The organism is Streptomyces sp. NPDC048337 (genome assembly GCF_043201175.1).
GTDB lineage: Bacteria > Actinomycetota > Actinomycetes > Streptomycetales > Streptomycetaceae > Streptomyces.
Map to the genome: position 1 here is coordinate 1,448 of NZ_JBICYR010000013.1, position 115,343 is coordinate 116,790.

Annotated in this window: 93 protein-coding genes, 2 tRNA genes and 1 pseudogene (1 of these 96 cut by a window edge); 32 read left to right on the forward strand and 64 right to left on the reverse strand. The window is 71.8% G+C overall.

The window, feature by feature from the left end; genetic code table 11:
• Window positions 1-141 precede the first annotated feature (141 nt).
• Complete coding sequence (locus ACGFYU_RS21290; RefSeq protein WP_393828858.1) at window positions 142-2,685, reverse strand: SUKH-4 family immunity protein; 2,544 nt, start codon at window positions 2,683-2,685, stop codon at window positions 142-144.
• A gap of 7 nt (window positions 2,686-2,692) precedes the next feature.
• Complete coding sequence (locus ACGFYU_RS21295) at window positions 2,693-3,676, reverse strand: SMI1/KNR4 family protein (RefSeq protein ID WP_393828859.1); 984 nt, start codon at window positions 3,674-3,676, stop codon at window positions 2,693-2,695.
• A 229-nt stretch (window positions 3,677-3,905) separates the two neighbouring features.
• Between ACGFYU_RS21295 and ACGFYU_RS21300 the strand changes: the two genes are divergently transcribed.
• Together ACGFYU_RS21300 and ACGFYU_RS21305 are read left to right on the forward strand one after the other, a co-directional pair.
• Window positions 3,906-4,490 (forward strand): YwqJ-related putative deaminase, encoded by a 585-nt coding sequence (locus tag ACGFYU_RS21300; protein ID WP_393828860.1) that lies wholly within the window; start codon window positions 3,906-3,908, stop codon window positions 4,488-4,490.
• A gap of 2 nt (window positions 4,491-4,492) precedes the next feature.
• Window positions 4,493-5,032 (forward strand): SUKH-3 domain-containing protein, encoded by a 540-nt coding sequence (locus ACGFYU_RS21305; RefSeq protein WP_393828861.1) that lies wholly within the window; start codon window positions 4,493-4,495, stop codon window positions 5,030-5,032.
• Window positions 5,033-5,221: 189 nt separating this feature from the next.
• Here ACGFYU_RS21305 and ACGFYU_RS21310 read toward each other — a convergent pair whose 3' ends face one another.
• A complete protein-coding gene (locus ACGFYU_RS21310; RefSeq protein WP_393828862.1) occupies window positions 5,222-6,487 on the reverse strand; it encodes a sensor histidine kinase in 1,266 nt (421 codons plus the stop codon).
• 132 nt (window positions 6,488-6,619) lie between these two features.
• Between ACGFYU_RS21310 and ACGFYU_RS21315 the strand changes: the two genes are divergently transcribed.
• The 6 genes from ACGFYU_RS21315 (at window position 6,620) to pth (ending at window position 11,782) form a co-directional block, all read left to right on the forward strand.
• Window positions 6,620-7,558 (forward strand): hypothetical protein, encoded by a 939-nt coding sequence (locus tag ACGFYU_RS21315; RefSeq protein ID WP_393828863.1) that lies wholly within the window; start codon window positions 6,620-6,622, stop codon window positions 7,556-7,558.
• A tRNA-Gln gene (locus tag ACGFYU_RS21320) sits at window positions 7,544-7,615 on the forward strand. The genes ACGFYU_RS21315 and ACGFYU_RS21320 overlap by 15 nt, the downstream gene beginning before the upstream one ends.
• Window positions 7,616-7,725: 110 nt before the next feature.
• Window positions 7,726-9,174 carry a bifunctional UDP-N-acetylglucosamine diphosphorylase/glucosamine-1-phosphate N-acetyltransferase GlmU gene (glmU, locus tag ACGFYU_RS21325; protein ID WP_393828864.1) on the forward strand — a complete coding sequence of 483 codons (1,449 nt, stop codon included), beginning with the start codon at window positions 7,726-7,728 and terminating at the stop codon, window positions 9,172-9,174.
• Window positions 9,175-9,308: 134 nt separating this feature from the next.
• On the forward strand, window positions 9,309-10,286 hold the full coding sequence (locus ACGFYU_RS21330; RefSeq protein WP_393828865.1) for a ribose-phosphate diphosphokinase: 978 nt from the start codon (window positions 9,309-9,311) through the stop codon (window positions 10,284-10,286).
• A gap of 197 nt (window positions 10,287-10,483) precedes the next feature.
• The gene (locus ACGFYU_RS21335; protein WP_393828866.1) at window positions 10,484-11,074 is read left to right on the forward strand and encodes a 50S ribosomal protein L25/general stress protein Ctc; all 591 of its coding nucleotides are present in this window, start codon (window positions 10,484-10,486) and stop codon (window positions 11,072-11,074) included.
• A gap of 117 nt (window positions 11,075-11,191) precedes the next feature.
• Window positions 11,192-11,782: an aminoacyl-tRNA hydrolase gene (gene pth / locus ACGFYU_RS21340; protein WP_393828867.1), complete on the forward strand. Its 591-nt coding sequence runs from the start codon at window positions 11,192-11,194 to the stop codon at window positions 11,780-11,782.
• Between the two features lie 2 nt (window positions 11,783-11,784).
• Here pth and ACGFYU_RS21345 read toward each other — a convergent pair whose 3' ends face one another.
• Window positions 11,785-12,378 carry a Uma2 family endonuclease gene (locus ACGFYU_RS21345; protein WP_393828868.1) on the reverse strand — a complete coding sequence of 198 codons (594 nt, stop codon included), beginning with the start codon at window positions 12,376-12,378 and terminating at the stop codon, window positions 11,785-11,787.
• A gap of 94 nt (window positions 12,379-12,472) precedes the next feature.
• Window positions 12,473-15,238: a phosphoenolpyruvate carboxylase gene (ppc, locus tag ACGFYU_RS21350; RefSeq protein ID WP_393828869.1), complete on the reverse strand. Its 2,766-nt coding sequence runs from the start codon at window positions 15,236-15,238 to the stop codon at window positions 12,473-12,475.
• A gap of 460 nt (window positions 15,239-15,698) precedes the next feature.
• Here ppc and ACGFYU_RS21355 point away from each other — a divergent pair, with 460 nt between their 5' ends.
• Window positions 15,699-16,679 carry an acyl-CoA desaturase gene (locus ACGFYU_RS21355; protein ID WP_393828870.1) on the forward strand — a complete coding sequence of 327 codons (981 nt, stop codon included), beginning with the start codon at window positions 15,699-15,701 and terminating at the stop codon, window positions 16,677-16,679.
• Complete coding sequence (locus ACGFYU_RS21360) at window positions 16,676-17,350, forward strand: TetR family transcriptional regulator (RefSeq protein WP_393828871.1); 675 nt, start codon at window positions 16,676-16,678, stop codon at window positions 17,348-17,350. Before ACGFYU_RS21355 ends, ACGFYU_RS21360 begins: the two co-directional genes overlap by 4 nt.
• An 88-nt stretch (window positions 17,351-17,438) precedes the next feature.
• On the opposite strand, the gene ACGFYU_RS21365 is transcribed toward ACGFYU_RS21360, so the two are convergent.
• Together ACGFYU_RS21365 and ACGFYU_RS21370 are read right to left on the reverse strand one after the other, a co-directional pair.
• Window positions 17,439-17,681 carry a hypothetical protein gene (locus ACGFYU_RS21365; RefSeq protein WP_393828872.1) on the reverse strand — a complete coding sequence of 81 codons (243 nt, stop codon included), beginning with the start codon at window positions 17,679-17,681 and terminating at the stop codon, window positions 17,439-17,441.
• Window positions 17,682-17,683: 2 nt separating this feature from the next.
• Window positions 17,684-18,550, reverse strand: coding sequence for a trans-aconitate 2-methyltransferase (locus ACGFYU_RS21370; RefSeq protein ID WP_393828873.1), 867 nt, complete (start codon window positions 18,548-18,550; stop codon window positions 17,684-17,686).
• A gap of 161 nt (window positions 18,551-18,711) precedes the next feature.
• Here ACGFYU_RS21370 and ACGFYU_RS21375 point away from each other — a divergent pair, with 161 nt between their 5' ends.
• Window positions 18,712-19,209, forward strand: a complete 498-nt coding sequence (locus ACGFYU_RS21375) for a MarR family winged helix-turn-helix transcriptional regulator (RefSeq protein WP_382648547.1) — start codon at window positions 18,712-18,714, stop codon at window positions 19,207-19,209.
• On the opposite strand, the gene ACGFYU_RS21380 is transcribed toward ACGFYU_RS21375, so the two are convergent.
• The 14 genes from ACGFYU_RS21380 to rsmI all read right to left on the reverse strand — a co-directional run bounded on the left by ACGFYU_RS21380 (window position 19,168) and on the right by rsmI (window position 35,785).
• Complete coding sequence (locus tag ACGFYU_RS21380; RefSeq protein WP_393828874.1) at window positions 19,168-19,935, reverse strand: LuxR C-terminal-related transcriptional regulator; 768 nt, start codon at window positions 19,933-19,935, stop codon at window positions 19,168-19,170. The two genes, ACGFYU_RS21375 and ACGFYU_RS21380, sit on opposite strands and share 42 nt — an antisense overlap.
• A 459-nt stretch (window positions 19,936-20,394) precedes the next feature.
• Window positions 20,395-21,363, reverse strand: coding sequence for a UDP-glucose 4-epimerase GalE (galE, locus tag ACGFYU_RS21385; RefSeq protein ID WP_393828875.1), 969 nt, complete (start codon window positions 21,361-21,363; stop codon window positions 20,395-20,397).
• A gap of 99 nt (window positions 21,364-21,462) precedes the next feature.
• Window positions 21,463-22,152, reverse strand: coding sequence for a response regulator transcription factor (locus tag ACGFYU_RS21390; RefSeq protein ID WP_393829026.1), 690 nt, complete (start codon window positions 22,150-22,152; stop codon window positions 21,463-21,465).
• 151 nt (window positions 22,153-22,303) lie between these two features.
• The gene (locus ACGFYU_RS21395; protein ID WP_393828876.1) at window positions 22,304-24,058 is read right to left on the reverse strand and encodes a PQQ-binding-like beta-propeller repeat protein; all 1,755 of its coding nucleotides are present in this window, start codon (window positions 24,056-24,058) and stop codon (window positions 22,304-22,306) included.
• A gap of 41 nt (window positions 24,059-24,099) precedes the next feature.
• On the reverse strand, window positions 24,100-25,755 hold the full coding sequence (locus ACGFYU_RS21400) for a PQQ-binding-like beta-propeller repeat protein (protein WP_393828877.1): 1,656 nt from the start codon (window positions 25,753-25,755) through the stop codon (window positions 24,100-24,102).
• Between the two features lie 143 nt (window positions 25,756-25,898).
• Complete coding sequence (locus ACGFYU_RS21405; protein ID WP_393828878.1) at window positions 25,899-27,701, reverse strand: ABC-F family ATP-binding cassette domain-containing protein; 1,803 nt, start codon at window positions 27,699-27,701, stop codon at window positions 25,899-25,901.
• A gap of 27 nt (window positions 27,702-27,728) precedes the next feature.
• Window positions 27,729-29,048: an acyltransferase gene (locus tag ACGFYU_RS21410; RefSeq protein ID WP_393828879.1), complete on the reverse strand. Its 1,320-nt coding sequence runs from the start codon at window positions 29,046-29,048 to the stop codon at window positions 27,729-27,731.
• A 328-nt stretch (window positions 29,049-29,376) separates the two neighbouring features.
• Window positions 29,377-29,730, reverse strand: coding sequence for a hypothetical protein (locus tag ACGFYU_RS21415; protein WP_393828880.1), 354 nt, complete (start codon window positions 29,728-29,730; stop codon window positions 29,377-29,379).
• A gap of 73 nt (window positions 29,731-29,803) precedes the next feature.
• On the reverse strand, window positions 29,804-30,709 hold the full coding sequence (locus ACGFYU_RS21420; protein WP_393828881.1) for a 4-(cytidine 5'-diphospho)-2-C-methyl-D-erythritol kinase: 906 nt from the start codon (window positions 30,707-30,709) through the stop codon (window positions 29,804-29,806).
• Entirely contained in the window at window positions 30,706-31,608 is a 903-nt protein-coding gene (gene rsmA / locus ACGFYU_RS21425; protein ID WP_393828882.1) for a 16S rRNA (adenine(1518)-N(6)/adenine(1519)-N(6))-dimethyltransferase RsmA, read from the reverse strand. Before rsmA ends, ACGFYU_RS21420 begins: the two co-directional genes overlap by 4 nt.
• A complete protein-coding gene (locus ACGFYU_RS21430) occupies window positions 31,605-33,182 on the reverse strand; it encodes a ubiquitin-like domain-containing protein (protein WP_393829027.1) in 1,578 nt (525 codons plus the stop codon). Before ACGFYU_RS21430 ends, rsmA begins: the two co-directional genes overlap by 4 nt.
• A gap of 174 nt (window positions 33,183-33,356) precedes the next feature.
• Complete coding sequence (locus tag ACGFYU_RS21435; protein WP_393828883.1) at window positions 33,357-34,238, reverse strand: TatD family hydrolase; 882 nt, start codon at window positions 34,236-34,238, stop codon at window positions 33,357-33,359.
• Between the two features lie 10 nt (window positions 34,239-34,248).
• Window positions 34,249-34,728 carry a hypothetical protein gene (locus tag ACGFYU_RS21440; protein WP_393828884.1) on the reverse strand — a complete coding sequence of 160 codons (480 nt, stop codon included), beginning with the start codon at window positions 34,726-34,728 and terminating at the stop codon, window positions 34,249-34,251.
• A 160-nt stretch (window positions 34,729-34,888) separates the two neighbouring features.
• A complete protein-coding gene (gene rsmI, locus ACGFYU_RS21445) occupies window positions 34,889-35,785 on the reverse strand; it encodes a 16S rRNA (cytidine(1402)-2'-O)-methyltransferase (RefSeq protein ID WP_393828885.1) in 897 nt (298 codons plus the stop codon).
• Between the two features lie 78 nt (window positions 35,786-35,863).
• Between rsmI and ACGFYU_RS21450 the strand changes: the two genes are divergently transcribed.
• Together ACGFYU_RS21450 and ACGFYU_RS21455 are read left to right on the forward strand one after the other, a co-directional pair.
• The gene (locus ACGFYU_RS21450; RefSeq protein WP_393828886.1) at window positions 35,864-37,630 is read left to right on the forward strand and encodes a dolichyl-phosphate-mannose--protein mannosyltransferase; all 1,767 of its coding nucleotides are present in this window, start codon (window positions 35,864-35,866) and stop codon (window positions 37,628-37,630) included.
• Window positions 37,631-37,825: 195 nt separating this feature from the next.
• Window positions 37,826-39,463 carry a penicillin-binding transpeptidase domain-containing protein gene (locus tag ACGFYU_RS21455; RefSeq protein WP_393828887.1) on the forward strand — a complete coding sequence of 546 codons (1,638 nt, stop codon included), beginning with the start codon at window positions 37,826-37,828 and terminating at the stop codon, window positions 39,461-39,463.
• Between the two features lie 45 nt (window positions 39,464-39,508).
• Here ACGFYU_RS21455 and ACGFYU_RS21460 read toward each other — a convergent pair whose 3' ends face one another.
• The 4 genes from ACGFYU_RS21460 to ACGFYU_RS21475 all read right to left on the reverse strand — a co-directional run bounded on the left by ACGFYU_RS21460 (window position 39,509) and on the right by ACGFYU_RS21475 (window position 43,479).
• Window positions 39,509-40,669, reverse strand: coding sequence for a serine hydrolase domain-containing protein (locus tag ACGFYU_RS21460; protein ID WP_393828888.1), 1,161 nt, complete (start codon window positions 40,667-40,669; stop codon window positions 39,509-39,511).
• 28 nt (window positions 40,670-40,697) lie between these two features.
• On the reverse strand, window positions 40,698-41,450 hold the full coding sequence (locus ACGFYU_RS21465; protein ID WP_393828889.1) for an energy-coupling factor ABC transporter ATP-binding protein: 753 nt from the start codon (window positions 41,448-41,450) through the stop codon (window positions 40,698-40,700).
• A 197-nt stretch (window positions 41,451-41,647) separates the two neighbouring features.
• A complete protein-coding gene (gene cbiQ / locus ACGFYU_RS21470) occupies window positions 41,648-42,409 on the reverse strand; it encodes a cobalt ECF transporter T component CbiQ (RefSeq protein WP_393828890.1) in 762 nt (253 codons plus the stop codon).
• Window positions 42,410-42,426: 17 nt separating this feature from the next.
• Window positions 42,427-43,479, reverse strand: coding sequence for an energy-coupling factor ABC transporter permease (locus tag ACGFYU_RS21475; RefSeq protein ID WP_393828891.1), 1,053 nt, complete (start codon window positions 43,477-43,479; stop codon window positions 42,427-42,429).
• 187 nt (window positions 43,480-43,666) lie between these two features.
• Here ACGFYU_RS21475 and ACGFYU_RS21480 point away from each other — a divergent pair, with 187 nt between their 5' ends.
• Window positions 43,667-44,089: an SsgA family sporulation/cell division regulator gene (locus ACGFYU_RS21480; protein WP_393828892.1), complete on the forward strand. Its 423-nt coding sequence runs from the start codon at window positions 43,667-43,669 to the stop codon at window positions 44,087-44,089.
• A gap of 123 nt (window positions 44,090-44,212) precedes the next feature.
• Here ACGFYU_RS21480 and ACGFYU_RS21485 read toward each other — a convergent pair whose 3' ends face one another.
• Together ACGFYU_RS21485 and ACGFYU_RS21490 are read right to left on the reverse strand one after the other, a co-directional pair.
• Window positions 44,213-46,411 carry an MMPL family transporter gene (locus ACGFYU_RS21485; RefSeq protein WP_393828893.1) on the reverse strand — a complete coding sequence of 733 codons (2,199 nt, stop codon included), beginning with the start codon at window positions 46,409-46,411 and terminating at the stop codon, window positions 44,213-44,215.
• A 119-nt stretch (window positions 46,412-46,530) separates the two neighbouring features.
• Window positions 46,531-47,121, reverse strand: a complete 591-nt coding sequence (locus ACGFYU_RS21490; protein WP_385178071.1) for a TetR/AcrR family transcriptional regulator — start codon at window positions 47,119-47,121, stop codon at window positions 46,531-46,533.
• Between the two features lie 168 nt (window positions 47,122-47,289).
• On the opposite strand from ACGFYU_RS21490, the gene ACGFYU_RS21495 reads away from it, so the two are divergent.
• Window positions 47,290-50,553, forward strand: coding sequence for a S41 family peptidase (locus tag ACGFYU_RS21495; protein ID WP_393828894.1), 3,264 nt, complete (start codon window positions 47,290-47,292; stop codon window positions 50,551-50,553).
• A gap of 63 nt (window positions 50,554-50,616) precedes the next feature.
• On the opposite strand, the gene ACGFYU_RS21500 is transcribed toward ACGFYU_RS21495, so the two are convergent.
• The 4 genes from ACGFYU_RS21500 to ACGFYU_RS21515 form a co-directional block, all read right to left on the reverse strand.
• Window positions 50,617-50,808 (reverse strand): hypothetical protein, encoded by a 192-nt coding sequence (locus ACGFYU_RS21500; protein ID WP_393828895.1) that lies wholly within the window; start codon window positions 50,806-50,808, stop codon window positions 50,617-50,619.
• 76 nt (window positions 50,809-50,884) lie between these two features.
• Complete coding sequence (locus ACGFYU_RS21505) at window positions 50,885-51,796, reverse strand: SDR family oxidoreductase (RefSeq protein WP_393828896.1); 912 nt, start codon at window positions 51,794-51,796, stop codon at window positions 50,885-50,887.
• Window positions 51,793-52,713: an alpha/beta fold hydrolase gene (locus ACGFYU_RS21510; protein ID WP_393828897.1), complete on the reverse strand. Its 921-nt coding sequence runs from the start codon at window positions 52,711-52,713 to the stop codon at window positions 51,793-51,795. Before ACGFYU_RS21510 ends, ACGFYU_RS21505 begins: the two co-directional genes overlap by 4 nt.
• A complete protein-coding gene (locus tag ACGFYU_RS21515) occupies window positions 52,710-54,386 on the reverse strand; it encodes a flavin-containing monooxygenase (protein WP_393828898.1) in 1,677 nt (558 codons plus the stop codon). Before ACGFYU_RS21515 ends, ACGFYU_RS21510 begins: the two co-directional genes overlap by 4 nt.
• Before the next feature lie 1,539 nt (window positions 54,387-55,925).
• On the opposite strand from ACGFYU_RS21515, the pseudogene ACGFYU_RS21520 reads away from it, so the two are divergent.
• Together ACGFYU_RS21520 and ACGFYU_RS21525 are read left to right on the forward strand one after the other, a co-directional pair.
• Window positions 55,926-56,165 (forward strand): annotated as a pseudogene (locus tag ACGFYU_RS21520) (zinc ribbon domain-containing protein); the annotation flags it as partial.
• Between the two features lie 444 nt (window positions 56,166-56,609).
• Window positions 56,610-57,347: a MerR family transcriptional regulator gene (locus ACGFYU_RS21525; protein ID WP_393829028.1), complete on the forward strand. Its 738-nt coding sequence runs from the start codon at window positions 56,610-56,612 to the stop codon at window positions 57,345-57,347.
• Here ACGFYU_RS21525 and ACGFYU_RS21530 read toward each other — a convergent pair.
• Window positions 57,329-58,132 (reverse strand): exodeoxyribonuclease III, encoded by an 804-nt coding sequence (locus ACGFYU_RS21530; protein WP_393828899.1) that lies wholly within the window; start codon window positions 58,130-58,132, stop codon window positions 57,329-57,331. The two genes, ACGFYU_RS21525 and ACGFYU_RS21530, sit on opposite strands and share 19 nt — an antisense overlap.
• A gap of 38 nt (window positions 58,133-58,170) precedes the next feature.
• On the opposite strand from ACGFYU_RS21530, the gene ACGFYU_RS21535 reads away from it, so the two are divergent.
• Window positions 58,171-58,662 (forward strand): GNAT family N-acetyltransferase, encoded by a 492-nt coding sequence (locus tag ACGFYU_RS21535; protein WP_393828900.1) that lies wholly within the window; start codon window positions 58,171-58,173, stop codon window positions 58,660-58,662.
• 29 nt (window positions 58,663-58,691) lie between these two features.
• Here ACGFYU_RS21535 and ACGFYU_RS21540 read toward each other — a convergent pair whose 3' ends face one another.
• On the reverse strand, window positions 58,692-59,294 hold the full coding sequence (locus tag ACGFYU_RS21540) for a TetR/AcrR family transcriptional regulator (RefSeq protein ID WP_393828901.1): 603 nt from the start codon (window positions 59,292-59,294) through the stop codon (window positions 58,692-58,694).
• 19 nt (window positions 59,295-59,313) lie between these two features.
• On the opposite strand from ACGFYU_RS21540, the gene ACGFYU_RS21545 reads away from it, so the two are divergent.
• Entirely contained in the window at window positions 59,314-59,778 is a 465-nt protein-coding gene (locus ACGFYU_RS21545) for a DUF6463 family protein (protein WP_393828902.1), read from the forward strand.
• On the opposite strand, the gene ACGFYU_RS21550 is transcribed toward ACGFYU_RS21545, so the two are convergent.
• From ACGFYU_RS21550 to ACGFYU_RS21600, 11 genes are all read right to left on the reverse strand, one after another.
• Window positions 59,775-60,470 (reverse strand): 4'-phosphopantetheinyl transferase family protein, encoded by a 696-nt coding sequence (locus ACGFYU_RS21550; RefSeq protein ID WP_393828903.1) that lies wholly within the window; start codon window positions 60,468-60,470, stop codon window positions 59,775-59,777. The genes ACGFYU_RS21545 and ACGFYU_RS21550 overlap by 4 nt on opposite strands.
• Window positions 60,463-63,636 carry an amino acid adenylation domain-containing protein gene (locus tag ACGFYU_RS21555; protein ID WP_393828904.1) on the reverse strand — a complete coding sequence of 1,058 codons (3,174 nt, stop codon included), beginning with the start codon at window positions 63,634-63,636 and terminating at the stop codon, window positions 60,463-60,465. The genes ACGFYU_RS21550 and ACGFYU_RS21555 overlap by 8 nt, the downstream gene beginning before the upstream one ends.
• A gap of 62 nt (window positions 63,637-63,698) precedes the next feature.
• Entirely contained in the window at window positions 63,699-64,523 is an 825-nt protein-coding gene (locus ACGFYU_RS21560; RefSeq protein ID WP_393828905.1) for an SDR family oxidoreductase, read from the reverse strand.
• Window positions 64,514-65,251, reverse strand: a complete 738-nt coding sequence (locus tag ACGFYU_RS21565) for a thioesterase II family protein (RefSeq protein ID WP_393828906.1) — start codon at window positions 65,249-65,251, stop codon at window positions 64,514-64,516. The genes ACGFYU_RS21560 and ACGFYU_RS21565 overlap by 10 nt, the downstream gene beginning before the upstream one ends.
• Before the next feature lies 1 nt (window position 65,252).
• Window positions 65,253-66,518: a cytochrome P450 gene (locus ACGFYU_RS21570; protein WP_393828907.1), complete on the reverse strand. Its 1,266-nt coding sequence runs from the start codon at window positions 66,516-66,518 to the stop codon at window positions 65,253-65,255.
• Window positions 66,515-67,870: an MFS transporter gene (locus ACGFYU_RS21575; protein WP_393828908.1), complete on the reverse strand. Its 1,356-nt coding sequence runs from the start codon at window positions 67,868-67,870 to the stop codon at window positions 66,515-66,517. Before ACGFYU_RS21575 ends, ACGFYU_RS21570 begins: the two co-directional genes overlap by 4 nt.
• Entirely contained in the window at window positions 67,867-71,655 is a 3,789-nt protein-coding gene (locus ACGFYU_RS21580) for a type I polyketide synthase (protein ID WP_393828909.1), read from the reverse strand. Before ACGFYU_RS21580 ends, ACGFYU_RS21575 begins: the two co-directional genes overlap by 4 nt.
• Window positions 71,655-72,872, reverse strand: a complete 1,218-nt coding sequence (locus ACGFYU_RS21585; protein ID WP_393828910.1) for a cytochrome P450 — start codon at window positions 72,870-72,872, stop codon at window positions 71,655-71,657. The genes ACGFYU_RS21580 and ACGFYU_RS21585 overlap by 1 nt, the downstream gene beginning before the upstream one ends.
• Window positions 72,872-76,339 (reverse strand): amino acid adenylation domain-containing protein, encoded by a 3,468-nt coding sequence (locus ACGFYU_RS21590; RefSeq protein WP_393828911.1) that lies wholly within the window; start codon window positions 76,337-76,339, stop codon window positions 72,872-72,874. The genes ACGFYU_RS21585 and ACGFYU_RS21590 overlap by 1 nt, the downstream gene beginning before the upstream one ends.
• Entirely contained in the window at window positions 76,336-78,030 is a 1,695-nt protein-coding gene (locus ACGFYU_RS21595) for a condensation domain-containing protein (RefSeq protein ID WP_393828912.1), read from the reverse strand. Before ACGFYU_RS21595 ends, ACGFYU_RS21590 begins: the two co-directional genes overlap by 4 nt.
• Window positions 78,031-78,164: 134 nt before the next feature.
• Window positions 78,165-78,344 (reverse strand): hypothetical protein, encoded by a 180-nt coding sequence (locus ACGFYU_RS21600; protein ID WP_393828913.1) that lies wholly within the window; start codon window positions 78,342-78,344, stop codon window positions 78,165-78,167.
• Between the two features lie 347 nt (window positions 78,345-78,691).
• Between ACGFYU_RS21600 and ACGFYU_RS21605 the strand changes: the two genes are divergently transcribed.
• The 4 genes from ACGFYU_RS21605 to ACGFYU_RS21620 all read left to right on the forward strand — a co-directional run bounded on the left by ACGFYU_RS21605 (window position 78,692) and on the right by ACGFYU_RS21620 (window position 82,976).
• Window positions 78,692-79,471, forward strand: coding sequence for a LuxR C-terminal-related transcriptional regulator (locus ACGFYU_RS21605; RefSeq protein WP_393828914.1), 780 nt, complete (start codon window positions 78,692-78,694; stop codon window positions 79,469-79,471).
• Window positions 79,472-79,863: 392 nt separating this feature from the next.
• The gene (locus ACGFYU_RS21610; protein ID WP_393828915.1) at window positions 79,864-81,165 is read left to right on the forward strand and encodes a cytochrome P450; all 1,302 of its coding nucleotides are present in this window, start codon (window positions 79,864-79,866) and stop codon (window positions 81,163-81,165) included.
• On the forward strand, window positions 81,162-81,947 hold the full coding sequence (locus ACGFYU_RS21615; RefSeq protein ID WP_393828916.1) for a thioesterase II family protein: 786 nt from the start codon (window positions 81,162-81,164) through the stop codon (window positions 81,945-81,947). Before ACGFYU_RS21610 ends, ACGFYU_RS21615 begins: the two co-directional genes overlap by 4 nt.
• A 42-nt stretch (window positions 81,948-81,989) precedes the next feature.
• Window positions 81,990-82,976, forward strand: a complete 987-nt coding sequence (locus tag ACGFYU_RS21620; protein WP_393828917.1) for an aldo/keto reductase — start codon at window positions 81,990-81,992, stop codon at window positions 82,974-82,976.
• Between the two features lie 57 nt (window positions 82,977-83,033).
• On the opposite strand, the gene ACGFYU_RS21625 is transcribed toward ACGFYU_RS21620, so the two are convergent.
• Window positions 83,034-86,912: a hypothetical protein gene (locus ACGFYU_RS21625; protein ID WP_393828918.1), complete on the reverse strand. Its 3,879-nt coding sequence runs from the start codon at window positions 86,910-86,912 to the stop codon at window positions 83,034-83,036.
• A 248-nt stretch (window positions 86,913-87,160) separates the two neighbouring features.
• On the opposite strand from ACGFYU_RS21625, the gene ACGFYU_RS21630 reads away from it, so the two are divergent.
• Complete coding sequence (locus ACGFYU_RS21630) at window positions 87,161-87,463, forward strand: putative quinol monooxygenase (protein ID WP_393828919.1); 303 nt, start codon at window positions 87,161-87,163, stop codon at window positions 87,461-87,463.
• 102 nt (window positions 87,464-87,565) lie between these two features.
• On the opposite strand, the gene ACGFYU_RS21635 is transcribed toward ACGFYU_RS21630, so the two are convergent.
• The 7 genes from ACGFYU_RS21635 to galU form a co-directional block, all read right to left on the reverse strand.
• Window positions 87,566-87,639 (reverse strand) — tRNA-Ala (locus tag ACGFYU_RS21635).
• A 78-nt stretch (window positions 87,640-87,717) separates the two neighbouring features.
• A complete protein-coding gene (locus tag ACGFYU_RS21640; protein ID WP_393828920.1) occupies window positions 87,718-88,728 on the reverse strand; it encodes a hypothetical protein in 1,011 nt (336 codons plus the stop codon).
• Window positions 88,729-88,884: 156 nt separating this feature from the next.
• On the reverse strand, window positions 88,885-89,496 hold the full coding sequence (locus ACGFYU_RS21645; RefSeq protein ID WP_393828921.1) for a GNAT family N-acetyltransferase: 612 nt from the start codon (window positions 89,494-89,496) through the stop codon (window positions 88,885-88,887).
• A gap of 17 nt (window positions 89,497-89,513) precedes the next feature.
• Window positions 89,514-90,005 carry a molybdenum cofactor biosynthesis protein B gene (locus ACGFYU_RS21650; RefSeq protein WP_393829029.1) on the reverse strand — a complete coding sequence of 164 codons (492 nt, stop codon included), beginning with the start codon at window positions 90,003-90,005 and terminating at the stop codon, window positions 89,514-89,516.
• 83 nt (window positions 90,006-90,088) lie between these two features.
• A complete protein-coding gene (gene moaC / locus ACGFYU_RS21655) occupies window positions 90,089-90,568 on the reverse strand; it encodes a cyclic pyranopterin monophosphate synthase MoaC (protein ID WP_328926112.1) in 480 nt (159 codons plus the stop codon).
• A 73-nt stretch (window positions 90,569-90,641) separates the two neighbouring features.
• Complete coding sequence (gene glp, locus ACGFYU_RS21660) at window positions 90,642-91,985, reverse strand: gephyrin-like molybdotransferase Glp (RefSeq protein WP_393828922.1); 1,344 nt, start codon at window positions 91,983-91,985, stop codon at window positions 90,642-90,644.
• Between the two features lie 4 nt (window positions 91,986-91,989).
• On the reverse strand, window positions 91,990-92,892 hold the full coding sequence (galU, locus tag ACGFYU_RS21665; protein ID WP_393828923.1) for a UTP--glucose-1-phosphate uridylyltransferase GalU: 903 nt from the start codon (window positions 92,890-92,892) through the stop codon (window positions 91,990-91,992).
• Between the two features lie 95 nt (window positions 92,893-92,987).
• Between galU and ACGFYU_RS21670 the strand changes: the two genes are divergently transcribed.
• Window positions 92,988-93,599, forward strand: a complete 612-nt coding sequence (locus tag ACGFYU_RS21670; RefSeq protein WP_393828924.1) for a 5-formyltetrahydrofolate cyclo-ligase — start codon at window positions 92,988-92,990, stop codon at window positions 93,597-93,599.
• 13 nt (window positions 93,600-93,612) lie between these two features.
• Here the strand turns inward: ACGFYU_RS21670 and ACGFYU_RS21675 are convergent, their stop codons facing one another.
• On the reverse strand, window positions 93,613-96,450 hold the full coding sequence (locus ACGFYU_RS21675) for a penicillin acylase family protein (protein WP_393828925.1): 2,838 nt from the start codon (window positions 96,448-96,450) through the stop codon (window positions 93,613-93,615).
• A gap of 260 nt (window positions 96,451-96,710) precedes the next feature.
• Here ACGFYU_RS21675 and ACGFYU_RS21680 point away from each other — a divergent pair, with 260 nt between their 5' ends.
• The 7 genes from ACGFYU_RS21680 (at window position 96,711) to mscL (ending at window position 103,204) form a co-directional block, all read left to right on the forward strand.
• Window positions 96,711-98,201 (forward strand): potassium/proton antiporter, encoded by a 1,491-nt coding sequence (locus tag ACGFYU_RS21680; protein WP_393829030.1) that lies wholly within the window; start codon window positions 96,711-96,713, stop codon window positions 98,199-98,201.
• Between the two features lie 440 nt (window positions 98,202-98,641).
• Window positions 98,642-99,964, forward strand: coding sequence for an MFS transporter (locus ACGFYU_RS21685; protein WP_393828926.1), 1,323 nt, complete (start codon window positions 98,642-98,644; stop codon window positions 99,962-99,964).
• 67 nt (window positions 99,965-100,031) lie between these two features.
• The gene (locus tag ACGFYU_RS21690) at window positions 100,032-100,352 is read left to right on the forward strand and encodes an FmdB family zinc ribbon protein (protein WP_393828927.1); all 321 of its coding nucleotides are present in this window, start codon (window positions 100,032-100,034) and stop codon (window positions 100,350-100,352) included.
• A 75-nt stretch (window positions 100,353-100,427) separates the two neighbouring features.
• Window positions 100,428-101,261: an S-methyl-5'-thioadenosine phosphorylase gene (locus tag ACGFYU_RS21695; protein ID WP_393828928.1), complete on the forward strand. Its 834-nt coding sequence runs from the start codon at window positions 100,428-100,430 to the stop codon at window positions 101,259-101,261.
• A gap of 91 nt (window positions 101,262-101,352) precedes the next feature.
• The gene (locus tag ACGFYU_RS21700) at window positions 101,353-101,907 is read left to right on the forward strand and encodes a carboxymuconolactone decarboxylase family protein (RefSeq protein ID WP_393828929.1); all 555 of its coding nucleotides are present in this window, start codon (window positions 101,353-101,355) and stop codon (window positions 101,905-101,907) included.
• 316 nt (window positions 101,908-102,223) lie between these two features.
• Window positions 102,224-102,583: a hypothetical protein gene (locus tag ACGFYU_RS21705; protein ID WP_393828930.1), complete on the forward strand. Its 360-nt coding sequence runs from the start codon at window positions 102,224-102,226 to the stop codon at window positions 102,581-102,583.
• Between the two features lie 123 nt (window positions 102,584-102,706).
• The gene (mscL, locus tag ACGFYU_RS21710) at window positions 102,707-103,204 is read left to right on the forward strand and encodes a large conductance mechanosensitive channel protein MscL (protein WP_393828931.1); all 498 of its coding nucleotides are present in this window, start codon (window positions 102,707-102,709) and stop codon (window positions 103,202-103,204) included.
• Window positions 103,205-103,235: 31 nt separating this feature from the next.
• Here mscL and ACGFYU_RS21715 read toward each other — a convergent pair whose 3' ends face one another.
• The 11 genes from ACGFYU_RS21715 to ACGFYU_RS21765 all read right to left on the reverse strand — a co-directional run.
• Window positions 103,236-103,436, reverse strand: coding sequence for a hypothetical protein (locus ACGFYU_RS21715; RefSeq protein ID WP_393828932.1), 201 nt, complete (start codon window positions 103,434-103,436; stop codon window positions 103,236-103,238).
• A gap of 37 nt (window positions 103,437-103,473) precedes the next feature.
• Window positions 103,474-104,901 carry a NarK family nitrate/nitrite MFS transporter gene (locus ACGFYU_RS21720; protein ID WP_393828933.1) on the reverse strand — a complete coding sequence of 476 codons (1,428 nt, stop codon included), beginning with the start codon at window positions 104,899-104,901 and terminating at the stop codon, window positions 103,474-103,476.
• Between the two features lie 2 nt (window positions 104,902-104,903).
• The gene (locus ACGFYU_RS21725) at window positions 104,904-105,272 is read right to left on the reverse strand and encodes a hypothetical protein (protein WP_393828934.1); all 369 of its coding nucleotides are present in this window, start codon (window positions 105,270-105,272) and stop codon (window positions 104,904-104,906) included.
• Window positions 105,269-105,916, reverse strand: a complete 648-nt coding sequence (locus tag ACGFYU_RS21730) for a ubiquinol-cytochrome c reductase iron-sulfur subunit (RefSeq protein ID WP_393828935.1) — start codon at window positions 105,914-105,916, stop codon at window positions 105,269-105,271. The genes ACGFYU_RS21725 and ACGFYU_RS21730 overlap by 4 nt, the downstream gene beginning before the upstream one ends.
• Window positions 105,913-106,569 carry a 4Fe-4S dicluster domain-containing protein gene (locus tag ACGFYU_RS21735; protein ID WP_393828936.1) on the reverse strand — a complete coding sequence of 219 codons (657 nt, stop codon included), beginning with the start codon at window positions 106,567-106,569 and terminating at the stop codon, window positions 105,913-105,915. The genes ACGFYU_RS21730 and ACGFYU_RS21735 overlap by 4 nt, the downstream gene beginning before the upstream one ends.
• A gap of 6 nt (window positions 106,570-106,575) precedes the next feature.
• A complete protein-coding gene (locus ACGFYU_RS21740) occupies window positions 106,576-108,894 on the reverse strand; it encodes a molybdopterin oxidoreductase family protein (protein ID WP_393828937.1) in 2,319 nt (772 codons plus the stop codon).
• Window positions 108,891-109,991 carry an MFS transporter gene (locus ACGFYU_RS21745; RefSeq protein WP_393828938.1) on the reverse strand — a complete coding sequence of 367 codons (1,101 nt, stop codon included), beginning with the start codon at window positions 109,989-109,991 and terminating at the stop codon, window positions 108,891-108,893. Before ACGFYU_RS21745 ends, ACGFYU_RS21740 begins: the two co-directional genes overlap by 4 nt.
• Window positions 109,992-110,058: 67 nt before the next feature.
• Entirely contained in the window at window positions 110,059-110,874 is an 816-nt protein-coding gene (pflA, locus tag ACGFYU_RS21750) for a pyruvate formate-lyase-activating protein (protein WP_393828939.1), read from the reverse strand.
• Window positions 110,875-110,970: 96 nt separating this feature from the next.
• Window positions 110,971-113,241, reverse strand: coding sequence for a formate C-acetyltransferase (gene pflB, locus ACGFYU_RS21755; RefSeq protein WP_393828940.1), 2,271 nt, complete (start codon window positions 113,239-113,241; stop codon window positions 110,971-110,973).
• A 207-nt stretch (window positions 113,242-113,448) separates the two neighbouring features.
• Window positions 113,449-114,753, reverse strand: a complete 1,305-nt coding sequence (locus ACGFYU_RS21760) for an anaerobic C4-dicarboxylate transporter family protein (protein WP_393828941.1) — start codon at window positions 114,751-114,753, stop codon at window positions 113,449-113,451.
• Between the two features lie 214 nt (window positions 114,754-114,967).
• Window positions 114,968-115,343, reverse strand: partial view of an MFS transporter gene (locus ACGFYU_RS21765; RefSeq protein ID WP_393828942.1) — the 3' end only. Its footprint extends 1,034 nt past the window's final position; 376 of the gene's 1,410 nt are visible here — the last part of the coding sequence; its start codon lies off the right edge, out of view — the gene reads right to left on this strand; the stop codon is at window positions 114,968-114,970.

Sequence of the window (115,343 nt, forward strand, 5' to 3'; positions counted from 1 at the left end):
CTATGGGGGGCAACCCTTCCGGTAACCGCCCCTGGCGGGGGCTTTCATGTCTCGGCGGCGCTTTTTCCACCACCACGGCGGACGCGCGGGGCCGAGACCCCGTTCGAGGGTCTCGGCCCGGCCACCGAACCGATCATCCGATCAGAGCAGTCCGTCCCACATCTGCTCCAGCAGCACCGACCACCAGCTCTCCGGCGAGGCCAGCGCCGCACTGTCGAGCCCCGCCAGATTCGCCTGGAAATCGACGGTCCAGCGGCCCGCCTGCTCCGGCGTCAGATGCTGGCGCAGCCGCCACATGTGACCCAGCATCGCGAGCGACCGTACGAACTGCGGCAGGCTGGAGTTCACGAACTGCGGCGGCACCGGGGCACCACCCGGACCACCCTCCACCGGCACCGCCACGATGTGCGCGGTCCCGTACTGCACGCACAGCGCCTTGCCGAAGTCGCTGCCGACGACCAGGTACGAGCCCGCGTCCGACGCCGGCTGCACCTGCCGCTGCGCGGCCAGTTCGGCCAGCGTCGGCACCGGCTGACCCGGCACGGCCTGCGCCCAGAAGAACGGCCCGAAATCGACCGGCAGACCCGACCACACCAGCGTCTGCGCCACGATCTCCGGCACACCCTGACGGGACACGGCCCGCTGGTCGAAGCGGAACACGCCCTGCGGACCGAAGGCAGCCGTCAGCTCCTGCGCGATCGCGTCCAGCGGGATCGCCGGCTGCAGCGGTACCTGCGGCAGCGGCGCGCGTACGGGCGCGGGGCGCGCCGGGCCGTCCGCCACCTGGTGCAGTTCCCCCTGATGGGTGAGCAGATGGCGCATGCCCTGCTGACGGCCCGCGTGGTCCTTGCCGTACGGGGCCACGCTGGTGATCCGCACCTGCGGCCAGGTCTCCCGGATCATCCGCGCGCAATAACCGCCGGGCAGCTCACAGGACTCCAGCTCGGTGTGCAGCTCCAGCACCTGCTGCGGCGGCACGTTCATGGCGCGCAGCTCGTGCAGGATCTGCCACTCGGGGTGCGGGGTACCGGGCGCCGAGCGGCGGATGAGCTGCTGCTCGGAGCCGTCGGGGGCCCGGTAGCGCAGCACGGCCTGGTAGCCGGGGCCGACGGTGGGCGCCCCGGTCGGGGCCGGCTGCTGCGGCGCGACCGGTCCGCCCGGCGGCGGGCCGGGAGGCGCCGGCGGCTGACCCACCACGGCCGGACCGGCCAGCATCGTGGCGGCATGGTCGAGCCCGCCACCGAGGGAACCGTGCGCACCCGGAGCACCGGGAGCCCCCGGCGGACCGGGCGGACCGGGCGGACCGGGCGGCTGCGGTACGCCGGGACCGGCGAGCATCGTGGCGGCGTGATGGGCCCCGCCGCCGGGGGCACCGGGCGGACCGGGAGGCGCCGGCGGCTGACCGGCACCGGGGGCACCGGGCGGACCGGGAGGCGCCGGCGGCTGACCGGCACCGGGGGCCCCGGGCGGACCCGGAGGCGCCGGCGGCTGACCGGCACCGGGAGCACCGGGCGGACCGGGAGGCGTGGGCGGCCCGCCCACGACGGCCGGACCGGCCAGCATCGTCGCGGCATGGGCAAGCCCACCGCCCGGAGCACCAGGGACGCCGGGAGCACCGGGGGCACCGGGGGCACCGGGCCCGCCAGGCGCACCGGGAGCACTCGGAACACCGGGCGCACCAGGGGCGCCGGGCGTACCCGGAACACCCGGCGCACCCAGGCCTCCGAGCACGCCAGGGGCACCAGGCGCACCAGGCACCCCAGGCGGACCCGGAGGCGCAGGCGCAGCCGCCGGCGGCCGGCCCGCGCCCGTCGGCCGGGAGATCTGGGCCTTGCTCGTCGGCGCATCGGCGATGTCGCCCGCGTCCGGCTCCAGCGCCGGCGTGACAGCGGTCTTCGGCAGCTGGCTGCCACCCTCCATCAGCGTGGTCTTCGCCTCGGGCGCCACACCGGACGACGGCGCGTCCTCCAGGTCCGACCCGGACAGCGGCGGCGCGAACACCGTCGCGGGCAGCGGTACGGACGCGTCGTCCGTACCGGAGTTCACGTCGGTCCCGGCCCACGGCGTGGACCCGACCGGCACCCCGTCGTTCGCCGTCGGCTCGTACGGCACCTCGCGCCGCAACGGCACCGCGTCCACCGGCCCCGGCCCGGCGTCGACCGGCTCGGGCTCCGGCGCGGAGGCGGCCACCGGCTCCGGGGCCGAAGGAACAACCGGAGCGACCGGAGCGGCAGGAACGGCCGGAGCGGCAGGCCCCACAGGAGCAGCCGGAGCCGCCGGAGCCGCAGGACCGCCCGCGCCCCCCGGAATCCCCGCCCGGTCCGCGGCCTCCTGCAGCCACTCCGGCGGGCTCAGGATGAACGACGTCTGCTCCGAGTCGATCCGCGGCGGCGGAACCGAAGCCTCCGAAGCGGCGGCCGCAGCCGCGGCCCCGTACTCCTCCTCATACCGGCGGATCACCTCACCCACCGGCAGCCCCGGCCACAGCGTCACCTCGCCACTGTCCCGCGCTATGACCAGCCGCTGCCGGCCGCCACCCGAGACGGGCCCGGCCGCCCGGTCCTCCGCCCACACCACGAACCCGAGCCCGAACTCCCGTACGCGCACCTCCCGGTGCTGGTACGCGGGCACGTCCCCGTTGATCCATTCCTCGGCGCGCTCCTGCGCCTGCGCAAACGTCACCACGGCGCGATCAACCCTCCACCAGGACCGGAACCGAACGTGCGAATCCGCCGTCCACCATCAGACCGGCCACCGTCTCCAGCTCCGGCGGATTACCCGCCAACCGCTCCAGAAAGGCATCGAAATCACCGCCGCACGGCAACAACAGCCGCTCCACGCGCTCCTGCACGGTCCAACCGTCGCGGTCGCGCGCGTCGTCGTACGGAGAGAACCACACCGAACCGATGCCCTCGCCCTTCACCTTCAGCGCGAGCAACCCGCCCTGGACGAAGGCCACGCACAGGTAGTCCTTCGTCAGGTGGTCCCGCAGACACTTGTTGACGTACACCAGGTCATTGACCGCCGCCTCCTCACGCACCGTGAAGAACGGCTGGTCCACCAGCAGACCGAGGTCCACGTCCAGCCCCGCGCCCACCGGCGCACAGCCGCCCGCGGCCTTCAGGAACGCGCGGTACGCCTCCGGCAGCCGGTAGCCGAGGTCCTCCTCGACGCCCTGCACCAGCTCCTCGGAGACCGACACCACCGTCTTCGGCAGCCCCAGATGCGCCGGGCGCACCTCCTGCAGCGGCCGCGTCCCGCGCTTCTCGTGGTCCACCGGCGCCGTCGCCAGCCCCGCGTGGTGCCGCAGCAGCGCCTTCACCTCGACCGGGACCAGCTCCATGCGCCGCGAGCCCGCCACGTGGTGCCAGGTCCAGCCGTGCGGGGTCGCCACCGGGCCGACCGTGTCCCACAGCTCGTGCCCGGCCGCCTGCATCGCCGCGTTCGCGGACACGTAGTCCGTCAGCCGCAGCTCGTCGACGCCGAAGCCCTCCGGCGGATCCGCGATCTCCACCGCCGCACGCGCGTACGCGGAGAAGTCCGGATGCCCATTGCCGTCCATCCGCACACCGTGGGGATGCCGAGCGGCCCGGACCGGGTCCGGGAAATGCACGACCTGCCCCGAGTAAGCGGCGTTGGGTGGCGCGGCATGCTGCCCGAGCCGACCTGTCGTCATGGCGGTAGCCCCCTGCTGGATCTGGCTGGTTCACCACAGCCTATGCGCTGGGGCAAGGGGCTCACCCGCGCGCTGCCGGTGCACCCGACCCATGGCCGGGAACATCCGAATTGATACGAATATGCGACCCCGCTTCCGCATGACACATGACATTTGGCAGGCTGTCCCCGCAGCACGGGGGCGTGCGCACAGCGGCGACCACCGCGGCCACGGGAGGGAAAGCGCGACCATGCAGAACACGGCAACACGCACAGAAGCGGCCGACACCACCGGCCCGACCGCCGGCCCGACCGCCGGCCCGGCCACCGAACCCGGCGGACCCGACAGCGGCCCCGGCGGCGACCCCCGCCTGCGCTGGAGCAGCACCGACGGCCGACCCGCCGTACCCGTCCTGCGCTTCCGCCGCGACGGCATCCTGCCCACCATCGCCGCCGCCCTCTCCGTACGCGGCGAAACCCTCACCGGCACCGCCGGCAAGGCAGACCAGCCGCCCGTACTCCACCCCCTGGTACAGGACTTCCTCGACACGCTCACCAGCGGCCAGCGCGAACGTTTCACCGGCCGCTGCCCCGAAGCGATCCTGCTCTCCCGCCACCTGGCCGCCGTCGAAAGCGCCCGCTCCAGACGCGCCTCCCGCAAACCCCTCTCCGCGAACGAAGCCCGCCGCTCCCTCAAGCACGCGAAGATCACCGCCCGCCGCATCCGCGAGGACGGCGACCCCCTCCACGGCAGCTACGCACCCCCCTGCCGCTCCTGCGACGCACTCCTCGCCCACTTCGGCGTACGCCCCGTCGACCTCACCCCAGCCGAGTAGCCATGACCACCTCAGCCTCAGCCTCCTACGACCGCTCCTCGGCCACCCGCTTCCCCACCGCCGTGGACTCCGCCCTGCGCACCGCCGGCTGGGAACCCGGCCGCTGGGACATCAAACAAGCCGAATACTGGGCCGACGCCCTCCGGGACCACACCACCCCCGCCGGTCACCGGCACACCGTCTTCCCCGCCGCCGTCGAGGCCTGGGCCGAATTCGGCGGCCTCACGGTCTCCGCCCCCGGCCCCGGCCGCCAGATAGCGCCCACGACCATCCGCCTCGACCCGCTCACCGGGCTCTACCTCGCCCGCACCTTCGCCGACCTGGGCCGCGCCCTGTCCACCCAGCTCTGCCCCCTCGGCATCGAGGCCGACCGGGGGCACCTCCCAGCGGTAGCTGGGGGAAGCTCCCACCTCGCCCTCGACCGCGAAGGCCGCGTCTACGGCATCGACCACACCGGCGACTGGTACCTCGGCGGGGGCCTCGACGAAGCCCTCACCCTCCTCCTGACGGGCCTCCAACCCACCCGCCTCACAACGGGCTGAGGCGCACCCGGCCCCGCCGGCGCACATCCAGCCCCGCCGGCGCTTGAGGCGCGGGGCCCGGGGCGGAGCCCCGATCCTTGAGCCGCACATGCCCACCCAGCCGGGCATATCCAGCCCCGCCGGCGCTTGAGGCGCCGGGTCCGGGGCGGAGCCCCGGCAACGGCGCCACACCGGACCCCCGCACCCGAGCTACCGCACCGGCAACACGGCCGACACCTTGAACCCACCCTCATCCGTCGGCCCCGACACGAACACCCCGCCCAGCCCCAGCACCCGCTCCCGCATCCCCACCAACCCGTTCCCCCCACTGGGCAGCCCCGGCTCGGCGGAAGACCCGTCACACGGCCCGTTCTCCACCTGCATCGCCACCTCCCCCTCCCGATGCGCGAGCCGCACCGTCACCCGCGCCCCCGGAGCGTGCTTGTGGCAATTGGTCAGCGCCTCCTGCACCACCCGGTACGCCGTCTGCTCCACCTCCGCCGCATACCCGGCCCCCTTCCCCAGCACCACCATCTCCACGGCCATCCCGGCCGCCTCGGACTGCCCGACCAACGCCTCCAGCTCGTCCAGCGAAGGCCCGTCCTCAAAACCCCCCACCAACGCCACCGGCGCCGCAACCGCGGCCGAGGCCGGAGCCGAAGCCGGCTTCTCCGCAGCAGTGGCCCGCAGCACCCCCAACATCTCCCGCAACTCCGTCAACGCCTGCCGCCCCATGTCCCCCACCAGCGCCGCGTTCTTCGCCGCCCGCGCCGGATCCTTCGCCGCCACCGCCTCCAACGCAGCCGCGTGCACCACCATCAGCGACACCCGGTGCGCCACGACGTCATGCATCTCCCGCGCGATCCGCGTCCGCTCCTCCGTACGGGCCCACTCGGCCCGCTCCTCCGCCCGGTCCGCGAGCAGCGACAACTCCCGCTCCAGCGAATCCGCCCGCTCCTGCAGGCTCTCCATCAGCCGCCGCCGGGCCCCGATGTACAGCCCGAACAGCACCGGCGGCACGGTCAGCGCCACCGCCACGAAGACGGACAGCATCAGCACGAACGTACGGCCCGCCTCCACGTCCCCGCTGGTCTGCATGTACATGACCGCGAAGGTCGCGGCCAGCGCCATCGAGGTCAGCGTGGCGGTGATCCGCCGGGGCACCTCGGAGGAGGCCAGCGTGTACAGCCCCACCACCCCGAGCAGGAAGCCCATCACGGCGGGCGTGATGCCGATCCCCACCAGCACCACGGCGATCGGCCACCGCCGCCGCAGCACGAGCACGGCCCCCACCGCGATCCCGAACAGCACCCCGAGGACGGCCGGAATCCCCGCCTCGGCGGCGAAGCCCACGCCTTCCCATCCGCACTCGACGGCGGACGCCCCACCGAGCGCGACATCCACCACGACGTCCCGCCGCCGCACCCACCCCAAGGGCGGCCCAGCGCGGCCTTCCACTTCCCCCGTACTGGTCATGCGGTCCAGCGTACGCAGGGGCCCCAGCACACGGTCGAACGAAAATCCCGAGAACCGGCAGTAATCGCACGTACGACGGAAACGTCCGCTCCCCGAGACCTGAATCCCACATTCCGGACGACAATTGGCAACATGCCCGAACCCCGACGCCGCCCCGGCGACGGCACCGGCGGCCTCCGCACGGGCGCCGCAACCTTCGAAGCCTTGCGCGAGCAGGCAGTGACCCTCCGCCGCGAGGGCCTCAGCCGCCGCCAGATCCGCGACCGCCTCGCCGTCCACAACAACGACATCCTGAACCGCCTCCTGGAGGGCGAACCGGCCCCCGAGTGGACCAAGCGCCCCAACGCGAAGGACGACCTCCGCGACCGCGCCCGCGAACTCCGCCTCCAGGGCATGACGTACGACCAGATCCAGGTCGAGCTCGGCTGCTCGAAGAGCTCGATCTCCCTCTGGGTCCGCGACCTCCCCAAGCCAGAGAGGATGCATCGACCGCCCGGCACGGACATGGTTCGCGCAAACCAGGGCCGCGCGGAGGCCTACGCCCGACGCAAGGCCGGATACGAGGCCACGCGCCGGGCGGCGCAGGAAGGAATCGGCGAACTCACCGAGCGGGAACTTTTCCTCCTCGGTATGGGCCTCTACTGGGCTGAGGGCGGAAAGACCAAACCTCATCAGCCACATCCCCAGATCACCTTCGTGAACAGCGACGCAGGCATGATCCGGGTTTTCCTCGCATGGCTACGCCTCATGGGCGTCACGGACGACCGCCTCCGGTTCACCCTCCAGATCCACGAAACCGCCAATGTCGCGGAGGCCGAGCAGTACTGGATCGACGTAGTGAGGCTCGATGCGTCCCACTTCTGCAAGACCACGCTCAAACGGCACAACCCTCGCACGAACCGGAAGAACACTGGCGACACGTATCGAGGTTGCCTTGCGGTGCGAGTCCTGAAGGGCTCCGATTTGTACCGTCGCATCGAAGGCGCCTGGTGCGGCATAGTAGGTGCCGTCGACTCGATCAACAGAGGCGAATGTCCGATTTGGTCGGCTTTGCTATCCCCTGTGGTGTAATCGGCAGCACTGGGACCTTTGGAGTCCTATGTCCGGGTTCGAGTCCTGGCAGGGGAGCACGCGAGCGCAGGGTCCCGACCACCACGGTCGGGACCCGCACTCGTTCCCGGCCCTTAACGCCCCGGTATCCTTCACGGGTCCACCACCCGAAGCCGAAGGACACACCCGTGAGCGCCAACCGCCCGGCAGCCGTCGTCGTACTCGCAGCGGGTGAAGGCACCCGCATGAAGTCGGCCACACCCAAGGTTCTGCACGAGATCTGCGGGCGCTCGCTCGTCGGTCACGTCGTCGCCGCCTCCCGTGAGCTGGACCCCGCCCACCTCGTCGTGGTCGTCGGGCACGCCCGGGAGCAGGTCACCGCGCACCTCGCCGGCATCGACGCCGGCGTCCGCACGGCCGTGCAGTACGAGCAGAACGGCACCGGGCACGCCGTCCGCATGGCCCTCCAGGAGCTCGGCGGCACCCCCGACGGCACCGTGATCGTCGTCTGCGGCGACACCCCGCTGCTGACCGGGGAGACGCTCCAGCAGCTCGCGCGGACCCACGAGGCCGACGGCAACGCCGTCACCGTGCTCACCGCCGAGGTGCCGGACTCCACCGGCTACGGCCGCATCGTCCGGGACGCGGAGACGGGCGCCGTGACGGCCATCGTCGAGCACAAGGACGCCACCGACGCCCAGCGCGCGATCCGGGAGATCAACTCCGGGGTCTTCGCCTTCGACGGCGCCCTGCTCGCCGACGCGCTCGGCAAGGTCCGTACGGACAACAGCCAGGGCGAGGAGTACCTCACCGACGTGCTGGGGATCCTGCGCGAGGCCGGGCACCGCGTCGGCGCCTCGGTCGGCGCCGACCACCGCCAGATCCTCGGCATCAACAACCGGGTGCAGCTCGCCGAGGCCCGCGCCCTGCTGAACGCGCGCCTGCTGGAGCGGGCCATGCTCGCGGGCGTGACGGTCGTGGACCCGGCCAGTACGTTCGTGGACGTGACGGTCACCTTCGGGCAGGACGCGCTGATCCACCCGGGGACGCAGCTCCTGGGCGCCACCCACGTCGCGGAGGGCGCCGAGGTCGGCCCGAACACGCGGCTGAAGGACACCACGGTGGGCGCGGGCGCCCGTGTGGACAACACGGTGGCGGACGGTGCGGTCGTGGGCGCGCAGGCGAGCGTGGGGCCGTTCGCGTACCTGCGTCCGGGTACGAACCTCGGCGTGAAGGCGAAGGCCGGCACGTACGTGGAGATGAAGAACGCGACGATCGGCGAGGGCACGAAGGTGCCGCACCTGTCCTATGTGGGTGACGCGACGATCGGCGAGTACAGCAACATCGGCGCCGCCAGCGTCTTCGTGAACTACGACGGCGAGCACAAGCACCACACCACGGTCGGCTCGCACTGTAAGACGGGGTCGGACAACATGTTTGTGGCACCCGTCACCATCGGGGACGGTGCCTACACGGCCGCCGGGTCCGTGATCACGAAGGACGTACCGCCCGGTGCGCTGGCCGTGGCCCGTGGCCAGCAGCGGAATATCGAGGGTTGGGTGGCTCGCAAGCGTCCGGGAAGCGCGTCCGCGACGGCGGCTCAGTCGGCGGTCCAGGTGGACTCCGACGGCCGTTGAGGTGAACTGACCGGAAACGGGTACGTCTGGGACGGCGTACCGTGATAGGTGCACGCAATTCGGCTGGCTCACCGTGTGCGGGACGGACGCACATGGGGGCGAGCAGCTTTCAACACGTCTGAGGAGACAGTGCTGTGACCGGGATCAAGACGACCGGCGAGAAGAAGCTGATGCTCTTCTCCGGCCGCGCCCACCCCGAGCTGGCCGAGGAGGTCGCGCACCAGCTGGGCGTCGGCCTCGTGCCGACCAAGGCTTTCGACTTCGCGAACGGTGAGATCTACGTCCGCTTCCAGGAGTCGGCGCGTGGCGCGGACTGCTTCCTGATCCAGAGCCACACGGCTCCGATCAACAAGTGGATCATGGAGCAGCTGATCATGATCGACGCGCTGAAGCGCGCGTCGGCCCGCTCCATCACCGTGATCGTCCCGTCCTACGGGTATGCCCGTCAGGACAAGAAGCACAAGGGCCGCGAGCCGATCTCGGCGCGTCTGGTCGCCGATCTGCTGAAGACCTCGGGTGCGGACCGCATCCTCACGGTCGATCTGCACACGGACCAGATCCAGGGCTTCTTCGACGGTCCGGTGGACCACCTGTCGGCGCTGAACGTCCTCGCGGACTACGTGGGCGCCAAGGTGGACCGTTCGAAGCTGACGATCGTGTCCCCGGACGCCGGCCGTGTGCGTGTGGCCGACCGCTGGTGCGACCGCCTGGACGCGCCCCTCGCCATCGTGCACAAGCGCCGTGACAAGGACGTCGCGAACCAGGTGACCGTCCACGAGGTCGTGGGTGAGGTCAAGGGCCGCGTGTGTGTCCTGGTGGACGACATGATCGACACGGGTGGCACGATCTGCGCCGCTGCGGACGCGCTGTTCGCGCACGGCGCGGAGGACGTCATCGTGACGGCCACGCACGGCATCCTGTCGGGCCCGGCGGCGGACCGGCTGAAGAACTCCAAGGTCAGCGAGTTCGTGTTCACGAACACCCTGCCGGACCCGTCGGACCTGGAGCTCGACAAGATCACGGTGCTGTCGATCGCCCCGATGATCGCGCGCGCGGTGCGCGAGGTCTTCGAGGACGGGTCGGTCACCAGCCTGTTCGAAGAGCAGCAGTAACAGCAGTAACAGCAGTAACAAGGGCCACAGAAGATCCTTTTGAAGGGCGGCCTCCCCGCCGGGTAGACTCATGAAGTTGCTCGGCGAGGGAGGCCGCACTTTTGTGTGCGGGGCTCCGTTATCGACGCGCTCTTCGTAGCAGGCCGTTTCGGCCGGGTGACTGTGTCCATTTTTCCGTCACCCCACGAGGAGTGAGCATGTCCGAGGTCAAGCTTTCCGCCACCCTGCGCGACACCTTCGGCAAGGGCTCTGCCCGCCAGGCCCGTCGCGACGCCCTGACCCCCGGTGTCATCTACGGTCACGGCACCGCCCCGAAGCACGTCAACGTCGAGGCCCACGGTCTGATGATGGCGCTGAAGACCCCGAACGTCCTGCTGTCCCTGGACATCGCGGGCGACGGCACCGAGCTCGTTCTGCCGAAGGCCATCCAGCGTCACCCGCTGAAGCGCACGATCTCCCACGTCGACTTCCTGATCGTCAAGAAGGGCGAGAAGGTCACGGTCGAGGTTCCGGTCGTGACCGAGGGCGAGCTGGCCGCCGGTGGCAACCTGCTGGAGACCCTGCTGGCGACCGTCTCCGTCGAGGCCGAGGCCACCCACCTGCCGACCGAGATCACCGTGTCGATCGAGGGCCTGGAGGCCGGTGCCACGGTGCACGCCTCCGACCTGGTCCTGCCGGCCGGTGCCACGCTGGCCGTCGACGGTGAGACCGCCGTCCTGCAGGTCGTCGCCCCGCAGGCCGAGGAGCCGGCCGCCGAGGCCGCCGAGGCCGAGGGCGAAGAGGCCTGAGCCTCGCCCCACCCCCTCAGCAGTTGCTGACCGACCGCCGTCCGGCTCCACTGGAGCGGGACGGCGGTCGTCTTTCTTTCCAGGCTTTCCAGGCTTCCAGGCCTTAAGGAGCATTTGATGTCGGACGACGCGGCGCCCTGGCTGATCGTCGGTCTCGGGAATCCGGGAGCGGAGTACGCGGGCAACCGCCACAACATCGGTTTCATGGTGGCCGACCTGCTGGCGGAGCGGATCGGCGGGAAGTTCAAGGCGCACAAGGCGCGGGCGCAAGTGGTCGAGGGCCGTATCGGTCCGCCGGGTCCGGCGAACCGGCGTGTGGTGATCGCGAAGCCGATGTCGTTCATGAACCTGTCGGGCGGCCCGGTGACGGCTCTGCGGGACTTCTACAAGGTGCCACTGGAGCGGATCGTGGCGGTCCACGACGAGCTGGACATCGATTACCCGACGCTGCGGCTGAAGCTGGGCGGCGGGGACAACGGGCACAACGGTCTGAAGTCGATGACGAAGTCGATGGGTGCGGACTACCACCGGGTGCGGTGTGGGATCGGGCGGCCCCCGGGTCGGATGCAGGTCGCGGACTTCGTGCTGAAGGACTTCTCGTCGACGGAGCGCAAGGAGCTGGACTGGTTCGTGGACCGGGCGGCGGATGCGGTGGAGTGCCTGATCCAGGAGGGCCTGGAGCGGGCGCAGTCGGCCTACAACTCGTAGGGCTAAGGCATGTCCGCGAAGTCGACGTCGACCGGGAACGGCCGGTCGGCCGTGAACGGCTTCTTGTGGATCCCCTGGCATACGTACACGCGGGTGTGCGGGTCGAGTTCATACAGGTACACCACGGGCTCGACCTCCTCGTCGCCCTCGTCCTTGACCAGCCAGTAGCTGGGGATGCCCGCGGCGGCGTACTTGCGGAGCTTGGCGTCGGTGTCCCGGGCCTCGGACTCGGGTGAGACCACCTCGACGGCGAGCAGGATGTCGGCGGCGTAGAAGTGCGTCTGCCTGGGGTTGGTGAGTGCTTCACTTCGCAGCACGGAGATGTCGGGCTCGGGGCCGTTCCTCTTGTCGAGCACCACGGTCATCTCGCGTGCGACCTTGAGGTGGGCCGGCGCGCTCTGCCGCAGGCAGTTCACCAGGTGGTCGATCAGCGCGGAGTGGATGTAGCGCTGCGGACTCACGAAGACCAGGCTCCCGTCGATCAGCTCTGTGTGTCGCGGGAGGTCCGGCAAGGTCAGCAGGTCGTCCACGGTGTACCCGTCCAGCGGGGGACGCGTCCAGTCGTGGAGGGACTCAGCGGTCATGGTTGCTCCCATGGACGACAGTCTTGGTCCTGGGAACCCACCGTAGCGCCGGATATCCGTGTCCGTCATCACAAAGGGTGACGGACACGGATACCGGGGCTCCGTGTCAGCCGGTGTTGCGCAGGCCCGCGGCGACGCCGTTGACGGTGAGCAGCAGGGCGCGGGAGAGCAGCGGGTCCGGCTCTTCGCCGCGGGCGGCGGCGGCGCGCTGGCGGGCGAGGAGGGAGACCTGGAGGTAGGAGATGGGGTCCAGGTAGGCGTCGCGGACGGCGAAGGTCTGCTGGAGCACCGGCTGGGAGTCGAGGAGCTTCTCGCCTCCGGTGATGCGCAGGACTTCGGCGACGGTGAGCTCGTGCTCGGCCTCGATGCGGGTGAAGACGTGCTTGAGGTGGTCGGGGACGAGGGTGTCGACGTAGTGGCGGGCGATCCGCAGGTCGGTCTTGGCCAGGGTCATCTCGACGTTGGACAGGAAGTTGCGGAAGAAGTGCCAGCGTTCGCCCATCTCGGCGAGGACGTCCTCCTGGCCGGCTTCGCGCAGGGCCTTGAGGCCGGAGCCGACGCCGTACCAGCCGGGGACGATCTGGCGGGACTGGGTCCAGCCGAAGACCCACGGGATGGCGCGCAGGCCGTCGAGGCCGGCGCCGGAGTCGGGGCGGCGGGAGGGGCGGGAGCCCAGGTGGAGGTCGGCGAGCTGGTCGACGGGGGTGGCGGCGAAGAAGTAGGCGGGCAGGTCGGGGTCCTCGACGAGCGCGCGGTAGGCGGAGTGCGCGGCGTCGGAGACGGTCTCCATGGCCGTGTCCCAGCGGGTGAGGGCGTCCGGGGACTGGCGGGGGGCGGTGTGCAGGGCGGAGGCCTGCAGGGTGGCCGCGACGGTCAGTTCGAGGTTCTCGCGGGCCAGGGAGGGGACGAGGTACTTGTCGGAGATGACCTCGCCCTGCTCGGTGACCTTGATCTCGCCTTCGAGGGTGCCCCAGGGCTGGGCGAGGATCGCGTCGTGGGAGGGGCCGCCGCCGCGGCCGACGGTGCCGCCGCGGCCGTGGAAGAGGCGCAGGCGGACGCCGTAGCGGTGGGCTACGTCGCGCAGGCGGCGCTGGGCGCGGTGGATCTCCCACTGGCTGGTGGTGATGCCGCCGAACTTGGAGGAGTCGGAGTAGCCGAGCATGACCTCCTGGACGTCGCCGCGCAGGGAGACGAGGCGTCGGTAGGAGGGGTCGGCCAGCATCTCGTCGAGGATGACGTCGGCGGCGCGGAGCTCGTCGGTGGTTTCCAGGAGCGGGACGATGCCGATCTTGGCCCATCCGGCGTGGAGGTCGATGAGGCCGGCCTCGCGGGCGAGGACGGCGGCGGCGAAGACGTCGTCGGCGCCCTGGCACATCGAGATGATGTAGGACTCGATGACCTCCGGGCCGAACTTCTCGAAGGCGTCCTTGATGGCGAGGAAGACGCCGAGGGTCTTCTGGCCGGCGGCGTCGAGGGGGGCCGGGGTGGGGGCGAGGGGGCGGCGCGAGCGGAGCTCCTTGGCGAGGAGCTTGCCGCGGTAGTCGCGCGGCATGTCGGCGTAGCGCCAGGATTCCTCGCCGAGCCGGTCGAAGAGCTGGCCCAGAGCGTGGTGGTGGGCGTCGGCGTGCTCGCGTACGTCCATGGTGGCGAGCTGGAGGCCGAAGGCGGCGAGGGTGCGGATGGTGCGGTCCATGCGGCCGTCGGCGAAGAGGGCGCCGCGGTGTTCGCGCAGGGAGGTCTGGACGAGGGTGAGGTCGGTGAGGAGTTCGGCGGTGCCGAGGTAGTCGCGGCCTTCCTCGTGGGGGGTGCCCTTGGCGAGGCGCTCGCGGGTGTTGAGGAGCTTCTGGCGGATGCAGGTGGCCTTGAGGCGGTACGGCTCCTCGGCGTTCAGCCGCTTGTAGCGGGGGCTGATCTCGGGGAGGCGTTCGAGGTCGGCCTGGAGGGAGGCGAGGAGTTCCTCGGTGGCTCCGGTGTAGCGGATGGAGTTCGAGAGCAGGCCGCGCAGGAAGTCGATCAGTTCGAGGGCGTCGGTGATGCCGTGCTCGTGCTGGAGGATCAGGACGTCGCGGGTGACTTCGGGGGTGACGTTGGGGTTGCCGTCGCGGTCGCCGCCGATCCAGGTGCCGAAGGTGAGGGGGCGGGTGCCGGCGGGCAGTTCGACTCCGACGCGCTGGAGTTCGGCGGCGAGGTCCTCGAGGACGTCACCGACGGCGCCGGCGTGCAGCTCGTCGAGGTAGTAGATGGCGTTGCGGGCCTCGTCGGCGGGCTCGGGGCGGACCACGCGGAGCTCGTCGGTCTGCCAGACGAGGTCGATGTTCTCGGCGAGCCGCAGGTCGTGGCGGCGGCGGTCGCCGGCGCCGGTGACGGGCTCCTCCAGCAGGGCGGCGATGCGGCGCAGCTTGTTGAGGACGCTGCGGCGGGCCGCCTCGGTGGGGTGGGCGGTGAAGACGGGGCGGACGTTGAGGTTCTTGACCGTCTCGCGCAGGTGCTCGGGGTCGGCGTCCTTGAGCATGTCGGCGGTGCGGGCGAGGAGCCCGCCCTCGGCGGCGCGGTGGGCGCGCAGTTCCTTGCCGCGGTGCACCTGCTCGGTGACGTTGGCGAGGTGGAAGTAGGTGGAGAAGGCGCGCACCAGCTTGGCGGCGGTCTCCAGGTCGGTGTCGCCGAGCAGCGCGGCGGCGGCTTCGCCGTCGGTGCGGGTGAGGGCGCGGACGCGTTCGACGAGGTCGAGGAGGTCCTGGCCTTCCTGGCGTACGAGGGTCTCCCCGAGGAGGTCGCCGAGTCGGCGGATGTCCGCGCGCAGCTCCGCGTTGGCGGTGGCGGCCGGGGTGACGGGGGTGGCCTGGGCCTGGGCGGCCTGGTCAGCACTGCTCACAGGTGCGGCTCCTTGCAGTGTTCGAGCGCCTACTGGGCTGGGGGCGTCCCGGCGGCGCGCACCGTGGGGCTCCTGATGCCCCTGATGCGCAGCTCGGGCTGCCCGTGCGGACCGCGCTGTCCGACGGGACCCAGGATAGGTGTCCGGGGCGTGTGCCTGGGCAAATGTCTCATCAGGCGGCTCATCGGGAGCCCATCGGGGGTTCACCGGGCGGTGCGTCCGGGGGTCAGCGGGCGGCTCGTCCGGGCCCGCGGGGCGGCTCGTCCGGGGTTCTTCCAGGATGAGTCCGGGGCGTGCGCGGCACAGGGCACGCCTCCGCGCCCGCCCCGGCCGCGCTCCTGTTGCCGCGGGCTCCGCCTTTGCCATACTTACGATGCCGTAGGTTACGGGTCCGTAGGGTCCGTGATCAGGGCGGCACCTGCAAATTTCTCACCCCCTTCTCACCCCCCAGGGGACCCTCATGACCACCAGTCCCGATCTGATCGAGGGCTCTTCCGCACCCTCCGATACGCCCACGCCGTCCGCGACGCTGGGCGGCGAGAACAAGCGGTCGATCGAGCAGATCGCCCTTCTGCTGTTCATCACCGTTCCCTTCCTGGCGCTGCTGGCGGCGATTCCGCTGGCCTGGGGCTGGGGGGTGAGCTGGCTGGATCTCGGCCTGATGGTGTTCATGTACTTCCTGGCGTGCCACGGGATCACCATCGGCTTCCACCGCTACTTCACGCACGGTTCGTTCAAGGCGAAGCGGCCGCTGCGGATCGTTCTCGCCGTGATGGGGTCGATGGCGGTGGAGGGGCCGCTGGTGCGCTGGGTGGCGGACCACCGCAAGCACCACAAGTACTCGGACCACGAGGGTGACCCGCATTCGCCGTGGCGTTTCGGCGAGACGGTGCCGGCGCTGATGAAGGGCCTGTGGTGGGCGCACATCGGCTGGCTCTTCGACGAGGAGCAGACCGATCAGCAGAAGTACGCGCCCGACCTGATCAAGGACCCGGCGATCCGCCGCATCTCGCGCGACTTCATCTACTGGACGATGGTGTCGCTGGCGATCCCGCCGCTGGTGGGCGGTCTGGTGACGATGTCCTGGTGGGGCGCGTTCACGGCGTTCTTCTGGGGCTCGCTGGTGCGGGTCGCGCTGCTGCACCACGTGACGTGGTCGATCAACTCGATCTGCCACGCGGTGGGCAAGCGGCCGTTCAAGTCCAGGGACCGCTCGGGCAACGTGTGGTGGCTGGCGGTGCTGTCCTGCGGGGAGTCCTGGCACAACCTGCACCACGCCGATCCGACCTCGGCCCGGCACGGGGTGCTGCGCGGCCAGGTCGATTCCAGTGCGCGGCTGATCCGCTGGTTCGAGCAGCTGGGGTGGGCCACGGACGTGCGCTGGCCGTCGGCCTCGCGCATCGACGCCCGCCGCAGGGAAAACGAGTCGAACGCGGCATGATGGGGGGCGTGGCGATCGACGGCGGTACTTCCAGCAGCGACAAGCCCAGGCGCGGCCGCCGGGTGAGGATGACGGGCGCGGAGCGGCGCCAGCAACTGCTGGACATCGGCCGGACCCTGTTCGCGGAGAAGGGCTTCGAGGGCACGTCGGTGGAGGAGATCGCGGCGAAGGCCGGGGTGTCCAAGCCGGTGGTGTACGAGCACTTCGGCGGCAAGGAGGGTCTGTACGCGGTCGTCGTGGACCGGGAGATGCGCCAGCTGCTGGACGGGGTCACGGGCGCGCTGACGGCCGGGCATCCGCGGGAGCTGCTGGAGCAGGCGGCGTTCGCGCTGCTGGACTACATCGAGTCGTACACGGACGGTTTCCGGATCCTGGTACGGGATTCTCCGGTCGCGCAGTCGACGGGCACCTTCGCCTCGCTGATCAGCGATATCGCCACGCAGGTCGAGGACATCCTGGGCCTGGAGTTCAAGGCGCGGGGCTTCGACCCGAAGCTGGCGCCGCTGTACGCGCAGGCGCTGGTGGGGATGGTGGCGCTGACCGGGCAGTGGTGGCTGGACGTGCGCAAGCCGAAGAAGGCGGAGGTCGCCGCGCATCTGGTGAACCTGGCCTGGCACGGGCTGGACGGGCTGGAGTCGAAGCCGCAGCTGGTGGGCCGCCGCAAGAGCTGAACGCCGCGCGGCGTGCGCGGGTGTACGACGGCGCCCCGTCACCGTTGATCCGGTGACGGGGCGCCGTCGTGTCGCTCCGTGGGGCGGGTTACGGCCGGGTGGGCTCCTGGAACCAGAGGGCCTTGGCCCCGTGTTCCTCCAGTCTGCTGGCGTGGGCCGCGATGCCGGTGACCCGCAGTCCCGGGTGGGCTTTGCGGACGGGCCGGGGCTCTGCCCCGGACTTCGTCCGGGGGGACCCCCACCTCACGCCGAGGTGCGGCCGCACCGGGCCGGCGGCGAACCGGCAGCCCCCGCGGGCGGCGAGTTGGACGTGGTCGACGGCGGTCAGCACGGTCAGGCCTCCTTGCGGGCGACGGCGAAGATCCGGCGGAAGGGGAAGACGGTGCCGCGGGGCCCGGGCGGGTAGGCCGCGCGCAGCCGGTCGCGGTATTCGGCGAGGAAGGCGTCCACGGCGTCCCGGTCGTCGCCCAGGGCGGTGAGGACGGGCCGCAGTGCGGTGCCCTTGACCCAGTCGAGCACGGGGTCGGGGCCGTGCAGCAGCTGGTGGTAGGTGGTCTCCCAGACGTCGACGGCGCAGCCGAGTTCGGTGAACCGGGCGAGGTATTCGCCGGGTTCGAGGTGGTGGATGTAGCGGGCGCCGTGGCCGGCGAGGCGGGACCGCCAGCGCGGGGTGTCGCATTGCAGGGCGAGCAGGGCGTGGCTGGGGGCGCTGAAGTTGCCGGGGATCTGGAAGGCGAAGGTGCCGCCGGGGCGCAGGCCGTTGATCCAGGCGGGGAAGGAGGCCGGGTGGCTGGGGACCCACTGGAGGGCGGCGTTGGAGACGATCAGGTCGTAGGGCTCCTCGGGGAGCCAGCCGGCGAGGTCCGCGTGGCGGAATTCGAGGATGCCGCCTCCGTTGGTGGGGCCCGCGTACTCGTCGTCGGCGCGGTGCAGCATCTCCGGGGAGAGGTCGAAGCCGGTGATGCGGGCCGCGGGCCAGCGTCCGGCGAGGAGGGCGGTGACGTTGCCGGGGCCGCAGCCGAGGTCGGCGATGCGGCCGGGGCGGGTGGGCAGTTCGGGTATGCGGGTCAGGAGGTCGAGGAAGGGGCGTGTGCGGTGTCCGGCGTGCCGGAGGTACTGCTGGGGGTCCCAGGTGGGGGCGGAGGGGTCGGAGAGGACACCGGCCGTGGGGATCCTGGCCGGGGCGGTATCGGAATGCATGTTCGAGCCTCCCTGCTGGCGGGGCTGTCGGAAGCGGAACCTGTCTCGGCCCCCTCCATGCCCCATGGTCGCGCACTTTATATCTCGACGTCAAGATACTCGTGATCAAGAGACTTGACATGAAGAGACTTCACATCGACAGACCCCTTACACTGATCGGCATGGAGGACGAGGTCGACCGACTGGTAGCGGCATGGCGGCGGGAGCGCCCTGACCTCGACGTGGAACCGCTCGAGGTGCTGAGCCGCGTCAGCAGGCTCGCGCGCCACCTCGACCGCGCGCGCAGGCTCGCCTTCTCCGAGCACGGCCTGGAGCCCTGGGAGTTCGACGTGCTGACCTCCCTGCGCCGCGCCGGCGCGCCCTACCAGCTCTCCCCCGGCCAGCTGTTGACCCAGACCCTGGTCACCTCCGGGACCATGACCAACCGCATCGACCGGCTCGCCAAGAAGGGCCTCGTCGAACGGCTGCCGGACCCCAGCGACCGCCGGGGGGTCCTGGTGCGGCTGACCCCCGAGGGCAGGGACCGCGCCGACCAGGCCCTCGCCGGGCTGCTGGCCCAGGAGCGGGCGATCCTCGCCCAGCTCTCGCGCAGCGAGCGCGGCGATCTCGCCGGGCTGCTACGCCAGTTGACCGCTCCGTTCGACAACATCCCCGGCTAGCTCCGCGGGCCGTACGCCGGCCCGCCGGGCCAGCGCCACCGCCGCCAGGGTCGAGTGCACCCCGAGCTTGCCCAGCACGTTCTGCATGTGGGTGCGGACGGTGTGCGGGGACAGGAACAGCCGCGCCGCCACGTCCTTGCGGCCCAGCCCCGCGACCATGCAGCGCAGCACTTCGTGCTCGCGCGGGGTGAGCGACTCGACGAGCCGTTCACTGTCCGTACGGTGCTTGCGCGCGGCGGTCAGTTCACGGAGCACTCCGGTGAGCAGCGCGGGCGGAAGGTGGGTCTCCTCGCGCAGGACGCCGCGTATGACGGCGAGCAGCCGCGACAGCGAGCAGTCCTTCGCCACCCAGCCCGAGGCTCCCGCCTGGAGCGCGAGGGCCGCGCGGCGGGGATCGTCGCGCTCGGCGAGGACGACCGCGCGGACCCCGGGGTGGGCGAGGCGCACCCCGGCCACCAGCGCGATCCCGTCCGAGGTGGGCGCCGGCGGCCCGGACCCCGATTCCCGCTGGGCGGGCACGGCCCCGGCCGGCCCGCCGAGATCGGCGTCGACCAGCACGACGTCGAAGCGGCGGCCCTCGGCCACCGCGCGTTCGAGGCAGCGCAGCGCGGCGGGACCACTGCCGGCCGCGGACACGTCCACGTCCGGCTCGGCCGCGAGCGCGGCTGCGAGAGATTCGGCGAAGATGCGGTGATCGTCGACCACGAGAACCCGGATACGAACCACAAAACCCCCAAGGGTCGGGGAACGGACGACTGCGGGTACGGCGCCCGGACCGGGTGATCCGCAGCCGCCGCGGCCGCCGCCGTGACATCTCTGCACTACCCCGGACCGGACGTCGTACCCGACTTGTCTCGACCCCTGAATCAACACCGGCCCCCACCGGTGTCACGCATCAGCGTAGGGCCGGGGGCGGCTCGCGGTTGGCCGAATAGCAGAAGTTTTCCCGCCTATTTTCCGGCGCGGAGGTTGCGAACGGCCTTTGTGGTGGCTTGATTTCGACTGTTCCGAAGGTCCGGATGGCGGCTTCCGGACGGGCGCGTGCCACGGGCAGTTGCACGGGGTGCATTTCACCCGGCGTGTGCACGCCGGGCGCCCGCGCACAGCGCCCGGACCCCGCGTACGGCACAAAAGCGCACGCCCCCCGCACCGGAAGGCGCGAGGGGCGGGCGGGAAACGGGTGGTTCAGGAGGCGGTGGAGGTGTGCGTCCGTGCGAAGTTCCACGCGTCCTGGATGATCCCGGTGAGGTCCGAGCGGCTCGGGGTCCATCCGAGGCGCTCGTGGGCCGTCCGCGCGGAGGCGACCAGGGTCGCCGGGTCGCCGGCCCGGCGCGGGGCGACGACCTCGGGGATCTCGTGGCCGGTCACCTTGCGGACCGTCTCGACGACCTCGCGGACCGAGAACCCGCTGCCGTTGCCCAGGTTGCAGATCAGGTGCCCCCCGGCGGTGGCGGCCTCCAGCGCGGCCAGGTGGGCCTCCGCCAGGTCGGCGACGTGGATGTAGTCGCGTACGCAGGTGCCGTCGGCGGTCGGGTAGTCCTCGCCGAACACCGAGATCGACTCCCGTTCGCCCAGCGCGACCTGGAGGACCAGCGGGATCAGGTGGGTCTCGGGAGCGTGCCGCTCGCCGTACTGCCCGTACGCGCCGGCCACGTTGAAGTAGCGCAGGGACACCGCGGCCAGGCCGTGCGCCACGCACTCCCCCGCGATCATGTGGTCCACGGCCAGCTTCGAGGCCCCGTACGGGTTGGTCGGCGCGGTCACCGAGGCCTCGGTCAGCAGCCCCTCCGCCGGCTCGCCGTAGGTGGCGGCGGTGGAGGAGAACACCAGCTTGCCCACGCCCGCCCCGCGCATGGCGGCCAGCAGGGCGAGGGTGCCGCCGACGTTGTTCTCCCAGTACTTGCCCGGGTTCACCACGGACTCGCCGACCTGCGAGGAGGCCGCGAAGTGCAGCACCGCGTCGTAGGAGGAGTCCAGGTACCGGGCGGCGTCCTGGATCCGGCCCTCGATGAAGGAGGCTCCCGCCGGGATGCCCTCGCGGAAGCCGGTGCTGAGGTCGTCGAGGACGGTCACCTCGTGGCCGGCCTCCAGCAGGTGCGCCGCGACCACGCTGCCGACGTATCCGGCGCCACCGGTTACAAGGTACTTGCTCACTCGACTACTGCCTCTCCAGGGGAACGTGCGCGGGTGCACGCGGGTGCTAGGAGACTGGCTTACCGGATTCGGCGGCTCCGGGGAAATCCGGACCCGGAATCAGGCCTCCTCCGCCGCCCCCCGCACCGGGACCGCCCGGTCCAGCAGGCCGGTACGGGCGGCCAGCGCGGCCGCCTCCAGCCGCGAGCCCACGCCCAGCTTCATCAGCACCCGCTGCACGTGGGTACGGGCGGTGCTCGGCGCGATCTCCATGCCCGCGGCGATGAGCCGGGTGTCCTCGCCCTCGGCGACCCGGACCAGCACCTCCACCTCGCGCGGGGTGAGGAGCCGCAGCAGCCTGCTGCCCTCGTCGTCGGGCTGGGCGGCGGGGTTCAGGAGCTCCGCGAAGGCCCCCTGCAGCAGTTGCGGAGAGATCGCCGCCTCCCCCGCACGCGCCTTCGCCAGGGCCCGCTCCACGCCCTCGATGCGCTCGTCGTGGCGTACGTACCCCGAGGCGCCGGCGGCGAAGGCGGCCGCGATCCCGCGCGGACTGGGCACCGGGCCGAGGACCACGACGGCTATCTGCGGGCGCTCCCGCTTGATGCGGACGACCGGTTCGAAGACCCCCGGATCGGCGGGCGCGGCCGTGCCGAGCAGGCAGACCTCCGGGGCGCGGCTGATGACCAGTTCGGCGGCGCCCCCGGCCGGGGCGGCGGCGGCGAGCACCCGGTGCCCGCGCAGTTTCAGGGCAGAGGCGAGCGCCTCGGCCAGCAGCCGGTGCTCGTCGACCACCACGACCCGTACGCCCATTGAGGCACCCACCCCCGACCCTTCTGACCCGGCAAGCTACACGCTTGTTCGACGGTGCGCGGGGGTTCCGCGCAGAAGCCCCCGGAAGGAATGACCTTCCGGGGGCTTCTGCCTCTGCTTCTGCTGCTGCTTGCGCTGCTGCTGCTTCCGCTCAGCTCGCGGTGAACGAGACGAAGAGGTACTCCGGGTCGCTCTTGTCCGAGTACGGCTTCTTCACCGTCGTACGGGAGATGAAGAGCTTGCCGTTGTGGTAGCGGTATTCGGAGTACTCGGGTGAGAAGCCGCCGGTCTCGACGGCCCGGCTCGCCTTGTCCGACGGGTTCTGCATGAGGAGGGTCTCCTTCATGGTCTTGCCGTCGATGCTGACGATCTGGCCGCCCTTGTCGTACGGGGGCTCCTTGTAGGCGATGATGTTCGACCCGTCCATGCGCAGCGGGGTGAGCTGGTAGCTCTCGCCCGCGTCGGCGCGGTCGGTGGTCTGCTTGCCGGTCTCCAGGTCGAAGGAGAGCAGCTCGTTGGTGCGGCCGGTGCCGGTCTGGCCCTGGTGCTCGTAGGACGGCAGGTAGAGCTTGCCGTCGCCGACGACCATGCCCGTGCACTTCTCGACCTCGGTGGCCGCGCACTTGCCGGCGAAGTTCCCGGAGGCGAGGGAGATGCGTGCCTTCAGCTCGCCCTTGGGGTCGACGACGAAGAGGTCGCTGACGCCGGTGGCGTTCTTGGCGGTCTTGCCGACGTCCGCGGCGACGACCAGGGGCTTGGTGGAGACGATGCCCGCGTACTCGATGCCCGCGGCGAGCTTGTACGAGGCCGTGGGCGCGCCGGTGGCCGGGTCCAGGATCTGGGCGTGGACGGTCTGGTTGGGGTTGCGCCCGCACTTGCGGATGACGGCGAGGGCCTCGCCGCCCGCGTAGCCGGTGTCGTAGCAGCCTTCGCCGTCGGTCTTGGGCGTCCACAGGGACTTGCCGTCGGCGAGGTTCCAGGCGGCTCCGCCCGAGGTGCCGCCGGCGGCGACGGTCTGGCCGCTGAGGGTCACCTCGTAGTAGGCGGCGGGCTTGTCACCGGTGGTGGCGCCCTTGGCGTTGCCGGACCAGACGAGCTTGCCCGTGTTGAGGTCGATGACGCCGACCTCGGTGCACTGCACGTACTTGTTCTCGGCCGTGGGCATGGAGGCCTTGAACAGGACTGCCGTCTTGTTGTCGCTGATGTGCTTGGTCGCGCCGCAGAGCTCGCCCGGGAAGGGGATCTCCCACTTCTTGCCGCCGTCGACGAGGTTGTAGCCGACGACCTTCGCCACGTCGGACTTGACGTAGGTGGAGTCGGTGAGCCAGGAGCCGGCGACCACGGTGACCTCGGCCGGCTGCGGGCTGGGGAGGTTGAACAGGGTCTTCGACTTGGGGTTGGCGGGCGGCTTCTCGCTGCCGGGCGTGCCGGCCTGGGGCTTGTCGCCGTCGGGGCCGGCGCTGGGGCCGCCGTCCGCGGTGTTCTTCTGGCCGCTGCCGCCGTCGCCCGAGGTGTACCAGAGGCCGCCGCCGACGATGAGGACGATGGCCAGGAGGGCCGCGCCGACGATCAGCAGCTGGTTGCGCTTGTCGTTGTTGCCGCCCCCGCCGGACCCTGCCGGGGGCTGCGGCGCGTACATGGGGGTGGTGGACGGCCCGAACGGCGGCTGGGTGCCGGGCTGTTGCGGGTAGCCGTAGCCCGGTCCGGCCGCGGGTGCGGGCTGCGGGTAGCCGTACGCGGGCTGCGCCGCGGGCGCGGCCGGTACGGTCGGGGGCTGCTGCGGGGGTGCCGGGGGGCCGGCCGGGGGCGCCGGGGGGCCCGGTGGGGCGAACCCGCCCGGCGGAGGATCCTGGGGCGCTCCGAAGCCGCCGGACGGCGGCTGGCTGGGGGGCGGCGGGGTACTCATGCGTTGCTACTGCCTCTCGCTGGGCGGCTCGGTGGACGCGTTCAGTTGCCGAAGACCATCAGGAGCTTCTCGTCCTTGCCCTTGGCCAGCAGGCGGGAGGCGGAGATGAAGAACCGTCCGTCCACGTAGTCGACCTTCGGGGTGGTGAAGGAGCTCTCGACCGGGGCGGCCGGGCCCGACGGGTTGCGCAGGAGCGCGGTGGGGGCGCCGCCGCCGGCGGGGATCGAGAGGATCTCGCCGCCCTTGTCGTACTCCGCCTTGCGGTAGGCGATCAGCTGGCCGTTCGCGGCCTTGAGCGGCATGAGGGTGCGCTTGGCGCCGGCGGGGCTGCGCCACTTGGCCTTGCCGCTGGCCAGGTCGAAGGCGACGATCTCGTTGCCCTTCTCGTCCCGCGCAGTGGGCAGGTAGAGGGTGCCCGCGTCGACGACGGCCGAGGAACAGGTGGAGAGGGAGCGGAAGATGCCGGTGTCCCCGCAGCCTTCGGGGAACTTGCCTTCGGCGCTGAGGGTGGCGGTCTGCTTCCCGTCGGCTCCGATGACCACGACGGAGCGCTCCTTGGCGGCCTCGTTGCCGAGGTCGACGACGAGCGGGTCCACGGAGTAGATGCTGGTGACCTTGAAGCCCTTGGGGGCCCGGAAGGTCCAGCCCTTCTTGCCGGTGACGGGGTCGGTGCCCTGGATCTCGGCGGTCTTGTCCTCGTCCAGGCAGGTGGCGAGGGCGACCATCTTGCCGTTGCCGGTGGTGTAGGAGTCGGGCTTGCAGCCTTCGGCCTGGGTGCTGGCGAAGAGCTTGTCGCCGTTGCTGACCTTGAAGGCGCTGGCGGTGCCGCTGCGGCTGATGGCGACGGTGTCGCCGGTGATGGAGACGGTGGGGCTGGTGAACATGTCGAAGAGCTGCTCCTTGGGCACCTCCTTCGACCACACCTCCTTGCCCGTCTTGAGGTCGACCACGCGCATCTGGGTGCAGGAGGCGGTGTCGGACTCGCCGTCCTTGTACATGACGACGGTCTTGCCGTCGGCGGTGGCCTGCGGGGTGACGGCGCAGATCACGGCGGGGAAGGCGAGGGTCCACTTCTCCTTGCCGTCGGTGGCCGCGTAGCCGGTGAGGTTCTTCCACACGCTCTTGACGACGGTGTCGCCGACGACCCACTGGCCCTCGGACTCCACGCCCATGCCGGGGCCGTCGATCTTGGCGGTCTTGAGCCAGAGGACCTTGCTCTCGCCCTGCTTGCGGCCCGCGTTGAGATCGGCCTCCTGGCCGCCGTTGCCGCTGCCGTCGCCCTTGTCCACGGAAGGGGAGCCGGAGGGGGTGGCGTCGGTGGGGCCCTGCGCCACGGGCTGCTCGGGGTCCTTGTCGTCGCCGCCGCGGAAGGCGAAGTACCCGGCGGTGCCGACGACGAGGACGGCGGCGACCGCGGCGGCGATCAGCAGGGTCGTCTTCTTCTTCGGCGACGGCGCGCCCGGCAGGCCGGGGCCCTGGGGCGGCGGCGGGTAACCGTACGCGGGGAGCTGCTGCGGGACGGTGGGCGGCTGCGGGGGCTGCGCGGGCTGCTGGGCGTACGGGTTCGCGCCTTGCGGCGGGTATCCTCCCCCAGCTACCGCTGGGTGGTGCCCCCATCCGGGCTGCGGCGGGCCGGGGAGGTGTCCGTAACCGGAAGGTGTCGGCGGCTGGTTCGGCGGCTGGGGCGGCTCGGTCATCAGCGCGTACCTTCGGTCAGGGGTCGTGGAGGATGACCTTTCTATCACTGACGCACGCCGTGCGCCGGGGCCGGTCCGCCCCTGTTCCCAAGGGAGGACCGGCCCGTGACGCCGTCGTTATCCGGCCAGTTGGCGGTCGGAGGCTAGGCCTCCTCGGCCAGCTCCAGCCAGCGCATCTCCAAATCGTCCCGCTCGGCGAGGAGTTCCCGCAGCTCGGCGTCGAGCTTGGCCACCTTGTCGTAGTCGGTGGAGTTCTCGGCGATCTGCGCGTGCAGGTTGCCCTCGCGGTCGGAGATCTTGTTGAGCTGGCGCTCGATCTTCTGGAGCTCCTTCTTCGCGGCGCGGGCGTCTCCGGAGGAGGTGGACTTCGGCGCGGCCGCGGCCGGGGCGGGCGCCGGGGCGGCGGCCTCGATCATCCGCTGGCGGCGCTCCAGGTACTCGTCCAGGCCGCGCGGCAGCATCCGCAGGCTCGCGTCGCCGAGCAGGGCCATCACCGTGTCGGTGGTGCGCTCGATGAAGAACCGGTCGTGGGAGATCACGATCATCGAGCCGGGCCAGCCGTCGAGGAGGTCCTCCAGCTGGGTCAGGGTCTCGATGTCGAGGTCGTTGGTGGGCTCGTCGAGGAAGAGGACGTTCGGCTCGTCCATCAGCAGGCGCAGGATCTGCAGCCGGCGCCGCTCACCGCCGGAGAGGTCGCCGACCGGCGTCCACTGCTTCTCCTTGGTGAAGCCGAACTGCTCGCACAGCTGGCCCGCCGTCATCTCGCGGCCCTTGCCGAGGTCGACGCGGTCGCGGACGCGCTGCACGGCCTCCAGGACGCGCAGGGACGGGTCGAGTTCGCCGACCTCCTGCGAGAGGTAGGCGAGCCGGACGGTCTTGCCGACGGTGACCTGGCCGGCGGCGGGCTGGGACTCGCCCTGGGTGCGGGCGGCCTCGGCCAGCGCGCGCAGCAGGGAGGTCTTGCCGGCGCCGTTGACGCCGACGAGGCCGATGCGGTCGCCGGGGCCCAGGTGCCAGGTGAGGTGCTTGAGCAGCACCTTGGGGCCGGCGTGGACGCTGACGTCTTCCAGGTCGAAGACGGTCTTGCCGAGGCGGGCGTTGGCGAAGCGCATCAGCTCGGACTTGTCGCGCGGCGGCGGCACGTCGGCGATGAGCTCGTTGGCGGCTTCGATGCGGTAGCGGGGCTTGGAGGTCCGGGCGGGGGCGCCGCGGCGCAGCCAGGCCAGCTCCTTGCGCATCAGGTTCTGCCGCTTCTGCTCCTCGGTGGCGGCGATGCGCTCGCGCTCGGCGCGGGCGAAGACGTAGTCGCTGTAGCCGCCTTCGTACTCGTGGACGTCACCGCGCTGGACGTCCCACATACGGGTGCAGACCTGGTCGAGGAACCAGCGGTCGTGGGTGACGCAGACGAGCGCGGATCGGCGCTCCTGGAGGTGGCCGGCCAGCCAGGCGATGCCCTCGACGTCGAGGTGGTTGGTGGGCTCGTCGAGGACGAGGAGGTCCTGGTCGGCGATGAGCAGCTTGGCGAGCGCGATGCGGCGGCGCTCGCCGCCGGAGAGCGGGCCGATGACGGTGTCGAGGCCCTGGCCGAAGCCGGGGAGGTCGAGGCCGCCGAAGAGGCCGGTCAGGACGTCGCGGATCTTGGCGTTGCCGGCCCACTCGTGGTCGGCCATGTCGCGGATGATCTCGTGACGGATGGTGGCCGCGGGATCGAGGGAGTCGTGCTGGGTGAGGACACCCATGCGCAGGCCGCCCGACTGGGTGACGCGCCCGGTGTCGGGGTCCTCCAGCTTGGCCAGCATCCGGATCAGGGTGGTCTTGCCGTCGCCGTTGCGGCCGACGACACCGATCCGGTCCCCCTCGGATACGCCGAGGGAGATGCCGTCGAGCAGGGTACGTGTGCCGTACACCTTGCTGACTGCCTCGACATTGACCAGATTGACGGCCATCAGACGCGCTCCAGGGAAGGTTAGGGATCAGCCCCTCAGCCTAACCCTCCGGGCCGGGCCGGACCGTTCCACCAGGAGCCAGCCGGTCAGTGCCATGCCGATGGCGAGGGGTGCGGTGACCGGGAGGGCGATCAGGGTGGCGCTGTGGCCGTCGAGGAGGCCGCCGAGCCCGGTCATGGACAGGCCGAGGATGCCGAGCAGGCAGAGGGTGATGCCGAGGGCGGCGCGGGGACCGCTGCCGGGGGCCGTGGAGGCCGCGGCCGGGGCCTCGAAGCGGCGGAAGGCCGCGACGAGCAGGGCGGTCAGGGCCCCGGCCAGCAGGATCCGTACGGGAACCTGCGCCCACCAGGCCGCGGTGGCGGGGGCCGGGAGGTCCAGGCCGAGGGCGAGCTGGGCCCCGTACACGGCGAGCATGGCGGTGAGGTGCCAGAGGAAGGCGGTCATGGCGATCCCGTTGGCGGCGACGACACCGCGCCAGACGCGGGGGCGGGCCAGCCAGGCGGTGGCCGGGCGGGCCAGGAGCTGCACGACACCGACGAGCCACAGACCGTGGCAGAGCAGGGCCAGGGTGGGCGGGGCCATGTTGGAGACCTTCTCGCCCGGCATCCCGACCATGGAGAGCGGGTACGGGCCGTACGCCACCAGCAGCGCCGCCCCGGCCAGACCCGCGGCCGCGAGGAGGGCGGGGCGGCGGATCCGGCCGTCGGCACGCAGGAAGCCGAGCTGGTGGACCGCGAGCCAGACGAGGGCAAAGTTCAGGAACTCCACGTACGGCACGCCGAGCGCGAAGCGCAGCACGTCCACGACGGCGGCCGCGCCGAACAGCCCGGCGAAGGCCGCCCAGCCGTGGCGTTCGTGGAGCTTCAGCAGCGGTGGGGTGAAGGCCACCATGGCGAGGTAGATCCCGATGAACCACAGCGGCTGCGTGACCATCCGCAGCGCCGCCCCGCTCAGCACGCCGTCGCCGCGCCCGGCGAGCTGCACGCCCAGTGCGAGGGCGGCCCAGACGAGGACGAAGACGAGCGTGGGCCGCAGCAGCCGCTGGAGCCGGGCCCGCAGGAAGGCGGCGTAGACGGGCCCGTCGTCGCGGCGGACCAGGGAGCGGTAGGACAGCGCGTGCGAGAACCCGCCGACGAAGAAGAAGACCGGCATGATCTGCAGCCCCCAGGTGAGCACCTGGAGCGGGGGCACGAGCGCGAGCAGGTTCCCTATGCCGTCGCCGCTGACGGCGGCCATCAGCCAGTGCCCGGCGATGACGGTGCCGAGCGAGGCGACGCGGAGCAGGTCGATGTACCGGTCCCGTTGCGCGGGCGTTGCGGCGGCCATTGCCTTGGCGGTCTGTCCCATGCCCTTACGCTCGCGCGGCGCACCTTGACGGGACAGGGCGCGGATACTCAACTCCCGCCTGAGTACGTCTCAGCCGAGCCAGACCACCCGCACGACGGAGATCTCCCGGAGCCGCTCAGGCGCGAGGAACATCAGGAGCCCACGGCCACCGAAGATATTGAGGGCCCCAGACCACCGCCCTCCGAGGGGCCGCGGCCCACGTCGGCGGCGTCCCGGCCGAGGGTGGCCAACTGGTCAGCGAGCCGTTCCACCTCGGCAACGAACTAAGGGGGCAGGTCTCCGACCACATGCTCTGCATCCGGGTTGTAGTGCCAGGTCCAGGCATCGCTCACGCGGCAACCTCGCGACGCGCGGCGGCCAGGATCTGCTGGATCTCCGCCACCGCCACGTCCAGCACAGCGCGGTCCGAGGCTGTGTCGGCGATCGTCTCCAGCTCATGCATCCGCCTTGCACGGGCGGGGATGCGCTGGATTGCAACGAACTCGCCCCACCACTGCAGAAATGTCCGCAAGGGCGCGATGGTGCTTTGTGCGGCGCTCTGCTCTGCAGCCTGGTCCAGATCCTGCCCGAAGGCCGGCAGATAGGCCGGGGCGATCTGGGCCACAGCGACCCGCAAGGCCGCCGGCGTCAGGGCCGGCATCGGAATCAAAGGGGTGGTGCCGGGCACCGCCTGCTCCGTCATCAAGCGCCTCCCGCGCGGATCAGGTGACCTCAGCCTAGCCTCCGACGGACCGGCTGGTCGGGCGTTGAGCGCGTCAGGCGAGAACCGTGGCTCCGGGGGCGGGGGAGGACGCCACGCGGGTGGCTCGGCACGTGCCCGAGGATTCAAGGGCCGCCGCGACCTTCGACGCCGATTCCGGGTCGCGGACCAGGAAGGCCGTCGTGGGGCCGGAGCCCGAGACCAGGGCGGCCAGCGCACCGGCGTCCGTGCCCGCGGCCAGGGTGGCGGCCAGGGACGGGCGCAGGGACAGGGCCGCCGGCTGGAGGTCGTTGGCCAGGACGGGGGCCAGCGCGTCCGGGTCGCCCGAGGCCAGGGCCGCGAGCAGGGCCGGCGAGGCCTCCGGCTCCGGGACGCGCGTACCGGCCGTGAGGCGGTCGAACTCCCGGAAGACGGCCGGGGTCGACAGCCCGCCGTCGGCCACCGCGAACACCCAGTGGAACGCCCCGGCCTCCACCGGGGTCAGCAGCTCGCCGCGCCCGGTACCGAGCGCGGCGCCGCCGACGAGGCTGAAGGGGACGTCGCTGCCCAGCTCCGCGCAGATGTCGAGCAGTTCGCCGCGCGGGGTGTCCAGGCCCCACAGCGCGTCGCAGGCCAGCAGGGCGGCGGCCCCGTCCGCGCTGCCGCCCGCCATGCCGCCCGCGACCGGGATGTTCTTCGCGATGTGGAGGTGGACGGCGGGGTCGATGCCGGCCCGCGCCGCGAGGACCTCGGCGGCGCGCGCCGCGAGGTTGGTGCGGTCCAGGGGCACCTGGTCGGCGTCCGGGCCCGCGCAGGTCACCTTCAGTTCATCGGCCGCGGTGGCCGTGACCTCGTCGAAGAGGGAGACGGCGAGGAAGACGTTGGCGAGGTCGTGGAAGCCGTCGGGGCGGGCCGCGCCCACCGCCAGCTGCACGTTGACCTTCGCGGGGACCCGTACGGTCACGGTCGTGCGCTCGCTCACAGTGCGGGCCTCTCCGCCTCGGGCTTGTGCTCGGCGATCGCGGCGAACTCCTCCACCGTCAGCGACTCGCCGCGCGCCTGCGGGGAGATGCCCGCGGCGACGAGCGCCGCCTCGGCGCCCGCCGGCGATCCTGCCCAGCCGGACAGCGCGGCGCGCAGCGTCTTGCGGCGCTGGGCGAAGGCGGCGTCGACGACCGCGAAGACCTCTGCCTTCGAGGCGGTGGTCTTGATCGGCTCGGTCCGCCGGACCAGCGAGACGAGGCCGGAGTCGACGTTCGGCGCGGGCCAGAAGACCTTGCGGCCGATGGCCCCGGCACGCTTGACGTGCGCGTACCAGCTGGCCTTGACCGAGGGGACCCCGTACACCTTGTTGCCCGGCTCGGCGGCGAGCCGGTCGGCGACCTCCGCCTGCACCATCACCAGGGTCCGCTCGATGGTCGGAAAGCGGTCGAGCATGGTCAGCAGGACGGGCACGGCCACGTTGTACGGGAGGTTGGCGACGAGCGCCGTCGGCGCGGGGCCGGGCAGCTCGGTGACCAGCATCGCGTCGGAGTGGACCAGCGCGAAGCGGTCCTTCTTCTCGGGCATCCGCGCCTCGATGGTGGCGGGCAGCGCCGCGGCGAGGATGTCGTCGATCTCGACGGCGGTGACCCGGTCCGCGGCCTCCAGCAGGGCGAGCGTCAGCGAGCCCAGGCCCGGCCCGACCTCGACGACGACGTCGTCCGGGCGCACCTCGGCGGTGCGCACGATGCGGCGCACCGTGTTGGCGTCGATGACGAAGTTCTGGCCCTTCTGCTTCGTCGGGCGTACGCCGAGGGCGGCGGCCAGCTCCCGGATGTCGGCCGGGCCGAGGAGGGCGTCAGAAGGGTTCTCGTTGGGCTGCTGCTCTGCGGTGCTCACCGGTAAAGCCTACGGCCGCAGTGGGGCCACGGACTCGCCCCCCGCTGCACGTAGAGCTTCTTCGCCCGGTACGTCTGTTCCGTGCCCGGGGCGTCCTGGGGGCGGCCGCTGCCGCCGAGGGCCTGCCAGGTGCGGACGTCGAACTGGTAGAGGCCGCCGTACGTGCCCGAGGCGTCGGTGGCGCCGGGGCGGCCGCCGGACTCGCAGTGGGCGAGTGCGCCCCAGTCGAGGCCGTCGGCGCCGGCCACGGAGGCCGGCAGTGGCTTCGTGCCGACCTTGACGAGCTGGGTGACGGGTTCGCGGACGATCTCCTCCGCGATCCGGCGGGGCTTCTGGCGGACGCCGTTGACGGTGCGGAGGCCGTAGGTGACCCTGCGCGCGCCGGGGCGGCCCGCGCGCTCGACGACCTCGGTGCCGGCGAAGAGGGTGGCGTCCTCGGCCTTCTCGGTCTCGTAGGGGATGCGTTCCTCGCGGACCTCGCGGGTGCCGGTGATGCGGAGCACGGTGACGGTCTGGCCGTCGCGGGGGAAGGAGGCGGGCGGTACGGAGGTGGTGTCCTGGCCGTGGAGGGTGATGCCGGCCTGGTCGAGGGCTTCCTGGACGGTGGCGGCGTTGGTGCGGATGGTGCGTTCGCGGCCGTCGGCCATGAAGGTGACGCTGCGTTCGGTGCGGACGCTGAGGGCGAGGCCGGTGCGGGGGACGGGGGCGGTGCGGGGGGCGGAGAGGTAGGCGCCCTCGGCGCGGATGCCGAACTGGCGCAGGGCGCCCTCGACGGTGCGGGCGGTGGTCCACACCTCGCGGCGGCGGCCATCGAGGGTCAGGTGGAGGGGGCGGCCGTAGCGGACGACGATCTCCTCGCCGTCGTCGAGGGGTTCGCCGGGGGCGGGGGCGACGAGGTCGTGCGGCCCGATGCCGAGGCCTTCGGCGGCCAGCAGTTCACCGATGTCGTCGGAGAAGGTGTGGAGGTTCCTCGGGACGCCGTCGACGGTGAGGCGTACGGACTTGTCGGCGGCGACGAAGGCGGTGGTGCCGCCGGCGAGGAAGGCGACGACGAGGGCCTGCGGCACGATCCGCCGCCAGTTCCCTGCCGGGGGCTCGGCGGTGGTGGTGCCCCGGGCCCGACGGCCCGGCCCCGCGGCGGGCCCCGCCGGGGGCCCTGCGGGCGGCTCGACGGTGGTCGTGCCGCCCCGGGCCCGACGGCCCGACCCCGACCCCGACCCCGGGGCGGGCGCCCGGCGACGGCCCGGGCCCGGCGCCGCGGGCGCCTCCGGTGCGGACAGCGACCCGGCGGGCTCGGGCGCGGGTGGCATGGTGCGGCCGCGGGAGCGGCGTGCCGCGCGGCGGCCGCCGCCGCGCGGGGAGGGGACCCCCGGGCCGGGTGCCGACGGGAGGGGTCCTGCCCCCGGATCATCGCCGGCCGGCCGGGGCAACGACTCCGCGCCCCCGGCCGCGGGGGGCCAAGGTGACGGGTCCCGGTCGCGTGCGGTGGGCTGCCAGGGCTCGGGGTCCGGGGCCCCGGATGCGGGGGGCCAGGGGGACGGGGGCGGGGGTTGTGTGGCGGCCGGCCAGGCCATGGGCTCGTACGACCCCGGGACGGGACCGCCATGGCGGTGACTGCCCTGCGTATCGCTCACGACGCTCGCTCCACTGGTGGTCCGGACCCGCTGGTTCGGGCAGGGCACCATAGCGGAGGAGTCGTCACACTCCAAAGCTGGACGATTACACAGCGTGTCGAGCGACGGTCGGGCTCAGTACGCGAAGGCGCGCGCCGTGTTCGTCGCCAGGGCGGTGGCCATCGCGTCCTCGTCGATGTCGCGGACCGCCGCCATCGCCCGTACCGTCAGCGGAATGAGGTACGGCGCGTTGGGCCGTCCGCGGTACGGCGCCGGGGTCAGGTACGGGGCGTCGGTCTCCACGAGGACGAGTTCGAGCGGGGCGACCGCCAGGGCCTCGCGCAGCGGCGCCGCGTTCTTGAAGGTGACCGTTCCGGCGAAGGACATGTAGTACCCGGCGGCGGCGCACTCCCGGGCCATGTCCGCGTCGCCGGAGTAGCAATGGAAGACGGTCCGGTCCGGGGCGCCCTCCTCCCGCAGGATGCGCAGCACATCGGCGTGGGCGTCGCGGTCGTGGATGACCAGGGCCTTGCCCTGCCGCTTGGCGATCTCGATGTGGGCGCGGAAGGAACGCTCCTGCGCCGCCATGCCCTCCGGTCCGGTGCGGAAGTAGTCGAGCCCGGTCTCGCCGACCGCCTTGACGTGGTCGAGGGCGGCCAGGGCCTCGATCTCGGCGAGGGCGTCGTCGAGGGCCGCGTCCCCGCCGCCGGCCCGCGCGCCCTGCCGGGACCAGCCGTCCGGGTCCCCGTGGACGATGCGGGGGGCCTCGTTCGGGTGCAGGGCCACGGCCGCGTGGACGTTCTCGTAAGCGGCGGCGGTCTCGGCGGCCCACCGGGAGCCCTTCACGTCGCAGCCGACCTGGACGACCGTGGTCACGCCCACCGAGGCGGCCTTGGCCAGGCCCTCCTCGACGGTGCCGGACTGCATGTCCAGGTGGGTGTGCGAATCCGCCACCGCCACCCGAAGGGGTTCGGGCAGCGGCGGCAGTTCGTCCTTGGAGGCGGAGGAGGTGCTCATACGGCCGATCTTATGACCGGCGGAAGAACCCCAGCAGTCGGGAGAGCCAGCCCCGGCGGTCCTCGTCGGCGTCGATGGCCACGGGTCCGGGGGCGTCGTGCAGCCGGGGCGCCTTGCGCGGCTTGGGGGCGCGGGGGACGTCCGCCCCGGCGGGCACCGGTCCGGCGATCCCGGGCGCGATGCGGTGGTGGTAGAGGCGGTCGATCGTGCCGAGCACCGAGGAGACCTGGCCGGCCCGCATGATGCGTACGACGTGGCCGCCGCAGTTCAGGCAGGTGGGGTTGGACAGCGGGGAGGGCACCCGCTCGCCCTTCACCGTGTACATGATGAACGGCTCACCCTTGCCGTCGACGTGGTGTTCTATCGCGTACTCCTGCTCCCAGGCGTACCCGCACCTCATGCACGCGAAGGAGTACGCCTCGTGCACGGTCTCCACGGCGGCGGCGACCGGCCCGGCGACGGGTACCGGGGTGTCTGCGATCTCACTCATGCCAGCTCCTCTTGTTCCACTGGTGCCATTGCCAGTGGACGCCTCTTCGGGCGGGAGCGCATCAGGCCCTGTCCAGTAATGGACGGCCTTTGGCCGAGTCATGCCCAAAGGGGCCGGTGCGCGGTCTGAGCTTTGCTTTTCAGGTTAGCTCTTTACCGACTTACGGCACCTTTTGTGCCGCATTCTTTGCCGCGACGACCGCGTCGAAGACCTCGCGCTTGGGTACCCCGGCCTCGGCGGCGACCGCCGCGATGGCCTCCTTGCGCCGCTCCCCCGCCTCCTCGCGCACCCGTACGCGGCGCACGAGCTCCTCGTCGTCCACATCGCCGGGGGCGGCCGCCGGGGCGCCCTCCACCACGATGGTGATCTCCCCGCGCACGCCCTCGGCGGCCCAGGCGGCCAGCGCGCCGAGCCCGCCGCGCTTGACCTCCTCGTACGTCTTGGTCAGCTCGCGGCACACGGCGGCCCGCCGCTCGGGGCCGAAGACCTCGGCCATCGCGGCCAGGGTGTCGTCGAGCCGGTGCGGGGCCTCGAAGTAGACGAGGGTGCGCCGCTCGCCCTCGACCTCGCGCAGCCGGCCGAGCCGCTCGCCCGCCTTGCGCGGCAGGAAACCCTCGAAGCAGAAGCGGTCCACCGGCAGCCCGGACAGGGCGAGCGCGGTGAGCACCGCGGAGGGGCCGGGGACGGCGGTGACCCGGATGTCCTTCTCCACCGCGGCGGCGACCAGCCGGTAGCCGGGGTCGGAGACGGAGGGCATGCCCGCGTCGGTCACCAGCAGCACCCGCGCCCCGCCGGCCAGGGCCTCGACGAGTTCGGGGGTGCGGGCGGACTCGTTGCCCTCGAAGTACGACAGGACGCGCCCGGTGGTGTGCACGCCGAGCCCCTGGGTCAGCCGGCGCAGCCGCCGGGTGTCCTCGGCGGCGATCACATCGGCCCGCTCCAGCTCGGCCGCGAGCCGCGGCGGGGCGTCCGCGAGGTCGCCGATGGGGGTGCCGGCGAGCACCAGGACGCCGGCCGGGGAGGAGGTCTCGATACCGCGGGGCTGGTCAGTTGTCACCCGCCCATCCTCTCAGTTGGCCGCCCGGACGCTCCCCGCCGCTGGGGCTCTCACAGATCCTTTCCCTACGATGTGCCGGTGACCAGTACCGCGACGCCGCCGCCCAGCCCCGCGGGGGCCCCGTCCGCCCCGCCGGCGGGACGCGAAGAAGAGCCGTCCACCTGGCTGCGCCGGCTGCGCGCCTTCGGCTACGTGCCGGGCGCCGCGGCGCCGCGCGCGGACGTCCGCACCCGCCTGGTGCCCCCGTACGCCAAGCCCTCTCCACAGCTGTGGATGACCTTCGGTCTGCCGCAGCGGGCGTGGGGGACCTGGGAGCGGATCCTGTCGTGGGCGGGGCCGCTGCTGGTGGCGCTGGTCGCCGGGGTGCTGCGGTTCGTGCACCTGGGCAGCCCGAAGGCGGTGATATTCGACGAGACGTACTACGCCAAGGACGCCTGGGCCACGATCAAGCAGGGCTACGAGGCGAGCTGGCCGAAGGACATCGACAAATCGATCCTCGCCAATCCGGACGGGGTCTCCCTCCCACTGGACCCGGGCTACGTCGTGCACCCACCCGTCGGCAAGTGGGTGATCGGGCTCGGCGAGTGGATGTTCGGCTTCACGCCCTTCGGCTGGCGGTTCATGACCGCCCTGCTCGGCACCCTGTCGGTGCTGATGCTGTGCCGGATCGGGCGCCGCCTGTTCCGCTCGACCTTCCTGGGCTGCCTGGCGGGCGCGCTGCTCGCGGTGGACGGCCTGCACCTGGTGATGAGCCGCACCGCGCTGCTGGACCTGGTGCTGATGTTCTTCGTGCTGGCCGCCTTCGGGGCGCTGCTCATCGACCGGGACAGGGCCCGGGCCCGGCTCGCGGACGCGCTTCCGGTGGACGAGGAGGGCCGCACCAAGCCCGACGCGAAGATCGCCGAGACGCTGCGGCTGGGCTGGCGCCCGTACCGGCTCCTGGCCGGGGTCTGCCTGGGCCTGGCCGCCGGGACGAAGTGGAACGGCTTCATCGCCCTGGCCTTCTTCGGCGTCCTGATGGTGATGTGGGACACCGCCGCGCGGCGCACCGCGGGCGCGGGCTCCCCGCACATGGCGATGATGCGCCGCGACAACTGGCCCGGCTTCCTGTCCCTCGTGCCGGTCGCGATCCTCACGTACGTGGCCTCCTGGTCGGGGTGGATCTTCAGCCCGGACAACGGCAAGGGCGGCTACCTGCGCGACTGGGCGGCCAAGAACGACCAGGACAGCGCGCTGTCGCTCCTGCCGGAGTGGGTGCGCAGCCTGTGGCACTACGAGACCGAGGTCTACAAGTTCCACGTGGGCCTGACCTCGGGGCACACCTACGAGTCCAACCCGTGGAGCTGGCTGGTCCTGGGCCGGCCGGTCTCCTACTTCTACGAGTCCCCCGAGCCCGGCACCGACGGCTGCCCGGCGACCGAGGCGGGCAAGTGCGCCCGCGAGGTGCTGGCCCTGGGCACCCCGTTGCTGTGGTGGGCGGGCTGCTTCGCGCTGCTGTACGTGCTGTGGCGGTGGTTCTTCCGGCGCGACTGGCGGGCGGGCGCCATCGCGTGCGCGCTGGGCGCGGGCCTGCTGCCCTGGTTCAACTACCAGGAGCGGACCATCTTCTACTTCTACGCGGTGGTCTTCGTCCCGTACCTGTGCCTGGCGGTGGCGATGATGATCGGCGCATTGCTGGGCCCGGCCGGGTCGAGCGAGCGCAGGCGTGCGCTGGGGGCGATCGGGGCGGGGGTGCTGGTCCTGCTGATCGTGTGGAACTTCATCTATTTCTGGCCGATCTACACGGGCCAGACCCTGCCGATGGACTCGTGGCGTGGCCGGATGTGGCTGGACACCTGGGTGTAGCGAGGCGGTCGGACGCCATGGCCGGAGGGCCTTCCCGCGTGCGGGAGGGCCCTTCTGTCGTATTCCGCTCCTTTTCGGCCATCGAGGTTCCGGTCCGGTAACAAGCACGGTCCGTGGCCATGTCACGACGTAAGGTCTACACCTGAGGTTCTTTGAACATGTTCAGAGAACAGTGGTTCCGGGGGAAGGACGTCAGTGAACGGGGCAGCGAAGGGCGCCATCGTCGGCGGGGTATTCCTGGCGATGGTCGGCGGGGCCGGATACGGGGTGTACGCCCTGGTCGGGGACGGCGGGGACGGCAAGGGCGGGGGCAGGCCCGACGGCTCCGCCTCCGCGCAGGCGGAGAAGGGCAGCGGGCCCGTCACCGAGAAGGAGACGGCCGCGACCGCCAAGGCCTTCCTGGCCGCGTGGGCGGCCGGGGACGCGCGGGCGGCCGCCGACCTGACGAACAACGCGGCGGCGGCACAGACCGCGGTGGGCGATTTCACGGCCAAGGCCCACGTGTCCAAGGCCGTGATCACCCCCGGCACGCCGAACGGCACCACCGTGCCGTACAAGGTCGAGGCGGAGATCACCTACGAGGGCGTCACCAAGCCGCTCGCCTACGACTCCCAGCTGACCGTGGTGCGCGGCCTGACCAGCGGGAAGCCGCTGGTCGACTGGCAGGAGTCGGTCCTGCACCCGCAGCTCCAGAGGGGCGAGACGCTGCGCGCGGGCGCCCCCGCGAGCCCGCCGGTCAAGGCGGTGGACCGAAACGGCCAGGAGCTGAGCGCGGAGAAGTACCCCTCGCTGGGGCCGGTCCTCGACGAGCTGCGCGCGGCGTACGGCGGCAAGGCGGGCGGCAAACCGGGCGCCGAGGTGTGGATCGAACCGGCCGCCGGGCCCAAGCGGACGCTGCTGACGCTGGTGGAGGGCGAGCCGAGCACGCTGAAGACGTATCTGGACGCGGGCGTGCAGGCGGCCGCCGAGCAGGCGGTCGCCAAGCACCCCGAGGCCTCGGTGGTCGCCGTCCAGACGGGCAACGGGCACATCCTGGCCGTCGCCAACCACCGCAAGGACGGCTTCAACGCGGCGATGAGGGGCGCCCGGGCGCCCGGCTCCACGCTGAAGATCGTGACGGCGGCGATGCTGATGGACCGGGGGCTGGTCTCGGCCGACAAGCCGGCGGAGTGCACGAAGGAAGCGGTCTGGGGCGGCCGCACCTTCCACAACCTGAAGAACTTCGAGGCGCCGGGCGCGACTTTCGCGACCGCCTTCGCCAGGTCCTGCAACACCGCCTTCATCAAGCCGATCGACGAGGTCAAGGACGACGCCGCCCTGTCGAAGGAGGCCACGCAGGTCTTCGGCATCGGCCTGGACTGGAAGACGGGCGTCAAGTCCGTCGACGGCAGGGTCCCGACGGCGACGGGCGCGGAGGAGGCCGCCGGTTACATCGGGCAGGGCCAGATCACCATGAACCCGCTGAACGTCGCGTCCATCACGGCGACGGCGCGCACGGGCGTGTTCCGCCAGCCGCTGCTGGTCTCCCCGGACCTCGACGGCCGTACGATCGCGACCGCGCAGCGGCGGATGAAGTCCTCGGTGCAGTCTCAGCTGGTGTCGATGATGCGGCTGACGGCGAGCAGCGGGACGGCCCAGCAGACGATGGCCGCCGTCGGCGGCTCCGACAAGGGGGCGAAGACCGGATCCGCGGAGGTGGACGGCTCGGGCAGCCCGGACAGCTGGTTCACCGGCTTCAGCGGGGACGTGGCCGCGGCGGCGATGGTCGAGGGCGGCGGCCACGGCTCGGACGCCGCCGGCCCGATCGTGGCCCAGGTACTCAACGCGGGCTGATTCGCGGCCCGCCGCTGCCGGGGCGCCGCGGCGAAGTACGTACCGCTAGGCCAGCGCGGCGCGAAGGGCCCGTACCAGGGCCTGGGCTCGGGGGTCGGCCGTGACCGACTTGGCGTGGGCGTTGGTGACGTAGCCGAAGCCGATGCCCGACTCGGGGTCCGCGAAGGCCAGGGAGCCGCCGCGGCCGGGGTGGCCGAAGGAGGCCGGGGAGAGCAGCGGGGAGGCCGGGCCGTGCAGCATGTAGCCGGGGCCGAAGCGGGTGTTGACCACCAGGACGCGGTCGGGGCCCGAGGAGAGCTCCCGCGCGGCCAGCGCCGTCGTCTCGGGCGTGAAGATCCGGGCGCCGTCCTCCACCACCCCGATGGTGGCCGCGTAGAAGCGGGCCAGGGCGCGCGCCGTGCCGATTCCGGCCGAGCCGGGGAGTTCGGCGGCCTGGTAGACGGGGTCGTTCTCGTCCGGCTGGGGGTCGATGGCCGCGAAGGCGCGACGGGTGAGTGAGCCGGGGTCGGCGTAGGCCTCGGAGACGTTGCGCCGCGGCCGCGTCTTGAGCATGCCCGCGCTCTCCGGCGGGTCGACCGGGGCCACCCGGCCCACCCGGTGCGCCTCGCCCTCCGGCAGGCCGATCCAGAAGTCGAGGCCCAGCGGCTCGGCTATCTCCTCGGCCAGGATCGAGCCGACGGTGCGCCCGGTGGCGCGGAGCACCAGCTCGGACACCAGCCAGCTGAAGGTCTGCGCGTGGTAGCCGTGCTCGGTGCCCGGCTCCCAGAAGGCCCGCTGCGCGGCGACCGCGCGCGCTCCGCTGACCCCGTCCGCGGCTTCGGCCACGGTCAGCCCGCGGTCCAGCGCGGGGACGCCGGCCCGGTGGGAGAGGAGGTGGCGGACCAGGGTCCGGTCCTTGCCGCCCGCCTTGAACTCCGGCCAGTACGAGCCCACCGGAGCGTCCAGGTCCAGCAGTCCGCGCTGGTGCAGCAGCAGCGGTACGGCGGCGGCCACGCCCTTGGTCGCGGAGCGGACGATCTGCGCGGTGTCCTCGGCCCAGGGTTCGGTGCCGTTGGCGTCCTTGGTGCCGCCCCACAGGTCGACGACCTTGTGCCCGTCCCGGTAGACGGCGACGGCCGCGCCCCGGTCCCCGAGCACCTCGAAATTGCGTACGAACGCGTCTCTGACGGGCTCGAAGCCCTCCGCCACCACACCCTGAATGTTCACGTCGACCCCAACAACCGACGGCGGGCCCTTATGCCACGGCCACCGAACGGGGGTCGAAGCCGAAGGGGAGCTCCAGGCGGTGGGCCCGCATCAGGGGCTCGTCGCACAGCAGGTCCTGGGTGCGGCCGTCCGCCGCGATGACGCCCTCGCTGAGGATGACGGAGCGCGGGCACAGCTCCAGCGCGTACGGGAGGTCGTGGGTCACCATCAGCACCGTCACGTCGAGCGAGCGCAGGATGTCGGCGAGCTCGCGCCGCGAGGCCGGGTCGAGGTTCGAGGAGGGCTCGTCGAGGACGAGGATCTCGGGCCGCATCGCCAGGACGGTGGCGACGGCCACCCGGCGGCGCTGCCCGAAGGAGAGGTGGTGCGGCGGGCGGTCGGCGAACCCGGCCATCCCGACCTGCTCCAGGGCCTCCCGGACCCGTTCCTCCAGCTCCGCGCCGCGCATCCCGGCCGCGGCCGGTCCGAAGGCCACGTCCTCCCGGACGGTCGGCATGAAGAGCTGGTCGTCGGGGTCCTGGAAGACGATGCCGACCCGGCGGCGGATCTCGGCGAGGTTGCGCTTCTCGACGGGCAGCCCGGCCACGGCCACCGAGCCGACCCCGCCGGTCAGGATGCCGTTGAGGTGCAGGACGAGGGTGGTCTTGCCGGCGCCGTTGGGCCCGAGCAGGGCGACCCGCTCGCCGCGCCCGACGGTCAGGTCCACCCCGAAGAGGGCTTGGTGGCCGTCGGGGTAGGCGTAGGCGAGGCCGGAAACCTCGAGTGAGGGATCAGGGTTCACTTGGACCTCCGGTTACAGGATCCGATAGGGTTCACTACAGACAGTGCGTAGCGAGAACCAAGCACGCACGTCCCCTTTCGCATTGCTGTTGTCCGGGCTGGTTTCAACCCGGCTGGTGCTGATCGTGGAAGACCTGACGGGCCGCCGGTCCACCAGGCAGCGTGAGCCAGGAATCCCTCCCTCGGGAAGGGGAGGACTCAAAGGGTCCATCCCATCAAACAGACGGCGAGCGCCGTCACCGGGAGTGCGGCCGCGTACGCCCACTGGGCGCGCGTGGCCACGACGTCGTCGATCACCGGCATCGAGCCGGTGTAGCCGCGGCTGACCATCGCGAGGTAGACCCGCTCGCCGCGCTCGTAGGAGCGGATGAAGAGGGCGCCGGCCGTCTTGGCCAGGACACCCCAGTGCCGGATGCCGCGGGCCTCGAACCCGCGGGAGCGGCGGGCGATGGACATCCGGCGCAGCTCGCCGCTGATCACGTCCCCGTAGCGGATCATGAAGGAGGCGATCTGTACGAGGAGCGGTGGCAGCTTGAGGCGCTGGAGGCCCAGCAGCAGGGCCCGCAGTTCGGTGGTCGAGGCGAGCAGGAGGGAGGCGGCGACGCCGAGCGTGCCCTTGGCCAGGACGTTCCAGGCGCCCCACAGACCGGAGACGCTGAGCGACATCCCGAGGACCTCCACCCGCTCGCCCTCCGCCACGAAGGGCATGAGGACGGCGAAGGCGACGAACGGGACCTCGATCAGCAGTCGGCGCAGCAGGAAGCCCGCCGGTACGCGGGCCACGGCCGTGGCGACCGCGAGGAGGACCGCGTACAGCCCGAAGGCCCACACCGCCTCGCGCGGTGTGGACACGACGATCACGACGAAGGCGAAGGCCGCGGCGAGCTTGCAGTGCGGGGGCAGTGCGTGCACGGGCGAGTGCCCGTGCCGGTAGAGCTTGTGGGCGTGGCCCGCTCCCATCCCGGATCCTCTGGCTCTCAGACCGTCGACGGCACGGTCGCGGCCGGCTCGTCGGTACGGCGGCGGCGCACGGTCCAGAAGATGCCGGAGCCGACGGCGACGGTCGCGCCGACGCCGATGACGCCGGCGAGGCCGCCGGAGAGGCGGGCGTCGTCGACGTCCTTGACGCTGTAGTCGGCGAGCGGGGAGCCGGCGGCCGCGTGCTCCTCGACCTTCTGGTCGATGCCCTGGTCGGCGGCGACCTTCTCCAGGCCGTCGGGGCTGGCGGAGGCGTAGAAGGAGACGAATCCGGCGAGGACCAGGGCGGTGACCAGCCCGGTGGCCCACACCTTGCGGGTGGAGCGGGCGGCGACGGGGGCCGGCGCGGCGGCCGCGGCCGGGGCGTCGACGAGCTCGCCCGCCACGCGCAGCTTCAGCGGAGCGGCGAGCCCGCGCGCCCCGTGCACCAGGTCGGGCCGTACGGCGATCACGGCGCCCACGGTCGCGGCGGTGATGGCGGCCTCGCCGATGCCGATGAGCACGTGCACGCCGACCATGGCGGTGAACACCTTGCCGATGGGCACGTCGGTGGTGCCGCCGATGGCGTAGATGCCGGTGAAGGCGGTGGCCGCGGCGGGCACCGAGAGAAGCGCTCCGGCGAAGGCGGCGACGGTCACGGAGCGTCGGGTGGGCGGCAGCACCTTGAGCAGCCCGCGGAAGATCGCGTAGGCGACGACGACGGTGACGACGCCCATGACGCTGATGTTCACGCCGAGGGCGGTGAGCCCGCCGTCGGCGAAGAGGATGCCCTGCATGAGCAGGACGACGGACACGCACAGCACGCCGGTGTAGGGGCCGACGAGTATGGCGGCGAGGGCGCCGCCCAGCAGGTGTCCGCTGGTGCCTGCGGCGACGGGGAAGTTGAGCATCTGCACGGCGAAGATGAAGGCGGCGACGAGGCCGGCGAGCGGGGCGGTGCGCTCGTCGAGCTCCCGGCGGGCGCCGCGGAGGCTGACGGCGACCGCGGCGGCGGCCGCCACTCCGGCGGCCACCGAGACGGGTGCGTTGACGAATCCGTCGGGCACATGCATGGAGGGGCTCCGCTTCCGATGACGCAGTCTTTAACCGTTCAAGAATAGGGCCTAATTGCGAACTGTTGGCAAGAGCGGCTGGGTGACAAATAGAACCTCGCGGATCCGTCGGAATGTGCGAGTCTGGACGGACAAACGGACTCAAAGACTCCGATTTCCGAACGACCGGATTTTGAGGAGCAGGTCGATGTCAGCACCCGCCGAGAATCCCGCAGCGACCATGACCGCGACCGTCGTCGAGGAGCGGGTGCGCGCCCGCGTGATCACGGACGATCCCCTCTACCGGGCGATCCCCGTCGCCCTGCGCTTCGCCCCCGCCGAGCCGCTGGCCGTACGGATCGTCTTCCCGGCGGACGTCACCCCCGAAGGCACCGACAACGAGTGGGTCTTCCCCCGGGCCCTGCTGGAGGCGGGGCTGCTGGCCCCGACGGGGACCGGGGACGTACGCGTCTGGCCCTGCGGCCGCGTGCAGGCGGTCGTCGAGTTCCACTCCCCCGAGGGCGTCGCCGTGATCCAGTTCGACATCGCTGCCCTGCGGCGCTTCCTGCGCCGTACGCACTCCCCCAGCCTCCGGCCTGGAGGTGCCCCCACCGCCACCCGACAGGCGTAACGGGCTCCCCCAGCTACCGCTGGGAGGTACCCCGAGGCCCCGTACCTGAGGTTCAGGTACGGGGCCTGGGCGTACCTCCCAGCGGTAGCTGGGGGAGCCGTTTCGCGTGCGTACGGAGCCGGGTCAGGCGTTGACCAGCTCGCGGTCCTTGTCCGGGTCCTCCGGGGAATCCGCTGCGTCCTTGAGGTGCCGACGCAGGCTCTCACCCTCCACGTCCACGTTCGGCAGCAGCCGGTCCAGCCACTTCGGCAGCCACCAGGCCTTGTGCCCGAGCAGGGCGAGCACCGCCGGGACGATGGCCATCCGGACCACGAAGGCGTCGAAGAAGACGGCGACGGCCAGACCGAAGCCGATCATCTTGACCATCTGCTCGCTGGCCCCGATGAAGCCGGAGAACACCGCGATCATGATGACGGCGGCGGCCACGACCACCCGGGCGCTGTATTGGAAGCCGGTCACCACGGCCTGGCCGGGGCGCTCGCCGTGGACGTACGCCTCGCGCATGCGGGTCACGAGGAAGACCTCGTAGTCCATGGCCAGGCCGAAGACGACACCCACCATGAAGATCGGCATCATCGACATGATCGGGCCGGTCTGCTCCACGCCGAAGAGCGAGCCGAGCCAGCCCCACTGGAAGACCGCGACGACGGCGCCGAGGGCGGCGACGACCGAGAGAAGGAAGCCGAGGGCCGCCTTGAGCGGGACCAGGATCGAGCGGAACACCAGCATCAGCAGCAGGAAGGCGAGGCCGACGACGAGTGCCAGGTAGGGCAGCAGCGCGTCGTTCATCTTCTGCGAGAAGTCGATGTTCATCGCGGTGGCGCCGGTGACGAGGACGTCGTCGCCGCTGCCGTCACGGATCTCGTGGACCAGGTCCTCGGTCTGCGTGGAGGACGGCCGGTCCTTCGGGATGACCGTGATGATCGACGCGTCGCCCTCCTTGTTGGGGGTCGGCGGGGTGACCGCCGCGACGCCCTCCAGGCCCTTGATCCGCTCGACGGTGGAGTCGGCGAGCGCCTTGTCCCCGTCCACGACCACCATCAGCGGGCCGTTGAAGCCCGGGCCGAAGCCCTCGGACAGCAGGTCGTACGCCTGGCGCTGGGTGGTGGAGACCGGCTGGGCGCCGTCGTCCGGCAGGCCCATCTCCAGCTTGCTCGCCGGGACGGCGATGACGCCGAGGCCGATCACACCCGCCAGCAGCACCATGACCGGGCGGCGCAGGACGAAGCGGGCCCAGCGGGTGCCGCCGTTGGCCTTCTTCTCCAGGGCGGGCTTGCCCTTGCCGAACAGCTTGCTCTTCTGCCCGGCAGGCAGGACCTTCTTGCCCGCGAAGCCCAGGATGGCGGGGACCAGCGTCAGGGCGACCAGGACCGCGATGACCACGGTGCCCGCGGCCGCGAAGCCCATCTTGCTGAGCATGGGGATGTTGACGACGGCCAGGCCCACCAGGGCGATGACCACGGTCAGACCGGCGAACACGACGGCGGAGCCGGCGGTTCCGACGGCCCGGCCCGCGGCCTCGTCCCGCTCGCGGCCCTCGGCGAGCTCCGCGCGGTAGCGGGAGACGATGAAGAGGGCGTAGTCGATGCCGACCGCGAGGCCGATCATCATCGCGAGGGTGGAGGTGGTGGAGCCGAGGTCCAGCACGTTGGCGAGCGCGGTGATGGTGGAGATGCCGATGCCCACGCCGATCAGCGCGGTCAGCAGCGGCAGGCCGGCCGCGATCAGCGAGCCGAAGGTGATGACCAGGACGATGCCGGCGATCACGATGCCGATGATCTCGCCGGAGCCCGTCTCGGGGGCCGCCATCAGGGCGTCGCCGCCGATCTGGACGTTCAGGCCCGCAGCCTTGGCCTCCTTGCCGGAGTCCTTGAGCGCGTCACGGGTCGCGTCGGTCAGCTCCATGCCGCTGACCTTGTACTTGGTGCTGATGTAGGCGGTGGAGCCGTCCTGGCTCACGGCCTGCGCCTGGTACGGGTCGGCGACCGAGGAGACCTGGTCCTTGCCGGGGCCTGACTTCAGTCCCTCGACGATCTTCTCGACCTCGGCCTTGGGGCCGGGGTCGGTGACCTTGGCGCCCGCCGGGGCCTGGATGACGATCCGGGCGGTGGCGCCATCGGCGGACATGCCGGGGAAGCGCTGTTCCAGCAGGTCGAAGGCCTTCTGGGCCTCCGTGCCGGGTATCGAGAAGGAGCCGGAGGAGGGTGCGCCGGCCGTCGACGCGCCGAAGCCGGCGGCGAACAGCAGCGCCACCCATATGAGGGCGACGAAGCGGCGGCGCCGGAAGGCGCCGCGGCCGAGCCGGTAGAGGAAGGTAGCCACGTCGGTGGTTCTCCCGTTCAGGTCGTGGGATGGAAGGGCAGGAAGAGCCGGCCCGACGACGAGAGCGGCGTGTCAGGAGCAGCGAGAACAGCAGGAGCGATCCGTGGGGACGGGGAAGATCAGACGCCCAGGGCGGGGAAGACCACGGCGTCGATGAAGTCACCGAGGAAGGTCCGGTCCACCGGACGGTCCTCGATCAGCGGGAGCGCGATGAACGCCCCGATGAGCATGTGCGGTACGAAATCCAGCGCCGGGCAGTCCGGGCGGATCTCGCCCCGGTCCACCGCACGCTGGAGCATCACCTGGAGGCCGGTGATCTCGGGGTCGACCAGCAGGTCCCGCAGGGCCTTGTGGAGCTCCGGGCTCTCGTGCACGGCATGGGCCAGACCCCGCATCAGTGCGGTGTCCTTGGCCATCTGCGCGTCGTCGGAGTGCTCCACCATGCGCGCGAAGTCGCCGCGCAGGCTGCCCGTGTCGATCTCCCGCAGCGAGACGGGCTGCGTACATCGAAGGGCCTTCGCGACCAGCTCCGGCTTGCTCCCCCACTGGCGGTAGAGGGTGGCCTTGCTGGACTTCGTACGGGCGGCGACCGCGTCCATGGTCAGCGCCTCGTAGCCGACCTCGCGGAGCAGGTCGAGGACCGCCCCGTGGAGTTCGGCCTCCCGCTCGGGGGTGATCCGGCTGCGCCGAGCCGACATCGCCTCGGTCATCTCCGCGCCTCCCATCCGAACGGGCCTCTTATCGAAACGGATCTGTTCCGTACACGTAGACCATACCTCCGAGACAAGCGAAACGAAACCGTTCCGTTTCGCTTACGGGAGTGGCGTGGATCACCTGTACGAGTTGCCAGGCCCCCTCCGCGCGGAAAGCATTGGGGGGTGAGTCACGACGTCGCGTACCTCCGGTTCCCGCACCTGCACGACGACCTGCTGTGCTTCGCCACCGAGGACGACCTCTGGGTCGCCCCGCTGGTCCCCGAGGGCCAAACCCCCGGCCGGGCCTGGCGGATCACCGTCGACCGGACCCGGGTCGGGCACCCCCGCTTCTCCCCCGACGGCCGGCACATCGCCTTCACCACCTGGCGCAGCCTCGATCCCGAGATCCACCTCGCCCCCGTGGACGGCGGCCCGGCCCGCCGGCTCAGCCACTGGGGCTCCACCGACACCCGGGTCTGCGGCTGGGACCCGGACGGCAACATCCTGGCGGTCTCCTCGCACGGACAGCCGTTCTCGTACTACTCCTGGGCCTACAAGCTGCCCACGGACGGCAGTCCCGGCGGTCGCCTCCCCTGGGGACCGGTCTCCGACATCCAGGTCGCCGACATCGACGGCGAACACCGCACCCTGCTGCTCACCGGCAAACCCCCGCACGAGCCGGCCGCCTGGAAGCGCTACCGCGGCGGCGCCACCGGCCGGCTCTGGCTGCACGGCGAGCGGCTGCTGAAGGACGTGGAGGGTCACCTCGACGCCCCGATGTTCGTGGACGGGCGCATCGCCTTCCTCTCCGACCACGAGGGCATCGGCAACCTCTACTCCTGCCTGCCCGACGGCAGCGACCTGCGCCGCCACACCGACCACGAGGAGTTCTACGCCCGGCACGCCTCCAGCGACGGCTCCCGGATCGTCTACCAGTGCGCCGGGGACATCTGGCTCGTCGAGTCCCTGGCTCCCGGAGCCGTCCCGCGCAAGCTCCCGGTCCGCCTCGGCGGCCCGCGCGCAGGGCGCCGTACGTACCAGGTCCCGGCCGCCAGCCACGTCGACTCGCTCTCCGTGGACACCACCGGGCGGGCCAGCGCGGTCGTCGTGCGCGGCAGCCTGTACTGGCTGACCCACCGCGACGGGCCGGCCCGCACCATCGCCGACACCCCCGGCGTACGGGTGCGGCTGCCCGAGATGCTCGGCTCCGGCGGCCAGGTCGCCTACGTCACGGACGCCGAGGGCGAGGACGCCATCGAGATCGCCTACCTCCCGCGTGCCTCCGGGGAACGGGAGCCGCGCCGGCTGGCCTCCGGTGAGCTGGGACGCGTACTGGAACTGCTGTCGGATCCGGACGGCGAGCGGCTCGCCATCGCCTCCCACGACGGGCGCCTGCTGCTCATCGACGCGACCGAGGACTCCAACGGAGAGGTGACCGAGCTGATCCGGTCCATCAACGGGCCGGTGACCGACCTGGCGTTCTCACCCGACGGGTCCTGGCTGACCTGGTCCCACCCGGGTATCGGGCGCTCGCTGCGGCAGATCAAGATGGCCCGGATCTCCGGACCGGGCGCGCGCACCATCGTGGACGTCACCAACGGCCGCTTCGAGGACGAGAACCCCGTCTTCACCCGGGACGGACGCTACCTCGCCTTCCTGTCCTGGCGCGGTTTCGACCCCGTCTACGACGTGCACACCGGCGACCTGTCCTTCCCGCTGGGCTGCCGCCCCTACCTGGTGCCGCTGTCCTCTGCCACCCCCTCGCCCTTCGCGCTGTCCGCCGAGGGGCGGCCGGCGGCGGGCGGACTCGACCCGGTGGAAGGGGAGTCGGGCGACGGCGACGGCGCGGTGACGGTGGAGGTGGAGGGGCTGGAGAGCCGGGTCACGCCGTTCCCCGTGACCGCCTCCAAGTACTCGGCCCTGTACCCGGTGCACGGCGGCGGGCTGGTCTGGCTGCGCTGGCCGATCTCCGGCGCGCTCGGCGAGACCTTCGCCAACCCGGCCGACATCAGCGGCAAGCCGACGCTGGAGCACTTCGACCTCACCAAGGCCCGCAAGACCGAACTGGCCTCCGGACTGGACTGGTTCGCGGTCAGCGGCGACGGCACCCGCCTCGTCATCAACGACGACGGGGACCTGCGGGCGGTCCCGGCGACCGAGTCCGGCGACAGCGACTCGACCGTCTACCTGGACCTGCGGCGCATCCTGCACGAGGTGGACCCGGCGGCCGAGTGGCGCCAGGCCTACGAGGAGGCCGGGCGGCTCATCCGCGCGTACTTCTGGGAGCCGAAGATGTGCGGCATCGACTGGGACGGGGTGCTGCGCCAGTACCGCTCCCTGGTCGAACGGGTCGCCTCCCCCGACGAGTTCGCCGACCTGCTGCGCGAGGTCCTCGGCGAACTGGGCACCTCGCACGCCTACGTCTCCCCCGCGCGCCGCAACGAAGGCCCCCCGCACTACCAGCGGGCGATCGGACTGCTCGGCGCCAACCTCGTGCCCAGGGACGAGGGATGGGTGGTCAAACGGATCCTGCCCGGCGAGTCCTCGGACTCCAAGGCCCGCTCCCCGCTCGCCGGCACCGGCATCCGGGAGGGCGCGGTGCTCACCCACGTGGACGGGCGCCCCGTGGACCCGGTGGCCGGCCCGTACCCGCTGCTCGCGGCGGCCGGGGGCACCACGGTGGAGCTGACCTTCCGGCCCGCGGAGGGCGAGGGCCGCGCCCGGCGGGTCGCGATCGTGCCGCTGATCGACGAGCGGCCGCTGCGCTACCAGGACTGGGTGTCCAAGCGGCGCGAGGTGGTCCGGGAGGTCAGCGGCGGCCGCTGCGGCTACCTCCACATCCCCGACATGGGCGGCTCTGGCTGGGCGCAGTTCAACCGCGACCTGCGGATGGAGATGTCCCGGCCCGCGCTGATCGTGGACGTACGCGGCAACGCGGGCGGGCACATCAGCGAGCTGGTGGTGGAGAAGCTGACCCGCTCGATCCTCGGCTGGGACCTGACGCGCGACGCGCAGCCGGTCTCGTACGCCTCGAACGCGCCCCGGGGTCCGATCGTCGCGCTGGCCGACGAGGCGACCTCCTCCGACGGGGACATGATCACGGCGGCCTTCAAGCTGCTGGGGCTCGGCCCGGTGGTCGGCCAGCGGACCTGGGGCGGGGTGGTCGGCATGACCGGCCGGCACACCCTGGGCGACGGCACGGTGATCACGGTGCCGATGAACGCCGCCTGGTTCCCGGAGTACGGGTGGTCGGTGGAGAACCACGGCGTGGAGCCGGACCTGGAGATCCAGCGCAGCCCGCTCGACTGGGCGGAGGGGCGCCACGCCCAGCTGGACGACGCCGTGTACCTGGCGCTGGAACTGCTGGAACAGGACCCGGCCGCGGTGCCGCCCGGCTACACGGACGTACCGGACCGGCGCCGTCCGAAGCTGCCGCCGCGGCAGTAGGCGGGCATGCGCGAGGGGCGCGACCGTCCGGACGGTCGCGCCCCTCGGGGCGGCTGGGGGCCGCTAGAAGTTGTCGTCGACGTCGTCCCACGACTGGCGCGCCGTGTCCGGCTTCTGCGGGCTCGGGCTCTTGGCCTTCTTCTCCTTCAGCTGCCGGGCGCGCTCGGACGCCTCGCCCTTGGCACCCTGCGCGGCCTGCTGCGCCTTGTCCTTGAGCTCGTTGGCCTTGTCCTGGAACTGGTCCTTGATACCCATGCTGTTCACTCCATGAGGGGTGTTGGTGGTTGGGCCTCGACCAGACTTGCACGGGCGGACAAAGCTCGCATTTCGATCAGTGACTTCCCCCAGCTACCGCTGGGGGTGCCCCCAGTGTGCGCTCCTTCTCGTCGGCGGCCCCGCCCGCCCCCACAAGACCCTTGGAAACACCGGACAGTCGCGGTTCGAACCGCTTCATCTCCCGCTGTCCGACGGTCGCGATGATCCCGGGCAGGTAACCGCGCGCGCCCTGCATCCCCCGCAGCCACCACTGCGCGTACACGTGCGCCGAGCGCCGCTCGATGCCCGCCACGATCCGGTCGACGGCCGGCCCCAGCGGGTAGGTGCGGTTCGAGGGCCACGGCAGCCGCTGGCGCAGCTCCCGCATGACCTCGTCCTGGTCGGCGCCGCGCACCATGTCGGTGTCGGTCCAGGAGAGGTAGCCGACGCCGACCTTGACGCCCTTGTAGCCGACCTCGGCGCGCAGGCAGTGGGCGAAGGCCTCGACGCCGGACTTGGAGGCGCAGTACGCGGTCATCATCGGCGCCGGGGTGATCGCGGCGAGCGAGGCGATCTGGAGGAAGTAGCCGCGGCTCTCCATCAGGACGGGGAGGAAGGCGCGGGCGGTGACGGCGCCGCCGATGAGGTTGACCTCGATCACCCGGCGCCAGGCGTCGGGGTCGGAGTCGACGAAGGGCCCGCCGGCGGCCACGCCCGCGTTGGCGACGACGATGTCGACCTTGCCGAAGTGCTGCTTGACCTCCTGCGCGACGCGGGCCATGGCCTCGTGGTCGGTGACGTCGGCGTACCAGTGGCCGCTGTCGGTGTGCAGCCGCTCGGAGACCTCCTTGAGGGCCTCCGGCTCCAGGCCGACGAGCGCGATCTTCGCGCCGCGCGCGGCGAGTTTGCGGGCGAGCAGCTCGCCGACCCCGCGGGCGGCGCCGGTGACGACGGCGACCTGGCCTTCCAGACTGCTGCGAGCGCTCACGACGTCTTCTCCTTCTGGTCGAGGTACAGCATGGTCAGCTCGCGCACGGCCTTGGTCACGGCCTCCGGGGCCTCGATCGGCGTCATGTGCCCCATGCCGGTGAGCTCGGTGAGCCCCACGCAGTTGGGGAGCGCGGCCGCGAGCCCCCGGGCGTGCACGACGGGCGTGAGCCGGTCGTCCTTGCCGCCGATGACGGCGGTGGGCACGGTCAGCCGGGCCACGTCGGCGTCCAGGTCCAGCCCGGCCAGCACCTGGGACCAGGCGTGCCGTACGCCCGTGGGGCAGGCGTGCACGATACGGGCGCAGGCCTCGACCTTGTCGGGCGCGGAGCCGGGCCCCATGGTGGCGTACTTCAGGACTTTCCTGGCGACGGGCGTGACCGGCCCGAGCGGGGCGCGGGAGCCGAGGACCGCGCCGGTGATACGGGTCCGCGCGCGGCCGGGGCGCAGCGGCAGCACCTGCGCCTCCGCGACCAGCCGGGCGCTGCCGGTGCTGCACAGCAGCGCGGCGGCGGCGTGCTCGGCGAACTCCGGCCGGCCGGAGGCCGCCATGATCGTCATGCCGCCCATGGAGTGCCCGGCGACGACCGCCCGCTCCGCGGGGGCGAGCGCGGCGCCGAGGACGGCCACGAGGTCGTCGGCGAGGGCGGTCGTACTGTGCGCGGGGCCGGCGGGGCTGCGGCCGTGCCCGCGCTGGTCGTAGGCGATGACCCGGTGGTCCTTGGCCAGGTCCCGTATCTGGGCCGCCCAGAAGGCGGTGGAACAGGTCCACCCGTGCGCCAGCACGACGGCCGGCGCCCCGTCCTCGCCGTGCACCTCGACGTGCAGCCGCGCACCGTCGGCGGAAACGGCCACGAACTCCCGCCGCGGGACGGGCGGCGCGTACCGCCCCTCGGTCACGTGCGCCACGCGACTCATGCGGCGCCCTCCGACCGAGCCTGCGCCTGCGCCTCGGCTTGCGCCTGCGCCTTCCGGGCCTTGGCCTGCACCTGCGCAGCGGGCCGCGCCACTCCAGCCTCGCCGGCGTTCGAGGCGCGGGGGTCCGGGGGCAGCGCCCCCCGCAACGGCGCCGCGCCGGACCCCACGACGGCCGGGACCCGCTCGCGGCTCGGCACCCGTACGACCTCGTACTCGGCAAGGTCCACGGTCCGCGTCTCCCGGCGGAACTCCCCCGTGGTCCCCGGCCAGACGGTCGTGTTGCGCCCCTGCGCGTCCAGGTACCAGCTCGTGCAGCCCCCCGTGTTCCACACGGTCCGCTCCATCCGGGCCTGCACCTGCCGGTTCCACTGGTTGACGGCGGAAGGCCGCGCTGCCAGCGCGACCTTCCCGCCCAACATCCCCAACTGCCGCAGATAGTCCGCCATGTAGTTCAGCTGCGACTCGACCATCAGGATCATCGAGCTGTTCCCGAGCCCGGTGTTCGGACCGATGATCGTCATCCAGTTGGGGAAACCGGCGGCGGTGGCCCCGCGCAGCGCCTGCATCCCGTCCTTCCACGCGTCCGCGAGCGTCTTGCCCTCCGCGCCCACCACCCGGTCGGCGATCGGCATGTCCGTGACGTGGAAACCGGTGCCGAAGATGATCGCGTCGACCTCCGTCTCCGTCCCGTCGGCGGCGACCAGCACCGAGCCCCGGATCTCCTTCAGCCCGGAGGCGACCAGATCCACATTCGGCCGGGCCAGGGCCGGGTAGTACTCGCTCGACAGCAGGATCCGCTTGCAGCCGATCCGGTACGAGGGCGTCAGCTTGGCCCGCAGCGCCGGGTCCTTGATGGAGCGCGCCATGTTGGCCTTGGCCAGGGACTCGATCAGCCCGAGCTGGTTCGGCCGCTTGCAGAAGGCGCTGACCTGGAGCTCCCGGATCCCCCACAGCATCCCGCGCCGCGCCGCCTGGGTGAAGGGCAGCTGGCGGTGCAGCCACCGCTCGACGGAGCTGATCGCCCGGTCGGAGCGCGGCAGGACCCACGGCGGGGTCCGCTGGAAGAGCGCCAGGCGCTCCACCTCGGGGGCGATGGAGGGCACGATCTGGATGGCGGAGGCGCCGGTGCCGATCATGGCGACGCGCTTGCCGCGCAGGTCGTAGGCGTGGTCCCAGCGCGCGGAGTGGAAGACCTTGCCGGGGAACCCGGACAGCCCCGGGACCTCCGGCATCTTCGGGTCGGACAGCGGCCCGGTAGCCGACACCACCACATCGGCGGTCAGCTCGCCGGAGGAGGTCTCGATCTCCCAGCGCAGCCCGTCCGCGTCCCAGCGCATCATCCGGACCTCGGAGTCGAGCCGGATGTGGCGGCGCAGCCCGAAGGTGTCGGCGACGTGCTCCAGGTAGGCACGGATGGCCGGCTGGCCCGAGAAGGTCCGGGGCCAGTCGGGATTGGGCGCGAACGAGAACGAATACAGGTGCGAGGGAACGTCGCACGCGCATCCCGGATAGCTGTTGTCGCGCCAGGTCCCGCCGACCGCGTCGGCACGCTCCAGCACGACGAAGTCCGTGATCCCCTCGCGCCGCAGCCGCACGGCCGCGCCGAGCCCGCCGAACCCGGACCCGATCACCGCCACACGTACGTGCTCGCGCCGTGTGTCACTGCCACCCATGCCCGCCGCCTTCCGCCTCAGACCCAGATAAACACTGCCAGCAATCACTGGCACAATCGGGAGGGTAGAGCAGCCCCGTACTCATGGGTAGGGGTCGCGCCCGGAAAGTTACTGCCGGACGCACCATAGGCTCACGCAGCTCCAACGTGTTCGCCTGGCGGGTCGTCCTGAAGTGCCTCCTGCGCAGACACCACATGCTCATTCGTGGATCGAATAGGTGACCTTTTACGCGCGGTGTCGTTGATCGGATGACACCACTGACAGCGGAGGTGAGCGTTGAGTCGCAAGGTGTCGCTAGCCGTGGGCCAGACCACCCGGACTGCTTGTGCCCGCGGTCTGTTGCGGAGCGGGGTGGACGAGAAGACCGGTGAGCTGCTGGCGGTCTCCGTGCTGGCGGAGCGGGTCGGTTGGTGTGCCGATCTGGTGGCCACCATGGTCGCCGAGCTGCTGGTCGAGCGCTGGAACGCCGCCCATGTGGGTGTGCTGGCCTCCGGGGAGGACCGCGGGGGCAGGAAGCTGCCGTCGAACGCGTGGATGGCTCTGCGTCGTCTTGGCTGGAGCGTCGCGCCGCCGGACGATATTCGGGTCAATGACCGGATCGTTCGCATGGCGCAGGAGCAGGCCGGACGCTTGCTGCGGTCTGCGATCTGGCGCGCAGACCTGACCGTCGGGGTGCTCGCGTCCTGGCCTGCTGATCCCGGCAGGCGCACGCCCGGGGAGTGGGACTCGGTGCGTGCGGCGGTGCCGGGCGGACAGCACCTTGCGTCCAGCGTCATCAACTCCCGCACTCGGCAGATCGCCGCGTTCGCCAAGAAACACGACCGGATGCCCGCCGATCTGTTCGAGATGGAGGCCGCGCCCAGAGCCGCGCGGCTACTGCTGCTGTCGGCGTGCGACGGGCAGCAGACCACCATCGAACGTCAAGAGACCGAGCCGGGCCGTGCACTGTTGCGTTTGCAGCTCCCCACCCGGGCCGACCCGCGGTCATACCGGGATTGGACGTGGGTGACCTGCCTCATCGCACTGCCTCCGACGGTCCCGGCGGGCGCGGTGTTGCACCTGCCCAGCCTCCGCCCGCACCAGGGCCGCGTCCGCGCCGATCTCGCCTACACCCACCCGGTGCCAAAGACGACCCCCAGCGGGCACACGGTCGCGCTCGGGGTGGACTGGGGCCTGAACACCCTGCTCAGCGCGGGCGGGGCCCGGCTGCACGACGACGGGCGGATCACCGCCCTCGGGTCCGGAGGCATGTTCAGGACGGCCGGGGTTCTCGCCAAGCAGCACCGGCTGCGACGGCAGGGCGAATATTTGCACGCCAAGGCGGTCCGCTACCAGCGGCTCACGGCCGGAGACGAACAGCATGCCTTGGCCGCCAAGCACACGATCCTGAGTGACGAGATCGGTTACGTGTCCGCGCGCCGGTCGAACCTCAATGACGCATTGGCCCAGGCCGCCGCCAGGTGGGCAGTCGATCAGGCCATCGCCGCGGGGGCGAGCGTCATCTTTGTCGAGGACCTCCGCTCGATGGAAGCCCGCGGTATGGGCCGCACCGTCAACAGCCGGCTCTCCCAGCAGGTACGCGGGCAGATCGTGGAGCGGATGCGGCATGTTGCCGCGGAGACGGGTATCGCCGTCGTCACCGTCCCGGCACGCAACACCTCCAGACACTGTCCGCGGTGCCTCACCCCGCTACGGCACCGCAAAGCCCCCGACCGGCCCACCACACCAGGCTGGAAATGGGCCATCTGCCCCACCTGCCCCTGGCAAGGCGACCGCGATCAGGGCGCCTGGCAGCGCATCGCAGCACGCGGCCTGGCCCACCAGACGAAGACCGTCGCCGACCGAGCCACTGGCGCAATGGCCATCCGTACGGTTGTGGACACACTCGAAGCGGGCGCGGTCGTCACACCGACCGCGCCGAAGACCAGCCGGGACCGGTCCAAGACCGGACCCACCCGGCACAAGTCAACACGTCCGACGCCCAGGCGACGCCGGACACCCTCCCCTGCCAGGCCCTTAAGCCGGGTGGGAAAGCGTCCGGAGGGACACGCTCACACGGACCGGAGTCGACTGCCCCGCGCAGCTCACCGGCACCAGGGCGTGACGACGATCAGCACGCCCACCACCAGCCGACACCGGCCACGAGGAACAGCACTGGGCGCGGGTTTCCACCTGCACGCCCACGCTTCTCCTCCACAGTGGGAAATCCCATCGCCGGAAACAATGCTCCGACACGGGACCACTAAGCTGATCAGAGACGCTGCGTCTGTGGCGAAGGAAGAGACGGAAGAAGCGAAGGCAGTGCGCGAGTACCGCACGGAGGAACTGGCCGAGGCAGCCGGCATCCCGGTCCGCACCCTGCGCTTCTACCGCGAGCGCAAACTGCTCCCGCCGCCGCGCCGCGAGGGCCGCATCGCCTGGTACGACGACCACCACCTGGCCCGGCTGCGCACCATCGCCGCCCTGCTGGAGCGCGGCCACACCCTCGGCGGCATCGCGGAGCTGACCGCCGCCTTCGAGAGCGGCCGCGACGTGAGCCAGCTCGGCGAGCTCCTGGGCATCGGCTGCTCCGAGGAGACCCCCGTACGACTGACGCCGGAAGCCCTGGCCGACTACTTCGAGGGCGAGGTCACCCCGGAGAACCTGGCGGCCGCGCTCGACCTCGGCTACCTCGCGGTCGACGGCGACACGATCGTCCACGTCAGCCGCCGCCTCCTGGACGTCTCCTCGGCGCTGGTGCGCGAGGGCGTTCCGCTCGCGGCCGTCCTGGAGACGGGCCTGCGCGTCCGCGAGCACGCGGACGCGATGGCGGCCCTCTTCACCGAGCTGATATCGACCCACATCTCGCCGGACGCCCTCCCGCGCCTGCGCCCGCTGGCGAAGAGCGTGGTCGAGGCCGAGCTGACCATGGCGATGGACCGCCTGCTGGCCGCGTCCCCCGCTCAGGAACCCAGCTCGTAGACGACGGTCACGGGCGCGTGGTCGGACCAGCGCTCGGGGTGCGTCTCGGCCCGCTCGACGAACGCCTTCACGGCCTTCGCGGCCAGCCCCGGGGTCGCCACCTGGAGGTCGATCCGCCAGCCGGCGTCGTTGTCGAAGGCCCGCCCGCGGTAGGACCACCAGGAGTACGGCCCCTCGGTGTCGGGGTGCAGCGCGCGCACGACATCGACGTACCCGGCGTCGGCGTACACACTCCCGAGCCACTCCCGCTCCTCGGGCAGGAAGCCGGCGTTCTTCCGGTTGGTCTTCCAGTTCTTGAGGTCGGCTTCCCGGTGGCAGATGTTCCAGTCACCGCAGACCACGACCTCGCGCCCGTCGGCGGCGGCCCGCACCTTCAGCTCCTGGAGGTAGGTGAGGAACTCCCCCATGAACCGGTACTTCTCGTCCTGCTTCTCGGTCCCGGCCTCGCCGGAGGGCAGGTAGAGGCTGGCGACGGTCACCCCGGGCAGGTCGATCTCGATGTACCGCCCGCTCGTGTCGAACTCGTCACTCCCGAATCCGACCCGCACCCGCTCGGGCTCCCGCCGCGTGTACAGCGCGACCCCGGCCCGGCCCTTGGCGGCGGCCGGCGCGAACACGGTGTGCCAGCCCTCGGGACTCCGCGCCTCTGCCGGAATCTGCCCCTCCTCGGCCCGCACCTCCTGCAGGCAGACGACGTCGGCGTCGGATCCGGCGAGCCACTCCACGAAGCCCTTCTTGGCGGCGGCGCGGATCCCATTCACATTCACGGAGGTCACGGTGAGCATCCCAGCACCATAGCCGGACGGTTCCGTAAGCTAATCGGATGTCTCACGGTATAAACCTCCGCCCCGTGCCGTACGACCACCCGGACGCGGTCAAGCTCAACGATCAGGTCCAGCTGGAGTACCAGGCGCGGTACGACGGTGAGGGGGACGTCACCTTCCTGGACCCCGACATGTTCGCCCCGCCGCGGGGCCTGTATCTGCTGGCGTACGACGCCGCGGACTCCCCGGTCGCGAGTGGCGGCTGGCGCAGCCAGGAGGAGAACGAAGAGGGCTACTCGGACGGCGACGCCGAGCTGAAGCGCATGTACGTGATCCCGGAGGCCCGCGGCCTGGGCCTGGCCCGCCGGATCCTGGCGGCCCTGGAATCGGACGCCCGCGAGGCCGGCCGCACCCGGATGGTCCTCGAAACGGGCGACCAGCAGCCGGAGGCGATCGCCCTCTACCTGTCCTCGGGCTACACGATGTCGGCCAAGTTCGGCCACTACCGCTTCTACGACTCCAGCCGCTGCATGGCCAAGCCGCTCCGCTAGCGCGGGCCGGCGCACCCCGCCCGGCAGGGTCAGTGGTCGTCGTGGGCCCATTCCGCGATCCCCGCCAGCACCATCGCGGCGATCCGCGGCGCGAGGGCCGGGCCGGGGGGCTGGGCCAGGAGGAACACCCAGGCGAAGACGGTGCCGAGTACGGCCGCGTGGACCATTGCCGGGTCCGGCAGCGCGGTCAGTTCGCCGCGCGCGAGGGCCCGCTCCAGGAGCGCCGTCACCTGGGCGCGCTCGCCGGCGATGAAGGTGTCCTGGAAGCGCGCGGCGATGTCGGGCTGCTGCTTCAGATCGGCGAGCAGGCCGGGGGTCGCGGCGAGGACGACGGGGTCGGAGAAGATCCCGAGGACGAGCCGGGCGAGGGCGGTGAGGTCCCCGAGGAGCGTTCCGGTGTCGGCCAGCGGCTGCGGCTGCCTCCCGTGCACGAGCGCGGAGAAGACCAGTTCGCCGCGGGAGGCGTGGCGGCGGTAGATGGCCGCCTTGCCCACGCGTGCCTTGGCGGCCACGGCGTCCATGGTCAGCGCGGCGTACCCCACCTCGGGCACCAACTCGCGTACCGCGTCACGGATCGCGTCGTCGACGCGGCTGTCCCGCGGGCGGCCGGGGGGTTGCTTGGAAGGCTCCATTGACCCATCATACGGAACTATGAGTATCGGAACTCGTAGTGCCGTAAATGCTCCTGCCCACGTCGACGGCGCCCCCGGCCCCGACCGCGCACGCACCCTGGCCGTCTGGGCCGGGCGCAGCACCGTCGCCATCGGCGCCGTCCACATCGCCTTCTTCACCGTCAAGACCTGGTCGCGATGGGGTGACTGGCTCGGCGGCGGACTGCACGGCCCGAACGCGATCGAGGACCCCGCCAACGCCCCGTCGCTGGCCGATTTCTGGGGCCTGCCCGGCAGCTTCGCCGTGCCGCTGATCCTGCTGGGTCTGCTCGTCGTCCGGATGGCCCGTACCGGCCAGGAGATCCCGCGCCACCTGGGCTGGGCCCTGGGGGCGTGGGTCCTCGCCGGCGGCTGGATCCTCGAACCCTCCGGCTTCGCGCTCGGCCTCGTCCCGGTCACGCTGCTCCTGCTCGCGCAGCGCGCCGCGCGGCGGGACGAGCCCTAAGCCGCGCTCAGGGCGATGGCCGCCGCGTAGGCCGGTGGGGCCGGGACGTCGAGGACGGTCCAGCCGGCGAGTGCGGCCGGGGTGTCCGAGATGCCGACGTACGGCTCGGCGAAGCCGTAGGCGAGGCCCACGCCCGTGCCCTTGAGGTAGGCCTCCTTGCGGGTCCACAGCCGGGCCAGCGCGCTCGGCCGCCGCGCGTCGGGCAGGGCCCGCAGGGCGGTGTTCTCCTCCGGGTGCAGGGAGGGGAGCAGTTCCTCGGCTATGCCGGGCTTGGGGACCCCCTCCACGTCGGCGCCGACCGGCACGCCGGAGACCGCGATCAGCGCCAGGTCGTCGCTGTGCGACAGGGAGAAGTGCGGGCCGCCGCCCGCCACGGCGGGCCGGCCGTGCGGCTCGCCGCAGCAGGGGCAGTCCTCGCGGGTGACCGGCACGGACCGCGGGTCCAGGCCGGTGTAGCCGCCGAGGATCAGCCGCAGCCCGATGTGGGCGGCCCGGTAGCGGTGCCGGTCGCCGGGCCGGCGCAGCCGCGCCGCCCGGCCTCGTTCCCCCTCGCTGAGCAGGCCGTCAGCGCTCTCCACCCGGTGGCCGCCGACCACCTCCCGGGTGGTGTCCAGCCACCAGAGCACGACCTCGCGGCCCTGCGGGGCCCGGCCGATCCGGGGTTCCCCGTCGCCCAGGACGTACTCATCCATGGTCGCCGGTCCCGGCCAGGGCCCTGATGGTGGGCGTGCGGAACAGGTCGCGGAGCGGGACCGCGGGCAGGCCGCGGGCCCGCAGTGCCGCGCTGATGCGGACGGCGAAGAGGGAGTTGCCGCCGAGCTCGAAGAAGTCGTCGTCGAGCCCGACCGGGGTCCCGAGGACCGTCGTCCAGATCTCCTGGAGGACGGCGGCCCGGTCCTCCCCGTCCTCGGTGGCCGCGGGCGCGGGCGCCGGGGCCGCGGTGCGCACGGGCAGCGGCAGGCGGGCGGCGTCGAGCTTGCCGTTGGTGGTCAGCGGGAGGGTGTCGAGCGCGGTGACGGTCGCCGGGAGCATGTAGCCGGGCAGGACCCCGGCGGCCCGCTTGCGGACCCCGGCGGTGTCCAGGTCGGCGGGGACCACGTAGGCGTCGAGCCGGGCGGACGCCGGGTCGGCCGGGTCCTCGCGGCGGACGATCACGGCGGCGGCGCGGACGTCCGGGTCCTCCAGGAGCACCGAGCGGATCTCGTCGAGCTCGATGCGGAAGCCGCGGATCTTGACCTGGCTGTCGATCCGGCCGAGGTGTTCGAGCGTGCCGTCGGGGCGCAGCCTCCCCAGGTCGCCGCTGTGGTAGCGGCGACCGTCGGCGTACGGGTCCTGCGTGAAGCGGGTGGCGGTGAGTTCGGGCTGTCCCAGGTAGCCGAGGGCCACGCCGGCGCCGCCGACGCAGATCTCGCCGGTCACCCCGGGCGGGACCAGGTGGCCGCGCGCGTCGATCACGTACAGGTGCCAGCCGGGGAGGGCCGGGCCGACGGAGCGCGAGCCGGCGAGGGCGAGGGCCCGGGTCACCGTCTGGGCGGTGACGTGCACGGTGGTCTCGGTGATGCCGAACATGTTGACCATGCGGCAGTCGCTCTCGGGGTGGTGGTCGAACCAGCGCAGCAGCATCCGGGCGTCCAGCGGTTCGCCGCCGAAGACCACGAGGCGTACGGGGAGCGGGGCGTGGTCGGTCTCCAGGAGCTGGGAGAACGCGGAGGGGGTCTGGCTGAGCACGGTGACCCGGTCGCGGAGCAGCAGGTCCCGGAACTCCTCGGGGTCTCGGGAGACGAGGTACGGGACGACCACGAGGCGGCCGCCGGTGAGCAGGCAGCCCCAGATCTCCCAGACGGAGAAGTCGAAGGCGCCGGAGTGGAAGAAGGTCCAGGTGTCGTCCGGGCCGAGGCCGTACTCCTCGCGGGTGGCGTCGATGAGGGCGACGACGTTGCGGTGCGGGACGACGACGCCCTTGGGGCGGCCGGTGGAGCCGGAGGTGTAGATGACGTAGGCGGGGTCGTCCGGGCCGCCGGTGCGCGGGAGGGGGCCGGTGGGGTCGGTCGCGGTGAGCGCGTCGGGGGTGACGGCGGTGCCGGCTTCGGCGGGGTACTCGTGTGCGCGGGTGATCACGAGGGCGAGGCCCGCGTCCCGGGCGGTGTGGACCAGCCGGTCGGCGGGGTAGGCCGGGTCGGTGGGCACGTAGGCCGCGCCCGCCTTGAGCACGCCGATCATGGCGACGACGAGTTCGGTGGTCCGCTCCAGGCAGATGCCGACGCGGTCCCCCGGGGTGACGCCGTGGGCGAGGAGGCCGTGGGCGAGCCGGTCCGCGCGGGCGTCGAGCTCGCGGTAGGTGAGGGAGGTGTCGCCGTCGCCGACGGCGGTGGCGTCGGGGGTCGCGGCGACGATACGGGCGAACGCGTCGGTGAGCCGGGCCGGTTCGCCGGTCAGCGGCTGCGCGGGGCGCCCGAGCCGTGCGACGCGCTCGCGCTCGGCGGCGTCGAGCAGCTCGGCGTCGGCGACGGGGGTGTGCGGGGCCGCCGCGAACTGCCCGTACAGGTGCGCGAGATGCCGTACGAAGGCGGCGGCGGTCTCGGCGGAGAAGTGGCTGCTCCGGGCGGAGTACCAGAGCCGGGCTCCTCCGGAGGGCAGCGGCAGCAGGGCCAGCGTGAGCGGGAACGGCGGCGCGAGGCAGGGCAGATACCGGTCCGCCCCAAGGCCGATACCGCCGGCACCGACCGAGCCGGTGGCTGCGGCGCCGGTAACGGCCTGGCCGGTGACGGCTGGGTCGGTGACGGCCTGGCCAGTGACGGCCTGGCCAGTGACGGCTGGGTCGGTGACGGCTGGGTCGGTGACGGCCTGGCCGGCGGCGGCCGCGCCGTCGGCGGTCCGGGCCGCGTCGGGCAAGTCGGCGGCGGCCGCTTCGATCAGGCCGGCCGTCACGGGCCGGTCGACGGCGGTGGCGGCGGAGGCCGCGGTGCGCAGGTCCGCGAGGGAGGCGCCGGCGGGCAGGGCGAGTTCGAGCGCGCCGCGCAGGTCGGTGGCGACGACGGCGCTGTCCGGGGCACCGTGGCCCGCGTACCGCTGGAGGGTGAGCGCGAGCGCGGCGAGCCAGCCGTCGGTGTCGGCGGCGTCGGCGGCAGGCAGGTCGAGCGACCCGGTGGCCCAGCCGCCATCCCCGCGCACCCCGCCACCCCAGTCGGACGGCACCGCTTCAGCCCGGCCGGAGGCAAATCCAGCCCCGCCGGCATTTGAAGCGCCGCCCGAGGCAACCTCAGCCCCGCCCACGACCGAAGCGCCGCCCGAGGCAATCCCAGCCCCGCCGGCATTTGAAGCGCCGCCCGAGGCAACCTCAGCCCCGCCCGCGACCGAAGCGCCGCCCGAGGCAAATCCAGCCCCGCCGGCATTTGAAGCGCCGCCCGAGGCAACCTCAGCCCCGCCCGCGACCGAAGCGCCGCCCGAGGCAAATCCAGCCCCGCCGGCGTTTGAGGCGCCGCCGGAGGCCATCCCAGCCCCGCCGGCGTTTGAGGCGCGGGGGTCCGGGGGCAGGGCCCCCGGCAGCGGCGACGCACCGGAGACCACGGCGGTCAGCCGGGCCAGACCCGCCCGGTCCAGGGCGGAGCGGTGGGCGACGACCACCAGGTCGGCGTTGCCGTCCCGGTGGCGGAGCAGGACGCAGCGGACCGTCTCCGTCGGCCGGTTCAGCTCCGCTGTGCGGCGGCGGGCCGCGCCCGGGGCGTCGGAGTCGGCCGGTACGTCCTCCACCCACAGGCGCCAGGGGCCGACGGCGGCCAGGCGGGCGGTCAGCCCCTCGGTGTCGGCCTCGGGCCCGGTCAGCCGGATCTGTACGGCGTGGCACTGCTCACCCACCACGGGGTGTCCTCCCTCTCTCACAACGGTCACCTCTCTGGGGTTCCACCGGGTTCCACGCCCGTTCAGCGCGCGGTGAATCCGCCGTCCACGGTCAGGACCGAGCCGGTCACCTGCCGGGAGTCGTCCGAGACCAGGTAGACCACGGCCGCGGCGACGTCCTCCGGTTCGATCAGCGCGTTCATCGGCTGGGCCTCGGTGAAGGTCTGCTCGTGCTCGCCGACCTGCACCTCCAGGGCGCGGGCGATCTCGGCGAGCATCCGGCCCTCGGCGGAGGAGTCGTCGCGCACCGAGCCGGGGCACACGGCGTTGACCCGGACCTTGGTGGGCGCGTAGTCGAGGGCGGCGGCCTTGGTCAGCCCGATCAGCCCGTGCTTGGCGGCGACGTACCCGGCGAAGTGCCGGTAGCCGACCAGCCCGGCGGTGGACGAGATGTTGACGATGCTGCCGGAGCGGCGGGCGCTCATCGAGCGGCCGACCGTACGGATCACGCGCCAGGCCCCGGACAGGTCGACGTCGATCATCAGCGCCCACTCGTCCTCGGCGATGTCGTGGGCGGGCTTGCCCGAAGGGGCGGCGATCCCGGCGTTGTTGACGACGGCGTCGACGTGCCCGAACCGCTCCTCGGCGAGTGCCACGGCAGCCTCCACCGAGGACAGGTCCCGTACGTCGCAGGGCGCGGTGAGCACGGCCGCGCCGGCCTCTCGGCACAGCGTCGCCGTGTGCTCCAACTGCCCCTGCGTGCCCAGCGGGTACGGCACGCCGTCGAGGTCTCCGCACAGGTCCAGCAGGACCAGGTCGGCGCCCTCGGCGGCGCAGGCGGCGGCGGTGGCCCGGCCGAGGCCGCGGGCGGCGCCCGTGACCAGGACGGTCTTTCCGGTCAGACGCACTGTTCCTCCCGTACGCGGGCCAGGTCCTCGGCGACGACCGCCAGGAGCTCCGGCGCGGAATCGGTGAGGTACATGTGTCCGCCGGGCAGTTCGACCGCGCGGAAGGCGCTGTCGGTCGTACGCTCCCAGGCGGCGGCCTCGGTGCGGCTGACGAGGGTGTCGTCGGCGCCGCGCAGGCTGGTGACGGGGATCGGGAGCGGCTCGCCGCCGGCGGGTACGTAGGACTCGTGCATCTCCACGTCCGCGCGCAGGGTGGGCAGGATCAGCTCGCGCATCTCGGGGTCCTGGAGGGCCTCGTGGGTGTATCCGGCGAACTCGTTGACGCGCTCCAGGAAGGCGTCGTCGTCCAGGCCGGTGGCCCGGCGCTCGCGCTGCTCGGCCGGGTGCGGGGAGCCGCTGGCGAACAGGCCGAGGAGGGTGATCCCGGGCGTCTTGGCGAGCCTGCGGGCGAGTTCGTACGCGAGGACGGCGCCCAGGCTGTGGCCGAAGAGGGCGATCCGGTGCGGCTGCGGCGCCTCTTCCAGCTGCCCGAGCAGGTCGGCCAGCAGTCCGTCGGCGGCGGTGGCCGCGTCGCGGTACGGCTCCTCGTCGATCAGCCGCTCCCGGCCCGGGAGCTGGAGCGGGAGGATGTCCAGCGCGTGCTGGTCGGCCGGGCGCTGCCACGGCCGGTAGAAGGAGGCGCCGGCTCCGGCGAAGGGCAGGCAGACCAGTGTGGTGCGGTCGGACATGTCAGGCATCCTGGGGGGTGTCGGCGGCGAGGCGGGCGTCGTAGCGGACGGGCAGGGACACCAGGCCGCGGCTGGTGGAGTTGTCGAAGAGCCACTCGAGCCGCTCCGCGGGGACGGCGAGGCGCAGGCCCGGCAGGCGGCGGAGCAGGGTGGTGAAGGCGATCTGGCCCTCGACCCGGGAGAGCGGCGCGCCGACGCAGAAGTGCGGGCCCTGGCCGAAGGCCAGGTGGCGGTTGGCGGTGCGGGTGATGTCGAGCTCGTCGGGGTTCTCGAAGACCTCGGGGTCGCGGTTGGCCGAGCCCATCAGGAGGTGGACGAAGCTCTCCTTGGGGATGGGGCAGCCGCCCAGCTCCATGTCCTCGGCGGCGACGCGCAGGGTGCCGCGGTAGACGGGGGACTCGAAGCGCAGGAACTCCTCGACGGCCGATTCGGCCAGCTCCGGCTTGTTCAGGAGCAGTTCGAACTGGTCGGGGTGGGTGAGGAGGGCCTGGGTGCCGTTGCCTATGAGGTTGGCGGTGGTCTTGTGGCCCGCGATGATCAGCAGGACGAGGGTGGAGACCAGCTCGTCGTTGGTGAAGCGGCCCTCCTCGTCGGCGGCCCGGAGCAGGATGCTGACCAGGTCGTCGCCGAGGTTGGCGCGGCGGTCGGCGAGCAGGTCGAGGAGGTAGCGCTCGATGTTCTCGCTGGCGTCCTTGAGCTTCTCGTTGGACTCTGCGTCGGGGTAGGGGGCCCCGCTGAGCCAGTTGCCCCAGGAGTGCAGCTGCGGCCGGTCGGCGACCGGGACCCCGAGGAACTCGCAGATGACCCGCATGGGCAGGGAGAACGCGAACTCCATCAGGTTCACCTCGCCCTCCTCCGGGAAGGCGTCGATGAGCTCGTCGGTGATCTGCTGGATGCGGGGGCGCAGCACCTCCATGCGGCGCGGTACGAAGGCGCGGCTGACCAGCTTGCGCAGGCGGGTGTGCTCCGGCGGGTCGGCGGTGAGCATGTTGCTGATGAGGACGGGGCTGGCGTCCTTGACCAGGTCGCGGAACCAGGCGGGGGCGTTGTCGATGCGCTTGGACAGCCGGGGGTCGCTGAACCCCTTGAGGGCGGTCTCGTAGTCGGCGACGACGTAACCCTCGCCGCCCACCGGGTAGTTGATGGCCTTGACGGGGCAGCCGGAGGAGCGCAGCCGGGTGTTGCCGGCGTGGATGTCCCCGCCCTCGGGGGCGGTGAAGAACTCGGGGGGAAGCTGTTCGAGGGTGCCGGGCAGCTCGGTCGTCATCGGGAGTCTCCTTGCTTGGTCTGGGCGCCGGGGGCGTCGGAGGCGTCGGCCGGTTCCGCGGTCGCCGCGGTGTCCGCGGTGTCCGTGTACGCCTCCGGGGGTGCGAGCTTGCGGATGCGCGGGCTGAGGGTGGGCAGGGCGGCCAGGCCGGAGATCACGGCCATGGTGGTGAACACCCAGACCGGACCCGCCTGGTCGAAGATCGTGCCGATCAGGAAGACGCCGACCGGGGCGGCGATCATCGACATGAACATCACCGCGCCGAGGACGCGGCCCTGCGCCTTGTCGGGGACCATCGCCGCGAGGTAGGCGAGGAACAGCGCGCTGGTGATCGGGCCGCGCAGGAAGACGCAGGCGACGATCAGGCCGAGCGGGATCAGGCCGGAGACGTTCGCCAGCAGGACGGCGGCGACCGGGCCGATCCAGGCGGCGGCGAGGAAGAGCGTGGAGGGGCGGACCTTCTTCATGACCGGGCCGGCGATGAGGGAGCCGACCAGGCCGCCGATGCCCGCGATGGACAGCAGCATGCCGGTGAAGGTGGAGGAGGCGCCGCGGCTCTCGGCGGTGGCGATCAGCGCCAGGAAGACGCCGGAGTGGGTGAACGCCATGTTCGAGCCCATGATCCAGAGGATCAGGAGGCGCAGGACCGGCTGCTTGGCCAGGATGCGGAAGCCCTCGGCGGTGTTGCGCTTCTCTCCGGGGGCGGCCTGCTCCACCTTGAGCGGCTTGCGGATGAAGAGCATCAGCACGGTGGAGACGAGGAAGCCGATCGCGGCGCTCAGGAAGGGGAACGCCCGGGCGACGCCGAAGAGGGAGCCGCCGATCGGCGGGCCGCCCATGGTGGCCGCGAAGTAGCGGATCTGGTTCTGGGCGGTGGCCTGGGTGAGCTGGGAGGGCGGTACGAGCTGCTTGATGACGGCGAGCCCGGTCGGGTTGGAGATGCCCAGGCACACCGCGGATCCGACGGCGATGCCGAAGACCACGGGGTAGTTCACCTGGTCGGCGAAGATGATCAGGCAGAACAGGCCGAGCAGCGCCACGCGGACGAGGTTGCAGGCGATCAGCAGCAGCCGGCGGTCCATCCGGTCGGCGAGGGTGCCGCCGACGATGGACATGACGCTGGTGGTGATCAGCTGGGCGGAGCCGACCGCGCCCGCGTAGAAGGCGGAGCCGGTGGTGGCGAGGATGAGCAGCGGGTAGGCGACCTCCGCCGTCTCCTTGGCCATCGCGGCGAACGCCTCGCTGGTCCACAGGAACTGGAAGTCCTTGTTGCGCAGCAGCGGCTTCTCCGCGACGGCCTCCGCCTCCTGCGGGGCCTCCTCCGTACCGGGCGGCTTCTCCGAGACCGTCATGGGTGCTTCCTCTCCTTGTGCGTTGCGGACCGGATCCCGTCCGGCAGTGCGTCACTGATGTGCGCGGCGAGTGGGCCGACGTGCGGGGGCGTCAGCATCGACCAGTGGTTCCCGCCCACGGGGAGCACGCGCAGGCCCGCCGGGTAGAGCCCGGACAGCCGGGCCTCCAGCCGGGCGGCGCGCGCCGGGTCGCTGTCCGCCTTGAGGAGCACGGCGGGGCAGGCGACGGCGCGCGGCCGGTAGCCGAGTACGGCGGCCTGGCCGGCGAGGAACCGGCGGCGCAGTTCGGGGCTGCGGCGGTGCAGTGCGGCCAGCGGGCCGACCTGGAGCAGGGCGTCGAGCCCGGCCCGCGCCCCGCCGAGCAGGAAGTCGGGAGCCGCGGCGGCGGGCAGCCGCCCGGTGTCGGGCACGTAGCCGTCGAGCGCGATGAGCAGATCCACCTCCCGCCCCCGCAGGGCGAGTTGGCGGGCGGTCTCGTGGGCGACGACGGCGCCGAAGGACCAGCCGCCGAGGGTGAGGGGGCCGGTCGGCTGGGCGCGGCGCAGGGTGGTGACGTGGGCGGCGGCGATGGCCTCGATGGAGCGGAAGCCGCCGCGCCCGATCTGGGCGTGCTGTTCGAGGGCCAGGACCGGACGGTCGCTCTCCGGTGCGATCAGCCCGGCCAGGGCCCGGTAGGGCAGGGCGTTGCCGCTCGCGTCGGAGACGAGGAAGACGGGGCGGCCGTCCCCCGCGCGCAGGGTGACCGGTCCGGCCGGGCGGGGCGCGGCGGTCACCGCGCCGGCGGCGGGGCCGTCGGGCAGTTGCCGTTCGACGAGTCCGGTCAGCCCGGCGAAGGTCCCCGCCAGCGAGAACTCGGTGACCGAGACCTCGGCCCCGGTGCGCTCCCGTACGGCGGTGGTCAGCGCGAGCGCGAGGAGCGACTCCCCTCCGAGGGTGAAGAAGTCGTCCTCGTCGGTGACGGCGGCGACCCCCAGGGTCTGGCACCACGCCTCTTCGAGGACGCCGCGCAGCGCTCCGGTGCGGGTCGCCGCGGCGGGTGCGGCCGTACGGGCGGGCGCCGCGGGGGCGGGCTCCGTACGGGCGGGGCGTACGGCGAGGCCCTCTTCGGGGTCCTCGCCCAGGAACGGGTGACCCGGGAGGGAGCACCGCACCGGGCGGTCCTCCTCGTCGGCGTACCGCGCCTCGTGCAGGGTCTCCAGCGCTCGGTCCACGCCGAGTTCCCAGAGCGTGCCGAGGGCTTCGAGCAGCCCGGTGTCGGCGTCGGTCCGGCCTCCGGGGGCGAGGCGCACGGTGGTGTGGGCGGGGTCCCAGCCGGGGGCGCCGCGCAGCGAGCCGGTCATCGACCCGCCCGGGCCGAGCTCCACGTAGGTGGTGCAGCCGGAGGCCAGCAGGGTGGCGGTGCCCGCGTCGAGCAGCACCGGCTCGCGCAGGTGCGCGGCCCAGGTCTCCGGCGCGCCCGCCGTGTCCGGGTCGGCCCAGTCGCCGGTGGTGTTGGAGATGTACGGCAGCCGTGGCGGGCGGGAGGGCATCGACGACAGATGTGCCCGCACCGCCTCGGCTGCCGGGTCCATGGCCGGCGAGTGGAAGGCTCGCCGGGTGTGTACGGGGGTGACGCGCAGCCCTTGGAGGGTCTCCCCCGCGAGGAGTTCGTTCATGGCCGGTTCGCTGCCGGACAGCACGACGCTGCCGTTGCCGCGGACGGCGATGGTGACGCCACGGCCGGCGGGCAGCCGGGATTCGACCTCCGCGGCCGGGGCGCCGACGACGGCCATGCGGCCCGGTTCCGCGTCGCGCATGGCGCGGGCCCGCAGGTGGACCACGCCGACCGCGTCGGGGAGGGTCCACACCTCGGCGAGGGCGGCGGCCGCGTACTCGCCGATGCTGTTGCCGAGCATGGCGGCGGGCTCGACGCCCCACTCCCGCAGTTGCGTGCCGAAGGCGAACCCGAGGGCGAAGAGGCCCAGTTGCTGGTGGACGGTGTCGGCGAACCAGTCCTCCGCGCCGTCGGACCCGGCTGCCGGGGTGATCAGGGGGGTGAGGTCGACGCCGCAGTCGTCGGCCGCGACCTTGCGGACCTCTTCGAAGGCCGCGCGGAATCCGGGCAGCAGCCGGTACGCGGCCTCGCCCGCGGCCTCCTTGAGGGTGCCCTGGCCGGGGAAGAGGAAGGCGACCTTCCCAAGGGTCCGCGGGGTGGCGGTCCGTGCGGCCGCGGCCCGCAGGGCCTCGGCGGCGTGCGCGGCGTCCTGGACGACCACGGCCTGGCGGTACTTGTACCGGCGGCGGCCGGCGAGCGTCCGCGCGGCCGCGGCGGGCACTGGCGCCCGCGCCGCATCCCGCTCGGGCGCGAACCGCTCGGCGAGGTCCTCGTCCAGCCGGGCCAGGGCCGCCGGGGTCGCGGCCGACAGCGGCAGCAGGTGCGGTCCGGCGTACGCACCCGACCGGATCCGGGCCCCGGCCGGTCGCACGGCGCGGTCGGGGCCCGGGATCAGGACGGCGTGCGCGTTGGTGCCGCCGACGCCGAAGGAGCTGACGGCTGCCGCGCGCAGCGCCCCGTCCTCCCGTACCGGCCACGGCCGGTGCTCGGTGGCGACGCGGAAGGGCGAACGGTCCAGCTCCAGCAGCGGGTTGGGGCTGGTGTAGTGCACGGTCGGGACGAGCTCCCCGTGCTCCAGCATCAGCGCCGTCTTGATGAGCCCGGTGACACCCGCCGCCGCCCCGGTGTGGCCGATGTTTCCCTTGACCGCGCCGAGCGCGCACCAGCCGGTCTCGTCCGTGGCGGCGCCGAAGACCTCGGTCAGCGCCTGGACCTCGATGGGGTCGCCCAGCCGGGTGGCGGTGCCGTGCGCCTCCACGTGGCCGATCGCGGTGGGGGCCAGCCCCGCCGTCTCCAGCGCGGCGCGGATCACCTCGCTCTGCCCGCTCGCGGACGGCGCGGTGTACGCCATCTTGTCCGCGCCGTCGTTGTTGACGGCGGTGCCTGCGATGACCGCGGAGATCCGGTCGCCGTCCCGCAGCGCGTCCGCGAGCCGCTTGAGGACGACCACGCCGACGCCTTCGCTGGGCACGGTCCCGCCCGCGAGTGCGTCGAAGGGCCGGCAGTGCCCGTCCGCGGCGAGGATGCCTCCGGGCTCGAACAGGTAGCCCCACTCGCCCCGCGGCATCACCGTGACGCCGCCGGCCAGGGCTGCGTCGCACTCGCCGCCCAGCAGGGCGCGCACCGCGAGGTGCACGGCGGTCAGCGAGGTCGAGCATGCCGTCTGCACGGTGATCGCGGGCCCGCGCAGCCCCAGCTTGTAGGCCACGCGGGTCGCGACGAAGTCCTTCTCCCGCCCGATGTACCGGGCCAGTTCGCCCAGCGCGGCATCGTTCGCGCCCGCTCCGGCGCGGTCGGCCCCGGCGTAGACACCGACCCGGCCGCGGAACCGGGTCGGGTCGATGCCCGCGTCGTCGACGGCCGTCGCCGCGCACTCCAGGAAGACCCGCTGCTGCGGGTCCATGGCCGCCGCCTCCGCCCGGCTGTAGCGGAAGTACCGCCAGTCGAAGCGGCGGGAGTCCTCGATGACTCCCATGGCGGCGACGAAGTTCTCCCGGCCCACGTACTCCGGGTCCACGCCGAGCGCGAGCAGTTCCTCGCGTGCGGGGCGGCTGATGCCGTCCCGGCCGGCGCGGAGCATCGACCAGAACGCGCGGGTGTCGCGCGCGCCGGGCAGCCGGCAGGCCATGCCGACGACGGCGACGGCATGTTCGGTCACCGGGGTGACGGGGGTTGCGGGAGAGGAGTGCATCAGGCGTCTCCGGCCAGATCGACGTAGAGGTGGTCGAGGCCCACGTAGCTGAGGTTGGGCCCCCATACGGCGGCTTCCTCGGCCAGTCGGGCGTGCGGGAACCGCCGGGCGAGGCGGCGCAGCAGGATGGCCGCCTCCAGACGGGCCAGCGGGGCGCCGACGCAGTAGTGCGGTCCGTGTCCGAAGATCAGGTGCCGCTCCGACCCGCCGCCGGCCGCCTTGGCGCCCGTGTCCGTACCGGCGCTCGCACCCGTGACCGGGCAGACGGCGGCCGGCGCCTCGTCGGCGTGATCGTCAGCGTCGGCGGCCTCGTCGTTCAGCGGGTTCTCGCCGGTGAGGCTGACCAGTACGAGGTCGCCCTCGCTCAGCCGCACGCCGGCGAACTCCTGGTCGTACGCGGCCACCCGCCCCAGGTGGCGCAGCGGCGGCCGGCTCACCAGAACGGATTCGACGAGGTCCTCCACAGCCCCCGGCACCTCCCGGCACACCGCGTCCCACAGCGCCCGGTCGCCGAGCGCGGTGAGCACGGTGGAGCCGAGCAGGGACGCGGTGGTCTCCAGGCCGCCGAAGAGGCACATGGCCCAGGTCGCGGTGGTCCGCGCCCGGTCCTCCTCGGTGTCGACCGGGAAGCCCTCCATCGCCCGGGCGCCGGCCAGCGCCTCGGACATCTCCACCATGACCTGGTGGGCGGCGAGCGCGTGGTCGCGCCGGTACATGGCGCCGATGAACAGCGACAGCGTCCGCGACCACCGGTGCAGCACGGGGGGAGGCACGTCCAGCCCGACCACGTGGGCCATCACCTTGCCCGAGATCCCGTCGGCCACCGGCGGCATGACGTCGTACGGACGCCCGGCCGCGAGCTCGTCCAGGCACTCGTCGGTGATCTCCTCGATCTTCGGGGCGAGGGAGCGCACGTAGGAGGCGGACAGCATCCGCTGGACGGGGCGGCGCAGCGCCATGTGCTCGGGGGCGTCGGCCTGGACGAACCACAGCCGCAGGAACTCGGTGAGCTCCCGGTACTCGGCGCGGGCCGCGTCCGTCATGTAGAGCTGGAAGGAGCGCTCGAAGGTCCCGGAGGCGAAACCGGGGTGGTTGAGGACCTGCTGGGCCAGGCGCGGGTCGGCCACGACCCAGCAGTCCAGTCCTTCGTCCCACTCCGGGGCCCGCACGCCGTCCGCGAAGGACGGCGGCGGGACCGGAGCCGCGGTACGGGCCATCAGACGGCGGCCTTCTCGATGAGCGCGCGCAGCCCGGCGGGCGTCGGCGACAGCAGGAAGTCCCGCAGCCGGACGGAGGCGCCCAGTTCCTGCTTCACCTTGCGCATCAGCCGTACGGCGCCCAGGGAGTTGCCGCCGACCATGAAGAAGTCGGTCTCGGCGGTGACGCCGGTGACGGGCTCCGGGCTCTCGATGACCTGGGCGAACAGCTCGGCGATCCGCTCGTCCAGGCCGGCTCCGGCGGGTGCCGCGACCGTCTCGACGACCGGCTCGGCCACGGGAGCCGCTGCCGGCGCGGCCGCACGCCGCGCCGGCCCGGCCGCCGCGGCGAGCGCGCGCCGGTCCACCTTGCCGTTGGCGGTCACCGGCAGCCGGTCCACCACGGCCCACAGGGTCGGCACCATGTAGGACGGCAGCCGCTCCCCCAGCAGGTCGCGCAGGGCGACCGCGTCCGCGGCCGCGCCGTCGGCGAGGACCACCGCGGCGACGAGCCGCTTCTCGGCGCTGTCCCCGTCGGTGACGAGGACGACGGCGTCCTGCACGTCGGGGTGGTCGGCGAGCACGTCGCTGATCGCGCTCAGCTCCACCCGGTAGCCGCGGAGCTTGACCTGGTCGTCGGCGCGGCCCAGGAAGCGGATCCGGCCGCGGGTGTCGATCCGTACCAGGTCGCCGGTGCGGTAGAGGCGCTCGTCGACGTCGGGCGAGAGCTGCCCGAACGAGCGGGCCGTCTCGGCCTCGTCGCCGAGGTAGCCGTCGGCCAGGCCCTCGCCGCCGGTGTACAGCTCGCCGACCGCGCCGGGCGGGAGCTGGCGGCGGCGCGCGTCCAGTACGTACACCCGGGTGCCGGGCACCGGGCGGCCGATGGGCAGCGGGCCGTCCACGTCCGAGGCGCGCGCCACGGAGTGGGTGGTGGTGAAGGTGGTGTTCTCGGTCGGCCCGTACCCGTTGGTGATGATGATGTCGGGGTGGCGGGAGAGCACGCGGGCGGTGTGCTCGTGCGGGACCACGTCGCCGCCGGTCAGCAGCTGGCGCAGGCCGCCCAGGGAGTCCGGGGCGAACTCCTCGACGAGCCGGAAGAGTCCGGCCGTCAGCCAGGCCACGGTGATCTGGCGCTCCTTCAGGAAGGCGCCGAGCTCGGTGGGCGAGGCCAGGCCGGCCGGGTGGACCTCCAGGGAGGCGCCGGTCAGCAGCGCGCCCCACAGTTCCAGGGTGGAGGCGTCGAAGGAGAGCGGGGAGAGCCGCAGCATCCGCTCGCCCGCGCCGAGCCGGACGTAGCCCGCCTCGTGGACCAGGCGGATCACCGCGCGGTGCGGTACGCACACGCCCTTGGGCTGCCCGGTCGAGCCCGAGGTGAAGGCGACGTAGGCGAGGCGCGACGGGTCCTCGGGCGGCGTCGGCACGGTGTCCGGCGCCGCCGGCTGCCAGTCCGGCTCCCAGGTGGCCACGGCGGGCGCGCCCAGCCCGGCGAAGCGGCGCGCGGTCGGCCCGTCGACCGGGCCGGTCAGCGCGGCGGCCGGGGTGGCCCGCTCCAGGATCCGGGCGAGGTGGGTGTCGGGCAGGGCCGGGTCGATGCCGACGTACGCGGCTCCCGCCCACTGCACGCCGAGTACGGCGACGGCCTCGGCGACCGACCGCTCGACACCGACGAGCACCCGGTCGCCCGGGCCCACCCCGGCCGCGCGCAGCAGCCGGGCCTGTTCGGCGGCGGCCGCGGCCAGCTGCCCGTAGGTCAGGGTGTGCGAGGCGTCACGGACGGCGACGGCGCCCGGGCGGCGGGCGGCCACCTCGCGGAAGAGGGCGTCGAGGGAGGTGGCGGGGAAGTCCCGGCCGCTCTCGTTGATCTCGTCGAGGAGCGCACGGCCCTCGTGGGAGATGCAGCGGATGTCCTCCAGCCGTGCCTCGGGGGCGGCGGCGAGCTCCTCGACGGCGGCGCGGAAGTCGGAGACGAAGGACTGGGCCTCGGTCTCGTTCCAGACGCTCGTCGCGTACTCGACGTGCCCGGCCAGCGAGGGGTCGGCGTGGCCGATGAGCATGGTGAGGTCGAACTGCGAGCCGCCGCCGTGGCCTTCCTCGACCCGTACGCGCAGCGGTCCCGCGGTCAGTTCGCGCGGCACGAGCTGGTCGTGCATGCCGAAGCAGACCTGGACCAGCGGGTGGCAGCCGAGGCTGCGCTCGGTGCCGAGGCGGGCCACCAGCTCCTCGAAGGGCAGGTCACCGGCGTCGATGGCGGCACCGAGGCTGTGGTGCACGGCGCGCAGGTAGTCGCCGACCGGAGCGTCGTCGTCCACGTCGATGCGGACCGGCACGAGGTTGCCGGCGACGGCGATCAGCCGCTGCAGCTCCGAGGCGCCGCGGCCCAGCAGGGGCACGCCCACCAGCAGCCCGCGGCTGCCGCTGAGGCGGCTGAGGGTCAGGGCGAAGGCGCCGAGCAGGAAGGAGTACGGGGTGATGCCCAGCCCGCGGGCCTGCCGGGTGACGAGCTCGGTCGTGGCCGGGCCGAGGTCCAGCCCGAGCCGGTCGCCCGCACCGTCCTGGACGGCGGGGCGCTGCCGGTCGGCGGGGAGTTCGAGGATGGAGGGGACGCCGTCGAGGTGCTGCTTCCAGAACTCGGTCTGCTCGTCCCAGGCTCCGCGGGACCGGGTCTCCTCCTGGCGGCGGGTGAGCGCCGACAGGGGGGTGCCGGGGTCGCGGGGGGCCCGGTCGGCGCGCTGCTGCTCGCCGCTGAGTTCGGCGTACGTTTCGAAGACCTCGCGCAGCAGGTAGCCGACGGCGAACCCGTCGAGCACCATGTGGTGCGCGACCAGGACGATGGCGCAGCGCTCGTCGCCCTGCGCGCCGGAGTCGTAGTGGGCGAAGCGGTAGGCGGGTTCGGCCGCCAGGTCGAAGGGGAGGCGGCCGAACTCGGCGCCGGCCCTGCGGACGTGCCCCTCGAAGGCCTCGGCCGGCCCGTCGTAGGTGAACTCGGCGAGCTCGGGCGTGTGGACGGGCAGGATCTCCTGGACCACGTCGTCGGCGGCCTCGCGGAAGACGCTGCGCAGACCCTCGTGGCGGGCGGCGGTGGCGGCGAGGGCCTTGGTGAACAGGTCGCGGTCGAGCCGCCCGCCCTCGATGAAGCAGCGGAAGACCAGGTTGTACGGGGAACCCCCCGCGACCCGCTCCATCAGCCACATCCCGCGCTGGGCGGGGGTGAGCGCCTGCTCCGCGCCGGGGACCGGGACCTGCTCGGCCCCGGTCTCCGAGGGGGCGGCGGGCACGGCGGCGGCGAGCACCTCGGCGAGCGGGGAGCCGCCGAGCAGTTCCAGGATCGAGACGCGCAGCGCGAGGCGCTCCTCCAGGACGGCGGCCAGGCGCATGGCGCGCAGGGAGTCACCGCCGAGGGAGATGAAGCTCTCCGTGTCGAACGCGTCGAGTGCGTCGGGCCCGTCCGGGATGTCGAGGATCTCGGCGGCCAGCGTCCCGGGCGTCATCGGGCGGCCTCGGCACCCTGGGAGCGGGCGGCGTTCAGCAGGGCGGCCCGGTCGGCGCCGGCGGCGGCCGCGGCGGGCCGGTCCGCGCCCGCGATGAGCTCGGCCTGGCCGCTGACGGTGGGGTTGCGGAAGAGGTCCATGGTGCGGACCTCGCGGCCGGAGACCTGGCCGAGGCGCTCGACGAGGAGCACCAGGAGCAGGGAGTCGCCGCCGGACTCGAAGAAGCTGGCGTCGTCGTCGACCTCGTCGGTCTCCAGGACCTCGCGCCAGATGGAGCGGACGAGTTCGAGGCGCGCGGCCGGGTCTTCCAGGTCCGGGGCGGCGGTGGCGGTGGCGGTTACGGACTCTTCGAGCACGGGATTCTCCGGGAAGGTGGCGAGGTCCGCGGCGCTGTGCCGCAGAGCGTTGAGGAAGCGCGAGACGTCGGTGTGGCCGAAGACGTTGACCGGGTAGTCCAGGGACAGCGCCAGGCGCCGCCCCTCGGCGGTGTCCTCCAGCCGGACGAACACGGCCAGGTCGTACTTGATGAACATCGGGTCGAGCGGGCGCAGTCGGGCCGGTACGCCCGGTGCCAGCTCCAGGGACCGCGGGGCCTCGTCGAGGTTGACCAGGACCGGCGACAGCGGCGGCCACAGGACGTTGCGGTCGGGGTTGAGGGCGGCGGAGACGGCGTCGAGGGGCACGTCGCTGTCGACGAAGGCCTCCATGCCGTTCATCCGTACGGCGCCCAGCAGGTCGCGCCAGGTGTCCCCCGGCTCCAGCGAGGCCCGCAGCACCACGGTCGTCATGAACATCCCGATGACGTCGGCGGTGGCGGGGTCGTCGCGGCCGGGCCAGGCGAAGGCGATGAGGAAGTCGCGCTGCGGGCCGGTACGGGCGAGGGTGCCGGCGAGCAGGGCGACGCCCAGCATGAAGGGCGTGCAGCCCTCCTGGGTGGCCACCTCCATGACCCGCGCCGTGGTCTCCTCGTCGAGGGACAGCGCCAGGGTGGCGCCGAGCAGCGAGGCCTCTCCCCCCTCGTGGGCGAGGCGGGTGAAGGGCAGCGTGACGTCCGCCGGCGCGCCGCGCAGCCGGTCGACGACCTCCCGCACCTGCTCGGCGATCTCTTCGGGAGTGCGGTCGGCGACTACGGCCGCCGGGTGCGGCGGATCGCTCAGCACGGGCTCGACGCCTTCGAGGGCGGCCCGGTACATGTCGCGGATCTCCTCCAGGAGCAGCGTGCGCGAGACCCCGTCGACGACGATGTGGTGCGCGTTCAGCACGAGGAGGGTGCGCTCCGGCCCGGTCCGGATGATCTCGGCGCGCGCGGGCGCGTCGTTCGCGAGATCGAAAGGCGTCACACACAACGCCCTGACCAGACGGTCGACCTCGTCCTCGCTCCAGCCCTCGGCCGCCGCGTCGAGGAAGCCGGCCTCGGCCGGCGGGCCGTCGGTCCGGTACTCGACCTGGCGCCGCTTCACGTCGAGCCGGAAGCGCGCCCGCAGCGAGGGGTGCCGCGCGAGGGACCGCCCGACCGCGGAGACCAGCAGCCCGTGGTCCACCGGGCCGGTGAACTCCACGACCGTGGGCACCAGCTGCGTGGGCCTGAGCAGGGCGTCCCGGTCCAGGACCCAGATGCCTTGCTGGACCCGGGTGGCCGGATACCAGGTGTGACCGCTGTGCGACGTTCCGTGCGGTGCTTCGGGCAGCACGAATGGACCTCCGAGATCTGCGGGAGCGTTGGTGAGTGGCCCGCCCCGCGGATCGGCGGCCCCTCAGGCGGGGGTCGGCCGGCCGGTGCGTGCCGGACACCCCTGGCGGTCAGGGGTGCTGTGCGAGAGGGGGATCAGCCCCACTGGGAGTCGTCCGCCACGGTGGTCCGCGGGGTGGGGGCGCCCCACTGGGAGTCCTCCGCCACGGTGACCGTCTGGGCGGGGGCGGTGGCGGTGGCCACACCGGCGGCGGCGACGGCGGCCAGGGCGAGCGCACCGAGGGCGAGACCGAGAGACTTCGACTTCTTGATCATTTTCGTACCTTGCTTCCTGAATCGTTCGATCTGGCGAGGTATAGACCTGTCGTGGTTCCCCGCCGAAATCATGCGTGGCCGAACGCGCCAGGTGGCGAAAATCAGGCAGGATGATCGTGCAATGCGAAAACCAGCAGGGTGGAGATATGTGCACGGGAACGGACATAAACGCAGAAGATCGCAAGGTTGAGATCTGCGCAGACGGGCTTCAGTACTACTCGGACTCCCTGCAGGGCCGAGCCACGTCCGGCGAATGTCCCCAATGCCTGCTTGACCTGGGCCTTGTCCAGCTCCTGCCGAACGGAACCCTCGCGCCCATACCGCCCCGACTGGCCGCCGGAGCCCGTATGGACCGACTGGAACAGGACATCGAGGAGAAGAAGAACGCACTGGCCGCCGTCCGCACGTCGATCTCCCGCGCCCAGGAGATCTATTTGGACAGCTACGGTCAAGGCAACTCTCACCTGATCCGGGTGGTCCAGGGCGCCGGCGCCATCAGCGCGACGCTCTCCGCGGCCGTCCACGCCTGCCAGGAGGAGCTGCTGACGGCCCAGCCCGGCGGCGGCCGCCCGCAGGAACTCCTCGACAAGGCCCTGGCGAGCGATCTCACCGCACTGGGCCGCGGCATCCGCCAGCGCACCATTTACCAGCACACCATCCGCTCGCACCAGCCCACGCTGGCGTACGTGGAGCAGATCTCCCAGGCGGGCGGCGAGGTCCGCACCCTGGACGAGGTCTTCGACCGGCTGATCGTCTGCGACCGCAAGATCGCCTTCGTCCCCGACCCCAGCTCGGTGCGGAGCGAGATCGCCCTGGTCATCGAGCACCCCGGCGTGGTCCGCTACCTCGTCGGCATCTTCGACCACGCCTGGCAGCGCGCCTCCCCCCTGCGCAACTTCCCCAGCAGCCGCCTACCGCCCTTGCTCACCGACGACATCCGCCGCGCGATCCTCCGCCACATGGTCAACGGCTACACCGACGAGGCCATCGCCTCCCGCCTGGGCATGAGCACCCGCAGCGTCGCCAACCACATGCGCTGGGCCGCCGAACTCTTCGGCAGCCGCAGCCGCGCCCAACTGGCCTACCTCATCGCAAAGAGCGACTTCCTGGAGGACGGCCGGGAATAAGCCCGCCCATCCAGCCCCGCCCGGCACCTCCAGCCCGACCGGCGCTTGAGGCGCGGGGCCCGGGGCGGAGCGCCGGCACCCGACCCGGCAACCCGCCTGTGACGAACGCCGCTTCTCCTTCCCCCAGCCGTCATGTACGTTGAGCGGGCAACACCCCCCGTGCCCGGCCTCCCCAGGCCCCCGCACGGCACCGCCCCGCCCGCGCAGACCGGCTGGTTCCCCGTCAAGCGCCGCGATGGCCCCCGCTCCGGGACGTACGTATCACCGGATGCCCACGGGTCCCGTCACTCCGTACGCCTCACCGCGCCCCCGCCCCGTACCCCGGGCCGGAGGCCATGGGCCACGGACCCGGCGCCGCTCCCACGCCCACCCCGGCGAAAGGAAGACGGGCCTTGACCGTCCACGCCATACAGTCCGCCACACCCCCTCCCGGCTGCCCCATGCACGCGGCCGCCACCGGCGACACCGCCACCCTCGACCTCGTCGACCCCGGCCTCTACAGCGACGGCGACCCGCACCCCGTCTGGCGCCGCATGCGGGCCCTGGACACCCTCACCCGCCACCACGTCGACGACGACCGCTGGTTCTGGAACGTCGTCCGCTTCGACGACTCCGACCAGGTCCTGCGCGACACCGCCACCTTCACCTCCGAGCGCGGCACCATGCTCGACCTGCTGGGACTGGACGACCCCGCCAGCGGCAAGCAGCTCGCGGCCACCGACCCGCCCCGCCACACCGCCATGCAGGGCCGCCTGAAGAAGGCCCTGGCCATCAAATCGGTCGACCAGCAGCGCGAGATGATCCGCGACCTCGTCGTCCCGCTCATCGAACCGCTCGGCGACGGCGGCACCTTCGACTTCGCCCAGGCCATGCTGGCGATGCCGATGTCCGTCACCGGCACCATGATGGGGCTGCCCACCGCGGACTGGGCCTGGCTCAACCGGCTCACCACCGTGTGCATCGCCGCCGACGACCCCGAGTACCAGGACCCTGGCGGCCGCGAGGCCACCCTGGAGAACGCCCACCGCGAGCTGTTCGCCTACTTCCAGGACCTGGTCCGCTTCCGCCGGGGCAACCTCGGCGACGACCTCCTGAGCGTGCTGATCTCCACCGAGTTCGAGGGCCGCCACATGGCGGCCGACGAGATCGTCGCGAACTGCTACAGCCTCCTGCTCGGCGCGAACGTCACCACCCCGCACGCGCCCAACTTCGTCATGGCCGAGTTCATCGACAGCGGCGTGCTCCAGGACTGGGCCGCCCACCCCGAGCTCGACGCCACCGGCCTGGAGGAGGCCCTGCGCTGGGCCTCCCCCGTCAACCACTTCCTGCGCTACGCCACCCGCGACATCGAGATCCGCAACACGCTGATCAAGGCGGGCGACGCGGTCGTCGTCTGGCTGGGCTCCGCCAACCGCGACGACCGCGTCTTCGCGCGCGGCTCCGAGTTCGACATCCGCCGCAAGCCCAACAAGCACCTGGCCTTCGGCATCGGCCCGCACTACTGCATCGGGCACAGCGTCGCCCGCGTCAGCCTGAAGACCCTCTTCCACGAGCTGTTCACCCGCTTCGAGGAATTCCGGCCGGCCGGCCGCCCCGAGCGCCTGCGCTCCAACTTCGTCTCCGGCTACAAGCACATCCCGATCACCGCCCGCCCCGCGCGCGGCGGCAACGGGCGTGTCCGGCGGGCCGGATGAGCCGCGCGAACCAGGCGAGCGCGGTGGCGCCCACCGGCACCCCGTGGCTGCGCCGCTTCCACACCGCCCCGCCCGACGCCCCGCGCGTCCTCGTCTTCCCGCACGCCGGCGGCAACGCCTCGTACTTCTTCCCCTTCTCGGCCGCCCTCGCTTCGGACGCCGAGGTCCTGGTGGTCCAATACCCCGGCCGCCAAGAGCGCTTCGGCGAACCGTGCGTCGAGTCCCTGCACGAGCTGGCCGACCTGATCACGGCCGAACTCCTCCAAGGGAACTTCCTCGACCGCCCGTTCACGGTCTTCGGGCACAGCATGGGGTCCTCGCTCGCCTTCGAGGTGGCCTGCCGGCTGCGCGACGCGGGCCACCCGCCCGCGGCCCTCGCCGTCTCCGGCCGCCGCGCCCCCTCGGTGCCCGCGCCCGGTTCCGTGCACCTCGCCGACGACGAGACGCTCATCGCCGACATGAAGCTGCTGGGCGGCACCGACACCCGGATGCTCGACCACCCGGAGCTGCTGGCCGCGATCCTGCCCGCCGTACGCAGCGACTACGTGGCCACGGAAACCTACCGCTTCACCGGCGCCGACCCCCTCGCCTGCCCGATCACAGCCCTGATCGGCGACATCGACCCCCGTGTGGACACCCCCCAGGCCCAGGCCTGGCAGAACCACACCACGGGCCCCTTCCGGCTGCGCTCGTTCGCGGGCGGCCACTTCTACCTGGTACCCCACCTGGACGCCGTGGTGGCGGAACTCCAGCAGGACCTCCCCCACCCCACCCACACCTGACCCGGCCCCTCACCCCTCACCCCTCAACGGAAAGGCACCACAGTGAAATACCGCGTCATCGGCACCGCCCCCGAAACGCGCCGCGAGGTGAGCGTGCTGAGCCTCGGCACGATGACCTTCGGCACCACCGTCGACGAGGCCACCTCGTACGCCATCCTCGACCGCTTCGTGGAGGCGGGCGGCAACTTCATCGACACCTCCAACAACTACGCGTTCTGGGTCAACGGCACCCAGGGCGGCGAGAGCGAGGAGCTCGTCGGCCGCTGGCTGCGCAGCCGCGGCATCGGCGACGAGATCACCGTCGCCACCAAGCTCGGCGCCCGCCCCAACCAGCCCACCAGCGGCTTCAGCCTCGACGTGGAGGGCCTCTCCGCCAAGGTCATCCGCGAGTCCGCGGAGCGCAGCCGCGAGCGCCTCGGCATCGAGCGCATCCACCTCCTCTACGCGCACATCATGGACGAGCACACCCCGCTGGAGGAGACGGTCCAGGGCTTCGCCGAGGTCGTCGCGAACGGCACGGCCGGCCTCCTGGGCGCCAGCAACCACTGGGCGTGGCGCGTGGAGCGGGCCCGCACCCTGGCCGCCGCGGCCGGCGTACCGGGCTACGAGGTGCTCCAGCACCACCACAGCTACCTCCGCCAGCGCACCGACATCCCCAGCCTCCGCTCCCCCGACGGCAACCAGGGCCTGGTCAGCGGCGACCTGCTGAGCTACCTCCGGAACAACCCGGAGCTCACCCAGGTCTCCTACTCCCCCCTGATCTCCGGCGCCTACGTCCGCGACGACAAGCCGCTCGGCCCGGGCTTCGAGCACGCGGGCACCGAGCCCCGCCTGAAGGCGGTCCGCGAGGTCGCCGCCGAGACCGGCGCCACCGTCAACCAGGTGGTCCTGTCCTGGCTGATGGGCGGCGACATCCCGGTCCTCCCCCTGGTCGGCGCCTCCTCGGTGGCCCAGCTGGAGGAAAGCCTCGGCGCGGTCGCCCTCGATCTGACCCCGGAACAGCGCACGAAGCTCGACTCGGTGCACTGACCCAAACGCAAAGACCCCGCCCGGGCGGCGGCCCGTGCGGGGTCTTCATCGCTTCCGTCAGCTGGTGAAGTAGCCGTTCAGGTCGGCGATCACCTGGGCGTCACCCCAGTGGTTGTAGAGGGTCACCCGACCGTCCACGACCGGGACCACCACCAGGTTGGAGACGGTCTGTCCGGCTGTGAAGTTGAGGTTCGAGACGTTCGGACGCTCGACCCCGTGCGGGTGCACGATGAGGTGGCTGGGCTGAGTCGGCGCGGTGACCGTGACGTTCAGCACCACGGCGGTCACACCGTTCGCCGGCACCCCTTCGACCCCGGCCACCTTCACGCTGACCAGTCCGCCGGAACCGACGGCCCCGCCGCGGGCGCCGACGGCATCACGGGTGTCGAGCAGCCGCACCGGAGGGCCTGCGGAGAACGTCGATCCGGTGGCCGAGTAGTAGCCGGTCACATCGGCGATCAGGTCCACCGAACCCGCGTTGTTGCGCAGGTCCACCTTCCCGTTCACCACCGGCACCGTCACCAGGTTCGGCACGATCTGCCCGGCCGCGAAGTTCAGGTTCGACACACCAGGCGCCGCCTGTCCGTTGGGATAGACGGTCACGTGCCCGGCCTCCGTCGGATACACGGCGGTCACGTTCATCACCACCGCGGTCACCCCCGTCGCCGGAATCCCCTTCACCCCCGCGACCTGAAGCGTCACGACGCCACCAGGACCGACCCGCTGCTGCTGGGCACCGGTCCCGTCACGGGTGTCCAGGAACCGGGAGGGCGTGATCGGCGTCAGCGCGGAACCGACACCGGCCTTGTCGGTGAAGTACCCGGTCACATCGGCGATCAGGTCCACCGAACCCGCGTTGTTGCGCAGGTCCACCTTCCCGTTCACCACCGGCACCGTCACCAGGTTCGGCACGATCTGCCCGGCCGCGAAGTTCAGGTTCGACACCCCCGGCACGGGCTGGCCGTTGGGGTAGACCGTGACGTGCCCGGCCGTCGTCGGATTCACGGCGGTCACGTTCATCACCACCGCGGTCACCCCCGTCGCCGGGACGCCCTTCACCCCCGCGACCTGAAGCGTGACCACGCCGCCCGGGCCGACCCGCTCCTTCTTCGCCCCGACACCGTCACGTGTGTCCAGGAACCGCGACGGCGTGATCGGTACGAACCGGCTCTTCGTCGCGGAGGCCGCCGCCGTCACCGTGTACGCCTTGGGCAGATAGCCCGGAGAGGGCACGCCGCTCTCGTACCCGATGCCGTCGAGCACCACGTCGTACGCGCCCGGCTCCAGGCCGTTCGTGTCGACCAGGACGTCGAGCGACGTCCCGTCGGGGCTTACGGACAGCGGCTGCATGAACGGCTGCTGGTCGCTGCCGCTGCGCGCCAGCTTCACCCTGGTGCCCAGGGTGAGCCCGGTACCGCGGATGACCGCGTGGGTCTGCGTCCCGGCGGCACCGGTCGCCGGGCTGATCCCGGTCGGCAGCTGGTTCGGCGGGCGGGTGCAGCCGCTGTCGCACACGCCCTGGATGCTGTACTCGACGGGCGTGGCCGCCGTGGCAGCACTCAGCAGGAGGACGGCCTGGCCGGGCTCGGAGTAGCTGTCGGTCAGGCACCGGAAGCCGAAGACGCCGTAATTGCCGCCGCACTGGAAGCCGAGGTAGTTGCTCTCCCACTTGGTGCTGCTCAGCAGCTTCACGCTGGGCGTCTGGGGATAGGTGGTGACGCTGGTGGTGCCGATGACGTTGAAGGCCTGATTCGGCTTCACGTCGACGACGGCGCAGTAGGCCGTCGACGACTCGCTGAGCACGCCGCTCCGTACGGGGAACCCGTCGACCGAGATCTTGTTCGCCGTGCATTCGGGAGCCCAGCCAGCCGCCGTGGCGACCTTCCAGGTGTCCACGTCGGTGTGGATCGGCTTGTCCTTGTAACCGGAGGCCAGCACGATCACGACGTACGAGGTCGACCCGGTGACTTGGCAGGAAACGCCCCACTGCTGGCAGACGAACTTGCCGTTCGCGTCGACGGCCTTCAGCATCGTGGAAGGCCCGTTGCGCGGTTCCACCAGCGTCCGCGAGCTCAGCCAGAGCTTGTCGGTGGCGGCGGCGGTGACGCGGACGCACCGGGCGTCCAGGGCCGACGTCAGGTCGAACCCGATCGACTGGCCTCCGACCGAAGTCGAGGCCGGAGCCGCGCACTTCGCGGTCGACGAGATGTCACGGCGGACCAGCTTGTAGGTGTCGGTTCCCCAGCCCGTGAAGACCACCATGGCGGTGTACGGAACACCGGCGGTGAGCTGGCAGGTGGTCGTCGAGCTCGGGGACGTCGAGCACGCCGTGGTACCCGTGGGATCGAGCAGCTGGACGGAACCGTTGACCCTGTTCTGGAGGTTGGTGTAATCGATCATCTCCGCGGTGGAGTGCTTGTCGGCCGGCAGGCCCAGGCAGTACTGCCGCACCTCCCCGCCCACCGGGGCCTCCGCGCCCCATGAGCCGTCGAACCCGGTCTGCGGCCAGGCGGCGCAGCCCGCGGTCTCGCCGGTCCGGTGGATCACCAGCCGGAAGGCCTGGGACGGCGTGCCGCTGAGGACCGCCCGGAACGGGGCCGTGCCGGTCAGCTTGCAGACGTAGTACGAGTAGCCGTCTTCCTGGCACTGCTGGGCGCCCGCGGCGTCATAGACCGTCACAGCGGCGCTGGTGCCCTCGGCGGGCGGCCTGTTGAGCAGGTAGACGCCCTGCCCCGACGCGGTGGGCAGGGTCAGGCAGAGCCGCTGCCCGGGCCCGCCGAAGGTGCCCGTGGCCGGTCCGGCCACCAGGCCGTTGTCGTGGGTCGCCGTGCAGCCCCGGGTCTCCTTGGCCGCGTAGAAGGCCATGCCGAAGGCACCGGCATCGGTGCTGTCCGCCTTGACCACCCAGGTGTAGTCGCCCTTGGCGAGGTCGCAGGCACCCTGCGCGCAGCCGCCGGTCACCAGCTCGCTGCCGTCGGCCGTGTACAGCCCACCGTGGGGAGTGCTGCCGGTCGAGACCGGTGCGAAGGCGTACCCGCCTGCCTGCGGCACCCGCAAGGTGCGGCAACGCGCCGTGGCGCTCAGGTCCGGGGAGGTCCCGAACGTCTGTGGCTCCACGATCGCGCAGCCCTCCGGTGTGGACAGCCGCGCCAGGGTCAGGTCATAGGCCTCGGCCGCGCCGTGGCCGGCCACCACGGTCATCCGGAACGGTGCGGCTCCGGTGAGCTTGCAGTCCAGATCGTCGCTTCCGTGGCTCTGCGAGCTGCAGATCTCCTTACCCGTGGCGTCGTAGACGGACCGGATGACGCGGTAGCTGGAGGCACGGGCGCGCAGCACGTCGTTCGCGGCCAGGTCCAGTGTGTAGCAGTCACCTGCCGAGCCCAGCGGCAGCGAGCCGTGGAACACGGTCGGCGCACCGAGCCTGCGGTCGGCCGCCCCCACCGCCTTGCAGCCGGTGGAGGAGAGCAGCGGTACGTACGCCACCGCGATGCCGTTCTGCATGGAGCTGTTGTTCCGCAGCTCCAGCGCATACGTCCCCGCCTGGCTGGTCGGGCAGCGGAGCACTCCGCTCGCGTTGCCAGGACCGAGGATGTTCTCGCAGGTCACCGGAGTGCCGTCGGGTGCGACCAGTTTGGGCCCGAGGGAGCCCTGAGTCGCGACGGTCTGGAGCTGGACCACATCCTTCTGCTGCGGCAGCGTGAGCGAGAAGGTGACGGACGTGTTCGGCTCGACCGTGCAGTTGACGGTCGTGTGCGGCGCGAGGGCTGCCGGGCAGACCTCTGCCAGGTCACTCTGCTGAAGTGCGCGCACTGCGGCGTCGTGTTCGGCCTTCGGATCCGCCTTGGGCGCGGCCTTCGGCCCGGCCACTTCGGCCGGCGGCTGCGGCGAAGCGGTCACGTCGGGCCGCGTCTCCACGGCGAGGGCGGTATCGGCCACGCCTACGAACGAGGCCAACACGCCGATCAACAGGGCACCCGAGGCGACGACTCCCCCGCTCCTCCCCCGTTTCCTCCGCACTCTTCCGCCGATGGGTAGCAAGCTCATGAACCCCCCAGTTCGAGCAGGCCCGACCCCCATGACGATCACGGGAGTTGCGAGCAGGCGGAGTTTAACCACCGCATCATCGGCCCCACCTGGCAAAAAAAGTTTCCGGCCACCGGGCTTGGCTCCCTAGGCTTCGCCGCATGTCACACGCCATACAACTCGTCATCCTGATCACCACCCTTCCGGGCCGCGGCCGGGAGCAAGTCGAGGCCTACGAGCGCCTCGCACCGGTCGTCCGGGCCGAAGAGGGCTGTCTGCAGTACGACCTCCACCAGGTGACCGGCGACCCCGACCGGTTCGTCCTCATCGAGCGCTGGTCCTCGCGGGAGGCGCTCGCCGCGCACGACGTCACCCCGCACATGATCGAGTCCGACGCCGCCTGCAAGGCGTTTCGAGCGGGCCCCGCGGAGGTCATCGAACTCGCCCCCACCCCACTGGCCTGACAAGTCCCGGGCGGGGGACCGGAAACGCCGAGATCCCGCCCGGTCTTTCGACCGGACGGGATCTCATGACGTTCTCGGGAGCAACCCGCGAACTGTCGTTTGTGGACCTGTGGGGATTTGAACCCCAGACCCCCTCGATGCGAACGAGGTGCGCTACCAGACTGCGCCACAGGCCCTTGCGACGTGTGAAACATTAGCATCCCCGCGCGGGTGCTCCAAAACGGGTATCCCGGAGCGTCCGCGCAGGTCACCGATCACTCGTTCGCGGCGCGCGGGCGGTCGTCGCTTTCGTACTGGTCGAAGAGCGGCGTGCGGCCCCGGTCGCGGCCGCGCGGGCGCGGGGTGCTCGGGGTCTTCGGGTCCGGCTTGGGGGGTGCCGGCTGGGCTCGCAGGCGCGGTTCCGTGGGCTCGGCCGTGCTGGAGCGGGTCGCGCTCCAGGCGTCCGGGGCCGCCGGGCCGGTGGCGCGCGGGGCGACCGGGGCCGTCACGTACGTCGGCAGCGGGACCGGGACCGGCTCCCAGCTGTCACCGCGGGCCGGGCCGCGGTCGCGCTCGCGCTGCTGGTCCACCCACTCGGCGTGGTCGGTCTGTTCCACGAGCGCGCGCCGGCCGGCCTCCTGCGGGGAGACCGGTGGCGCGGGGTCCGGTTCGGTGCCCGCGGCGGCCTCGGACTCGCGGCGGCGCGGCCGGTTCTCCCGCAGCTGCCGCGCGGCGGCCTCGGCGCGCCGCCGGTCCATCGTGAACTCGTAGCGGCGCCGCTCCTGGACCCGCAGGTGCACGATGTACGTGCTGAGGAGGAGGGCGGGCACGGCGGGGGCCCAGAGGTAGCCCAAGCCGCCGACGGCGGCGACGACCGAGCCCAGGGTGAAGAGCAGGAAGAGCAGTGCGGTGGTGCGCCGGCGGCGCGCGAGCACCTGGAGGCGCTGCTCCCGCCGGACCCGTTCGGCCGCGACCGATCTGTGCTCCGCCCTGGTCGGGGGCACGACAACGGCCCGGGCGTCGGCGTCCACGGAATTGACCGTTTCCGTCGCGGCGTCCGGGTCCGCGTGGGGCTGGGGCTCCGCCTCTTGACCACCGCGCTCACGAAGCCCCTTGGCATAACGGCGCTCCATTCCCGCCCGGCCGGAAAGCAGCCGAATGGCAGTGGAGAAGCGTTCCGTCGGACGGGCTTCGTTCAGCTCGTCCTGCCTCCGGAGCCACATGGGCACCAAGTAGGCGGCCCAGGCCCCGACAATGACTGCGTAGATGAGGCCGCTGCTGCTCACACCTCACACCGTAGAGGGGCGCGGGCGAGGGGATCGGCCAATTGGGCCGGTGTGTCGCGCGATCTCGCTGATATCACGGACTTTTTTTGTGATTCTTCGGATCAGGTTATGGACGAATCGGTTGCCCGGGCATCGTAATTCGAACGAATATTCGGTTTATTGATTGGGGTGCGATTGCGAGTGGCGCGCCCGGTGCCAGCGCCGCAGCAGCCCCTCCGGCACCTCCTCCACCGTGACCGCGTACACGAGGTGGTCGCGCCAGGCCCCGTCGATGTGGAGATAGCGCGGCCGCAGCCCCTCCTCGCGCAGGCCCAGCTTCTCCACGACCCGCCGGCTCGGCCCGTTCTCCGGGCGGATGCACACCTCGATCCGGTGCAGCCCGACCTTCCCGAAGCAGTGGTCCACCGCGAGCGCGACCGCCGTCGGCATCACGCCGCGGCCCGCCACGTCCCGGTCCACCCAGTAGCCGATGTGGCCCGCGCACATCGAGCCCCAGGTGATCCCGGCGACCGTCAGCTGGCCCACCAGCCTGCCCTGGTACTCGATGACGAAGGGCAGCATCCGCCCCGCGTTCGCCTCCGCCCGCAGATGGCGCACCATCTGGCGGTACGTCGGCCGGTGGATCACCGGCCCCCACGGCGCGGGCGGCGGAATCGTCGCCTCCCACGGCCGGAGCCATTCGCGGTTGCGCCGGTTGACCTCGCGCCAGGCCTTCTGGTCCCGCAGCTTTATCGGCCGGAGCGTGACATCGCCGTCCGTCAGGACCACCGGCCAGGAGGGGCTGTTCAGCTCTCGCTCCCGGATGCTTCCGCCGGTCTGGGGTGGTCGCCGCCCCGCATCTGGTCCACGGCGTGCGGCAGGAGGCGGTTCAGGACGGCGAGGCCGTCGCGCACCCCTCCCGTGGACCCCGGCAGGTTGACGATCAGGGTGCGCCCGGCCACGCCCGCCAGACCCCGGGACAGCGCCGCGGTCGGCACCTTCGTCAGGCCCTCGGCACGGATGGCCTGCGGGATGCCCGGGATCTCGTAGTCCAGCACCTTCGCGGTGGCGTCCGGGGTCCGGTCGGTCGGCGAGATGCCGGTGCCGCCGGTGGTCAGGATGACGTCGTACGCGGCGGCCACGCCCTCGCGCAGCGCCTGCTCGACGGGATCGCCGTCCGGGACGACCCGCGGGCCGTCCACCGTGAAGCCGAGCTTCTCCAGCGCCTCGGCCAGCAGCGGGCCGCCCTTGTCGGCGTACACGCCCTGCGAGGCCCGGTTCGATGCGGTGACGACCAGGGCCCTGCCCGTGGCGGCGGGCGCCGGGGCGGACCCGGCGGCCGGATGCGAGTGGCTGTGGACCTCGCCGCCGCGCGGGGGCGTCACGAGCGTGTCCAGTCGCCGGACTTGCCGCCGGTCTTCTCCTCCACCCGCACGTCCGTGATGACCGCGCCCTTGTCGACGGCCTTGACCATGTCGATCACGGTGAGCCCGGCGACCGCGACGGCGGTCAGCGCCTCCATCTCGACGCCCGTACGGTCGGTCGTCTTCACGGTGGCGAGGATCTCCACGGCGTCGTCGGCGACCGACAGGTCCACCTTGACGCCGGAGACGGCCAGCGGGTGGCACAGCGGGATCAGGTCGGGGGTCTTCTTCGCGCCCATGATCCCGGCGATCCGCGCGGTGGCGAGGGCGTCGCCCTTGGGGACACCCTCGCCGCGCAGCAGCTCGATCACCCGGGGGGAGACGAGGACCCGCCCGCTGGCCCGCGCCGTGCGGGTGGTGACGTCCTTCTCGGAGACGTCGACCATCCGGGCCGCGCCGGCCTCGTCGATGTGCGTCAGCCTGCTCTGGGTACTCATTGCTGTGCCGCTCCGCTCTGGGCCCGCGCGGGGCCTGTGTGGTGCGACACACGCTACCCGCACCGGCCGGGTCTCAGCCGAGCAGGACCACTTCCAGCTCGGTCCCGGGCTCCACCGAGGTGACGTCCTCCGGTACGACCATCAGCGAGTCGGCGTGCGCCAGTGCGGCGATCAGGTGGGAGCCCGATCCGCCGACCGGGCTGACCGTGCCGGTCGCGGCGTCGTACTTCCCGCGCAGGAACTGGCGGCGGCCGGCCGGGGAGCCCAGCGCCTTGTCCGCCTTCAGCACCGCCCGCACGGTCGGCCGGCCCACCTCGGACTCCGGCAGGCCCATGAGGGCGCGGATCGCGGGGCGCACGAACAGCTCGAAGGAGACGTACGAGGACACCGGGTTGCCGGGCAGGGCCAGCAGCGGGGTGTGGTCCGGGCCGATCGTGCCGAAGCCCTGCGGCTTGCCGGGCTGCATGGCGAGCTTGCGGAAGTCGATCCCGCCGCCGCCCTCGACGTCGTCGTCGCCGCCGGCCACGGACGTCAGCGCCTCCTTGACCACGTCGTACGCGCCGACGCTGACCCCGCCCGTGGTGACCAGCAGGTCGGCCCGGATCAGCTGGTCCTCGATGGTGGCGCGCAGGGTGTCGGCGTCGTCCGCGACGGCCCCGACCCGGTAGGCGATGGCCCCGGCGTCCCGCGCGGCCGCGGCCAGCGCGAAGCTGTTGGAGTCGTAGATCGTCCCGGCGGTCAGCGCCTCGCCCGGCTGGACCAGCTCGCTGCCGGTGGACAGGACGACCACGCGCGGCCGCGGCCGCACCCGGACGGTGCCGCGCCCGATGGCGGCCAGCAGGGCGATCTGCGGCGGGCCCAGGACCGTACCGGCCGCCAGGGCCAGGTCGCCGGCCTGTACGTCGCTGCCGCGCGCGCGGACGTGCGCCCGCGCCTCGGCGGCCCGGTGCACGCGCACCTCGCCGGCCGCGCCCTCGGGGGCGGCGCTGGCCGGGGTCATACCGGAGGCCGCGCCTCCGCCCGTACCGCCGTCGGTCCACTCGACCGGGACGACGGCTTCGGCGCCGGGCGGCAGCGGGGCGCCGGTCATGATGCGGGCGGCCTGGCCGGGGCCGACGGTGGGCAGCTCACCGCTGCCCGCCGCGACGTCCCCGATGACCGTCAGCACCGCGGGGAACTCCTCGCTCGCGCCCTGGACGTCGGCCGTGCGGACGGCGTAGCCGTCCATCGAGCTGTTGTCGAAGGGCGGGAGGGCGACGGGCACGGTGACGTCCTCGACCAGGACACAGCCCTGGGCGTCCGGCAGCTGGAGCTCGATGGGCTCCAGCGGCCGGACGGTGGCGAGGACGTCCGCGAGGTGCTCGTCCACCGACCACAGACGGGTGGGGCCGGTGTCCTGCGGTGCGGAACTGGTCAAGGTCCTACATCTCCTCCGTGACGTAACGGTGAAGCCAGGTGCGGAACTCCGGGCCCAGGTCCTCGCGCTCGCACGCGAGGCGGACGATGGCCCGCAGGTAGTCGCCGCGGTCCCCGGTGTCGTAGCGGCGACCCCGGAAGACCACGCCGTGCACCGGACCGCCGACGGTCTCGTCCGCGGCCAGCTTCTGCAGGGCGTCGGTGAGCTGGATCTCCCCACCGCGGCCCGGCTCGGTCTCCCGCAGTATGTCGAAGATCGCGGGGTTGAGGACGTAGCGTCCAATAACCGCGTAGTTGCTGGGGGCGTCCTCGGGCTCCGGCTTCTCGACGAGCCCGGTGATCCGGACCACGTCGTCCTCGTCGGTGGCCTCGACGGCGGCGCAGCCGTAGAGGTGGACGCTGGCCGGGTCCACCTCCATGAGCGCGATGACGGTGCCGCCGGTGCGGGCGTGGATCTCGGCCATCTGACGCAGCAGCGGGTCGCGGGGGTCGATGAGGTCGTCGCCGAGGAGCACGGCGAAGGACTCGCGGCCGACGTGCGGCTCGGCGCACAGCACGGCGTGGCCGAGGCCCCGGGGGTCGCCCTGGCGGACGTAGTGCATGGTGGCGAGGTCGCTGGATTCCTGGACCTTCTTCAGCCGGTCGTCGTCACCCTTGGCGATCAGGGCCGACTCCAGCTCGTAGTTCCGGTCGAAGTGGTCCTCCAGGGGGCGCTTGTTACGCCCAGTGATCATGAGCACGTCGTCGAGCCCGGCCGCCACGGCCTCCTCGACCACGTATTGGATGGCCGGCTTGTCCACAACCGGGAGCATTTCCTTCGGCGTCGCCTTGGTCGCGGGAAGGAATCGAGTGCCGAGGCCCGCTGCCGGAATCACGGCCTTCTTGATCACGGGGTGCAACATAGTCATGCCCCGAACGATAGTGGGTCCCGCCGAACGCCTGGCCAGATCCCGGTAGGTAGATCCAGTTATGTACCCAATTCGAAAGGATATTCTCACCTACCGTGCCCGATAACCAGCCTCCCGCCTCCTCCGCCAAGGCCGAACTGCGCCGGGAACTCCTCGCCGCCCGCCGCGCCTTGTCCCCCGACGCCTCCCGTACGGCGGCCACGGCCCTCGCCGTCACGGCGTTGGAACTGCCCGAACTGGCCGGTGCCCGGACGGTGGCGGCGTACGTCTCCGTCGGCACCGAACCCGGCACCCGCGCCCTGCTCGACGCCCTGCGCGCGGCCGGCAAGCGGGTACTGCTGCCCCTGCTGCTGCCCGACAACGACCTCGACTGGGCGGCGTACGAGGGCCCGGGCAGCCTCGCCGAGGCCGCGCACCCGGGGAAGATGCGGCTGCTGGAGCCGACCGGCCCGGCGCTCGGCCCGGACGCGGTGACCGGGGCGGACGCCGTACTGCTGCCGGGACTGGCGGTGGACGCCCGCGGGATGCGGCTCGGCCGCGGCGGGGGCTCATACGACCGGGTCCTGGAGCGGCTGGAGCGGGCCGGGACGCATCCGGCGCTGGTCGTGCTCCTCTACGACGACGAGGTGGTCGCGCGGGTCCCGGAGGAGCCGCACGACCACCCCGTGCAGGCGGTGGCCACCCCGTCCGGGGTGGTGCGCTTCTGAGGCTTCGGCCCCTCTACGGCTTCAGCGTCAGGGTGTCGACCGTGGCCTTGTCCACGGCCTCCTTGCCGAAGGGCCAGTCGAGCAGCTCGCCCTTGGCCCACATCGTCGTCTGGTCCGTGTAGTGGGAGTTGTACGCGTGACCCGAGGCGCCGGTGAGGTTGATCCAGCGGGACTTGTCGAGGTCGTTGAGGTTGACGACCATCCGCATCGACGGCACCCAGGTGACCCCGTAGCCGCTGGACGCGTTCCAGCCGGTCGCGTTGACGGTGGCCTCGCCGCCGCCCAGGTTCCACGGGCCGCGGTTCAGGAGCCACTGCATGAAGCCGGGGCCCTCGGTGCCGATCGTCTGGTTCTTCAGGGTCAGCTGGTGCAGGCGGCCCCAGCTCCAGGTGGACTGGTCCTTGCCGAGCTTGGCCGTCAGCTCCCAGCGGGCGTCCTTCATGGCCCGCGCGAACAGCTCGTCGCGGGTGGTGGTCTCCGGCTGGTTGCGGGCGGCGGACGACTTCCACCAGGGCGACTTCTCGTCCTTGACCAGGCGGCGGACCACCTCGAACCAGCGGTCGCCGCCGTCGGGCTGCGCCGAGTCGGAGCCGCGGGTGCCGCACTCGCGGACCACCTCGGCCAGGTCGTCGGCCGGGCCGTTGCCGGTGCCGCGCACGTTCATGCAGCTGCCCTCGATCCGCAGCTCCTTCGGCATCTTGTCGCCGAAGGCCAGCTTGAGGATGTTGCGCCAGACCGCGTTGAAGTAGGCGGCGGCCGCGGAGTCGGGCTCCTGGGTGTAGTTCCAGCCGTCGAGGAGCTTCTGCGCGGCGCGGACGTCCGGGTCCGAGACCTGGATCTTGGCCAGCATCGGGGTCAGCAGTGCGGCGATCTCGCTGCTGTTGTCCATCTGCATGGTGCGCATGTCGTCGGTCGAGATCTTGCCGCTGTCCTTGATCTTCGCCTCGATGAGGTCGTTGATCCGCTGGCTGCGGGCGCCGTAGCCCCAGTCGGTGGTCAGCAGGTTCGGGTACTTGCCCGCGCCGGTCCCGGGCTCCGCGACGGCCTGGTTGGCGGTGACGATGTAGCCGCGGGAGGGGTTCTGGTCCCAGGGCAGCTCGTTCTGCGGGATGTAGCCGGCGTTGCCGTCCCTGCCGCCCTTCCAGGCGTACTTGGAGTCCCAGCCCGGGGCGGGCATGCGGCCGTCGCCGGCGCCGCGGACCGGGATGCGGCCGGGGGCCTGGTAGCCGATGTTGCCGTACTGGCCCTTGTTGTCGGCGTAGATCAGGTTCTGCGAGGGGACCTCGAAGTCCGCGGCCGCCTTGCGGAAGTCGTCGAAGTTCTTGGCCTTGTCGAGCTTGAAGACCGCGTCCATGGACTTGCCCGGGTCCAGGGCGGTCCAGCGCAGGGCGACCGCGTAGCCGTCGCCGCGGTCGGGGGCCGAGCTGGCGACGGGGGCGCGGTCGCCGACGGTGCCGAGCTCGTCGCTGCGGTCGGAGATCAGCGGGCCGTTGTTGGTGGTGCGGACGGTGATCTTCTTGCTCTTGGCGCCCGCGATCTTGATCTCCTCCTCACGGATGGTGAAGGGGAGGACCTTGTTGTCGTAGACGTAGCCCTCGGGCTTGACCTGCTCCAGGTAGAGGTCGGTGACGTCGGCGCCGAGGTTGGTCATGCCCCAGGCGATGTCGGTGTTGTGGCCGATGACCACGCCGGGCATGCCGGAGAAGGTGTAGCCGGCCACGTCGTACTGGCACTGGGCCGAGGCGGTGCGGCAGTGCAGGCCCATCTGGTACCAGACCGAGGGCAGCTGCGGGGAGAGGTGCGGGTCGTTCGCGAGGAGCGGCTTGCCGGTCGTCGTGTACTTGCCCGAGACGACCCAGGAGTTCGAACCGATGCCGCTGCCGTTGGGGCCGAGGATCGCGGGGATCTCGTCCAGGGTCTTGGCGAGGGAGGTCAGCTGGGTACGCAGGCCCACGGTCGCGCCCTGGGCGGTGGCGTTGTCGGCGAGACCGGTGACGGTGGGAGTGCCGGGGCCGGTGTTCGCGGAGGCCTGGGAACCGACGGCGCTGCCGGAGCCACCACCCGATCCGGTGGACGAGGAGCCGCCGCCCTGGGGCGTGTACTTGCCGCCCTCGGTCTTGCCGCCCTCGACGATCGGCTTGTTCCGGTCGAAGGGGTACGGCGGGTAGAGCTCGTCGATCTGCGCCTGCGTGAGCTTGCTCGACATCAGCGCGCGGTCGATCTCGTCCTGCATGTTCCCGCGCAGGTCCCACGCCATCGCCTTGAGCCAGGCCACCGAGTCCACCGGCGACCACTGCTCGGGCTGGTAGCCGTCGCTGAGCTTGAGGGCGGCGTGCTCGACGGAGAGGTCCTTGCCGGACTTCCCCTTCAGGTACGCGTTGACCCCGTCGGCGTAGGCCTGGAGGTTCTTCTTCGTCTCCGCCGAGAGCTTCTTGTCGAACTCCTCCTGCGCGACCTGGCGCCAGCCCAGGGTGCGCAGGAAGGCGTCGGTCTCGACCTGGCCGGCGCCGAACATCTCCGAGAGTCGCCCGGAGGTCATGTGGCGGCGTACGTCCATTTCCCAGAACCGGTCCTGCGCGTGGACGAAGCCCTGCGCGCGGAAGAGGTCCTCGTCGTTGTCGGCGTAGAGCTGGGGGATGCCGTGGGCATCGCGCTTGACGTCGACGGTCCCGGTGAGGCCCGGCACCTTGAGGGAGCCGGTCGTCTGGGGGAAGGAGGCGCGCACGGTGTCCACGCCCCAGTACGCCCCGTAGCCGAGGCCCGCGAAGAGAGCCAGGACCAGCACGAGCACGATCAGACGGGCGCGTCGCCCCTTCTTCTTGGCGGGAGGAGCGGTTTCGTTGGCGGGCATCGCTGTCCTTAGAGGGGCAGGGTGGTCCTGGGAGTGCTGGGAGCAACCATAGGCGCAGGACCGCCTTCGTTGATCCGCCAGGGGTCGAGGTCCGAAGGACAGGGGCGAACAGGCGTTTCACAATGTGGTTATCACGTAAAGAGAGCGTCAAATATTAGGTAAGGTAACGAAGTACTTGCCGAACTTGTCGCCGGGAGGAACGATCCGCCAGGCGCGTTGAGGAGGGCCGCCCACTGACCGTCCACACGCTCAATGAGCTACTGCTGGTCTGTTCGCTCGTGCTGCTCGTCGCCGTCGCGGCGGTACGCATCTCTTCACGCAGCGGCCTCCCCAGCCTGCTCATTTACCTCGGCATAGGCATCGCGATAGGCCAGGACGGCATCGGCAACGTCGTATTCGACAACGCCGAGCTGACGCAGGTCATCGGTTATGCCGCGCTCGTCGTGATCCTCGCCGAGGGTGGTCTGGGCACCAAGTGGAAAGAAATCAAGCCGGCCCTGCCGGCGGCGATCGTGCTGTCGCTGGCGGGCGTCGCGGTCAGCGTGGGCGTGACGGCGGCGGGGGCGCACTACCTCGTCGGACTGGAATGGCGACAGGCCCTGCTGATCGGCGCGGTCGTCTCCTCGACCGACGCCGCGGCCGTCTTCTCCGTCCTGCGCAAGGTCCCGCTCCCCGCCCGCATCACGGGCGTGCTGGAAGCGGAGTCCGGCTTCAACGACGCACCCGTCGTCATCCTCGTCGTGGCCTTCGCGACCGTCGGCCCGGTGGACGAGTGGTACGTCCTGATCGGCAAGATCGCCCTGGAACTGGCCATCGGCGCCGCGATCGGCCTCACGGTCGGCTTCCTGGGGGCGTACGGCCTGCGGCACGTGGCACTGCCCGCCTCGGGCCTCTACCCGATCGCCGTGATGGCCATCGCCGTGGTGGCCTACGCGGCCGGCGCGCTCGCGCACGGCTCGGGCTTCCTCGCCGTGTACCTGGCGGCGATGGTGCTCGGGAACGCGAAGCTCCCGCACTGGCCGGCCACCCGGGGCTTCGCCGACGGGCTCGGCTGGATCGCCCAGATCGGCATGTTCGTGCTGTTGGGCCTGCTGGTCACCCCGCACGAGCTGGCCCAGGACTTCTGGCCCGCCGTGGTCATCGGGCTGGTCCTGACGATGCTGGCCCGGCCGCTGGAGGTCTTCGTCAGCCTGCTGCCCTTCCGGATCCCCTGGCGGGAGCAGGTCCTGATGTCGTGGGCCGGCCTGCGCGGAGCCGTGCCCATCATCCTGGCGACCATCCCGATGGTGTCCGGGATCGAGGGCAGCGACCGCGTCTTCAACATCGTCTTCGTGCTGGTCGTGGTCTACACGCTGGTCCAGGGGCCGACCCTGCCCTGGCTCGCGCGCAAGCTGAAGCTCGGGACCTCGGAGGAGACGGCCTCGGACCTCGGCATCGAGTCGGCGCCGCTGGAGAAGCTGCGCGGGCACCTGCTCTCCTTCTCCATCCCGCCGGCCTCGCGCATGCACGGCGTCGAGGTGGGCGAGCTGCGGCTGCCGCCGGGGGCCTCGGTGACGCTGGTGGTCCGGGACGCGAAGAGCTTCGTACCGGCTCCGTCGACCGTGCTGCGGCACGGGGACGACCTGCTGGTGGTGGCCACGGATCCGGTACGGGACGCGGCCGAGGCGCGACTGCGGGCGGTGGCCCGGGGCGGCAAGCTGGCGGGGTGGCTGGGGACCGGCGGGAACGGGTCCACGCGGCTGCACAGGTGAGGGTCCCGAGGTGACGGATTCGAGCGGATTCGCGTGGTCGAAAATCGGACACGTGATGGCCGGAACCCGTTAGAGCGGCGTTCTAATTCGATCGATTTCGGTAGCGTGTGCCCGATTTTGCCCCCATTTAGAGGGGCTGCGAATACGAAGCTCCCGTTAATCGCAGGTGAAGACATCCCTTGTCACCGTAATCACAGGGCGCCGTAGCACACCTCCCTGTATGATGAAGGCACACCAGATCGAACCAACTCTGCCTGACGCAGAGCTGGCGCGACCGCAAAGCGGCCGTGGCACCCTCCCGCAGTGGGCGCCCAGGTATCACTCGGTTCTGCGCAAGAGGACAGCTCTCGGGGCTCCCACATGTACGGGTGCGGTCGCTCACAAAGCGACGCACCGCCCGCAGACGGGGACGCTCTACCAGGCAGCGGAAAGGCCAGGCCGTGACATCCGCGGTCACGACCGACAAGTCCGCCCGCCCCGGCTACGGGCAGCTCCTGCGCACGCCCGGCGCCCTCGGCTTCGTACTCCCGGGCTTCGCCGCCCGGCTCCCCTTCGGCATGCTGACCATCAGCATCCTCCTGCTCGTCCAGCACGTCACGGGCTCCTACGGCAGCGCCGGCATCGTCGGCGCCGTCACCGGCGTCTCCATGGCGCTCTTCGCCCCCGTGATGGGCAAGCTCACCGACCGTCGCGGCCAGAGCACCGTCCTGGTCCCGGTCGTCATCGCCCACGCCGCCGCGGTCAGCGCGCTGATCGCGCTGGCCCTGATGGGCGCCCCGCTCTGGGCGCTCGCCGTGGCGGCCGTCCCGGCCGGTGCGTCCGTACCGCAGGTCGGGCCGATGGTCCGGTCGCGCTGGGCCGCGAAGCTGGAAGGCTCGCCGCTGCTGCCGACCGCCGCCGCGTTCGAGTCCGTCACCGACGAGTTCACCTTCGTCGTCGGCCCGGTGCTCGCCACCGCGCTGTGCACCGGCATCCACCCGGCGGCCGGCCTGGTCACCGAGGCGACCCTGACCGTCCTCGGCGGCCTGCTCTTCGCCGCCCGGCGCTCCTCGCAGCCCAAGCCCGTCGCCCGTACCGCGAACGGCGAGAAGCACGCCTCCGCCCTGTCGTTCCCGGGCCTGCGCGTCCTGATCGTCGCCTTCATCGGCATCGGCGCCGTCTTCGGCGGCATGCAGATCTCGATGACCGCGTTCGCCGAGGAGATCGGCAACCCCGGCGCCAACGGCATGCTCTACGGCGTCTTCGCCGCGGGCAACATGATCGCGGGCATCACCATGGGCGCCGTCGCCTGGAAGATCGGCCCGCGCCGCCGCCTGATCCTCGGCTACGTCGGCCTCACCGCCGCGGCCTCGGTCCTGTGGGCCGTGCACTCGGCGATCCTGCTGGGCGCGCTCGGCCTGGTCGTCGGCCTGTGCATCGCCCCGGCGCTGATCACCGGCTACACCATGATCGAGCAGCTGGTCCCCGCCGCGTCCCGGACCGAGGCCTTCACCTGGCTCACCGGAGCGGTCGCCTTCGGGCAGGCCGGCGCCGTGACCCTGGCCGGCCGTCTGACGGACGCGCACGGGTCCTCGTACGGCTTCCTGGTGCCCATGGCGGCCACCGCGCTCGCGCTGCTCACCCTGGTGGCACTGCGCGCGAAGCTGGCGCCGAAGGCCCCGAGCCGCATCGTGAACTCGTCCGCTCCGGCAGTCTCCACGGTGGTCCGGAACACGGTGAACGAGCGTGGGATGGGTCACCGCGTGCCGGTGACGGTGGACTGATCCGCCGGAATACGTCACCATGGAGCGTCGTTAGCACTCATTGAGTCAGAGTGCCAGGAGGAAATTCGTGCCGACCTACCAGTACCAGTGCACCGAGTGCGGTGAGGGCCTTGAGGCCGTGCAGAAGTTCACCGATGACGCACTGACCGTGTGCCCGAGCTGTGACGGACGCCTGAAGAAGGTGTTCTCCGCGGTCGGCATCGTCTTCAAGGGCTCCGGTTTCTACCGGAACGACAGCCGTGGCGCCTCGTCGAGCAGCACCCCTGCCTCGAAGCCGGCCTCGACCTCGTCGTCCTCGTCCACGACGTCCACCGCCGCCGCCGCCCCCGCCGCCTCGTCCTCCTCGACGTCGTCGAGCGCGGGCAGCAGCTCCACGTCGGCCGCCTGACAGCTTCTCCCCGAGGCCCCGCCCGCCCCTGACCGGGCAGCGGGGCCTTTGGCATGCCCGGTTAGGGTGGGCGGCATGGTGAACGCAGAGATCGGTGTCATCGGCGGCTCGGGCTTCTACTCCTTCCTGGAGGACGTCTCCGAGATCCAGGTGGAGACCCCGTACGGTCCCCCGAGCGACTCCCTGTACATGGGTGAGCTGGCCGGCCGCCAGGTGGCCTTCCTGCCGCGGCACGGGCGCAGCCACACCGTCCCGCCCCACAAGATCAACTACCGGGCCAACCTGTGGGCGCTGCGCTCGGTCGGCGTCCGCCAGGTGCTGGGCCCGTGCGCGGTCGGCGGGCTGCGGGCGGAGTACGGGCCGGGCACGCTGCTCGTTCCCGACCAGCTGGTCGACCGTACGAAGTCCCGGGCGCAGACCTACTTCGACGGGGAGCCGCTGCCCGACGGGTCCGTCCCGAACGTCGTGCACACCACCTTCGCGGACCCGTACTGCCCGGTGGGGCGGTCCGTGGCGCTGGCCGCGGCGCGGGGGCGGGACTGGGAGCCGGTGGACGGCGGGACCATGGTCGTCATCGAGGGGCCGCGGTTCTCGACGCGCGCCGAATCGCGGTGGCACGCGGCCGCGGGCTGGTCGGTGGTCGGCATGACGGGGCACCCGGAGGCCGTCCTCGCGCGTGAGCTGGGGCTCTGCTACACGTCGATGGCGCTGGTCACAGACCTGGACGCGGGCGCCGAGACGGGCGAGGGCGTGTCCCACACGGAGGTCCTGAAGGTGTTCGGCGAGAACGTCGACCGGCTGCGCGAGGTGCTCTTCGACGCGGTGGCGGCGCTGCCGGCGACGGAGTCCCGCGCCTGCCTGTGCACGCACGCGCACGACGGCTGGGACCTGGGCATCGAACTGCCGTAATCCCGGGGCGCGGGGTGTCACATTCTGCGGGGCTGTCCGGTCTTCCCTGGTGAAGGCCCACCGAGACTGTCCGAACCGGGAGATGACCACCATGCCGCGTATCTCGCTCACCCCGCCGCGCACCCTCCTCAACCGCATCGGCGCCTGGTACTCGCGCCGGACCTACGGCAAGGTGCTCGACCCCGGCCAGGCCTACGGGCACAACTCGCGCGTGCTGTTCTCGTACGTACGCCTCGAACAGCAGGCAGCGAAGTGGAAGGCCCTGGACGCCGGACTCAAGCACCTCGCGGTGATGGCCGCCGCGGCCCGCATCAACTGCTCGTGGTGCATGGACTTCGGCTACTGGGAGGGCGTGGAGAAGGGTCTGCCGGCCGAGAAGATCCGGCTGGTCCCGGAGTGGCGGGCGGCCCGCGAGGCGTTCACCGAGCTGGAGCTGCTGGTCATGGAGTACGCCGAGGCCATGACGGAGACCGAGCCGACGGTCACGGACGAGCTCGCGCGGGAACTGACGGCTCGGCTCGGCGAGGAGGCGTTCGTCGAGCTCACGGCGATGGTCGCGCTGGAGAACTGGCGCTCGCGCGTCAACAGCGCCTTCGGCCTGACCAGTCAGGGCTTCTCCGAGGCCTGCGAGATCCCGGCTCGCTGACACCTGAGGGTGACGGGGTTGTCCACAGGGCGGCGGTCGTCCACAGGGCGGAGCGGGATTCCGCGGGAGGCCGGATCGTGAGAGGTGTCCGGGCGACGGGTCCGGGCATCGCGACTCACTCGGTTTGGTGGTGGACCCCATGTCCCGTACGTCCTCGTCCCCTTCATCTCTCTCCTCGTCTTCGACGCTCTCTTCTACGTGTCCCCCCGCGCGCCACGTCCCCTCCTTTCCGCCGCTGCGCGTCGGGCGGGGCGGGGGCCGGCTGCGCAGGGCGCTGCGGCGCAGGCGGCGGGTCGCCTCTGCCGGGTTGGCCGTCGTGGCGGCGGCCTTGGCCGTGGGCGGCCCGGAGGCGCAGGCCTCGCGGGGCGGTGCGCCGCCGGATGTGAAACCACCGCCGCCTCCCGCGGTGGTGCGGATGGTGTCGGCCCCGGTGCGCATCGCGGACGCGGCGACGGTGCGGCTGTTGCGGCCCGGGGACCGGGTCGACGTGGTGGCCGCCGAGCGGGCCGGGCCGCCGAAGGTGGTGGCCGCGGGGGCCCGGGTCGCCGAAGTGCCCGCTGCCGAGCCGGGTGTTGGCGATGGCGGGGCCCTGGTGGTCCTGTCCGTGCCCCGTGAGACGGCACGGACCCTTGTGGGGGCGGGCACGACGGCCCGACTGGCGGTGACGTTGTGTTGATTCGCACGCACGTACAGTCAAGTCACCTCAAGGTGGGCGTGGATTGGACACGCCGGGCCCGGACTGCCGTAGCTTTCGGAACCGTTGGCTCCGTGTTCAGTACATGCGAAGAGAGGCTCAGTGGTGAGCGAGAAGAAGAGGGAGAGCGTCCTGGCGGGCTTCAAGGCCTTCCTGATGCGCGGCAACGTGGTCGACCTCGCGGTGGCCGTCGTCATCGGGGCCGCGTTCACGAACATCGTGAACTCGGTCGTGAAGGGCATCATCAGCCCCGTGATCGGCGCGATCGGCACGAAGAACCTGGACGTCTACAAGTCCTGCATCAAGGACCCCTGCGGCACCGGCCCCGACGGCCAGCCGACGGGCGTGGAGATCCTCTGGGGTTCGGTCCTCAACGCGACGCTGACCTTCCTGATCACCGCTGCGGTCGTGTACTTCCTGATGGTGCTGCCGATGGCGAAGTACCTCGCCAAGACGGAGGCCCGCCGGAAGGCCAGGGAGGGCGTCCAGGAGACCATCGAGGTCACCGAGCTGGAGGTCCTCAAGGAGATCCGCGACAACCTGGTCGCACAGCGGTCCGGAGGCAGCGGTACCGGGGCCACCGGTTCGCGCGACGGCTTCTAGCCGCGACGGCGGGACCGGCGGCTCCGGCCGCTCAGATGTGGTGCGGGGGCTTCTCGTCGAGGAAGCGGGCCAGGTCGGCCGCGCTTCCGCCGGCGGGCGGCCGCTCGCCCCAGCCCCGGTCGGTGTCGTCCGAGGACTGCTGGTCCAGCGGGTCGTCGAAGACCAGCCGGGGCTTCGGCTTGGGCTTGGCGGCAGGCTCGGGCTGCGGCTCGGAGGCGGGGGCGGTGCTCATGCCTCCAGGGTACGGCCGAGGCCGGCCCGGACCCCGCTCAGCTGGGAGCCTCCGCGCCCTTGCGGGCGTAGAACCACCAGCACACCGCCAGACAGGTGGCGTAGAAGCCGATGAACAGCCACAGGGCGTTGGTGACCGCCATGGCCGCGAACATCGCGGGGATGAAGAAGAAGCCGTAGGCGGCTATGGCCGAGGAGAATCCGGTGACGGCGCCCGCCTCCATCTCCGACTGCTTGAGTGCGGCGGCCTGCGCTTCCGGGCCGAGGCCCTGTGCCTCCCGCATGTGCTGGTCCCGGAAGATCACCGGGATCTGCCGGAAGGTCGAGCCGTTGCCGAGGCCGGAGAAGGCGAAGGCCACCAGGAAGCCGATGAAGAAGGCCCAGAAGCTGCCCTGGTCGCCGCCGGAGGGCAGCGCGAAGATCACCACGACCAGCGCCGCGGCCATCCCGACGAAGGACAGCAGGGTGACCCTGGCTCCGCCGATCCTGTCGGAGAGCCAGCCGCCGGCCCAGCGCATGATCGCGCCGACGAAGGGGCCGATCCAGGCATAGGTGGTGGCCTGGTAGCCCTGCGCCTCGAAGTTGTTCTTGATCAGCAGGGGCAGGCCCGCGGCGAAGCCAATGAAGGACCCGAAGGTGCCTACGTAGAGCCAGGTCATCAGCCAGTTGTGCTTGCGCTTGAAGATGATCTTCTGCTGACTGAAGGGGGCCGCGGCCACCTTGAGGTCGTTCATCAGGAACCAGGCGAGCGCTGCCATGATCACCAGCAGCGGCACCCAGAGGAAGGCGCCGTTCTGGAGCCAGATGTCGGTGTTCTTCTTGGAGTCGTGCTGCGGGCCGCCCGCCGGGGCGCCCAGTACGGCTGCGGTGACCACCAGCGGGGCGACCAGCTGGACCACGCTCACGCCGAGGTTGCCGAGCCCGCCGTTGAGGCCGTTGGCACTGCCCTTCTCCCGCTTGGGGAAGAAGAAGCCGATGTTCGCCATCGAAGAGGCGAAGTTGGCGCCGCCGATCCCGCAGACGGCCGCGATCAGCGCCAGCTCCCAGTAGGGAGTGCCGGTGTCCTGGAGCGCGAAGCCCAGCCACAGCATCGGCACGACCAGGATGATCGTGCTGAAGGCGGTGAACTTGCGCTCGCCGAAGATCGGGCCGATGAAGGTGTACAGGATCCGGAAGGTGCCGCCGGTGATGCCGGGGATGGCGGTCAGCCAGAACAGCTGCGATTTGGAGAAGCCGAAGCCGACGTCGTTCAGCTTGACCACGGTGACCGACCAGACCTGCCAGACCACGAAGCCGAGCATCAGCGCGGGGATCGAGATCCAGAGGTTGCGCTGGGCGACCCTGCGGCCGGTGGACTGCCAGAAGCCGTCGTCCTCGGGCCGCCAGTCGCCGATGGTGGCGCCGGGCTTGTAGGTCTCCGCCCGGTGCGAGCGCACCGCGGAGCCGCTGTTCGTGCGTATGGACATGGTCATCGGTCCTTCGGGTCGAGGAGCCACAGCGCGATCACGACGAGGAAGGACAGGATCAGGAATCCCGCACCCCACCAGGCCGTGCCGGTGTTGCCCTTCATCCACTCGTTGACGGTCACGGTCAGCGCCCAGAGCTGCCCGATGACCACGGTGAGGGCCAGGGCCAGGCGGGCGTTGAGCTTCGAGGACCGCTCCGGTTCCTGTTCGGTGCCGGCGCCCGGGCCGGGGCCCGTGTGCCGGATCCGCGGGTCGCCGTAGCCGCTGGTGGAGCGGATCTGCGGATACCGCTCGTGCACCGGCCGGTTCAGCCGGGGCTGGGCGCTCCCCGGGTGGTAGTCGGGGCGCGGAGGCAGTGGTGCGTCGCTCACGTCCGCCCGCTTTCGTTCGCGGTGGCGCGATCGGCTCCGGGGCAGCCCAGCTGGCGGGTCGTCTCGGGGCGGGAATCGCCGAACTGCCGGCACAGGGCGTCCTTGGCCGACTCTCCCGACCGGGCGGTGGCGATGGCCCAGACACTGCCGTCGGCCTGCTCGGTCAGGAAGACGATGGGAAGGGGGCGGGGTGGCGGGCCCGCGCTCACCTCTCCGGTGCGGACGTCGAAGACGCCCTCGTGGCAGGGGCAGTACAGCTCCCCGTCGACGCCCCGGTCCTCGCGCCAGAGCACGGCGCAGGCCAGGTGGGTGCAGACCGCGGAGTAGCCGACGAGGGTGCCGTCGGCCAGCCGTACGGCGAGGGCCCGGTCCTCGTCGCCGGGGAACCTGAAGGCCACGGACTCGCCCGGCGCGAGCCGGTCGGTGACCTTCTTGGCAGGGGGCAGGGTCTCGCTGTCGCCGTGCCGGTGCAGGATGCCGGCGGCGACGCCGACTCCGCCGATGGCCAGGCCGCCGGAGACGGTGGCGACGATCCGCAGGTAGTCGCGGCGGGTGGTGAGGGAGTCGGCGCTGATCCGGTCGCGCAACCGGTCGGCGGCCTCGTCCTCACCCGGTGCGGGAGGGGGCTGTTCGGTCACGCTCATCGGACGTCGGCTCCGCCCACCCGTCGCCCGCCGCCACCCTCATTCGGATTCGCTTCGCTCATGTCCACTCCATTGATCTCGACGATGGGAAGGCCGCCCGGGACGGGCCACTGGACCTTGTCGGCGGGGACGACCATCGCCACTCCGGTGGAGACGACGACGTCGCCGAAGGCGAAGGAGTCGGCGACCTGGACGCCGGGGCGTTCGGCCTGGAGCTCTTCGAGGGTTCCGTAGAAGAGGGCCCCCGTCGGGCAGACGGTGGCGCACATGGGGGCCAGGCCGTAGGCGGTGCGGTCGTAGCAGAGGTTGCACTTCATCTGCAGCTTCGCCTGGAGGTCGATCTTCGGGACGCCGAAGGGGCAGGCGTTGACGCAGTTGGCGCAGCCGATACAGCGGGTGGTGTCGGCCTGTTGGACGACGCCGTCGGCGGTCACCAGGATCGCGTCGGCGGGGCAGACCTCGGCGCAGGGCGCGACCGGGTCCTCACAGTGCATGCAGACGGTCGGAAGGGAGGCGACGGACATGCCGGGATCGGTGTAGTCCAGGTGGATCATCGACTTGCCCCGGTGGGAGTCGCATTCGCGGCAGGCGGAGACACAGGCCTGGCAGCCGATGCAGCGACCCGGGTCGATGAAGATCGTGCGGCCCATCATGGCGGGTCAGCTCCTCTCCGCCGTGCCACGGCCCTGCGAGGACGTGGGGGGAAGGGGGTCGGTGCGGGAGACCTGGGTCTCCGGATAGGCCTCGCGGCCAGGGCCGGTGGGCGGCGCGGGGACCTCGTCGATCCGCTCGCCGGCCTCGATCCGGGCGGCGCAGACCTTGTACTCGGGGATCTTCGAGCGGGGGTCGAGGGCGTCGATGGTCAGGGCGTTCGCGGCCGTCGGGACGGGCCAGTGATAGGGGATGAAGACGGTGTCGGGGCGGATCGCCTCGGTGACCAGGGCCGGGAAGACCTCGCTGCCGCGACGGGTGACGACCCGGACGGGGTCTCCGTTGCGGAAGCCGTGCGAGGGATGGACCTCCACCCAGGGGCGGGGGGTCTGTTCGACGAGGGCGCCCAGGCGGCGGGTCTGGTTGCCGGAGAGGAAGTGCGCGACGGTGCGGCCGGTGGTGAGGGAGAGGGGGAACTCCTCGGTGTAGGGGTCCATCGGCGCGTGCCACTCGACGGCCTGCATGTGGACCTTCCCGTCGGGGTGGAAGGTCTTGCCGCCCTCGAACAGCCGGGGGGTTCCCGGGTGTTCGGTGGAGGGGCAGGGCCACATGATGCCGCCGGTCTCCTCCAGGCGTTCGTAGGTGATGCCGTAGTAGTCGTTGACCGTGCCGGCGGAGGCGATGCGGAGTTCCTCGAACACCGCGCGGGAGTCGGCGAAGTCGAACTTGTCCCCGGCGCCGAGCCGTTTGGCGAGCTCGCACATCACCCAGGTGTCGGTGCGTACTCCGGCGGGCGGCTCCTGCGCCTTGTTGTGCTTGACGACTCGGGCCTCGGTATTGGCCATGACGCCCTCGTCCTCGGCCCAGACGGTGACCGGGAAGACCACGTGCGCGTTGGTCGCGGTCTCGGAGAGGAAGAAGTCGAACTGTGCGTGGAATTCGAGGCTGTCGTAGCCCTTCTTGACCGCCCCGTAGTTGGGGAGCGAGACGAAGGGGTTGTTGCAGATGCCGATCAGGCCGCGGATCTCCTGGCGTTGCATCTGCCAGACCATCTCCATCATGGAGGTGCCCGCGGGCGGGAGCTCGGACTCCTTGATGCCCCAGATCCGGCAGATCTGGAGGCGGTGCTCCTCGTTCATGATGGAGCGGCCGCCGGGCAGGAGGTCGGCCTTCTGGCCGTGCTCGCGGCCGCCCTGGCCGTTGCCCTGGCCGGTGATGGTGCCGTAGCCGGCTCCCGGCTTGCCGAGGTTCCCGGTGGCCACGCACAGGTTGATGACGGACAGGCAGTTCTCGACGCCCTGGGAGTGGTGTTCGAGCCCGCGGGCGTGGAAGGCCATGGCCTTGTCGGCGCCGCCGAACATCCGGGCCACCTGGAGGATCTGCTGCTCGGGGACCCCGCAGATCTCGGCTGACCGGGCGGGCGGGTAGTCCTGGACGGTCTTCTTGACCTCGTCCCAGCCGGTGGTGTGGGCGGCGAGGTAGGCCTCGTCGGTGAGGCCTTCGGCGACGATCACGTGCAGCACGGCGTTGAAGAAGGCGGAGTCGGTGCCGGGCTTGAGGGCGACGTGCACGTCGGCGGTGCGGGCGATGGCCGTCTCGCGCGGGTCGACCACGATGAGCGAGGCCCCGCGGTCGCGGGCGCCCCACAGGTACTGGGTCATCACAGGGAAGCACTCCCCCACGTTCGACCCGGCGATCAGCAGGCAGTCGGTGAGGAGGATGTCGGAGAAGGGGTTGGCGGCCCGGTCGATGCCGAAGGCGAGCTTGTTGGCGCCAGCGGCGCTGACCATGCACAGGCGCCCGTTGTAGTCGACGTGCCGGGTCTTGAGGGCGACCCGGCCGAACTTGCCGACCAGGTAGGTCTTCTCGGAGAAGAGGCTGGCGCCGCCGAGCAGGCCGAAGGAGTCGTTCCCGTGGGCGCCCTGGATGCGGCGGATCTCGGAGACGGTGAAGTCGAGGGCCTCCTCCCAGGAGGTCTCCTTGAACTCCTCGTCCCGCGAGCGGCGCATCAGCGGGGCGGTCAGCCGGTCCGGGTGGTTGACCTGCTGGTAGGCGTTGATGCCCTTGGGGCACAGCCGCATCCGGTTGATGTCGTGGTTGCGGGGCTCGACGCCGAAGACCTTGCCGCCCTTGTCCACGCGGAGGTACATCCCGCACTGCACGCCGCAGAAGCAGCAGTGGGTGGGGACGAGGGTCTCGCCGTTCTGGTCGGCGTGCCACCGGTCGGCGGGGATGCCGCCGGCGTCCCGGAAGTTGCGGGTGCCGGGCGGGGCGATGGAGGGGTCGATGGGCAGCGGGGCCCTCTTCGTGGGGTCCGTCGCGGTCACTTGAAGCCCTTCTTGACGTGCGAGAGGTAGGCGTTGCCGCGCAGCACCCGCTTGCAGCGCGGGCAGTACTCCACGAAAGCGTTGAAGTCGAGCTTCAGGTCCTGCATGGTGCCGCGCAGGTTCTCGACGTACGGGGTGGTGTCGATGGGTTCGCCGCAGCGTTTGCAGGCGAAGACCTGCTCGTCCTGGCGGGCGGTGTACTTGAAGAGCTGCATGCCGACGGCGGCCGGGCGCTGGACGATGTGGAAGAACTTCCCGAACGGGATGTAGATGAGGGTGAACACCACCGACACCATGTGCAGGATCGCGAGGAACTCGTAGCCGCCGCCGTGCAGGAAGATCGACGAGAAGGTGAGCAGCAGCCCGGTCACGGAGATCACGATCAGGCAGATCAGCGGCAGCAGGTCGTAGGCGAAGCGCTGGCCGGTGATGGCGCCGCGGTCCTTCATCCGGCGCCACAGGAAGTACGAGGCGCCGGGGATGACCAGCACGGCGGCGATGTCCAGGCCGTGGAACATCAGCCAGCCCACGAGGTTCAGCGAGTCGAAGCCGAGGATCTTGAAGCCCCAGATCCGCATCTCGTAGCCGGGGCCGGAGCCGCTGTCCGAGGTGAAGGTGAACCAGCCCCAGGTGAGCGGGAAGGTGATCGCGGCGGCCAGCAGGCAGCCCCAGAAGATCAGCTGGTGGGCGGCCCAGCGGGAGCGTGACCGGGCGCCGAGGAACTTCTGGAAGCCGAGGTAGGTGGCGATCATCTTCGGCAGGGCAGTGGGCGCCTTCTTGAAGTTGTCGGCCGAGAAGAAGCTGCCGAAGCCCTTCTTGAAGAGGCGCCGGGCACCCGGCGCGGAGACCCAGACGGTGTACCGGTAGGCCACGCCGAAGGCCAGGAAGACGGTGGCGACGGCATACGGCAGGAGCGCCGAGTCGAAGTCGCGCAGCAACCGGCTGCCCAGCACGATCGCGACGATGAGGAGCAGCGATACGAGGGTGCCGGCCAGGGTGGCCCGGGTGGTGACGGATCGACTGACCGGCGTGGGGACCTGGGGTGCCCCGGCTGGTGGCGGCGGGGCTTCGGCGAGGACTTCGGTGGGCTCGGACACACCACCACGCTAAGTGGGATGTACCGTTTCAGCCCGTTATGCCGTACATGCAATTGGGCTGAACGGGTCAGATGGCCGTCAGGCCCTGCGCCGCGAAGATCGCCCTGGCCGCCGCCACCTGCTCCGCGGTGGGCGACGGGGTGTCGTGCAGCGTGAAGTTCATCTCCAGCGCCTGCCACTTCCCCTCGCCCAGCTTGTGGAAGGGCAGTACGTCGACCCGCGAGACATTGCCGAGGCTTCCGGCGAAGGCGGCGACGCCCTCGATGTTCTCGGGCGCGTCGGTCAGGCCCGGCACCAGCACGAACCGCAGGTGGACCTCCTTGCCGAGGTCGGCGAGGCGCTGGGCGAAGTCGAGGGTGGGCCGCAGCGGGCGGCCGGTCACCTTCTTGTAGGTCTCCCGGTCCCAGGACTTGATGTCGAGCAGGACCAGGTCCACATCGCGCAGAAGGGCGTCGGTGGCCCGGACGCCGAGGAATCCCGAGGTGTCCAGGGCGGTGTGCAGGCCCAGCTCGTGCTTCATCCGGTGCAGCAGCTCGCCCGCGAAGACGGGCTGGAGCAGCGGCTCCCCGCCGGAGACGGTGGCCCCGCCGCCGGACGCGGCGATGAACTTGCGGTACTTGGCGGCTTCGGCGATCACGTCGTCGGCGGAGGTCCGCTTGCCGTTGCGCATCTTCCACGTGTCGGGGTTGTGGCAGTACAGGCAGGTCAGCGGGCATCCGGAGAGGAAGGTGACGAAGCGCGTCCCGGGGCCGTCGACGCCGGTGGACAGGTCCCAGGAGTGCACCGAGCCCTCGCTGGGCCGCTGGGTCGCGGCGGCCGCGAGAGTGGTGGGGGCGGCGGGCGCGGCGGCGCGGGCGATGTTCGAGCCGAGAAGGACGGTCATGGCAGGCACCCCTGAGCTGTCTGTTCGAAGACGGTGAATCGCGCGGCCCCGGGGCCGGGGTGAGGGCCCGGTCCCGGGCCGCGCGGTCTGGAGGCTCTAGAGCGAGCCGTGGAAGGTGCGGTTCAGCACGTCGAGCTGCTGGTCCCGCGTGAGGCGGACGAAGTTCACCGCGTAGCCGCTGACGCGGATGGTCAGCTGCGGGTAGTTCTCCGGGTGTTCCATGGCGTCCATGAGCGTGTCGCGGTTGAGCACGTTCACGTTCATGTGGAAGCCGTCGACCGCCATGTAGCCGTCGAGCACGCCCGCCAGGTTCTTGATCCGCTCCTCGGGGGTGCGGCCCAGGCCGTCGGGGGTGACGGTGTTGGTCAGCGAGATGCCGTCCTCGGCGTCCTCGTACGGGAGCTTCGCGACCGACAGCGCCGAGGTGACGTAGCCGTGGGTGTCGCGGCCGTTCATCGGGTTGGCGCCCGGGGAGAACGGCTCGCCGGCGCGGCGCCCGTCCGGGGTGTTGCCGGTCTTCTTGCCGTAGACGACGTTCGAGGTGATGGTCAGCACGGACTGGGTGTGCTCGGCACCCCGGTACGTCTCGTGCTTCCGCACCTTCCTCATGAACTCCTCGACCAGCCACACGGCGATGTCGTCGACGCGGTCGTCGTTGTTCCCGTAGGCCGGGTAGTCGCCCTCGACGACGTAGTCGGTGGCGAGCCCGGTCTCGTCGCGCACGGCGGTGACCTTGGCGTACTTGATGGCGGACAGCGAGTCGGCCGCCACCGACAGGCCGGCGATGCCGCAGGCCATGGTGCGGCGCACGTCGCGGTCGTGCAGCGCCATCTCGATGCGCTCGTAGGCGTACTTGTCGTGCATGTAGTGGATGACGTTCAGGGCGTGGACGTAGGTCTCGGCGAGCCATTCCATCTGCTCGTCGAACTTCGCCATGACCGTGTCGTAGTCCAGCACCTCGGAGGTCAGGGCTCCGGTCTCGGGGCCGACCTGGGCGCCGGACTTCTCGTCCCGGCCGCCGTTGATCGCGTAGAGGAGGGTCTTGGCGAGGTTCACGCGGGCGCCGAAGAACTGCATCTGCTTGCCGACCGGCATCGCCGAGACGCAGCACGCGATGGCGGTGTCGTCTCCGAAGCGGGGGCGCATCAGCTCGTCGGACTCGTACTGCACCGAGGAGGTGTCGATCGAGACGCGGGCGCAGAACTCCTTGAAGCCCTGCGGCAGCTGCGGCGACCAGAAGACCGTCATGTTCGGCTCGGGGGCCGGGCCGAGGTTGTAGAGGGTCTGGAGGTAGCGGAAGGAGGTCTTCGTGACCAGCGGGCGGCCGTCCTCGCCCATGCCGGCGATGGACTCGGTCACCCAGGTCGGGTCGCCGGAGAACAGCTCGTCGTACTCCGGGGTGCGCAGGAAGCGGACGATGCGCAGCTTGATGATGAAGTCGTCGACCAGCTCCTGCGCCTGCTCCTCCGTCAGGACGCCGGCCTCGATGTCGCGCTGGAGGTAGACGTCGACGAAGGTGGAGGTGCGGCCCAGCGACATGGCCGCGCCGTTCTGCTCCTTCACGGCAGCCAGGTAGGAGAAGTACAGCCACTGGATGGCCTCGCGGCCGGTGGCGGCCGGGCCGGAGATGTCGTGGCCGTAGGAGGCCGCCATCGCCTTGAGCTCGGCGAGGGCGCGGATCTGCTCGGAGAGCTCCTCGCGCAGGCGGATCGTCTCCTCCAGTGAACGGTTCCCGGCCGGGAGGGCGTTCAGCTCCTCCTTCTCCTCCTTCTTGAAGGCGATGAGGCGGTCGACGCCGTAGAGGGCCACGCGGCGGTAGTCGCCGATGATGCGGCCGCGGCCGTACGCGTCCGGCAGGCCGGTGACGATGCCGGCCTTGCGGGCGGCGCGGATCTCGGGGGTGTAGGCGTCGAAGACGCCGGCGTTGTGGGTCTTGCGGTACTCGGTGAAGACCTTCTCCAGCTCCTCGGAGACCGGGTAGCCGTAGGTCTCCAGCGCGCCGGCGACCATGCGCCAGCCGCCGTACGGCATGATCGCGCGCTTGAGCGGGGCGTCCGTCTGGAGGCCGACGATGAGGTCCTTGTCGCGGTCTATGTAGCCGGGGGCGTGAGCGGTGATCGACGACGGGATGTCGTGGGCGACGTCGTAGACGCCCTTCTCGCGCTCCTCCGGGAACTTGTCCGTGATCGCCTTCCACACGGCCGTGGTGCGGGCGGTGGGGCCGGCGAGGAAGGTGTCGTCGCCCTCGTACGGCGTGTAGTTCTGCTGGATGAAGTCGCGGACGTCGATGGCGTCGCGCCACAGCCCGCCCTTGAAGCCCTCCCAGGCCTCGCCGTTCCTCGTGGTCTCCGCAGGGGTGGCAGTCATCGCCCGCACCTTCTTCAGTCGCCTCTTTGCTTGTCTCCATTGCACGCCTTTTGATCGATCATTTGGCGCCGCGTTGGTCCTGAGCTGGGGCCCGAAGGTCCTGCGATCTTCCGCCGACGAACCTCTCCATCGCCTCCGACCTGGGCTTTTCGGCAGGCCGAAGGTCCATCGTGAGCTTGTGAATGCTTTCACAAGAATCTCGAAAAATCAGACAAACCGAACCAGAGCGAAGCCTGTGGATACCGCGACGCACGTCGTGATCAGGCCGGGCAGCATGAAGGAGTGGTTGACGACGAAGCGGCCGACGCGAGTGGTGCCGGTCCGGTCGAAGTTGATCGCCGCGATGAAGGTGCCGTAGGTCGGCAGCAGGAAATAGCCGTTCACGGCGGGCCACATCGCGATGAGCAGGGGGGCCGGTATGCCGAGTGCCAGCCCGAGCGGCATCAGGGCCTTCGTGGTGGTGGCCTGACTGAAGAGCAGCGCGGAGAGGAGCAGCAGCATGATGGCGAAGAACCAGGGGTGGTCCTGCGCGACCCCGCCGAGGGCGCCGGTGATCCGGCCCTCGTTGGCCCCGATGAAGGACAGCCCGAGCCACGACAGACCGAAGACGCCGATGACCGCGACCAGGCCGGACTTGGCGACGTCCGTCCCCGGTATGCGCTTGGCGTCCACCTTGCAGAAGAGGAGGATCAGCGCCGCCACCGACATCATCAGGATCTCGATGGTGGCGGGCATGGAGAGCGGCCCCTTGCCGGTCGCCGGGCGCAGGGCGGGGAAGAGACCACTGACGACCACGGCGACGGTCCCGCCGAGGAAGAGGTACGCGGACCAGCGCGCCCGGGGTCGCGGCGGCGGGGCCGCTTCGGCGGGGGCGGGGGCCTCGATCTCCCCGGCGGCGAGACGGCGCAGGTATTCGGGGTCCCGTTCGAGCTCCTTGCCGACCCTCGCCTGCACGGTGGCGGCGGCGAGGACGCCCAGCAGGGTGGCCGGAACGGCCACGGCCATGATGCGGGGCAGGTTCCAGCCGTCGCCGTCGAACATCACGATCATGGCGGCCATGGCGGCGGAGACGGGGGACGCGGTGATACCAAAGGTGGCGGCGATGGAGGAGACGGCGATGGGCCGCTCGGGCCGGACCCCGCCCTCGCGGGCCACGTCGTGGATGACGGGGAGCAGGGGGTAGAAGACGTGGGCCGTGCCCGCGCCGAGGGTGAAGGCCCAGGAGACCAGGGGCGCGACGTAGACGACGCGGCTGGGCTTGCGGCGGATGGCCCGCTCGGCGAGGCCGACGAGGTGGTCGATGCCGCCGGCGGCCTCCATGGCGGCGGCGGCCGTGATCACCGCGAGGATGATCAACATGACGTCGACGATGCCGGAGGTGTCGGCGGGGGTGACGCCGAAGAACGTCGCGAGCACGAAGACCCCGACGGCCCCCCAGAGCCCCATGGCCACGCCGCCCTTGCGGGAGCCGAGGGTGATGGCCGCCACCATGACGCCGAGTTGCAGGAACATGCCGAGCACTGGCGTGGCCTTTCGTGTCTGCCGCTCCGGCTGCGCCGGGGGCTGGTCGTGTCCGCGCCCGGGCGCCCGGCGGGGCGGCGCGGAGTTCGCCTGCGGCGCCGCTGCTGGGGCTCCGCCCCAGACCCCGCTCCTCAAACGCCGGAGGGGCTGGATCTGGCCGGCGTTTGAGGCGCGGGGTGCGGGGCGGAGCCCCGGGGGCCCGCGCCTAGCTGGGGGCTTCGGCGCCCGGGCGGGCGTAGAACCACCAGGCCACGACCACGCAGGAGGCGTAGAAGCCCACGAAGCCCCACATCGCGCTCGTCACGGCGAAGTTGGCGAACATCGCCGGGATGAAGAAGAAGCCGTAGGCGGCGATCGCGGCCGTGAAGCCCGTGACCGCGCCCGACTCGATCTCCGCCTGCTTCAGCGCGGCCGCGTACCGCGGGGTGCCCTCCGTCAGGCCCTTCAGGTGCTGGCCCCGGAAGATGACCGGGATCTGCCGGAAGGTCGATCCGTTGCCGATGCCCGAGAAGAAGAACGCCGACAGGAAGCAGAGGAAGAAGCCGAAGAAATGGCCTGAAGAGGAGCCCGCGGGGAGGAAG

Bases quoted from the DNA above. Each gene is read 5' to 3' on its own strand.
- ACGFYU_RS21510 (WP_393828897.1), bottom strand. From the start codon at position 52,713: ATGAGTCGCGTGGCGCACGTGACCGAGGGGCGGTACGCGCCGCCCGTC.
- ACGFYU_RS21375 (WP_382648547.1), top strand. From the start codon at position 18,712: ATGGAGGACGAGGTCGACCGACTGGTAGCGGCATGGCGGCGGGAGCGC.
- ACGFYU_RS21490 (WP_385178071.1), bottom strand. From the start codon at position 47,121: ATGACCGAGGCGATGTCGGCTCGGCGCAGCCGGATCACCCCCGAGCGG.
- ACGFYU_RS21730 (WP_393828935.1), bottom strand. From the start codon at position 105,916: ATGAGCGTGACCGAACAGCCCCCTCCCGCACCGGGTGAGGACGAGGCC.
- ACGFYU_RS21720 (WP_393828933.1), bottom strand. From the start codon at position 104,901: ATGTCCATACGCACGAACAGCGGCTCCGCGGTGCGCTCGCACCGGGCG.
- ACGFYU_RS21360 (WP_393828871.1), top strand. From the start codon at position 16,676: ATGATGGGGGGCGTGGCGATCGACGGCGGTACTTCCAGCAGCGACAAG.
- ACGFYU_RS21580 (WP_393828909.1), bottom strand. From the start codon at position 71,655: ATGCACTCCTCTCCCGCAACCCCCGTCACCCCGGTGACCGAACATGCC.
- pth (WP_393828867.1), top strand. From the start codon at position 11,192: ATGTCGGACGACGCGGCGCCCTGGCTGATCGTCGGTCTCGGGAATCCG.
- ACGFYU_RS21700 (WP_393828929.1), top strand. From the start codon at position 101,353: ATGCCGCGTATCTCGCTCACCCCGCCGCGCACCCTCCTCAACCGCATC.
- ACGFYU_RS21525 (WP_393829028.1), top strand. From the start codon at position 56,610: ATGCTCCGACACGGGACCACTAAGCTGATCAGAGACGCTGCGTCTGTG.
- ACGFYU_RS21715 (WP_393828932.1), bottom strand. From the start codon at position 103,436: ATGAGCACCGCCCCCGCCTCCGAGCCGCAGCCCGAGCCTGCCGCCAAG.
- ACGFYU_RS21480 (WP_393828892.1), top strand. From the start codon at position 43,667: ATGTCAGCACCCGCCGAGAATCCCGCAGCGACCATGACCGCGACCGTC.
- ACGFYU_RS21400 (WP_393828877.1), bottom strand. From the start codon at position 25,755: ATGACCGAGCCGCCCCAGCCGCCGAACCAGCCGCCGACACCTTCCGGT.
- ACGFYU_RS21540 (WP_393828901.1), bottom strand. From the start codon at position 59,294: ATGGAGCCTTCCAAGCAACCCCCCGGCCGCCCGCGGGACAGCCGCGTC.
- ACGFYU_RS21535 (WP_393828900.1), top strand. From the start codon at position 58,171: ATGTCTCACGGTATAAACCTCCGCCCCGTGCCGTACGACCACCCGGAC.
- ACGFYU_RS21315 (WP_393828863.1), top strand. From the start codon at position 6,620: ATGCCCGAACCCCGACGCCGCCCCGGCGACGGCACCGGCGGCCTCCGC.
- ACGFYU_RS21305 (WP_393828861.1), top strand. From the start codon at position 4,493: ATGACCACCTCAGCCTCAGCCTCCTACGACCGCTCCTCGGCCACCCGC.
- ACGFYU_RS21435 (WP_393828883.1), bottom strand. From the start codon at position 34,238: ATGAGCACCTCCTCCGCCTCCAAGGACGAACTGCCGCCGCTGCCCGAA.
- ACGFYU_RS21300 (WP_393828860.1), top strand. From the start codon at position 3,906: ATGCAGAACACGGCAACACGCACAGAAGCGGCCGACACCACCGGCCCG.
- ACGFYU_RS21615 (WP_393828916.1), top strand. From the start codon at position 81,162: ATGAGCCGCGCGAACCAGGCGAGCGCGGTGGCGCCCACCGGCACCCCG.
- ACGFYU_RS21530 (WP_393828899.1), bottom strand. From the start codon at position 58,132: ATGCTCACCGTGACCTCCGTGAATGTGAATGGGATCCGCGCCGCCGCC.
- ACGFYU_RS21570 (WP_393828907.1), bottom strand. From the start codon at position 66,518: ATGACGACCGAGCTGCCCGGCACCCTCGAACAGCTTCCCCCCGAGTTC.
- ACGFYU_RS21760 (WP_393828941.1), bottom strand. From the start codon at position 114,753: ATGTTCCTGCAACTCGGCGTCATGGTGGCGGCCATCACCCTCGGCTCC.
- pflA (WP_393828939.1), bottom strand. From the start codon at position 110,874: ATGACCGTCCTTCTCGGCTCGAACATCGCCCGCGCCGCCGCGCCCGCC.
- ACGFYU_RS21575 (WP_393828908.1), bottom strand. From the start codon at position 67,870: ATGACGGTCTCGGAGAAGCCGCCCGGTACGGAGGAGGCCCCGCAGGAG.
- ACGFYU_RS21630 (WP_393828919.1), top strand. From the start codon at position 87,161: ATGTCACACGCCATACAACTCGTCATCCTGATCACCACCCTTCCGGGC.
- ACGFYU_RS21370 (WP_393828873.1), bottom strand. From the start codon at position 18,550: ATGCATTCCGATACCGCCCCGGCCAGGATCCCCACGGCCGGTGTCCTC.
- ACGFYU_RS21345 (WP_393828868.1), bottom strand. From the start codon at position 12,378: ATGGGAGCAACCATGACCGCTGAGTCCCTCCACGACTGGACGCGTCCC.
- ACGFYU_RS21440 (WP_393828884.1), bottom strand. From the start codon at position 34,728: ATGAGTGAGATCGCAGACACCCCGGTACCCGTCGCCGGGCCGGTCGCC.
- ACGFYU_RS21295 (WP_393828859.1), bottom strand. From the start codon at position 3,676: ATGACGACAGGTCGGCTCGGGCAGCATGCCGCGCCACCCAACGCCGCT.
- moaC (WP_328926112.1), bottom strand. From the start codon at position 90,568: ATGAGTACCCAGAGCAGGCTGACGCACATCGACGAGGCCGGCGCGGCC.
- pflB (WP_393828940.1), bottom strand. From the start codon at position 113,241: ATGACTGCCACCCCTGCGGAGACCACGAGGAACGGCGAGGCCTGGGAG.
- ACGFYU_RS21735 (WP_393828936.1), bottom strand. From the start codon at position 106,569: ATGATGGGCCGCACGATCTTCATCGACCCGGGTCGCTGCATCGGCTGC.
- ACGFYU_RS21545 (WP_393828902.1), top strand. From the start codon at position 59,314: ATGAGTATCGGAACTCGTAGTGCCGTAAATGCTCCTGCCCACGTCGAC.
- ACGFYU_RS21310 (WP_393828862.1), bottom strand. From the start codon at position 6,487: ATGACCAGTACGGGGGAAGTGGAAGGCCGCGCTGGGCCGCCCTTGGGG.
- galU (WP_393828923.1), bottom strand. From the start codon at position 92,892: ATGACTATGTTGCACCCCGTGATCAAGAAGGCCGTGATTCCGGCAGCG.
- ACGFYU_RS21695 (WP_393828928.1), top strand. From the start codon at position 100,428: ATGGTGAACGCAGAGATCGGTGTCATCGGCGGCTCGGGCTTCTACTCC.
- ACGFYU_RS21550 (WP_393828903.1), bottom strand. From the start codon at position 60,470: ATGGATGAGTACGTCCTGGGCGACGGGGAACCCCGGATCGGCCGGGCC.
- ACGFYU_RS21565 (WP_393828906.1), bottom strand. From the start codon at position 65,251: ATGTCCGACCGCACCACACTGGTCTGCCTGCCCTTCGCCGGAGCCGGC.
- ACGFYU_RS21500 (WP_393828895.1), bottom strand. From the start codon at position 50,808: ATGGGTATCAAGGACCAGTTCCAGGACAAGGCCAACGAGCTCAAGGAC.
- ACGFYU_RS21405 (WP_393828878.1), bottom strand. From the start codon at position 27,701: ATGGCCGTCAATCTGGTCAATGTCGAGGCAGTCAGCAAGGTGTACGGC.
- ACGFYU_RS21430 (WP_393829027.1), bottom strand. From the start codon at position 33,182: ATGGCCTGGCCGGCCGCCACACAACCCCCGCCCCCGTCCCCCTGGCCC.
- ACGFYU_RS21395 (WP_393828876.1), bottom strand. From the start codon at position 24,058: ATGAGTACCCCGCCGCCCCCCAGCCAGCCGCCGTCCGGCGGCTTCGGA.
- cbiQ (WP_393828890.1), bottom strand. From the start codon at position 42,409: ATGGGAGCGGGCCACGCCCACAAGCTCTACCGGCACGGGCACTCGCCC.
- ACGFYU_RS21600 (WP_393828913.1), bottom strand. From the start codon at position 78,344: ATGATCAAGAAGTCGAAGTCTCTCGGTCTCGCCCTCGGTGCGCTCGCC.
- ACGFYU_RS21390 (WP_393829026.1), bottom strand. From the start codon at position 22,152: ATGGGCGTACGGGTCGTGGTGGTCGACGAGCACCGGCTGCTGGCCGAG.
- ACGFYU_RS21475 (WP_393828891.1), bottom strand. From the start codon at position 43,479: ATGCATGTGCCCGACGGATTCGTCAACGCACCCGTCTCGGTGGCCGCC.
- ACGFYU_RS21355 (WP_393828870.1), top strand. From the start codon at position 15,699: ATGACCACCAGTCCCGATCTGATCGAGGGCTCTTCCGCACCCTCCGAT.
- ACGFYU_RS21410 (WP_393828879.1), bottom strand. From the start codon at position 29,048: ATGGGACAGACCGCCAAGGCAATGGCCGCCGCAACGCCCGCGCAACGG.
- ACGFYU_RS21590 (WP_393828911.1), bottom strand. From the start codon at position 76,339: ATGACGCCCGGGACGCTGGCCGCCGAGATCCTCGACATCCCGGACGGG.
- ACGFYU_RS21585 (WP_393828910.1), bottom strand. From the start codon at position 72,872: ATGGCCCGTACCGCGGCTCCGGTCCCGCCGCCGTCCTTCGCGGACGGC.
- ACGFYU_RS21415 (WP_393828880.1), bottom strand. From the start codon at position 29,730: ATGACGGAGCAGGCGGTGCCCGGCACCACCCCTTTGATTCCGATGCCG.
- ACGFYU_RS21515 (WP_393828898.1), bottom strand. From the start codon at position 54,386: ATGGGTGGCAGTGACACACGGCGCGAGCACGTACGTGTGGCGGTGATC.
- ACGFYU_RS21605 (WP_393828914.1), top strand. From the start codon at position 78,692: ATGGACCGACTGGAACAGGACATCGAGGAGAAGAAGAACGCACTGGCC.
- ACGFYU_RS21675 (WP_393828925.1), bottom strand. From the start codon at position 96,450: ATGCCCGCCAACGAAACCGCTCCTCCCGCCAAGAAGAAGGGGCGACGC.
- ACGFYU_RS21335 (WP_393828866.1), top strand. From the start codon at position 10,484: ATGTCCGAGGTCAAGCTTTCCGCCACCCTGCGCGACACCTTCGGCAAG.